The 110,763-nt window shown below is 69.0% G+C and carries 106 protein-coding genes and 2 pseudogenes (2 of these 108 running past the window's edge); 55 read left to right on the top strand and 53 right to left on the bottom strand.

The window, feature by feature from the left end:
• Positions 1-725, bottom strand: partial view of a LysR family transcriptional regulator gene (locus tag BC358_RS00860; protein ID WP_079364736.1) — the 5' portion only. The gene continues 274 nt to the left of window position 1, outside the view; the window shows 725 of its 999 coding nt (coding positions 1-725); its start codon is at positions 723-725; the stop codon falls past the left edge of the window.
• A gap of 139 nt (positions 726-864) precedes the next feature.
• On the opposite strand from BC358_RS00860, the gene BC358_RS00855 reads away from it, so the two are divergent.
• A complete protein-coding gene (locus tag BC358_RS00855) occupies positions 865-2,100 on the top strand; it encodes an MFS transporter (RefSeq protein ID WP_079364311.1) in 1,236 nt (411 codons plus the stop codon).
• Here BC358_RS00855 and recG read toward each other — a convergent pair.
• On the bottom strand, positions 2,089-4,200 hold the full coding sequence (gene recG, locus BC358_RS00850) for an ATP-dependent DNA helicase RecG (RefSeq protein WP_079364310.1): 2,112 nt from the start codon (positions 4,198-4,200) through the stop codon (positions 2,089-2,091). The genes BC358_RS00855 and recG overlap by 12 nt on opposite strands.
• A 69-nt stretch (positions 4,201-4,269) precedes the next feature.
• On the opposite strand from recG, the gene queA reads away from it, so the two are divergent.
• Complete coding sequence (gene queA / locus BC358_RS00845) at positions 4,270-5,376, top strand: tRNA preQ1(34) S-adenosylmethionine ribosyltransferase-isomerase QueA (protein WP_079364309.1); 1,107 nt, start codon at positions 4,270-4,272, stop codon at positions 5,374-5,376.
• A 3-nt stretch (positions 5,377-5,379) separates the two neighbouring features.
• On the opposite strand, the gene BC358_RS00840 is transcribed toward queA, so the two are convergent.
• The 3 genes from BC358_RS00840 to BC358_RS00830 are packed head-to-tail and all read right to left on the bottom strand — an operon-like array spanning position 5,380 to position 7,486.
• Positions 5,380-5,694 (bottom strand): non-heme iron oxygenase ferredoxin subunit, encoded by a 315-nt coding sequence (locus tag BC358_RS00840; protein ID WP_079364308.1) that lies wholly within the window; start codon positions 5,692-5,694, stop codon positions 5,380-5,382.
• Between the two features lie 14 nt (positions 5,695-5,708).
• Complete coding sequence (locus BC358_RS00835) at positions 5,709-6,191, bottom strand: aromatic-ring-hydroxylating dioxygenase subunit beta (protein ID WP_079364307.1); 483 nt, start codon at positions 6,189-6,191, stop codon at positions 5,709-5,711.
• Positions 6,188-7,486 (bottom strand): aromatic ring-hydroxylating dioxygenase subunit alpha, encoded by a 1,299-nt coding sequence (locus BC358_RS00830; protein WP_079364306.1) that lies wholly within the window; start codon positions 7,484-7,486, stop codon positions 6,188-6,190. The genes BC358_RS00835 and BC358_RS00830 overlap by 4 nt, the downstream gene beginning before the upstream one ends.
• Positions 7,487-7,593: 107 nt before the next feature.
• Here BC358_RS00830 and BC358_RS00825 point away from each other — a divergent pair, with 107 nt between their 5' ends.
• The 6 genes from BC358_RS00825 to BC358_RS00805 all read left to right on the top strand — a co-directional run bounded on the left by BC358_RS00825 (position 7,594) and on the right by BC358_RS00805 (position 12,681).
• Positions 7,594-8,526, top strand: coding sequence for a LysR family transcriptional regulator (locus BC358_RS00825; protein ID WP_066157286.1), 933 nt, complete (start codon positions 7,594-7,596; stop codon positions 8,524-8,526).
• A 161-nt stretch (positions 8,527-8,687) separates the two neighbouring features.
• Positions 8,688-8,843, top strand: coding sequence for a hypothetical protein (locus BC358_RS22035; RefSeq protein ID WP_165961644.1), 156 nt, complete (start codon positions 8,688-8,690; stop codon positions 8,841-8,843).
• Between the two features lie 46 nt (positions 8,844-8,889).
• Positions 8,890-10,158, top strand: a complete 1,269-nt coding sequence (locus BC358_RS00820; protein WP_079364305.1) for a sorbosone dehydrogenase family protein — start codon at positions 8,890-8,892, stop codon at positions 10,156-10,158.
• 139 nt (positions 10,159-10,297) lie between these two features.
• Entirely contained in the window at positions 10,298-10,678 is a 381-nt protein-coding gene (locus BC358_RS00815; RefSeq protein WP_079364304.1) for a c-type cytochrome, read from the top strand.
• Between the two features lie 31 nt (positions 10,679-10,709).
• Positions 10,710-11,876, top strand: a complete 1,167-nt coding sequence (gene tgt, locus BC358_RS00810) for a tRNA guanosine(34) transglycosylase Tgt (RefSeq protein WP_079364303.1) — start codon at positions 10,710-10,712, stop codon at positions 11,874-11,876.
• Positions 11,877-11,889: 13 nt separating this feature from the next.
• Positions 11,890-12,681 carry a YiiX/YebB-like N1pC/P60 family cysteine hydrolase gene (locus tag BC358_RS00805; RefSeq protein WP_079364302.1) on the top strand — a complete coding sequence of 264 codons (792 nt, stop codon included), beginning with the start codon at positions 11,890-11,892 and terminating at the stop codon, positions 12,679-12,681.
• A gap of 100 nt (positions 12,682-12,781) precedes the next feature.
• On the opposite strand, the gene BC358_RS00800 is transcribed toward BC358_RS00805, so the two are convergent.
• A complete protein-coding gene (locus BC358_RS00800; RefSeq protein ID WP_079364301.1) occupies positions 12,782-13,249 on the bottom strand; it encodes a hypothetical protein in 468 nt (155 codons plus the stop codon).
• A 111-nt stretch (positions 13,250-13,360) separates the two neighbouring features.
• On the opposite strand from BC358_RS00800, the gene BC358_RS00795 reads away from it, so the two are divergent.
• Positions 13,361-14,536: a nitrate/nitrite transporter gene (locus tag BC358_RS00795; RefSeq protein ID WP_079364300.1), complete on the top strand. Its 1,176-nt coding sequence runs from the start codon at positions 13,361-13,363 to the stop codon at positions 14,534-14,536.
• Here the strand turns inward: BC358_RS00795 and BC358_RS00790 are convergent.
• The 4 genes from BC358_RS00790 to BC358_RS00775 are packed head-to-tail and all read right to left on the bottom strand — an operon-like array spanning position 14,436 to position 17,401.
• Positions 14,436-15,593, bottom strand: coding sequence for a zinc ribbon domain-containing protein (locus BC358_RS00790; protein ID WP_079364299.1), 1,158 nt, complete (start codon positions 15,591-15,593; stop codon positions 14,436-14,438). The two genes, BC358_RS00795 and BC358_RS00790, sit on opposite strands and share 101 nt — an antisense overlap.
• Before the next feature lie 46 nt (positions 15,594-15,639).
• Entirely contained in the window at positions 15,640-16,449 is an 810-nt protein-coding gene (locus BC358_RS00785; RefSeq protein WP_079364298.1) for a DUF2145 domain-containing protein, read from the bottom strand.
• A gap of 9 nt (positions 16,450-16,458) precedes the next feature.
• A complete protein-coding gene (locus BC358_RS00780; RefSeq protein ID WP_066157311.1) occupies positions 16,459-16,929 on the bottom strand; it encodes a hypothetical protein in 471 nt (156 codons plus the stop codon).
• Position 16,930: 1 nt separating this feature from the next.
• The gene (locus BC358_RS00775; protein WP_066157314.1) at positions 16,931-17,401 is read right to left on the bottom strand and encodes a YiaA/YiaB family inner membrane protein; all 471 of its coding nucleotides are present in this window, start codon (positions 17,399-17,401) and stop codon (positions 16,931-16,933) included.
• A gap of 156 nt (positions 17,402-17,557) precedes the next feature.
• Between BC358_RS00775 and BC358_RS00770 the strand changes: the two genes are divergently transcribed.
• A complete protein-coding gene (locus BC358_RS00770) occupies positions 17,558-18,007 on the top strand; it encodes a hypothetical protein (RefSeq protein ID WP_066157317.1) in 450 nt (149 codons plus the stop codon).
• 31 nt (positions 18,008-18,038) lie between these two features.
• Here the strand turns inward: BC358_RS00770 and BC358_RS00765 are convergent, their stop codons facing one another.
• Positions 18,039-19,997 (bottom strand): MFS transporter, encoded by a 1,959-nt coding sequence (locus BC358_RS00765; protein WP_079364297.1) that lies wholly within the window; start codon positions 19,995-19,997, stop codon positions 18,039-18,041.
• Positions 19,998-20,032: 35 nt separating this feature from the next.
• Positions 20,033-20,875, bottom strand: coding sequence for a hypothetical protein (locus tag BC358_RS00760; RefSeq protein ID WP_079364296.1), 843 nt, complete (start codon positions 20,873-20,875; stop codon positions 20,033-20,035).
• A 129-nt stretch (positions 20,876-21,004) separates the two neighbouring features.
• Here BC358_RS00760 and BC358_RS00755 point away from each other — a divergent pair, with 129 nt between their 5' ends.
• On the top strand, positions 21,005-21,736 hold the full coding sequence (locus BC358_RS00755; RefSeq protein WP_079364735.1) for a helix-turn-helix transcriptional regulator: 732 nt from the start codon (positions 21,005-21,007) through the stop codon (positions 21,734-21,736).
• A 79-nt stretch (positions 21,737-21,815) separates the two neighbouring features.
• The gene (locus BC358_RS00750; RefSeq protein WP_079364295.1) at positions 21,816-22,643 is read left to right on the top strand and encodes a ProQ/FINO family protein; all 828 of its coding nucleotides are present in this window, start codon (positions 21,816-21,818) and stop codon (positions 22,641-22,643) included.
• On the opposite strand, the gene BC358_RS00745 is transcribed toward BC358_RS00750, so the two are convergent.
• From BC358_RS00745 to BC358_RS00735, 3 genes are read right to left on the bottom strand one after another with little or no spacing between them, the layout of a single operon-like run.
• Entirely contained in the window at positions 22,624-23,907 is a 1,284-nt protein-coding gene (locus BC358_RS00745) for an FIST N-terminal domain-containing protein (protein ID WP_079364294.1), read from the bottom strand. The two genes, BC358_RS00750 and BC358_RS00745, sit on opposite strands and share 20 nt — an antisense overlap.
• 24 nt (positions 23,908-23,931) lie before the next feature.
• Positions 23,932-24,984 (bottom strand): PhaM family polyhydroxyalkanoate granule multifunctional regulatory protein, encoded by a 1,053-nt coding sequence (locus tag BC358_RS00740; protein ID WP_079364293.1) that lies wholly within the window; start codon positions 24,982-24,984, stop codon positions 23,932-23,934.
• 23 nt (positions 24,985-25,007) lie between these two features.
• Positions 25,008-25,847, bottom strand: coding sequence for an enoyl-CoA hydratase/isomerase family protein (locus BC358_RS00735; RefSeq protein WP_066157332.1), 840 nt, complete (start codon positions 25,845-25,847; stop codon positions 25,008-25,010).
• Positions 25,848-26,052: 205 nt separating this feature from the next.
• Here BC358_RS00735 and BC358_RS00730 point away from each other — a divergent pair, with 205 nt between their 5' ends.
• Genes BC358_RS00730 through BC358_RS00715 form a run of 4 tightly spaced genes read left to right on the top strand, consistent with a single transcriptional unit; the run spans position 26,053 to position 27,692 of the window.
• The gene (locus BC358_RS00730; RefSeq protein WP_066157336.1) at positions 26,053-26,439 is read left to right on the top strand and encodes a TraR/DksA family transcriptional regulator; all 387 of its coding nucleotides are present in this window, start codon (positions 26,053-26,055) and stop codon (positions 26,437-26,439) included.
• 39 nt (positions 26,440-26,478) lie between these two features.
• The gene (locus tag BC358_RS00725; RefSeq protein WP_066157339.1) at positions 26,479-26,856 is read left to right on the top strand and encodes a hypothetical protein; all 378 of its coding nucleotides are present in this window, start codon (positions 26,479-26,481) and stop codon (positions 26,854-26,856) included.
• 12 nt (positions 26,857-26,868) lie between these two features.
• Positions 26,869-27,303: a VOC family protein gene (locus tag BC358_RS00720; RefSeq protein WP_079364292.1), complete on the top strand. Its 435-nt coding sequence runs from the start codon at positions 26,869-26,871 to the stop codon at positions 27,301-27,303.
• A 5-nt stretch (positions 27,304-27,308) separates the two neighbouring features.
• Entirely contained in the window at positions 27,309-27,692 is a 384-nt protein-coding gene (locus tag BC358_RS00715; RefSeq protein WP_079364291.1) for an S-adenosylmethionine decarboxylase family protein, read from the top strand.
• A 10-nt stretch (positions 27,693-27,702) separates the two neighbouring features.
• On the opposite strand, the gene BC358_RS00710 is transcribed toward BC358_RS00715, so the two are convergent.
• From BC358_RS00710 to BC358_RS00690, 5 genes are all read right to left on the bottom strand, one after another.
• Positions 27,703-29,277, bottom strand: a complete 1,575-nt coding sequence (locus tag BC358_RS00710) for an FAD-dependent oxidoreductase (protein ID WP_143434135.1) — start codon at positions 29,275-29,277, stop codon at positions 27,703-27,705.
• Between the two features lie 7 nt (positions 29,278-29,284).
• On the bottom strand, positions 29,285-30,841 hold the full coding sequence (locus tag BC358_RS00705) for a polyamine aminopropyltransferase (protein ID WP_256861396.1): 1,557 nt from the start codon (positions 30,839-30,841) through the stop codon (positions 29,285-29,287).
• 109 nt (positions 30,842-30,950) lie between these two features.
• Entirely contained in the window at positions 30,951-31,172 is a 222-nt protein-coding gene (locus BC358_RS00700) for a DUF350 domain-containing protein (RefSeq protein WP_079364290.1), read from the bottom strand.
• Positions 31,173-31,212: 40 nt separating this feature from the next.
• Positions 31,213-32,706: a DUF4178 domain-containing protein gene (locus tag BC358_RS00695; RefSeq protein ID WP_079364289.1), complete on the bottom strand. Its 1,494-nt coding sequence runs from the start codon at positions 32,704-32,706 to the stop codon at positions 31,213-31,215.
• A 97-nt stretch (positions 32,707-32,803) separates the two neighbouring features.
• The gene (locus BC358_RS00690) at positions 32,804-33,817 is read right to left on the bottom strand and encodes a fumarylacetoacetate hydrolase family protein (RefSeq protein WP_066157358.1); all 1,014 of its coding nucleotides are present in this window, start codon (positions 33,815-33,817) and stop codon (positions 32,804-32,806) included.
• Between the two features lie 145 nt (positions 33,818-33,962).
• Here BC358_RS00690 and BC358_RS00685 point away from each other — a divergent pair, with 145 nt between their 5' ends.
• The 4 genes from BC358_RS00685 to BC358_RS00670 all read left to right on the top strand — a co-directional run bounded on the left by BC358_RS00685 (position 33,963) and on the right by BC358_RS00670 (position 37,775).
• Positions 33,963-34,841 (top strand): IclR family transcriptional regulator, encoded by an 879-nt coding sequence (locus BC358_RS00685; protein ID WP_079364288.1) that lies wholly within the window; start codon positions 33,963-33,965, stop codon positions 34,839-34,841.
• A gap of 8 nt (positions 34,842-34,849) precedes the next feature.
• Positions 34,850-36,079, top strand: a complete 1,230-nt coding sequence (locus BC358_RS00680) for a DUF3108 domain-containing protein (RefSeq protein WP_079364287.1) — start codon at positions 34,850-34,852, stop codon at positions 36,077-36,079.
• A 149-nt stretch (positions 36,080-36,228) separates the two neighbouring features.
• A complete protein-coding gene (locus BC358_RS00675) occupies positions 36,229-36,513 on the top strand; it encodes a DUF3567 domain-containing protein (protein WP_066157363.1) in 285 nt (94 codons plus the stop codon).
• A 113-nt stretch (positions 36,514-36,626) separates the two neighbouring features.
• Positions 36,627-37,775 carry an ABC transporter substrate-binding protein gene (locus BC358_RS00670; RefSeq protein ID WP_079364286.1) on the top strand — a complete coding sequence of 383 codons (1,149 nt, stop codon included), beginning with the start codon at positions 36,627-36,629 and terminating at the stop codon, positions 37,773-37,775.
• Here BC358_RS00670 and BC358_RS00665 read toward each other — a convergent pair.
• Complete coding sequence (locus BC358_RS00665) at positions 37,747-38,868, bottom strand: AbrB family transcriptional regulator (RefSeq protein ID WP_256861395.1); 1,122 nt, start codon at positions 38,866-38,868, stop codon at positions 37,747-37,749. The two genes, BC358_RS00670 and BC358_RS00665, sit on opposite strands and share 29 nt — an antisense overlap.
• A 57-nt stretch (positions 38,869-38,925) precedes the next feature.
• Here BC358_RS00665 and BC358_RS00660 point away from each other — a divergent pair, with 57 nt between their 5' ends.
• The gene (locus BC358_RS00660) at positions 38,926-39,753 is read left to right on the top strand and encodes a ChaN family lipoprotein (protein ID WP_079364285.1); all 828 of its coding nucleotides are present in this window, start codon (positions 38,926-38,928) and stop codon (positions 39,751-39,753) included.
• Positions 39,754-39,773: 20 nt separating this feature from the next.
• Here the strand turns inward: BC358_RS00660 and BC358_RS00655 are convergent, their stop codons facing one another.
• Genes BC358_RS00655 through BC358_RS00645 form a run of 3 tightly spaced genes read right to left on the bottom strand, consistent with a single transcriptional unit; the run spans position 39,774 to position 43,313 of the window.
• Positions 39,774-40,841: a zinc ribbon domain-containing protein gene (locus BC358_RS00655; RefSeq protein ID WP_079364284.1), complete on the bottom strand. Its 1,068-nt coding sequence runs from the start codon at positions 40,839-40,841 to the stop codon at positions 39,774-39,776.
• Between the two features lie 12 nt (positions 40,842-40,853).
• Positions 40,854-41,936 carry an SPFH and helix-turn-helix domain-containing protein gene (locus BC358_RS00650; RefSeq protein WP_079364283.1) on the bottom strand — a complete coding sequence of 361 codons (1,083 nt, stop codon included), beginning with the start codon at positions 41,934-41,936 and terminating at the stop codon, positions 40,854-40,856.
• Positions 41,937-41,972: 36 nt separating this feature from the next.
• Positions 41,973-43,313, bottom strand: a complete 1,341-nt coding sequence (locus BC358_RS00645) for an aminotransferase class III-fold pyridoxal phosphate-dependent enzyme (protein WP_079364282.1) — start codon at positions 43,311-43,313, stop codon at positions 41,973-41,975.
• A 140-nt stretch (positions 43,314-43,453) separates the two neighbouring features.
• Here BC358_RS00645 and purU point away from each other — a divergent pair, with 140 nt between their 5' ends.
• Together purU and BC358_RS00635 are read left to right on the top strand one after the other, a co-directional pair.
• A complete protein-coding gene (purU, locus tag BC358_RS00640) occupies positions 43,454-44,302 on the top strand; it encodes a formyltetrahydrofolate deformylase (protein WP_079364281.1) in 849 nt (282 codons plus the stop codon).
• Between the two features lie 5 nt (positions 44,303-44,307).
• Positions 44,308-45,177 carry a LysR substrate-binding domain-containing protein gene (locus BC358_RS00635; protein WP_066157383.1) on the top strand — a complete coding sequence of 290 codons (870 nt, stop codon included), beginning with the start codon at positions 44,308-44,310 and terminating at the stop codon, positions 45,175-45,177.
• On the opposite strand, the gene BC358_RS00630 is transcribed toward BC358_RS00635, so the two are convergent.
• Complete coding sequence (locus tag BC358_RS00630) at positions 45,178-45,606, bottom strand: Hsp20/alpha crystallin family protein (RefSeq protein WP_079364280.1); 429 nt, start codon at positions 45,604-45,606, stop codon at positions 45,178-45,180.
• A gap of 194 nt (positions 45,607-45,800) precedes the next feature.
• Between BC358_RS00630 and BC358_RS00625 the strand changes: the two genes are divergently transcribed.
• From BC358_RS00625 to BC358_RS00615, 3 genes are all read left to right on the top strand, one after another.
• The gene (locus BC358_RS00625; RefSeq protein WP_079364731.1) at positions 45,801-47,303 is read left to right on the top strand and encodes an FAD-linked oxidase C-terminal domain-containing protein; all 1,503 of its coding nucleotides are present in this window, start codon (positions 45,801-45,803) and stop codon (positions 47,301-47,303) included.
• A gap of 112 nt (positions 47,304-47,415) precedes the next feature.
• On the top strand, positions 47,416-51,135 hold the full coding sequence (locus BC358_RS00620; RefSeq protein WP_179129988.1) for a PAS domain S-box protein: 3,720 nt from the start codon (positions 47,416-47,418) through the stop codon (positions 51,133-51,135).
• Positions 51,132-51,617 (top strand): response regulator, encoded by a 486-nt coding sequence (locus tag BC358_RS00615; protein WP_079364278.1) that lies wholly within the window; start codon positions 51,132-51,134, stop codon positions 51,615-51,617. The genes BC358_RS00620 and BC358_RS00615 overlap by 4 nt, the downstream gene beginning before the upstream one ends.
• Before the next feature lie 25 nt (positions 51,618-51,642).
• On the opposite strand, the pseudogene BC358_RS00610 reads toward BC358_RS00615, so the two are convergent.
• Together BC358_RS00610 and BC358_RS00605 are read right to left on the bottom strand one after the other, a co-directional pair.
• A pseudogene (locus BC358_RS00610) lies at positions 51,643-53,460 on the bottom strand (carboxyl transferase domain-containing protein); the annotation flags it as partial.
• A 70-nt stretch (positions 53,461-53,530) separates the two neighbouring features.
• Positions 53,531-56,494 carry an L-glutamate gamma-semialdehyde dehydrogenase gene (locus BC358_RS00605; RefSeq protein ID WP_079364276.1) on the bottom strand — a complete coding sequence of 988 codons (2,964 nt, stop codon included), beginning with the start codon at positions 56,492-56,494 and terminating at the stop codon, positions 53,531-53,533.
• Between the two features lie 106 nt (positions 56,495-56,600).
• Here BC358_RS00605 and BC358_RS00600 point away from each other — a divergent pair, with 106 nt between their 5' ends.
• Together BC358_RS00600 and BC358_RS00595 are read left to right on the top strand one after the other, a co-directional pair.
• Complete coding sequence (locus tag BC358_RS00600) at positions 56,601-57,074, top strand: Lrp/AsnC ligand binding domain-containing protein (RefSeq protein WP_066157399.1); 474 nt, start codon at positions 56,601-56,603, stop codon at positions 57,072-57,074.
• 48 nt (positions 57,075-57,122) lie between these two features.
• On the top strand, positions 57,123-57,668 hold the full coding sequence (locus BC358_RS00595; protein WP_066157402.1) for a DUF3617 domain-containing protein: 546 nt from the start codon (positions 57,123-57,125) through the stop codon (positions 57,666-57,668).
• Here BC358_RS00595 and BC358_RS00590 read toward each other — a convergent pair.
• The gene (locus BC358_RS00590) at positions 57,640-58,374 is read right to left on the bottom strand and encodes a YggS family pyridoxal phosphate-dependent enzyme (protein ID WP_079364275.1); all 735 of its coding nucleotides are present in this window, start codon (positions 58,372-58,374) and stop codon (positions 57,640-57,642) included. The two genes, BC358_RS00595 and BC358_RS00590, sit on opposite strands and share 29 nt — an antisense overlap.
• A gap of 38 nt (positions 58,375-58,412) precedes the next feature.
• On the opposite strand from BC358_RS00590, the gene BC358_RS00585 reads away from it, so the two are divergent.
• From BC358_RS00585 to BC358_RS00575, 3 genes are all read left to right on the top strand, one after another.
• Positions 58,413-59,456: a type IV pilus twitching motility protein PilT gene (locus BC358_RS00585; protein ID WP_066157408.1), complete on the top strand. Its 1,044-nt coding sequence runs from the start codon at positions 58,413-58,415 to the stop codon at positions 59,454-59,456.
• 19 nt (positions 59,457-59,475) lie between these two features.
• Entirely contained in the window at positions 59,476-60,612 is a 1,137-nt protein-coding gene (locus BC358_RS00580; protein ID WP_066157411.1) for a PilT/PilU family type 4a pilus ATPase, read from the top strand.
• A gap of 120 nt (positions 60,613-60,732) precedes the next feature.
• Positions 60,733-61,635, top strand: coding sequence for an NAD(P)-dependent oxidoreductase (locus BC358_RS00575; protein ID WP_066157414.1), 903 nt, complete (start codon positions 60,733-60,735; stop codon positions 61,633-61,635).
• A gap of 34 nt (positions 61,636-61,669) precedes the next feature.
• On the opposite strand, the gene BC358_RS00570 is transcribed toward BC358_RS00575, so the two are convergent.
• From BC358_RS00570 to BC358_RS00560, 3 genes are read right to left on the bottom strand one after another with little or no spacing between them, the layout of a single operon-like run.
• Complete coding sequence (locus BC358_RS00570; protein ID WP_066157417.1) at positions 61,670-62,296, bottom strand: BON domain-containing protein; 627 nt, start codon at positions 62,294-62,296, stop codon at positions 61,670-61,672.
• Positions 62,293-62,913, bottom strand: a complete 621-nt coding sequence (locus BC358_RS00565; RefSeq protein WP_066157420.1) for an SIS domain-containing protein — start codon at positions 62,911-62,913, stop codon at positions 62,293-62,295. Before BC358_RS00565 ends, BC358_RS00570 begins: the two co-directional genes overlap by 4 nt.
• A 27-nt stretch (positions 62,914-62,940) precedes the next feature.
• Positions 62,941-63,357 carry a YraN family protein gene (locus BC358_RS00560; protein WP_079364274.1) on the bottom strand — a complete coding sequence of 139 codons (417 nt, stop codon included), beginning with the start codon at positions 63,355-63,357 and terminating at the stop codon, positions 62,941-62,943.
• On the opposite strand from BC358_RS00560, the gene rsmI reads away from it, so the two are divergent.
• Positions 63,357-64,271: a 16S rRNA (cytidine(1402)-2'-O)-methyltransferase gene (rsmI, locus tag BC358_RS00555; RefSeq protein ID WP_241559580.1), complete on the top strand. Its 915-nt coding sequence runs from the start codon at positions 63,357-63,359 to the stop codon at positions 64,269-64,271. The two genes, BC358_RS00560 and rsmI, sit on opposite strands and share 1 nt — an antisense overlap.
• A gap of 3 nt (positions 64,272-64,274) precedes the next feature.
• On the opposite strand, the gene BC358_RS00550 is transcribed toward rsmI, so the two are convergent.
• A complete protein-coding gene (locus tag BC358_RS00550; RefSeq protein WP_143434132.1) occupies positions 64,275-64,592 on the bottom strand; it encodes a hypothetical protein in 318 nt (105 codons plus the stop codon).
• 85 nt (positions 64,593-64,677) lie between these two features.
• On the opposite strand from BC358_RS00550, the gene BC358_RS00545 reads away from it, so the two are divergent.
• The 4 genes from BC358_RS00545 to BC358_RS00530 are packed head-to-tail and all read left to right on the top strand — an operon-like array spanning position 64,678 to position 69,766.
• Positions 64,678-65,322, top strand: coding sequence for a DUF502 domain-containing protein (locus BC358_RS00545; protein ID WP_066157427.1), 645 nt, complete (start codon positions 64,678-64,680; stop codon positions 65,320-65,322).
• A 10-nt stretch (positions 65,323-65,332) separates the two neighbouring features.
• Positions 65,333-68,011, top strand: a complete 2,679-nt coding sequence (locus BC358_RS00540) for a GNAT family N-acetyltransferase (RefSeq protein ID WP_079364273.1) — start codon at positions 65,333-65,335, stop codon at positions 68,009-68,011.
• Positions 68,012-68,045: 34 nt separating this feature from the next.
• The gene (locus BC358_RS00535) at positions 68,046-68,687 is read left to right on the top strand and encodes a protocatechuate 3,4-dioxygenase (protein WP_079364272.1); all 642 of its coding nucleotides are present in this window, start codon (positions 68,046-68,048) and stop codon (positions 68,685-68,687) included.
• Between the two features lie 44 nt (positions 68,688-68,731).
• Entirely contained in the window at positions 68,732-69,766 is a 1,035-nt protein-coding gene (locus BC358_RS00530) for a metal-dependent hydrolase (RefSeq protein WP_079364271.1), read from the top strand.
• 20 nt (positions 69,767-69,786) lie between these two features.
• Here BC358_RS00530 and BC358_RS00525 read toward each other — a convergent pair whose 3' ends face one another.
• Both BC358_RS00525 and dinG read right to left on the bottom strand, forming a co-directional pair.
• Complete coding sequence (locus BC358_RS00525) at positions 69,787-70,257, bottom strand: CopD family protein (RefSeq protein ID WP_079364270.1); 471 nt, start codon at positions 70,255-70,257, stop codon at positions 69,787-69,789.
• A 16-nt stretch (positions 70,258-70,273) separates the two neighbouring features.
• Positions 70,274-72,577, bottom strand: coding sequence for an ATP-dependent DNA helicase DinG (gene dinG, locus BC358_RS00520; RefSeq protein ID WP_079364269.1), 2,304 nt, complete (start codon positions 72,575-72,577; stop codon positions 70,274-70,276).
• A 116-nt stretch (positions 72,578-72,693) separates the two neighbouring features.
• On the opposite strand from dinG, the gene BC358_RS00515 reads away from it, so the two are divergent.
• Complete coding sequence (locus BC358_RS00515; RefSeq protein ID WP_079364268.1) at positions 72,694-73,788, top strand: calcium/sodium antiporter; 1,095 nt, start codon at positions 72,694-72,696, stop codon at positions 73,786-73,788.
• Positions 73,789-73,792: 4 nt separating this feature from the next.
• Positions 73,793-74,863 (top strand): patatin-like phospholipase family protein, encoded by a 1,071-nt coding sequence (locus tag BC358_RS00510; protein ID WP_079364267.1) that lies wholly within the window; start codon positions 73,793-73,795, stop codon positions 74,861-74,863.
• A 15-nt stretch (positions 74,864-74,878) separates the two neighbouring features.
• Here BC358_RS00510 and BC358_RS00505 read toward each other — a convergent pair whose 3' ends face one another.
• The 7 genes from BC358_RS00505 to BC358_RS00475 all read right to left on the bottom strand — a co-directional run bounded on the left by BC358_RS00505 (position 74,879) and on the right by BC358_RS00475 (position 84,027).
• Positions 74,879-76,972 carry an ATP-binding protein gene (locus tag BC358_RS00505; RefSeq protein WP_143434131.1) on the bottom strand — a complete coding sequence of 698 codons (2,094 nt, stop codon included), beginning with the start codon at positions 76,970-76,972 and terminating at the stop codon, positions 74,879-74,881.
• Between the two features lie 105 nt (positions 76,973-77,077).
• Positions 77,078-79,165 (bottom strand): sensor histidine kinase, encoded by a 2,088-nt coding sequence (locus BC358_RS00500; RefSeq protein ID WP_079364265.1) that lies wholly within the window; start codon positions 79,163-79,165, stop codon positions 77,078-77,080.
• 211 nt (positions 79,166-79,376) lie between these two features.
• Entirely contained in the window at positions 79,377-80,906 is a 1,530-nt protein-coding gene (locus tag BC358_RS00495) for a BCCT family transporter (RefSeq protein ID WP_143434130.1), read from the bottom strand.
• A 384-nt stretch (positions 80,907-81,290) separates the two neighbouring features.
• A complete protein-coding gene (locus tag BC358_RS00490) occupies positions 81,291-82,346 on the bottom strand; it encodes a DMT family transporter (RefSeq protein WP_079364263.1) in 1,056 nt (351 codons plus the stop codon).
• A gap of 3 nt (positions 82,347-82,349) precedes the next feature.
• Complete coding sequence (locus BC358_RS00485; RefSeq protein ID WP_079364262.1) at positions 82,350-82,706, bottom strand: DUF6488 family protein; 357 nt, start codon at positions 82,704-82,706, stop codon at positions 82,350-82,352.
• Between the two features lie 61 nt (positions 82,707-82,767).
• The gene (locus BC358_RS00480; RefSeq protein WP_079364261.1) at positions 82,768-83,556 is read right to left on the bottom strand and encodes a HupE/UreJ family protein; all 789 of its coding nucleotides are present in this window, start codon (positions 83,554-83,556) and stop codon (positions 82,768-82,770) included.
• Between the two features lie 75 nt (positions 83,557-83,631).
• Positions 83,632-84,027: a hypothetical protein gene (locus BC358_RS00475; RefSeq protein WP_079364260.1), complete on the bottom strand. Its 396-nt coding sequence runs from the start codon at positions 84,025-84,027 to the stop codon at positions 83,632-83,634.
• Positions 84,028-84,105: 78 nt separating this feature from the next.
• Here BC358_RS00475 and BC358_RS00470 point away from each other — a divergent pair, with 78 nt between their 5' ends.
• The 6 genes and pseudogenes from BC358_RS00470 to BC358_RS00445 all read left to right on the top strand — a co-directional run bounded on the left by BC358_RS00470 (position 84,106) and on the right by BC358_RS00445 (position 87,968).
• Positions 84,106-84,417 carry a hypothetical protein gene (locus BC358_RS00470; protein WP_079364259.1) on the top strand — a complete coding sequence of 104 codons (312 nt, stop codon included), beginning with the start codon at positions 84,106-84,108 and terminating at the stop codon, positions 84,415-84,417.
• Positions 84,418-84,537: 120 nt separating this feature from the next.
• Positions 84,538-85,860, top strand: a complete 1,323-nt coding sequence (locus BC358_RS00465) for a hemolysin family protein (RefSeq protein ID WP_079364258.1) — start codon at positions 84,538-84,540, stop codon at positions 85,858-85,860.
• The gene (locus tag BC358_RS00460) at positions 85,857-86,291 is read left to right on the top strand and encodes a hypothetical protein (RefSeq protein ID WP_079364257.1); all 435 of its coding nucleotides are present in this window, start codon (positions 85,857-85,859) and stop codon (positions 86,289-86,291) included. Before BC358_RS00465 ends, BC358_RS00460 begins: the two co-directional genes overlap by 4 nt.
• 16 nt (positions 86,292-86,307) lie before the next feature.
• Positions 86,308-86,589, top strand: a complete 282-nt coding sequence (locus tag BC358_RS00455; protein ID WP_079364256.1) for a hypothetical protein — start codon at positions 86,308-86,310, stop codon at positions 86,587-86,589.
• 28 nt (positions 86,590-86,617) lie between these two features.
• A pseudogene (locus BC358_RS22220) lies at positions 86,618-86,710 on the top strand (hypothetical protein); the annotation flags it as partial.
• A 61-nt stretch (positions 86,711-86,771) separates the two neighbouring features.
• Positions 86,772-87,968, top strand: coding sequence for an MFS transporter (locus tag BC358_RS00445; protein ID WP_373270123.1), 1,197 nt, complete (start codon positions 86,772-86,774; stop codon positions 87,966-87,968).
• Here BC358_RS00445 and BC358_RS00440 read toward each other — a convergent pair.
• On the bottom strand, positions 87,938-88,510 hold the full coding sequence (locus tag BC358_RS00440) for a hypothetical protein (RefSeq protein WP_079364254.1): 573 nt from the start codon (positions 88,508-88,510) through the stop codon (positions 87,938-87,940). The genes BC358_RS00445 and BC358_RS00440 overlap by 31 nt on opposite strands.
• A gap of 89 nt (positions 88,511-88,599) precedes the next feature.
• On the opposite strand from BC358_RS00440, the gene BC358_RS00435 reads away from it, so the two are divergent.
• Positions 88,600-89,559, top strand: coding sequence for an ornithine cyclodeaminase family protein (locus BC358_RS00435; RefSeq protein ID WP_079364253.1), 960 nt, complete (start codon positions 88,600-88,602; stop codon positions 89,557-89,559).
• Between the two features lie 66 nt (positions 89,560-89,625).
• Positions 89,626-90,222: a glutathione peroxidase gene (locus tag BC358_RS00430; protein ID WP_079364252.1), complete on the top strand. Its 597-nt coding sequence runs from the start codon at positions 89,626-89,628 to the stop codon at positions 90,220-90,222.
• Positions 90,223-90,327: 105 nt separating this feature from the next.
• Here BC358_RS00430 and BC358_RS00425 read toward each other — a convergent pair whose 3' ends face one another.
• Positions 90,328-90,822 (bottom strand): MarR family winged helix-turn-helix transcriptional regulator, encoded by a 495-nt coding sequence (locus tag BC358_RS00425; protein WP_179129987.1) that lies wholly within the window; start codon positions 90,820-90,822, stop codon positions 90,328-90,330.
• Between the two features lie 132 nt (positions 90,823-90,954).
• Between BC358_RS00425 and BC358_RS00420 the strand changes: the two genes are divergently transcribed.
• From BC358_RS00420 to BC358_RS00405, 4 genes are all read left to right on the top strand, one after another.
• Positions 90,955-91,917, top strand: coding sequence for a tripartite tricarboxylate transporter substrate binding protein (locus BC358_RS00420; RefSeq protein WP_079364250.1), 963 nt, complete (start codon positions 90,955-90,957; stop codon positions 91,915-91,917).
• A gap of 29 nt (positions 91,918-91,946) precedes the next feature.
• Entirely contained in the window at positions 91,947-92,921 is a 975-nt protein-coding gene (locus BC358_RS00415) for a tripartite tricarboxylate transporter substrate binding protein (RefSeq protein WP_079364249.1), read from the top strand.
• A gap of 91 nt (positions 92,922-93,012) precedes the next feature.
• Positions 93,013-94,338, top strand: coding sequence for a sulfatase (locus tag BC358_RS00410; RefSeq protein WP_079364728.1), 1,326 nt, complete (start codon positions 93,013-93,015; stop codon positions 94,336-94,338).
• 76 nt (positions 94,339-94,414) lie between these two features.
• Positions 94,415-95,230 carry a class III extradiol ring-cleavage dioxygenase gene (locus BC358_RS00405; RefSeq protein WP_079364248.1) on the top strand — a complete coding sequence of 272 codons (816 nt, stop codon included), beginning with the start codon at positions 94,415-94,417 and terminating at the stop codon, positions 95,228-95,230.
• Here the strand turns inward: BC358_RS00405 and BC358_RS00400 are convergent.
• A complete protein-coding gene (locus tag BC358_RS00400; protein ID WP_079364247.1) occupies positions 95,158-96,156 on the bottom strand; it encodes a LysR family transcriptional regulator in 999 nt (332 codons plus the stop codon). The genes BC358_RS00405 and BC358_RS00400 overlap by 73 nt on opposite strands.
• A gap of 130 nt (positions 96,157-96,286) precedes the next feature.
• On the opposite strand from BC358_RS00400, the gene BC358_RS00395 reads away from it, so the two are divergent.
• The 3 genes from BC358_RS00395 (at position 96,287) to BC358_RS00385 (ending at position 97,719) form a co-directional block, all read left to right on the top strand.
• A complete protein-coding gene (locus tag BC358_RS00395; RefSeq protein ID WP_079364246.1) occupies positions 96,287-96,682 on the top strand; it encodes a RidA family protein in 396 nt (131 codons plus the stop codon).
• A gap of 237 nt (positions 96,683-96,919) precedes the next feature.
• Entirely contained in the window at positions 96,920-97,447 is a 528-nt protein-coding gene (locus tag BC358_RS00390; RefSeq protein ID WP_079364245.1) for a hypothetical protein, read from the top strand.
• Positions 97,448-97,515: 68 nt separating this feature from the next.
• Positions 97,516-97,719 carry a hypothetical protein gene (locus BC358_RS00385; protein ID WP_079364244.1) on the top strand — a complete coding sequence of 68 codons (204 nt, stop codon included), beginning with the start codon at positions 97,516-97,518 and terminating at the stop codon, positions 97,717-97,719.
• A gap of 43 nt (positions 97,720-97,762) precedes the next feature.
• Here BC358_RS00385 and BC358_RS00380 read toward each other — a convergent pair whose 3' ends face one another.
• The 9 genes from BC358_RS00380 to BC358_RS00340 are packed head-to-tail and all read right to left on the bottom strand — an operon-like array spanning position 97,763 to position 109,626.
• Positions 97,763-98,344 (bottom strand): nitroreductase, encoded by a 582-nt coding sequence (locus BC358_RS00380; protein WP_079364243.1) that lies wholly within the window; start codon positions 98,342-98,344, stop codon positions 97,763-97,765.
• Entirely contained in the window at positions 98,341-99,012 is a 672-nt protein-coding gene (locus BC358_RS00375) for a carbonic anhydrase (RefSeq protein ID WP_066157514.1), read from the bottom strand. Before BC358_RS00375 ends, BC358_RS00380 begins: the two co-directional genes overlap by 4 nt.
• A 21-nt stretch (positions 99,013-99,033) precedes the next feature.
• Positions 99,034-99,867, bottom strand: a complete 834-nt coding sequence (locus tag BC358_RS00370) for a peptidylprolyl isomerase (RefSeq protein ID WP_256861394.1) — start codon at positions 99,865-99,867, stop codon at positions 99,034-99,036.
• A gap of 20 nt (positions 99,868-99,887) precedes the next feature.
• On the bottom strand, positions 99,888-100,613 hold the full coding sequence (gene narI / locus BC358_RS00365) for a respiratory nitrate reductase subunit gamma (protein ID WP_066157520.1): 726 nt from the start codon (positions 100,611-100,613) through the stop codon (positions 99,888-99,890).
• Positions 100,610-101,290, bottom strand: coding sequence for a nitrate reductase molybdenum cofactor assembly chaperone (gene narJ / locus BC358_RS00360; protein ID WP_079364241.1), 681 nt, complete (start codon positions 101,288-101,290; stop codon positions 100,610-100,612). Before narJ ends, narI begins: the two co-directional genes overlap by 4 nt.
• Positions 101,291-101,301: 11 nt before the next feature.
• Complete coding sequence (gene narH / locus BC358_RS00355) at positions 101,302-102,834, bottom strand: nitrate reductase subunit beta (RefSeq protein WP_066157525.1); 1,533 nt, start codon at positions 102,832-102,834, stop codon at positions 101,302-101,304.
• A gap of 20 nt (positions 102,835-102,854) precedes the next feature.
• Positions 102,855-106,649, bottom strand: coding sequence for a nitrate reductase subunit alpha (locus BC358_RS00350; RefSeq protein WP_066157528.1), 3,795 nt, complete (start codon positions 106,647-106,649; stop codon positions 102,855-102,857).
• Between the two features lie 37 nt (positions 106,650-106,686).
• A complete protein-coding gene (locus BC358_RS00345; protein WP_079364240.1) occupies positions 106,687-108,339 on the bottom strand; it encodes an MFS transporter in 1,653 nt (550 codons plus the stop codon).
• An 18-nt stretch (positions 108,340-108,357) separates the two neighbouring features.
• Positions 108,358-109,626 carry a nitrate/nitrite transporter gene (locus BC358_RS00340; protein WP_066157534.1) on the bottom strand — a complete coding sequence of 423 codons (1,269 nt, stop codon included), beginning with the start codon at positions 109,624-109,626 and terminating at the stop codon, positions 108,358-108,360.
• Positions 109,627-109,869: 243 nt separating this feature from the next.
• Here BC358_RS00340 and BC358_RS00335 point away from each other — a divergent pair, with 243 nt between their 5' ends.
• Both BC358_RS00335 and BC358_RS00330 read left to right on the top strand, forming a co-directional pair.
• Positions 109,870-110,514: a TetR/AcrR family transcriptional regulator gene (locus BC358_RS00335; RefSeq protein WP_079364727.1), complete on the top strand. Its 645-nt coding sequence runs from the start codon at positions 109,870-109,872 to the stop codon at positions 110,512-110,514.
• On the top strand, positions 110,511-110,763 hold the start of the coding sequence (locus tag BC358_RS00330; RefSeq protein ID WP_079364239.1) for an efflux RND transporter periplasmic adaptor subunit. The gene runs 944 nt beyond the window's last position; only the first 253 of its 1,197 coding nucleotides appear in the window; its start codon is at positions 110,511-110,513; its stop codon lies off the right edge, out of view. Before BC358_RS00335 ends, BC358_RS00330 begins: the two co-directional genes overlap by 4 nt.

Genomic DNA, 110,763 nt, shown 5'->3' with positions numbered 1-110,763 from the left:
TTGGCGATGTAGTCGGTGGCGCGGGCCAGCGCCAGCGCCGCGGAAAAGCTGCCCACGCTCAGGTCCAGCTGGCGCCGCAGGCCCAGACGTTCCAGCGCCTGGTCCACACCCTCCTGCCCGCCCGCGCGATGGGCCACGCCGATGTGCCGGCCAGCGACGTAGGGCTGCAGTTCGTGCAGCCGGCCGGCCAGCGGGTGCCCCTGGCGCACCACCGAGACAAACCGGTCGCTGAACAGCGCCTGGACCCGCAACTCCGGCGCCAGCGCCGGCCCCACCACCGCAGTTTCCAGATCGGCCAGACCTTCCCGCAAGGCCGCGCTGTCCCGCTCGGTCTTCTGCTCGAAGCACAGGCGCACGCCCGGCGCCTGCGCGGCCACACGCTCGACCAGCGCGGCGCCGAAGTTCTCGACAAAGCCCTCGCGGTTGCGCAGGGTGAAGGTCCGCTGCAACTGCTGAAGGTCCAGCACATCCGCGGGTTGCAGCACCTCCACGCTGTCCTGCACCAGTTGGCGGACCTGCTCCCGCAGCGCCAGGGCACGGGGCGTGGGCACCAGGCTGCGCCCGGCCCGGACCAGCAGCGGATCTCCCGTGGTGGCCCGCAACCGCGCCAGCGCCCGGCTCATGGCCGAGGCGCTCAGGCGCAGCCGGCGGGCCGCCCCCGCCACGCTGCCTTCCTGCAGCAGGACATCCAGCGTGAACAGCAGGTTGAGATCGGGCGTGGGCATGGCCGCACCATAGCGCAAACCCGTCATACATGGCGTCAGACGCAACATATCAATGCAACCCATGCGCCTTCCGCCATGCCATGCAAAAAAATACAGTGCCCTCACGCCTGCTATGCAGGACTCTTGAGGAAACGCCACCATGTCCCAATTTCTTTCCCACCGGCCCGGCCCCACAGGCGCCCTGGCCGGTCTTTCGCTGTCGGTGCTGCTGTCGTCGCTGGGCACCAGCATGGCCAATGTGAGCCTGCCCAGCCTGACGCAGGCGTTCGGCGCATCGTTCCAGCAGGTGCAGTGGGTGGTGCTGTCCTACCTGCTGGCCATGACGGCGCTGGTCGTCGTGGCCGGGCGACTGGGCGACCGCCTGGGCCGGCGCCGCCTGCTCATGGCGGGCCTGCTGCTGTTCACCCTGGCCTCTCTCCTCTGTGCACAGGCACCGTCCCTGGAAGCCCTGGTGGCGGCCCGTGCCCTCCAGGGCCTGGGGGCCGCGACGATGATGACGCTCGCCATGGCCATGACGGGCGAGACCGTTGGCAAGGAGCGCACTGGCAGCGCCATGGGCTGGCTGGCCAGCATGTCGGCGGTGGGCACCGCGCTCGGGCCGTCGGCCGGCGGCCTGCTGATCGCCTGGCTGGACTGGCGCGCCATGTTCCTGTCCACGGTGCCCCTGAGCCTGCTGACCCTCTGGCTGGTCCACCGGCACCTGCCGGCGCCCGCCCCGGTGTCTGCGGCACGAAGCAGCACATCAGGGGAGGCAGCGGCGCTCTGGCAAGGGACCGCGCTGGGTGCCGGCCTGGTCATGAATGCGCTGGTGGCCACCGTCATGATGGCCACGCTGGTGATCGGTCCGTTCTTCCTGTCCGGTGGCCTGGGGCTGGGAACGGCCGGGGTGGGTGCCGCGATGTCGGCCGGGCCGCTGATGTCCATGGTGTTCGGCTTCGTGGCGGGCAAACTGGTGGACCGCTGGGGCGCGGCGCACACGCTGCGCACGGGCCTGCTGGTCATGCTGGCCGGTGCGCTGGGGCTGGCGGTGCTGCCCGGCCCGTGGGGCCTGGCGGGCTACCTGCTCGCCATCTCGGTCCTGACCCCGGGCTACCAGCTGTTCCAGGCCGCCAACAACACGGCCACCCTGACCCGGCTGCCCGCGGCGCGCCGGGGCGAGGTCTCCGGCTTGCTCAACCTGGCGCGCAACCTGGGCCTGATGGCCGGGGCCTCGGTCATGGGCTGGGTGTTTGCCTGGGTCACCACGGAGCCCGCCGCCGCCGCACCCGCGACCCTGCTGCACGGCGTCCAGGTCACCTTCGGGGCCGCGGCCGGACTGCTCGTGCTGTCCATGCTCGTGGGCCGCACGACCCGCCCGGCGGCTTCAGGCCTTTAGGTACTCGGCCTTGGTGCCCAGCCAGCGGCCCACGTGCCGCTCGGCGGCTTCGGGGAACCTGGCGAGCATCTGCGCCGCCGCCTCGCGGGCCCATTCGAGCAGGTGGGTGTCGGTCGCCAGGTCGGCGAAGCGCAGCAGCGGCGCGCCGGACTGGCGGGCACCGAGGAATTCACCCGGGCCGCGGATCTCCAGGTCGCGGCGCGCGATCTCGAAGCCGTCGTTGGTCTCGGCCATGGCCTTGAGCCGCTCGCGCGCGGTCTCGCCCAGGCGCCCGCCTTCGTTGGGCGTGTAGAGCAGCACGCAGGCCGAGGCCGCCGCACCGCGCCCCACCCGGCCGCGCAGCTGGTGCAGCTGCGACAGGCCAAAGCGCTCGGCGTGTTCGATCACCATCAGCGAGGCATTGGGCACGTCCACGCCCACCTCGATCACCGTGGTCGAGACCAGAACGCCCATGTGGCCGCCGCTGAACAGCGACATCACCGCCTTCTTCTCGGCCACCGGCATGCGCGAGTGCAAGAGCCCGACGAGCACACCCGGCAGCAGCTGACCCAATTCCGCATGTGTTTCCGTGGCGTTGGACAGGTCGATGGCCTCGCTCTCCTCGATCAGCGGACAGACCCAGTAGACCTGCCGTCCTTCGGCCACCTGCGCGCGGATGCGCTCAATCACCTCGTGGCGGCGGCTGTCGGACACCACCTTGGTCACGATGGGCGTGCGGCCAGGCGGCAGCTCGTCGATGGTCGAGACATCGAGGTCGGCGTAGTAGCTCATCGCCAGGGTTCTGGGAATCGGCGTGGCCGACATCATCAGAAGGTGCGGTTCGCCCGCACCCAGCTCAGCCCCCCCCATCTTGGATCGCAGCGCCAGCCTCTGCGCCACGCCGAAGCGGTGCTGTTCGTCGATGATGGCCAGCGCGAGGTTCCTGAACTGCACCTGCTCCTGGATCACCGCGTGCGTGCCGACCACCAGCGCGGCCTCGCCGCTGGCGATGAGTTCGAGCATCTCCGTGCGCTGCTTTTTCTTCTGGCTGCCGGTGAGCCAGGCCACGCGTTTGCCCAGGGGTTCGAGCAGCGGTTCCAGCCAGCCGATGAGCTTGGCGAAATGCTGCTCGGCCAGGATCTCGGTCGGCGCCATCAGCGCGCACTGCCAGCCGCTGTCGATGGCGATGGCGGCGGCCAGCGCGGCCACCACGGTCTTGCCCGAGCCCACGTCGCCCTGCAGCAGCCGGTGCATGGGCACCTGGCGCTGCAGGTCGCGCGCGATCTCTTCGCCGACGCGGCGCTGCGCGGCCGTCAGCGCGAACGGCAGCACGCCCAGCAGCTGTTCGTGCAGCCCACCGGCCGATGTGTGCAGCGGCGGCGCTCTCAACGCGTCGCGCTCGCGCTTGGCCTGCAGCTGCGAGAGCTGCTGCGCCAGCAGCTCTTCGGCCTTGAGCCGCTGCCAGGCCGGGTGGCTGCGGTCCTCCAGCGCGGCGAGCGACACGTCCGGTCCCGGGTGGTGCAGGTATTCGAGCGCTTGGCGCAGCGACATCAGCGGCGCGCGCAGGCCCCGCAGCGTCTCCTGCAGCGAGGTCAGCACCGGCTGCGGCAGGGTCTCGCTGAGGTCGGCGCGCTTGAGGCCCGACACCACGGCCTTGCGCAGGTAGGCCTGCGGCAGCTGGGCGCTGGTCGGGTAGACGGGGGTCAGCGCCTCGGGCAACTCGCCGCCGGCTGCGTGGAAGGCGGGGTGCATCATGGTCTTGCCCATGAAGCCGCCGCGCACTTCGCCGCGCACGCGCACCCGCGCGCCGACCGCCAGCGTCTTCTGGTGCGAGGGATAGAAACTGAAGAAGCGCAGGGTGCAGGTGTCGCTGCCGTCGTCGAGCGTGACCAGCAGCTGGCGACGCGGCCGGTACTGGATGTCCTGCTTGGTCACCGTGCCCTCGACCTGCACCACCTCGCCATCGCGCGCGTCGTGCAGGGCGACGATGCGGGTCTCGTCCTCGTAGCGCAGCGGCAGGTGCAGCGCCAGGTCGATGTCGCGCACCAGGCCGAGCTTGTGCATGGCCTTCTGCGGGGCAGAGAGTTCCTTGCGCGGGGTGGTGGACGGGGCGTCGGGCATGGGACAATTCTGCCTGTACTTCCATCCATATCCCCACTTGGAACGGGCCCTGTCCGGCCCTCAAGCAGCATGACTTCTTCTTCGTCCTCTTCGGCCCGCCACTTCACCGTCGCCGACTTCGATTTCTCCCTCCCCGAACACCTGATTGCCCAGCACCCGGCCGCCGAACGCAGCGCCTCGCGCCTGCTCGACGGCACCGGCGAGCAGCCGGTGGACCGCATCTTCCGTGAGCTGCCCGGTCTGCTGCAGCCGGGCGACCTGCTGGTGTTCAACGACACCCAGGTGGTCAAGGCGCGCCTGTTCGGCGAGAAGGCCAGCGGCGGCAAGCTGGAGTTGCTGATCGAGCGCGTGCTGCTGCCGCACGAGGCCCTGGACGGCTCGCCCAACGAGGTCGTCGGCCACCTGCGGGTGAGCAAGAAGCCCCTGCCCGGCGGGCGCCTGCACCTGGCCGGCGGTTTGAAAGGCGGCGGCTTCGACGCGGTGTTCATCGGCCGCTGGCCGGACGAGCAGGGCCAGCTGTTCCGCCTGCGGCTCGAAGGCCCGGCGGGCGAAGACCCGTACACCCTGATGGCGCGCCACGGCCATGTGCCGCTGCCGCCCTACATCACCCACGGAGACGACGCCGAGGACGAGCGCCGCTACCAGACCGTGTTCGCCCGCGTGCCCGGCGCCGTGGCCGCACCCACCGCCGCCCTGCACTTCGACGAGGGCGTGTTGTCCGCGCTCGAGGCCCGCGGCGTGCACCGCGCCAACGTGACGTTGCACGTGGGCGCCGGCACCTTCGCGCCCATGAAAACCGAGCGCATCGAGGAGCACGCGATGCACCACGAGCGCTACGCCATCCCGCCCGCCACGGTGCAGGCGATTGAGGACTGCCGAGCGCGCGGCGGCCGCGTGGTCGCCGTGGGAACGACCACGGTGCGCACGCTGGAGAGCTGGGCCAAGACCGGCGAGCTGCAGGGCGACACCAACATCTTCATCACGCCGGGCTTCGACTTCCGCGTGGTCGATGTGCTGGTCACCAACTTTCACCTGCCCAAGAGCACGCTGATGATGCTGGTCAGCGCCTTCGCGGGCTACGACCACGTGATGGCGCTGTACCGCCACGCGGTGGCGCAGGGCTACCGCTTCTTCAGCTACGGCGACGCGATGCTGCTGGCGCGGCGCACCGCCTGAGGATCAGGCGCCGAGATTCAAGAAGACCCGTCCGCCCTCGACCTTCGCCGGCCAGACCTTGATCGGCTGTGTGCAGGGCGGCAGCGTCGCCTCGCCCGTGCGCAGGTCGAAGCGGCCCTGGTGAAACGGGCACTCGATCTCGTGCCCCTCCACAAAACCGTCGCACAGCTTGGCGTTGCCGTGGGTGCAGAGGTTGTCGGTGGCGAACACCTCGCCCTCCACCGCAAACAGCGCGATGTCGCGCCCGCCCGGCGCCACCGGGATGCCCGCGCCTTCGAACAGATCGGCCTCGGCGGCCACGTCGGTCCAGTTGCTCATGAGTGCCGTCCTGTTCAGATGGGGTAGATGATGGAGTTCGGGATCATCTCGCTGTCGTAGACGCAGAGACGTTGCGCGAACTTCAGTCCGTCGGGCGTCTTCGCCACGATGTCCAGGTAGCGCCCGACGTTGAACACCGTGCTGGGGCCGTCGAGCTTGGTGCGGAACACCGCGTAGTTGGCCTCGCAGTGCAGGCGGCCCTGCTCGTCAATCTGACGGACGACGGGTGCGCCCACCACGTGGCGCTGGTAGTACGGATCGTGGAACAGGGTTTCCCGGATGCCGTAGACGCGGTCGCGCAACATGGCCTGGCTGTCGAAGGCCAGTGTGGACAGCGGAAAGCCGCGCTCGTGGTTCTCGCGCGGCTGCAGCTTGTAGACGCAGTCCGTCGTGAAGAAGGTCGGCCAGAGGTCCCAGTCGCCGCTGTCGACGGCCGAGGCGTAGTCGCTGTAGAGCGCCTGCAAGGCCTGGAAGGTCTCGAAGTCGAGGGTGCTCATGCGGCACCTCCATCGCATTTTTCAGGCGCTTCCATGACTTTCCGCCAGTACTCGTACATCCCGCGGATCAGCGTCTCCGTCACCATGTGGTCGGTCTCGCCCACCTCGCGCCCGCCCAGCTCGGCCAGTGCCCGGTGCTGCGGCTTGCTGTCGAAGGCCTGCTGCGAGAACTCGATCACCTCGCCGTCGTCGGCGCTGACGAAACCGGCCGGGCCGAAGAGATTGGCCTGGCGCAGGCGGCGCTGCGTCATCTCGGGCGTGTCGTCCTCGAAGCCGAAGTGCGTCCAGACGAAGTCGAAGGCGCCGTGGCCGTCGGGCTGGATGTGGCGCGTGCTCACACTGTTGACCTGCTGCTGGAAGATGACGCTCGGAAAGAGTGTCGTCATCACCGCGGTCGGCATCTGGTCGTCCATCTGCCACCAGGGCTCGGGCACGATGTCCAGGAAGCGCGGATCTTCCAGCTGCATGCTCTCCTTGAAGCTCGACACCTGGGTCACCTGTGCCGCCTGGCCGCTGGCCTGGCCCATGCTGCCGCGGGTGGAGACCATGGCGGCGTGCCGGTGGTGCGCGTCCATGCGCAGCTCGCTCTTGTTGTCGGCGCGCCAGAGGCCGAAGGTCACAAACCAGGTGTGCAGCAGACCGGGGTGGTAGGGGTCCTTGATGTTCTCCTGCATCAGCTTCCAGTTGCCCGGAATGCGCTGGCGGTTGTAGCCCAGGATGGTCAGCTTGCGGCCGTTGAACAGGCGGTCGAAGTAGCGCAGGATGGTCGGCCCCATGTAGTCTTCGAGCGACTCCACGTCGTGGTCGAAGCTCGCGAACACCACGCCGCCGCGCACGGCCACCTTCAGCCGCGTCAGGCCGTGGTCCTTGGGGTTGAAGTCGGCCGGCATGCCGCCGTTGACCTTGCCGTCCTGGCGCACGCCGCGCCGGAACGGCACACCCTGCAGCGTGCCGTCGGGCTGGTAGCTCCACTGGTGGTAGGGGCAGACGAACTCGGTGGCGTTGCCGTGGCGCTTGCGGCAGAAGCGCATGCCGCGGTGCGCGCACACGTTCTCCACCACGTGGATCTGGCCGTCGGCCGCGCGGGTCATGATCACCGAGCGCTCGCCGACCACGGTGCGCTTGAAGTCGCCGGCGTTCGGGATCTCGGCTTCCAGGCCGACGTAGCACCAGTGGCCTTGGTAGAAGATGCGTTCGAGTTCGCGCTGGTGGCGTTGCTCGTCGGTGTAGACGGCGAACGGGATGCGGCTGGTGCCGCCGGCCTCCCAGTGCAGGGCGTCGGGGGAAACGGACATGGCTGTCTCCGGAGGTGTTCTTGTGAGCCGCATGATCGCGGCCGGCCGGCCATCCGGCAAGGGAATCGGCGTGATACGCTGTATTCACCACCTGAATATTCAAACCCATGAAGCTCACCGACATCGACCTCAACCTGCTGGTGGTGTTCGACCGCCTGGTGCAGGACGGCCGGGTCTCCCGCGTGGCCGAGTCGCTGGGCCTGAGCCAGCCGGCGGTGAGCAACGCGCTGCGGCGGCTGCGCGACCTGCTGGACGACGAGCTGTTCCTGCGCACGCCCAGCGGCATGGCGCCCACGCCCTACGCGCTGCAGCTGGCCGAACCGGTGGCACAGGCGCTGCGGGGGCTGCAGGGCGCGCTGAACGTGCGCGCCAGCTTCGACCCGGCCACCAGCGAACGCTGCTTCACCCTGGCCATGACCGACGTGGGCGAGATCTATTTCCTGCCGGTGCTGATGGACGCGCTGGCGCGCGAGGCGCCGGGCGTGACGCTGCGCTGCGTGCCGGTGGCGGACGCGGCGCTGCGCGAGGACATGGCGGCCGGCCGGGTCGATCTGGCGCTGGGTTCGCTGCCGCAGCTGCAGGCCGGCTTTTTCCAGCAGGCGCTGTTCCGCCAGCGCTACGTGGCGCTGATGCGCGCCGGCCACCCGCTGGCGGCGGGCGACGCGCCGCTGAACGCCACCCAGTACCGGCAGGCCGCCCACGTGCGCGTGGTCTCGGCCGGCACCGGCCACGGCCAGGTCGACGAGGCCCTGCAGCGCCTGGGCGTGGCGCGCCAAGTGCAGCTGACCGTGCCTCACTACGTGGCGCTGGGCCAGGTGCTGGGCAGCACCGACCTGGTGGCCACCGTGCCCGAGCGGCTGGCCGAGCGCCTGGCCGGCCCGCACGCGCTGGTGGCCCGGCCGCTGACGCTGCGCCTGCCGGCCAGCACCATCGCCCAGCTCTGGCACGCCCACCTGCACCGCGACGCTGGCCACCAGTGGCTGCGCGGCCTGGTGGCGCAGCACTTCGGCACCGCCGCCGGGGCCGTGGACAGCCCCTGAAGCGGCGACAAGGTATCCAGTGGTCACAGGCTTCGCTACAAAAGTGCTACAGCCCGGCCTTCGGATGTGACTTTTGTGCAGCAGCCGTGAACACGCCCGACTGCAGGACCCGGTCGCACGGGCACAATACCGCCCACCTTCCCGCCGCCGAAAGTCTGTCCGTGATCGAAATGCTGTTCCGCCTGGGTATCGCCCTGCTGCTGTCCGTGAGCCTGGCCCTGCTGCTGGCCTGGGGCTGGTCCAGTTCGGACGAACGCACCGAGTCGGCGGCGGTCACAGTCGAGCCCTCGGCCGAATCCTCCATACCGGCTCACTGACCTGGGCGTGGGCTGGGCGAGCCGCCACGCGGTTCACAATGGCCCGATGACACGACGTCGCTGCCTCCCGCTGGCGCTGGCTGGCCTCATCGCCCTGCCCGTCGCGGGACGGGCGGAGCCCGAGGCCTCCCGCTACGCCACCCAGGGCCGCTGCGCCGGCTATCCCCGCATTGCACTGACCGCACCCAAGGGCTGGTGCGTGGGCCTGGTGGCCGACGCGCGCGACGGCCTGCAGATGCCGCGCCGCCTGGTCGAGGTGTCCCCCGGCCGCTTCTGGATCACCGACATGGGCAACTGGGAGCCCCGCCGCGGGCGCCTGCTGGAGCTGCGGGTGGACGGACAGCCGGGCGACGCGGACCGGGTGACGGTGCTGGCCCGAGGGCTGGACCGCCCGCACGGGCTCGCGCGCGGCCCCGATGGCAAGGTCTATGTGGGCGAGGCCGGCACGGTCTGGCGCACGCCCACCGCCGTGTTCGCCCGCGAAGACCTGCTCAAGGACCTGCCCGCCGACGGCGCGCACCCGCTCAAGGAGCTGGCCTTCGGCCGCAAGGGGCGCCTCTATATCAATATGGGGTCGGCCAGCGACGCCTGCCGGGACGAGCACCAGCAGCAGCCCCTGCCCTGCCCGGAAACCGCGGGACCCCTTCCCCGGGCCGCGGTGTACGAAACCACCCTGGTCGGCCCGGACCTGAAACCGCAGACACCGAAGCCCTTTGCCACCGGCCTGCGCAACTCGCTGGGCCTGGCGCTCACCCAGGACGCGGCGGGCAGGACCGAACGCATCTGGCAGGCAGAGAACTCGGTCGACTACAGCGACGCCAACGCCCCGGCCGAGGAACTCAACGAACTCGAACGCGGCGCGCACTACGGCTGGCCCTACTGCGTCAGCGATGCGCAGGGCCGCAGCGTCGTGGCGCGCGGCTACGACAAGCGCGCGCAGTGCGCCCGCCGACAGGCCCACCGCCCACCGTTCCAGGCCTGGCCGGCCCATGTGGCGCCGCTGCAGCTGCTGGCCATGCCGCCGGCCCCTGCCGGGCAGGCCGCCAGTCCGTGGAGCGGCCGCCTGCTGGCGGTCTGGCACGGCTACCGCGCCCAGGGCCACCGCATCGTGGCCTGGCGCATTGGCCCCGACGGCCGCCCGACCGGCGCGCGCGAGAACATCGTCTCCGGCTGGCGGGTCATGCCCGGCATCCGCCCGCAGGGCAACCCGGCCGGTGCCACGGTCGATCACCGGGGCTGGCTGTGGATCGTCGAGGACCGCAACCGCACCGTGCTGGTGGTGGCGCCCGAGACGCGAAGCAGCGGCGGTTCCTGAGACAGCAACACCTGTGGCGCCGCAGCCACCGCCCGTCTCATCCTGAGACGGAGCCCCGGCGCCTTGACAAGGATCAATTCGGGGTCCTGGCGCACTGATAGCCTGAGGACGTCCCCCCAGAAACCCACGGAGTCCTCCCATGAAACGCACCCTGATCGCCCTCTCGGCCACCCTGCTGGCCGCCACCGCCTGGGCCGGCCCGGCCGAAGACCAGGCCGCCCTCAAGCTCGCCACCGGCGCCGGCTGCATGACCTGCCACAACATCGAGCCCGGAGCCAAGGGCCCGAACGGCATGGCGCCCATCGGCCCGGCCTGGCGCGATGTCGCCGCCAAGTACAAGAGCATCAAAGGCGCCCAGCAGCAGCTGACCGCCACCGTGCTCGCCGGCTCCAGCCCCTACGAGAGCCACTGGAAGGACAAGGTGTCTGGCCTGGCGATGCCGCCCAACAAGGTCGCGATTGCCGAAGCCGACGCGGCCAAGCTGGTGTCCTGGATCCTGGCGCTCGAACCGGCCAAGTGAGTTTCCGGAGCACTCGGCGACAATCGCCGCCATGCTCCAGTTCGACGTTCTCAAGACCGAAGGCCACGCGCGCCGTGGCCGTCTCACCCTCAACCACGGCGTGGTCGAGACCCCCATCTTCATGCCCGTGGGCACCTATGGCACCGTCAAGGGTGTCACGCCCGCGAGCCTGGAGGGCATGGGCGCCCAGATCATCCTGGGCAACACCTTCCACCTCTGGATGCGCCCCGGCCAGGAGGTGATGAAAAGCTTCGGCGGCCTGCACGCCTTCGAGAAGTGGCACAAGCCCATCCTCACCGACTCGGGCGGCTTCCAGGTCTGGTCGCTGGGCGCCATGCGCAAGATCACCGAAGAAGGCGTGCACTTCGCCTCGCCCGTGAACGGCGACAAGCTGTTCATGTCGCCCGAGGTCAGCATGCAGATCCAGACCGGGCTCAACAGCGACATCGTCATGCAGCTGGACGAATGCACGCCCTACGAGACCAACGGCCACCTGACCACCGAGGCCGAAGCCCGCAAGAGCATGGAGATGAGCCGCCGCTGGGCCGTGCGCTCCAAAGACGAATTCGCGCGGCTGGAGAACCCCAACGCGCTGTTCGGCATCGTGCAGGGCGGCATGTTCGAGCACCTGCGCCAGGAGTCGCTGGAAGCGCTGGTGGAAATGGACTTCCCCGGCTACGCCATCGGCGGCGTGAGCGTGGGCGAGCCCAAGGAACAGATGCTGCAGATCATGGCGCACACGCCGCACCGCCTGCCGGCGAACAAGCCGCGCTACCTGATGGGCGTGGGCACGCCGGAGGACCTGGTCGAGGGCGTGGCCTGCGGGGTGGACATGTTCGACTGCGTCATGCCCACGCGCAACGCGCGCAACGGCACGCTGTTCACCCGCTTTGGCGACCTGAAGATCCGCAACGCCCGCCACAAGGCCGACCACCAGCCGCTGGACGCCACCTGCACCTGCTACGCCTGCGCGGGCCGGGCCGGCGTGAGCTGGGCCGACGGCGGGCGCGATGGCTTTTCCCGCGCCTACCTGCACCACCTGGACCGCTGCGGCGAGATGCTGGGCCCCATGCTCTCCACCATCCACAACCTGCACTACTACCTGAACCTGATGCAGGAGGTGCGCGCCTCGCTGGACGCCGGCCGCTTCGAGGCCTTCCGCCAGCAGTTCAAGTCCGACCGCGCGCGCGGCGTCTGACCCGTCGCCATCCATGACGCACCGTCTGCTTCGGGTCCTCTCCGCTGCGCTGGCCCTGGTCCTGGCCGGCTGCGCCACCCACGTCGACCTGGCGCCCGACGAAGGCCAGCCCGCGCTGCGCGTGCAGCAGCGGCTGGCGCTCACACCCAGCAACGGCGGCCTGCAGATCACGCCCGACGACCTGCGGGCCGGCGACATCGTGCTCAGCTCGACCCACAGCCTGGTGTCGATGGGCGTGCGCCTGATCACCGTGGCGCCGGTCAGCCACGCCGCGCTCTATCTGGGCGACGGCCAGTTCGTCGAGGCGGTCGGCTCGGGCGTGCGACTGCGCAGCACCCAGGAGTACATGGACGGCGAATCGACCATCGTCGCCTTCCGCCATCCAGGCGTTGGCGACGAACAGGTCGCTGCCCTCAACGCCTTCGCCCGGCAGCACGCCGGCAAGAAGTACAACACCGCCGGCATCGTGCTGCAGGCGCCCTTCAGCATCGGACGGCAGTACTGCGAACTGCCGCTGATTCCCGGCCTGGTGCGCGACTACTGCATCCGCGGGCTGGCGGCGATCCAGCTCGGCGCCGTCAAGAACGACCGCTTCTTCTGCTCGCAGTTCGTGCTCGAAGCCTACCGCCACGCCAGGCTGCCGCTGACCACCGCCGACCCGCGCCTGATCAGCCCGGCCGACCTGCTGCACATGCGCGAGGGCGACGTGCCCTCGGTGCGCACCGAGCAGGCGCTGCAATACGTCGGCCACCTCAAGACAGCGCCCATGCCGTCCGATGAGATGGCCGTCGGCCTGGCCGACTGAGCGCCTCCAGGCGGTCAGTGGCGAGCCGCCGCCGGGCCGCCCCAAGGCGGATCAGCCCCCTCGGGGGGCAGCGACCCGCGAAGCGGTGGAGCGTGGGGGCTCACGAACCAATATGCATGCTGAAGAGTGCGCCGCTGGACAGGCGGCAGGTGCCTGAGCCCAGCGTGGCCGAGTTCATGGTGTAGGCGCAGGTGATGTAGCCGCCGCGGTTGCCAGCGCCATTGGCCAGCCCCTCACGGCTGGAGCCGGCCTTGCGGGTGGCCTCGCCCGAGAACGACTCCCCGCCGATGACGGTTGAGAACGTGCCGCGGCCCTGCAGGTCGTTCGTCACCGTCGCGCTGATGACCCCGTGACCGCTGGCCAGCTCGTTGGCCGGATAGAGTCGGGCCTGGAAGCTAAGGGGCAACGCGGGCGCCACCGCGGCGGCCGCCTGGGGTGGCGGCACCGCTTGCCCGGTGCGCGGATCGATGGGCACCACGTAGCAGGCGGCGAGTGTGGACACGGCGGCAACGGCGCCCAGCCAACCGGCCGGGCGGCGCAACGAACGAACAACAGAGGAGATATCCATGTGGATCCTTCAGGCCCAAGCACATGCTTGTGCGGCGATCCTCCGTGACCACTGTCAAGAAACCACTGTCTTCCGGTGAAGAACCGTGAACCGGCACCGGCGGCATCACCCATGAATACCCAGTCCTTCGTTCCCCGTCACGTCCTGCCCGTGCTGGTGCTGGCGCAATTCGCCGGCACCTCGCTCTGGTTCGCGGTCAATGCGGTCATGCCCGACCTGCAGCGCGCCTTCGGCTGGCCCGCCACCGCCGTCGGCACCCTGACATCGGCGCTGCAGGCCGGCTTCATCGCCGGCACCCTGGTGTTCGCGCTGCTGGCGATTGCCGACCGCTTTCCGCCGCGCCGCGTGTTCCTGGTCTGCGCGCTGGCCGGCGCGGGCTGCACCGTCGGCGCGTGGGCCATGGTCTCGGACTTCGGCGCGCTGCTGGCCTGGCGCTTTGCCACCGGCTTCTTCCTCGCAGGCATCTACCCGGTGGGCATGAAGATCGCCGCGCAGTGGTACACGCGCGGCCTCGGACCGGCGCTGGGCCTGCTGATCGGCGCGCTGGTGCTCGGCTCGGCCAGCGCCCACGCGCTGCGCGCCATCGGCGACACGCTGCCCTGGCCCACGCTGATGCTGGGCGTGGCGACGCTGGCGGCCGCGGGTGGGGTGTCGCTCTACACGCTGCTGCCCGATCCGCCCGGCGCGGTGGCGCGCGTGACCACACTGCAGTGGCGCGCGCTCGCCACCATCGTCACCGACGCCCGCGTGCGCAGCTCGGTGCTCGGCTATTTCGGCCACATGTGGGAGCTGTACACGCTGTGGGTGCTGATGCCGCTGATCCTCGCAACGCGGCTGCAAGGCACCGCGCTGTCGTGGACCGCCTTCGCCATGCTGGGCGCCGGCGTGCTGGGCTGCGTGGGTGGCGGCTGGCTGGCTCCGCGCTTCGGCAGCGCCCGCGTGGCCGGCGTGCAGCTCGCCATCAGCGGTCTGTGCTGCGTGCTCGCGCCGGTGCTGATCGGAGCGCCCGATGCGCTGTTCTACGGCTGGCTGCTGGTCTGGGGCATCACCGTCTCGGGCGACTCGCCGCAGTTCTCCACACTGACCGCGCGCAACGCGCCGCCGCAGGCGGTGGGCAGCGTGCTGACGCTGACCAACAGCATCGGTTTTGCCATCAGCATCGCCAGCATCCTGCTGTTCGTCGAAGTCACGCGGACGGTGCCGCTGGGCTGGCTGCTGACAGGGCTGGCGCTGGGTCCGGCGCTCGGTCTGTGGGCGCTGCGGCCGCTGCTGCGGGAGCGGGCGTGAGACCGGCATCCGGCGCGTCGCCCCGGCGGGCCTCGGTGCCGCAGGCAAAGCAGTAGCGCGCGAAGGCGCTCTTGCGCGTGCTGCAGTGGCCGCAGCGGTCGAACAGGCACAGGCCGCAGTGCGGGCAGAAGTCGGTCTTGCCGTCCTTGAGGTCGACCGCGCGCTCGCAGCCGGGGCAGACGTTCTTGGCCAGCCGCGCCTGTGCCAGGTCGTAGTCCATCTCCTTGCGGCGCTGCGTGTCCGGCAGCGCCTCCACCGCCTTCTGCCGCTCCAGGTAGCGCTGCAGCGCAGCGATGGCGTAGCGCCCGCCGATCACCGTGAGCAGGATGCCCACGATGTAGCGCACATAGCCGCCGTAGCTCGGCAGGTAGGGCACCAGCTCGACGAAGAACGCGAACAGCGCGAAGAAGATGAAGCCCCAGACAAACGGCCAGGACGATCCCTTGCGGTGCTTCTTGAACAGCCAGCCGGCCACCACGAGCAGCGGCAGCGTGAGCGCCAGCCGGTAGCCGAACACGCGCAGCTCCTGCGCGCGCTGTTCCTCCATGTAGGTGTCCCGCGCCGCGTCTTCCAGGCTGCTCAGTTCGGCCTGCGCGCGCTGCTGCGCCTGGCGCGCGTCCAGCGCCACCTGCTGCTGTTTCTCCACCGCCGCCAGCGCGTCGCGTTCGATCTTGCGCAGGCCATCGAGCTCGCGCGTGCGCTGCAGCACCTCCTCGTCCTGCTCGGCGCGCTGCGTCACGCTGCGCGTGGCCAGCCAGTTGTCGAAGGTCTCGCGCGCGGCGCGGTTGTCGGCGCGCGCGGTCTGCAGCTTCAGCTGCGCCTGCTCCAGCGCGGCCTGCGCCTCTTCGGCGGCCTTCTCGGCGGTCTTGATGGACTCCTTGAGCACAGGTGTGCGCTGCGGGTCCATGAAGTCTTCCAGCAAGCGCGTCTGCTCCACCTGCGGCAGATCGCCGACGATGGTGCTGCCCAGGCCGGTGAGGAACCAGGCGAACAGGAAGGCCACCAGCCAGAGGCCGCGGCGGAACCATTTCTCGGACAGGCGCAAGGATTTGCTCATGGTGTTTCCCTCGATGGTTTTGTGTTGAAGGTGATTGTGGACCCGCTCACAGCGCGAGCCGCTGCGGCGCCGAGCCCAGGCCGCTGCGCGCCAGCCAGTCAAGCACCGAGTCGACGGTCACGGTCTCGATGCGGTCAGAAAAGCGCTTCTCGTTCGGGTGGTCGTCGAAGCGGATGTGGGCCGAACCGGCGCTCGCGCCCAGCCGCTTCAGCGGCCCCAGGCGCAGCGTGCTCGGCTGGTAGCCCTTGAAGCCCAGCCAGGCCTGCGCCTGCGCACGGGTGGTGACACCCGGCTCGGCGGCCATGGCCATGGTTTCAATCGCCCACTGGTTGGACTGCTGGTAGCGCGTGCCCCAGGCGTAGGCCACCATGTTGTAGTCGCGCTCGTGCAGGCGCAGGCTGCGGCCTCGGTCGTTCAGCAGCGCGTACAGCGGTGCCTGCAGCTGCGGTGCCGGCACCGACCACACCGCCTCGTGGCGCCAGAGGTCGTCCAGGAAGAACTCGCCCAGGCCCTGGCGGTAGATCGAGCCGGTGGCCGTGCCGCACTGGTTGAGCTTGTGCAGCACCTGCCACGGCCCCTCCGGTGTCTTGTAGGCCCAGCCCAGGTGCGAGTAGCGCAGCTGGTACTTGGAGAGGTCCTGCCCCGCGCGGCCCAGCACCACGACCCGCGCGCCACTGCGCGCGAACTCAGCGTCCAGCGCCTGCGCCGTGCGCTGGGCCAGCTCCAGACCCTGGGTCAGCGTCTGCGGCGTCAGCGGGCGCTGCTCGCAGGAGCGGCCGGCGTGGGCGGTGGTGGCGCCGAGCAGCAGCACGGCGATGGCCAGCGCATGGGGAGCCACATTCAGTGTCTTCTTCATGGTCGGGCCTCAGTAAGTCAGCCGTTCGTTGTGCAACAACGCGCGGCCCAGCTCGTTCGGGATGAAGCACAGCACCTCACCCGCTGCCGACAGCACCACGCCCGCGCCGATCACGCTCACGGCCACCGCCGCGCCCACACCAGCCACCACACCCGAGGCCGCTCGCCCGCTCAGCTCCAGACTGACCCGCGCACCGTCGGACGCCCGCTCCAGCACGATCACCGTACCGCGCGCCGACACCTCGACCGCCTTCACCACCAGCACCGCGCCACTGACGGCCAGCGCCGCCGGCACGGCACTCACCGCCGCCGCACCGGCCACCGCACTGCCCGCGACCGCCGCCCCGGCACCCACCACCGACGCCACCGGCAGGGCCGACAGCACCAGCGAGGCCTCGCTCTGCGCCCGCGCCGGGGCGCTCACCAGGGCCGCGCTCAGGCTGGCGGCCAGCAGCAACTGTTTGAAGAAAACGCGGCTCATCTCATTGCTCCTCGGCAGCGGCCGTGACACGGCGGGTTTCGATCAGGTCGGCCTCGTGGCGGTCGCGCAGCGTCTTGGCCAGCGTGAACGCCGAGGTCACCAGGTAGAGCCAGCTCACGCCCAGGTAGGCCTTGTAGGTCTCGTCGATCTGCATGCGCAGCAGGCCCCAGAGCGTCAGGCCCATCGCCACGGCAAAACCGCCCCAGACCACGAAGCGCCACATCGGCGTCTCGGCCTCACCGGTCCGCTGGGCCTTCTGCTGGTCGCGCACGGCCTTGGCCAGCACGAACACAGTCGACAGGCAGAACACATAGCCCATCACCATGAACGCCCGGTCCAGCGCCTGGCCCGGCAGGTACGCCAGGCCCGTGGCGCAGAGAAAGACCGCCAGCCCGAACGAGACCCAGACCTGGAGCTGCCAGGCGCGGGTGTCGCGCATCACGATGAGGGGAGAACGGGAACCGCTGACCATGTGAAACCTCGGTGGGTTGTTGAACACGGGGCGGATGGTGGGGCGGGCTTCTGGGTTGGGCTCTGCATTTGATCCGCGGCATCAATGCAAGGTCCTGTGGGTACTGCCCATCGATACCCGTGGACCTGTGAGTGCCACGCAAAGATTGGTGAAGAGATGGGTATCCTCTACCGATCAACGACGAATGCCTTGCCGATGCGCGCCATCGAACTGATTCCCCTCCCAGTCCCCTTTCGGGACGACGCTGTGAAAGTCACTGGCGTTCATTGGTGCGACAACGCTCCTACGCACATCGCAGTGCATTCGCGACGATCCGGTCGCCAGGCAACGGTCGAATTTCAGGACGCGGAGGGCGTCCGGATTCTTGGAGAGCTCGATCTGGCCGGATTTTGGTTGGGTACTGACCCTGCCACGCTGAAAACCACCTGGCTGTTTGAAGTGCGAGCGGGTGGCTGGTTTGATCTGGAGGCTCAGCGCGACGACTTCTACACAAAGCATGAAGCCCCGACTCGGGAGTTTCTGATCGCTGGCTACCAGGAGTGCGTTTCCATCTTCTCAAGGCTCGGACCTGTGGTCATCGAGATCGAGGCAGCAACGAGCGGGTAGCCAGAGTCGGTTGAGCTGCCTCCCTTTCTTCTCAAACCCCCAGCAACCCCGTCACCCGCTCCCGCAACCCCTCCGGCGTCACCCGCTCCGCCGGCACCGCATCCCCCACGTTCAGCCCCACCCGGTTGAACAGCCCGCGCCGGAACGGTTTGACCATCGCGGTCGGCTGGCCGCCGCTGAGTTCGATGCGGCTGAAGTAGGAGCCCCATAGGTTGGTGAGCGCCATGGGGATCACCTTCACGTCCTGCACGCCATCCGCCTGCGCCGTTTCGAGGATCTTCATGATCCCGCCCTTGAAGGGTTGCAGCGTGCCGTCTTTGGTGATCGCGCCTTCGGGGAAGATGCCCAGCAGGTCGCCTTCGCGCAGCACCTGGGCCGACTCTCGGAACGCGGCTTCGTAGGCAGCCGGGTCCTCCTTCTGCGGCGCGACGGGGATGGCCTTGGCCAGCTTGAACAGCCAGCCCAGCACCGGCACCTTGAAGATGCGGTGGTCCATCACGAAGCGGATCGGGCGCGGGCTGGCGGCCATGAGCAGCACGGCGTCGACGAAGCTGACGTGGTTGCACACCAGCACCGCAGCGCCTTCGGTCGGGATGTTCAGGTCGCCGGTGACCTTGAAGCGGTAGACGAAGCGCGAGGCGATCCAGGCCACGAAGCGCAGCAGGTACTCGGGCACCAGCATGAAGATGTAGAACGCCACCACCGCGTTGGCCAGGCCGATGATGAGGAACAGCTCGCTGATGGAAAAGCCCGCGCTCAGCAGCGCGCCGGCCAGCAGCGAGCTGGCGATCATGAACAGCGCGTTGAGGATGTTGTTGGCCGCGATGATGCGGGCGCGGTGCGTGGGCTGGCTGCGCATCTGGATCAGCGCGTACATGGGCACGCTGTAGATGCCCGCGAACAGCGAGAGCAGCGCCAGGTCGGCCAGCACGCGCCAGTGCGCCGCTTCGCCCAGGAACTGGCCGAGCGTGAGCGACACGGTGTGCGGTGGCAGGCCGCGCGAGGCGAAGTAGAGGTCGACCGAGAACACGGTCATGCCGATCGCGCCCATCGGCACCAGGCCGATCTCCACATGGCGGCGGCTCAGGATCTCGCACAGCAGTGCGCCCACGCCGATGCCCACCGAGAACACCACCAGCAGCAGCGAGGCGACCTGTTCGTTGCCGTGCAGCGTGTCGCGCGCGAAGGCCGGGAAGTTGGCCAGGAACACCGCGCCGAAGAACCACATCCAGCTGATGCCCAGCAGCGAACGGAACACGACCACGTTGCCGTGCGCGAGCTTGAGGTTGCGCCAGGTTTCGGTGAACGGGTTCCAGTTGATCCGCAGCGCCGGGTCGGTGGCGGGCGAGACCGGCACGGCCTGCGCCAGCACACGCCCCAGCAGGGCCAGCAGCAGGCAGGCCGCGGCCACATAGCTCGGGCCGACCAGGGGCAGAGCGATCAGCAGGCCGCCCGCGACGTTGCCCAGCAGGATGGCGACGAAGGTGCCCATCTCGACCATGCCATTGCCGCCCGTGAGTTCACGCTCGTTCAGGTGCTGCGGCAGGTAGGCGAACTTGACCGGGCCGAACAGCGTGGAGTGCAGGCCCATGAGGAAGACGCAGCCCAGCAGCACCGGCACGTTCTGCTGCATGAAGCCCCAGCCGGCCAGCAGCATGATGGCGATCTCCAGGTTCTTCACGAAGCGGATCAGCACCTCCTTGGGGTACTTGTCCGCCAGCTGGCCGCTGGTGGCGGAGAACAGCAGGAAGGGCAGGATGAAGAGTGCGCCGATGACCAGGCCGGCCATCGAGGCCGGCAGCCACTGCACCTGCAGCTGGTAGGTCACCAGCACGGTGAAGGCGAACTTGAAGACGTTGTCGTTGCCCGCGCCCAGGAACTGCACCCAGAAGAAGGGGCCGAAACGGCGTTGCGTGAGCAGGGCGAACTGGTTGCTGTGTGCGGCGTGTGCGCCGGTGTCGGCGCTCATCGCCGCTTGCGGGGTGGACATTCGGGTCTCCTCCTGTGGGGTCCTGCGGGTGGGGTTCACGCGGCGCGGCCCGCTGCATTCTGCCGCAGGCCGTCCGGCAATCCGCCCGCGCGCCGAGGCGCCAGCGCCGCGATGACGGGCCAGGCCGCCAGGGCCGCGACCAGGTGCTTGAGGCTGTGGCCAGAAACCGCGCCGGCGGTCGCGCGGAACACGGCTTCGTCGCCCAGCTCCAGCAGCTTGGCCAGCGCGTACAGGCCGATCAGGGCGCCCAGGCGGATGCCGATGGCGCCCGCGACCGGCGTGAGCAGCGCCAGGCGGACGATGAGCGCCATGCCGCCGAACTGCAGCACGGCCCAGGGCAGGACGTTGCCGTTGGACGCTGGCAGGATGGCCGAGAGCAGCGCCAGCGGCAGCAGCACGCGCAGCGCCTGCCGCGCCGGCACCTGGCCCACGCGTTCGGCCACCGCCATCGCGAGCGCACCGGCAAAGGTCACCGCCATGCCGAGGCGGTCCCAGACCAGGCCGGTGGCGTCGGGCGCCCAGTGGTACCAAGCCGAGCCGAAACCGGTGGCCACCAGGCCGGCGAAGAACATCCGGGCTGCCAGCCGCGTCGCGGCGGGCAACGCGCGGCGCCGCATGACCAGCAGGCCCCAGAGGCCCGCCAGCGCCAGCGGGGCGTTGGTCAGCACGTCCATCGCGTTCGGAACACCCAGCAGGATGCGCGCATCGACGAAGGGGTGGCCGTGTGCGTGCAGCTGCGCATGGCCGTGGGCGTTGAGCGCGAGGCCCAGCGCCTCGGCCAGCGCAGGGCCGGCGGTCAGCGCAATCAGCCAGAGCAGCAGCAGAGCGGCGGCCCAGCGCCCGAAGGCGGGAGAGGGAGCAACGGCGGGAAGGCGCATGGAAGGACACTCGTGGGTCGGTGGAACGGCGGGCGCAGTGTCCCGGCCGACCCCTCAGATCAGGGCGCACCGTGCGATACAGTGGCCTTCCTCTTCACCACCGGTATCGCCATGCGGTACCCGCACCGCATGAGCACCACCCTCGACCTCGTCGCCACCATCAAGAAGGAACTCAAGGCCGCGCAGATGACCTACGCCGACCTGGCGCAGGCCCTCGGCATGGCCGAGTCGAGCGTCAAGCGCATGCTGGCCAAGGGCGACATGTCGCTCTCGCGGGTGGACGAGATCTGCCGCGCGCTCAAGATCGACTTCGCCGAACTGGCGCGCCGCGTGGCCGATGCGCAGCCGCTGCTCAAGGAGATGACGGCCGAGCAGGAGCGCGCCGTGGTGGCCGACAAGAAGCTGCTGCTGGTGGCGATCTGCGTGCTCAGCCAGTGGACGCTGGAGCAGATCACCGCGGCCTACCGGCTGAGCGAGGCCGAGTGCGTGAAGTACCTCGCACAGCTGGACCGCATCGGCATCATCGAGCTGCGCCCGCTCAACCGCTACCGCCTCAAGCTGGCCAAGACCTTCCGCTGGCGCCCGCACGGCCCGGTGATGAACTACTTCCGCGAGCACGCGCTGCTGGACTATTTCGCAGGCGGCTTCGACGGCGCGGGCGAGGGCGTGATGCTGGTGCACGGCTCGGTCAGCCGCGCACTGGCGCCGGTGTTCCTTGAAAGGCTGCAGAAGGTGGCGCAGGACTTCGCGCAGCAGCACCAGACCGACCAGAAGCTGGCGCACAAAGACCGCGAGGGCTACACGCTGGTGCTGGCGATGCGCAGCTGGGAGTTCGAGGCCTTCAGCGCACTGCGCCGCTGACGGCGCCACCCGCGGCGCGGCCGGGCTGGCATGATGTCGGGCTTGCCCGGACCCCGGGCTGTTTCATTTCTGCTTCGCCATGACCGCTTCCGCCGACCACGACATGCCCGACAACACCGCTGCGGCGCCCGCTGAAAGCCCTGCCACCCAGCCCGCCAGTGACGCCCGCCCACCGCGCCGAAACGAACGGCCACGTGGCGGCCGCAATGGTGGCAATCAAGGCGGCCGCCACGGCGGTGGCCGGCGCCCGCAGGCCCCAGGAGCGGCCAGTGCCGAGCGGCCCGCCCAGGCGGCACCTGCGCGCCAGCACCCGGTGCTGGACCAGCTGGCTTCGCTCTGCCCGGTGCTGTTCGGCGAGACACCGCTGCCCCTCAAGCGCGGCATCTTTGAAGACCTGCTGGCCGCCCACCCCGGGGTGCTGGAGAAGGACAGCCTGAAGGCCGCGCTGGCGCTGCACGCGCGCTCCACCCGCTACCTCACGGTGATCGCCTCGGGCCAGCAGCGCCACGACTTGAGCGGCCAACCGGTGGAGGCGCTGACGCCCGAGCAGGTGCACCACGCGCTGATCGAGGTGTTCCGCCGCCGCGGCGCGCGCAGCCGCGAGGACCTGCGCCCGAAGCTGCGCCAGCGCATCCTCAAGGCCTACGAGGCCTCGGGCCTTTCACCCGACGAGTACCTGCAGCGCGTGCACGGCCGCGACGAAGAGGTGAACCAGATCAGCCGCGACGCGCTGGCCGAGGCCAGCGCCCGCGCCGCCCGCGAGGACGCGCTGCTGCGCGCCTTCGAGGCCAGCGGCAAGGGCATCAACGAGTTCGCCGACATGTACGGCCTGCACGTGCTCGACGCCAACCGCTCGCTCGAACGCGCGCGGGCGCGGCAGGCGGCCGCTAAACCCCCGGCGCCGTGAACACCGTCAGCACACCGGTGTAGCCGTAGAGCTGCTGGTGTGCGATCTCGCCGCCGGCGAAGAAGCCCACCAGCGGCACGTCGCCCAGCGCGCGGCGCACGATCTGCAGTTCGGCGCTGGGCGCCCCGAAGTGCAGTCCCCCACGGCCCGAGCAGCTGACGTAGATGGCGCCGACGATGTGGCGCGCCGCCACCGGCTCGGGGTCGGCCGCCACCATGCTGGAGCCCATGCCCAGGGTCTCGGGCTCCAGTTCTTCGCGGATCTCGCTGCAGACGCGGATCAGGTCGGCGCGCGCTGCCTGCATGTGGCGCTCACAGAAGGCCAGCCGCGCGCCCAGCGGCGGGTGCTCGGCCACCGCCACGCCGTGGCGGGCCGGGTCCAGCCCGATGATGTGGCGCACCATGACCTCCGGGCCGAACTGGCCGCGCGCATGGCGCTGCGCGGGCGCATCGGCCAGCAGGTGCTGCGGCAGCGTGAGACCGACCAGGGTGCGGCGCAGCCGCTCCATCGCCTGCTGCGGCTGCGCCAGCGACACTCCCAGCTCGCGCAGCAGCACGTCCAGCGCGGGTTCGCCGTCGAGTTCCAGCACCAGGTTGCCCTCGACCGCGGTGATCGTGCGTTCGCGGTCGATTGGCTGCGCGCCCTGGGTCACACGCGAGATCAGCTCCACCTCCGGACCGAAGGCCACGCCGCTGATACCGCCGCTGAACACCCCACCCACCGCCCCCTGCCCCTGGAGGTGGCCGGCGCTGCTGGCGGCGAACTGAACGCTGGCCGAGCGGCTTCCCACCAGGCCACCGAACACGTAACCCGACTGCGTGCGGTCGGCGACCTCGGCCACCAGCTCACCCAGGTCGTGCGCGCCCGGGTCGGCGTGCAGCAGCGCCGTGTGCGCGACGAAGCCCGACGGCTCGCTGCCGCTGGCCGGCAGCGGCGCGACACCGCTGAAGACGCGGTACTGGTCGGGGCTGAGGTCGCACAGCATGACCGCCAGCGCAGGTTCGTCGAAGTACTCGACGTTGTTGGCCGCGATGCCAACCCCCACGGTGCCGGACCAGTCGGTGATCTCGGGCAGCTCGGCGCTCAGGTGGTCGAGGATGGCCTGCGCCTGGGTGGCGTAGTGGTCGGTGATGTAGAGCAGACCGAGCGACGGCGTGGCGGCGTAGGCCGGCAGGGCCATCTGCGCGCGCAGCTGGGCCAGCACCAGGGCCGCGGCCATGCGCCACTGCGGGTGGGTCGCGTGGGCGTAGGGAAACAGCTTCATGGCGGTGGCAGACCTTCCCGGAGTTCAGCGACGGCGCGGGGCCTTCTTGGCCGCGGTCTTGCGGACAGCGGTCTTCTTGGTCGCAGGGGCCTTGGCGGCGGGCGATTTTTTCGCGGCCGCACCGGACGCCGGCAGGAAGCCAGGGAAGAACGCGGTGGGCATGGGCCAGTCGCCCGCACCCAGGGGCTGTGTGGGCGCGGCAGGAGCAGCCTTCGTGGCTGGTTTCTTCGCGGCAACCTTCTTGGGTGCGGCGCGGCGGGCCTTCGGTGCGGGCTTTCTGGCGGCCGCCGGTTTGTCCGCCGCCGACGAGCCACCAGTGACAGCGCGCACCGCCGCCGAGCCCATGCCGGCCGCGCGGCCGACGGTGTCGCCCACCGAGCGGCCCGCCTTGGCGGCCATTCCCGTGGCGGTCTTGACCGCCTGCTCGGTCAACCCGCTGGCCACGTTGCGCGTGGCGTCCAGTGCGCCCTGCTTGGCCATGTCCTTCATCGCGGTGCTGGCGATCTGCTGGAACTGCTGCGACAGCGCGCCCCACCAGGCCATGGGATCGACCACGCCCGGCGCGGCATCGGCTGGCGGCGCAGCCTTGGCGGCGGGTTTGCGGGGTTTGGGCTGCGCGGCGGGCCCCGGAGCCGGTTCGGCCGCCTCGGACGGGGCGCCGGGGTTACCGTAGGTGCGCTCGGGAATCTCAAGCCCCGCGAACTGTGTCGGCACCTTGCCGGTAAGGCCCGACACCGTGTCGGCCGCCTTGAGCTTGAGCGCGTTGGCCACATCGCCGAGGTTGAAGTTCATCGCCTTGAGCGTGGCCAGCGACATCTTCTGCACCTCCAGCGCCTGGACGGTCGCGCCCAGGGCCTTGGCGTTCTGGTCCAGCCAGAACTGCACCGCCTTCAATTCCTCGATGCGCTTTTCCAGGTCCTCGACGTTGAAGGTCGGCGCCACCCAGTGGCCCAGATTGGGCATCTGCGGCAGGCTCTTGCCCAGGCCCTCCGCGACGCCGCCGGCGGCCTGCCCCGCGAGGTTCTGCAGGAACTCGAAACCGGGGACGAACTTGCCGAATCCGCTGGTGTCGCTCATGGCGGTCTCCTCGTGGAACATGGTCAGGTGTCGGCACCGTAACGCGGCGCACGGCGCTCGCGCAAGGATGCCACACCTTCGCGCACATCCGGTCCGGCAAAACCCATGAATTCGAGCGCCAGCGAGGTGTCGAAGGCCGGGCCGGCCTGGCGCAGCCAGTTGTTCAGCGAGTACTTGGTCCAGCGGATGGCGGTCTGGCTTCCCGAGGCGAGGCGATCCGCGACCTCCCAGGCCTTGTCCAGCAGCGCGTCGTCGTCGACGGCCAGCGACACCAGGCCGATGCGCTCGGCCTCCTCGCCGCTGATCGGGTCGCACAGCATCAGGTAGTACTTGGCCTTGGCCAGGCCACACAGCAGCGGCCAGACGATGGCCGCGTGATCGCCCGCCGCCACGCCCAGGCGCGTGTGGCCGTCGACGATCTTGGCGCTCTTCGCGGCAATCGAGATGTCCGCCAGCAGGCCCGCCACCAGGCCGGCCCCCACGGCCGGGCCGTGCATGGCGCTGACGATGGGCTTGTCGCAGTTGATGACGTTGTAGACCAGGTCGCGCGCCTCCTTCCAGACCCGCGTGCGGACCTCGAAGTCGGTCGCCATGTCCTGCACCAGCGCGAGGTCGCCACCGCCCGAGAAGCCCATGCCGCTGCCGCGCAGCACGGCGCAGCGCACGCTGTCGTCGCGGCCCACGTCGCGCCAGATCTCGCTCAGCTCCCAGTGGCCTTCGTGGCCGGCCGTGGGCAGCTTGCCGTTGCCGCCGGGGCCGTCGGCCTTCATGCGGATGTCCAGCACCGAGGGCACGCCGTCCACGGTCGGGCCGCGGCGCGTGATGTCGAGGGTCTGGTAGCGGCTGTAGTCGACAGCGGACATCGTTCTTTCTCCTGCAGATTCTTGAGAATGAAAGCGTCGATTCTGCGGGGGAACGCAGCGTTTTCCGCCGGGGATTTCCCCTTGGCAACCGGCCCGAACGGCGGCGGGCTTGACGTCGATCAAGGCAGTCACACACAGTCGGGCGCACCATGAAACCGTGGTCGCAAGACCCGCCCGACCCAGAACCCACACACGAGGAGAACCCATGAACACCCCCATTTCCGACACCTTCCGGCAGCAGCTGCAGGCCATGCGCGCCGACGTGCTAGCGCAGTTGCGGGCGCAGCGTGGCGGCAAGATCGGTCGCGCCGAGGCCGCGGCCAACGCGCGCGAGACCGAAAGCGACGACTGGGCGCAGGCCGATGCCGAACGCGACCTGGCGTTTGCCATGGAAGAGCGCGAGTCGGCCGAGCTGGTCGCCATCGACGAGGCGCTGCAGCGCGTGGCCGACGGCAGCTACGGCCTGTGCGTGGACTGCGGCGATGCGATCGCCACCGCCCGCCTGCACGCCAACCCTGTGGCCCTGCGCTGTGTGGCCTGCCAGGACAAGGCCGAACAGGCCAGCGGCGCCACCAAGCCGGCCGGCTACTGATCTTTTTTTCTTTCCTCACTTTTTTCAGGAGTACTTTGCATGACCACATTCCACGCCGTCGTCTGGATGGACCACAGCCAGGCCCACGTGCTGATGTTCGACAAGGAGCACATCGAGGCGCAGCGCGTCAAGGCGCGCCAGCAGCACACGCCCAAGCACGGGCACGTCGGCGCCGACAAGGACTTCTTCAAGGCCATCGCGGACTCGCTGGAGGGTGTGTCCGAGGTGCTGCTGACCGGTCCGGCCAGCGCCAAGATCGAGTTCCGCGACTGGTGCAAGCACAACGCGCACGCGACGGACAAGGCCGTGGTCGATGTGGTCAACAGCGACCACCCCAGCGATGCCCAGCTCGTCGCGATGGCGCGCCAGTATTTCCTGAAGTTCGACCAGAAGGCCGCCGACCCGACACAGCGCTGATATCCTGCGCGGATGACCTCCAGCACGCTGCCCGCCCGAAGCCTGTTCCACTTCGCCTTCCACGTCACCGACCTGGACGAGGCGCGGCGCTTCTACGGCGGCGTGCTCGGCTGCACCGAAGGGCGCAGCACCGACACCTGGGTCGACTTCGACTTCTTCAGCCACCAGATCTCGCTGCACCTGGGCGAGCCGTTCAAGACCACGCGCACCGGCCGCGTGGGTGAGCGCCTGGTGCCGATGCCACACTTCGGCCTGGTGCTGCTGCTGTCCGAGTGGCGCGCGCTGGCCGATCGCCTGACCGCTGCGGGCGTGGACTTCGTGCTGCCACCGCAGGTGCGCTTCGAGAGCCAGCCGGGCGAGCAGTGGACCATGTTCTTCTGCGACCCCTTCGGCAACCCGATCGAGGTCAAGGGCTTCGCCAGCACCGAGGCCATCTTCGCCGCCTGAGCGCCGTGAACGGCCTGCACCTGACCGCCGACCTGCGCGGCTGCCGCTGCGACCAGGCCTGGCTGACCGACGCCGAGCGGCTGCTGGCCGCCTCCGTGCAGCGGGTGCAGGCCAGCGGCCTGCAGGCCGTGGCGCAACTGGGGCATCGCTTCCCCGACACGCCGCAGGGCCCGGGCGGCGTCACCGCCACGGTGCTGCTGGCCGAGTCGCACCTGTGCGTGCACACCTGGCCGGAGTCGCGCAGCGTGAGCCTGGACGTGTACGTCTGCAACTTCGGCGCCGACCACTCGGCGCGCGCGCAACAGCTGATGGACGCGCTGCTGGTGTTGTTTGCGCCGGCCGAGGTCGTCCGGCGTTCGGTCGAGCGCGGCGCGGCGCCCGCCGCCTGATCCCTCTCGTTCAGCCGCGCAGCCGGCGCGCGATGTGCTGCCCGGCCAGGTGGCCGCGTGTGAAGGCCTCCTCAAACACCGAGTACCCGGCCCAGTCCGCGTGGGCAAACGCCAGCCGGTCGTCGTGCCACGGCCCCTCGTACAGCGATCCGGGCGCCGGGATGGCCATCGCATGGCCGTAGCGCGTCACCGCCACCTCGCGCACCCGCGCCGGCAGGTCCGGGTGCGGAAGCGACAGCTCGGCCAGCGCGCGGTCGCGCCAGTGGGTCCAGGGCCGATCCAGCAGCGCCTGGCGCGCGCCCGGCTCGTCGCCCAGCGGCAGGTACCAGGTCCACACGCGCGGCCCGGCCACCCGCTGCAGCGACTGGTGGCTGGCGTCCACATAGCCCAGGCCGGCGGTGCCATAGGTGACGTTGTCCCAGCCCGGGTGGGCGCCGCCGCGGTCCTTGGGAGCGTCGTCCAGCAGCAGGTTGACCACGGCCCAGGGCGCCATGCGCAGGCCGGCCGCCCGCGCCGACACCACCGGCGGCAGCGGATCGATCACCCGCCGGGCGATGAACACCGGCAGCGCCACCACCGCCGCTCGGGCCTGCCAGCGGGTGATCCGCCCGTCGTCCGGCGACACGCTGTCGACCGCCACACCCTGGCGCCCCGGGCGCACGCGCAGCACGCCCTGCCCCGTGTGCAGGCGGTCGCCCAGTCCCATGGCCAGCCGTTGCACCAGCCAGGCGTTGCCCTCGGGCCAGGTCAGCAGGGGCTCGGCCTCGCCCTCATCACCCGGTGAGGGAAAGCCGTGGCGGCTGGCGAAGTAGTGGATGCCGGCCCAGGCACTCACCGCGGAGGCACCGGCGCCGTAGTCGTCGCGGCAGGCGTAGTCGAGGTACCAGCGCAGCTGCGGGTCGTTCAGGCCATGGCCATCGAGCCACTGCGCAAAGCTCTGCGCCCAGAGCGCGCGCACGGTGTCGGTCACCGGCACGCGCACCGCCGGCATGGCGTAGCGCTGCGAGCGCCGGGCCTCGTCGATCAGGCGGCTCAGGCGCCGGTACTGCTCCAGCGTGGACGCCGCCACACCGTCCAGCGACAGCAGGCCGTCGTGCCAGGTGCCGTTCCAGTACAGACGCTCCTGCGGGCTGTGGCAGAGGTGGCGTTCGTCGTAGACCCAGCGGCCGGCCACGCGCTGGCGCAGGCCGATCTGCTCCAGCCAGCCCTGCAGCTCGGGCGCGTCGTCCGAGGGCACGGGCAGGTAGTGCGCGCCCAGTGGACAGGCCAGACCACCCAGCCGCCCGGCACGCGCATTGCCGCCGGCCTCGGGCTCCAGTTCCAGCAGCGCGACATCCTCGATGCCGGCCATCGTCAGCGCCCGCGCCGCCGCCAGCCCGGCCACGCCACCGCCGAGCACCAGCACGTCGGCGCGGCGCTGTTCGGCCGGCTGGGCCAGCGCCGCATCGCGCCAGCGGTGGCCGCGCGCCGGGTCGGGTCCGGTGAAGCCGCCCGTCACCTCGCTCGGCGCCGGCTGGCAGCCGAGCAGGCCCGCCCCCGCCGACGCGCCCAGCCAGCCCAGGCAGTCGCGCCGCGTCAGAGCCATGGGGCCTTCACTTCGAGACCTTTCCCCATTCCGTTTCGTAGGTGTGCACCAGCACCTGGTTCGACAGGCGGTTCACCTCGGTGGGCATCCGCGCCATGTCGGCCGGGAAGTCGAACAGCAGCGGCAGGGTCTGGGGCGTGAGGAAGCGCAGGCCCTCGGGCAGCGGCGTGACGGACGGCGAGAACGGCCGGTGGCTGGCGACGATGAAACCCCACTCACCGAAGCTGGGCACGTGCGCGTGGTACGGCGCGGTACGCAGGCCGGCGGCTTCGATGGTGGTCGCCACCGTCCAGTAGCTCTGGCGCGCCACCAGCGGCGAGGTGGTCTGCACGACCGCAAAACCGCTGGCCGACAGGCGCCGCGACAGCAGCGCGTAGAAGGACTCGGTGTAGAGCTTGCCGACCGAGAAATTGGTCGGGTCGGGAAAGTCCACCACGATGACGTCGAACATGTCGATGCCTTCCTCCAGCCAGCGGAAGGCGTCGGTGTTGACGATCTGCACGCGCGGCGAGCGCAGGGCGTCGGCGTTGAGGCGGCGCAGCGCGGCGTCGCTGGAGAACAGCCTCGTCATCGCCGGGTCCAGCTCGACCAGGGTCACCTGCTGCACGCCGGGGTAGCGCAGCACCTCGCGCACCGCCATGCCGTCGCCACCGCCCAGCACCGCCACGCGCCGCGGCGCACCGCCCCCGCGCGCGTAGGCCGACATCACCGGGTGCACCAGGGCCTCGTGGTAGCGGTACTCGTCGCTTTCGGCGAACTGCAGGTTGCCGTTGAGGAACAGCCGGTGGCCCTGGGGCCCGCGCGTGAGCACGATGCGCTGCCAGGGTGAGGTCTCGGCCAGCACCACCTTGTCGTCGAAGAAGCGGTCTTCGGCGGCGGTGGTGATGCGGTCGGCCAGCGCCCAGGCCACCAGCAGCGCCGCCAGCACCAGCACGGCCGACGCCGCGTGCGCCGCGCGTGCGCGGATCTCGTGCCGGAACAGCCACAGCGCCCAGAAGGCCACGGCCGCGTTCATCAGGCCGAACAGCAGACCGGTGCGCGCCAGGCCCAGCTGCGGCACCAGCCACAACGGGAAGGCGATCGACACCGCCAGCGCACCCAGGTAGTCGAAGGTCAGCACCTGCGACACCAGGTCCTTGAGCACCACGTGGCGGCGCAGGATGCGCATCACCAGCGGAATCTCCAGTCCCACCAGCGTGCCCACCAGCAGCACCAGGCCATACAGCAGACCGCGAAACGCGCCGGGCAGGTAGGCGTTGGCCAGGAACAGCAGCGCCGGCAGCAGCCCGCCGATCAGCGCGATCAGCAGCTCGATGCGCAGAAACTGGGCCGGCAGCTGGCGCTCGACGTGGCGCGAGAGCCAGCTGCCGATGCCCATGGCGAACAGGTAGGTGCCGATGACGGTGGAGAACTGCAGCACCGAGTCGCCCAGCACATAGGACGCCAGCGCCGCCGCCGCGAGCTCGTACACCAGGCCGCAAGCGGCCACGAGAAACACGCTGGCCAGCAGCGCGATCTCCACCGGGCCGGGGGCGTGGCTGGTTGGTTCGGTTTCAGTGGTCACGTTCGTTGGCAGTCGCGCAGGCACGAGCGGTCAAGGTCGTCGCGGAACCGGCTCCGCCGGGCCGCAGACGACGCCCCCTGGGGGGTGACGCCGCAGGCGGCGCGGGGGGTCACCCACTGATCGCCGCGGCGACGATGATCGAGATGCCCAGCGACATCGCCGCGACCACCAGGCCCAGCGCCATGTTGCGGTTCTCGACCAGTTCCTTCCAGAGGTCGTAGGGCGTGAGCTTGTCGATCACGATGAAGCTGATCCAGAACACCACCACGCCGATCAGCGCGAACAGGATCGAGCCCAGAAACGCCGCGGGCCTCAGCCATTCAATGTCCATCTGTTGCTCCTGTCGAAATGTGGAGAGGGGAAAAACCGGTTCACTTGTGCCAGCCGCCGCTGGAGCTGCCACCGTAGGACCCGCCGCCCCAGCGGCCGGAGGTCGAGCTGCAGTTCTCGACCTGGGGATCGCAGTCGTCGCAGCCCCGCTCGATCATCACCACGATCAGCACGGCCACCACGAACAGGACCACCTTGCCGACCGACCAGCCGTCGCTGCTCAGGGGCGTCGCGTCGCCGCGTTTGAACAGGTCCTTCTTCTGGTCCAGCTTGAACGCCTTGGCGACGAACGCGCTGTCCAGCCGCTCGCCGACGGACCAGGTCCATTCGTCCCGCGATTTTTCCAGCGACAGCAGGTTCCCGCCCTGCGCGTAGTCCGAGTTCTCGGTCACCTGGCCGCGCTCGACCTTCCAGTAGAACTCGCCGGCCACGTACTGCGTCTCGGCGCGGTAGCTGTACTGCAGCTGGTAGCGCTTGCCCAGGTAGGTGGCGGTCTTGCCGCCCGACGACACCTTGGGTGCACCGGTGGCGGGCTTGACCAGGCTCCAGCCGTCTTCGGCGTCCACCAGGAACTGGAAGCCTTCCTTGCGGCTGTAGAGCAGGTACTCCTGCCAGGCGAACACCTCGTCCTCGCCCGGCTCGGTGCCGCTGCGGTGCTGGTAGCCGACCACCTGCCAGGACGCACCGCGCAGCTGGCCGACGGTGCCCAGCGGGATCAGCGGGCGCACCGGCTCGTCCTGGATCGCATGCTTGAGCTCGCCGCCGATGCCGGCCGACAGGTCGATCAGCGCGTCGCACGAGGGGCAGCTCATGCTCTTGGTGGTTTCGAGCTTGACCTCCAGCCGCGCCGCGCAGTTCGGGCAGTTGAAGTGCCGCCCTTCGTCCTTGCGCACCGAATCGCCGGCCAGACCAGCGAGCTGGAGTTCGTCGAGCGGGACCTGCGCGCCCAGCCAGACCGCGGGTGGCTCGCTGGCGTAGTCGATGCTGCAGACCGACCCGGCGTCGTTGCGCAGCTCGACCACCCCGAACACTTTGCCGGGCTCCGGCAGGTGCGAGAGCTCACCCTGCGCCGCAAGGACCGAGGCCTCGGTGACCGCGCCGACGGCAAAGGTCTCGCCGCCCAGCACGTGGCTGCGGCCGACGCGCCAGTCCTTGAACGCGGGCAGGCTGCCCGAGACCTTGCGTGGCACGCTGAAGACAAAACTGCCGTTGTCCTCGCTCAGGCTGCCCAGGCTCTGGTCGTCGAACACCGCCTGCCACTCGGTCCAGCGCGCCGCGGCGTTGCCCAGCTGCAGGCGACCGACCAGGGTGAAGGCCTTGCCGCGCCACTGGCCGGTGGCGCCGATCTTCAGTGGGCTGTAGTCGGTGAACTCGTCGGCGATGCGGCCCAGGCGGGCCAGCGCATCGGCCTGGCGCACCACGCTGGAGTGGCAGTAGGCGCAGACGGCGTGGGTGGACTGGGCGCTCTGGAACGGCACCGGAGCGCCGCAACCCGGGCAAGGTGCCTCGTAGCGACGCTGGGTGCCCTCAGCCATGGCCACTGCCGACGGGTGCCGCCGTCTCGTACTGCACAACAGAAATCGGCCGCACCCTTCGCATGGTGCGGCCGATCATAAGGGCGGTGCGAGCGGCTCAGCTCCGGGCCAGGGGGGCGATCTTCTGGTCGATCGCGCCGAAGATGCTCTGGCCGTCCTTGCCCTTCATTTCGATGCGGATGGTGTCGCCGAACTTCATGAACTCGGTCGAGGGCTTGCCGTCCAGGATGGTCTCGATGGCGCGCTTCTCGGCGATGCAGGAATAGCCCTTGGGCCAGTCCTTCTTGCCGTCGACCTCGACGCCGCGGTTGCTCACCGTGCCCGAACCGACGATGGAGCCGGCGCGCACGTTGCGCGTCTTGCCGATGTGGGCGATCAGCTGGCCGAAGTGGAAGGTCATGTCGGGGCCGGCGTCGCACATGCCGACCTTGCGGCCGTTCCAGGTGCTCTGCAGGGTCAGGTGCACGCGGCCGCCCTGCCAGGCGTCGCCCAGCTCGTCGGGCGTCACGGCCACGGGGCTGAACGCGGTGGCCGGCTTGCTCTGGAAGAAACCAAAGCCCTTGGCCAGCTCGGCCGGGATCAGGTTGCGCAGGCTGACGTCGTTGGCCAGCATCAGCAGGCGCACGCCGTCCAGCGCCTGTTCGGGCGTGGCGCACATCGGCACGTCGCCGGTGATGACCGCGATCTCGGCCTCGAAGTCGATGCCGTAGTCCTCGCTGGGCACGACCACGTCGTCGCGCGGGCCGATGAAGTCGTCGCTGCCGCCCTGGTACATCAGCGGGTCTTCGTAGAAGCTGGCCGGCACCTCGGAGTTGCGGGCGGCGCGCACCAGCTCCACGTGGTTGATGTAGGCCGAGCCGTCGGCCCACTGGTAGGCGCGCGGCAGCGGCGCCATGCACATGGCCGGGTCGAACGGGAAGGCGTGGCGCGCCTTGCCCTGGTTGAGCGTGACATACAGGTCCTGCAGCTGCGGCGCCAGGAAGTTCCAGTCGTCCAGCACCTGCTGCAGCCTGGTGGCGATGCCCGTCGCATAATGGGCGGTCGTCAGGTCGCGCGAGACGACCACCAGTTGTCCGTCACGCGAGCCGTCCCTGTAGGTGGCGAGTTTCATGCGAGTCTCCTGCGGTGTGTGGGGTTTACATGATTACGAATAGTGAAATTCGTTAACCTATACGTAAAAATAGCATTCTAGTTCACGGCGCACATCTGCGTGTGAAAGCCCCTCATTCCACCCCAGCGCTCCCGACGTTGTTCCGATGCCTGCCGCGAAAACCCCTGCCCCCGAGGCCTCCCACCGACGCGACACCACCGAAACGGACACCGAGCACCTGCGCGCCGGCATCCAGTCGGTCGAGGTCGGGTTCGAGCTGCTCAATGCCCTGTCCCAGGCCCCCGGTGCGCTGATGCTGCGCGACCTGGCCGCCGCCGCCGGCATGAGCGCGGCCAAGGCCCACCGCTACCTGGTGAGCTTCCAGCGCATGGGCCTGGTGATGCAGGACCCGGTGAGCACCCGCTACGACCTGGGCCCGGCCTCGCTGCGCCTGGGGCTGGCCAGCCTGAGCCGGCTGGACGCCGTGAAGCTGGCGCGCGACCGCGTTCCCGCGCTGCTGGCCGAAACCGGCCACACGCTGGCGATTGCCGTCTGGGGCAACCAGGGGCCGACCATGGTGCACTGGGCCGAGGCCCCGCAGACCGTGCCGGTCACCCTGCGCCTGGGCGACGTGATGCCGCTGCTGACCTCGGCCACCGGGCGCTGTTTCGCCGCGTTCATGGGCCAGGAAGGCCGCGACGCCCAGCGCATCGCGCCCATGATCCGAGAGGAACTGGCCCGGGTGAAAAAACTGCCACGCAACGGCCTGCCGCTGGAAGACGTGCCTCAGACCCTGCAGGATGTCCAGGCCATGCTCGATGAAACCCGCGCCCAGGGCCTGGGCCGGGTGGTGCACAGCCTGCTGCCCGGCGTGGGCGGCTTCTGCGCGCCGGTGTTCGACGCCCAGGGCCGGCTGGCGCTGGGCCTCGTGGTGCTGGGCTCGGTGGCGACGCTGGACACCGACTGGAACGGCGCACCCGCCCAGGCGCTGCGGCGCTGCGCCCGCCAGCTCAGCGACGATCTGGGCCACCGGCCGACGCCATGACCGCTGCCATGCCGCACTTTCCCGTCGAGCGCGCGGCGCCACGCCGGCGCGTGCTGTTCGCGCTGGGTGCGGGCGTGCTGCTGGCACACCTGAGCCTGCTCAGCGGCGGCCTGTCCGGCCTGTCGCTGGACATGTTCACCGCGACCGCCTCCGATCCCGCGAGCGCACCCGATGCGACCGGTGCGCCGCCACCACCCGAACTGGCCGCCGCCATGAGCGAGGAACTGCCGCCGCCCGTGCGCAGCAGCCGCGTGCGCTGGATATTGCCCAAGCCGCCGGCGCCCGAACCGGCGCCGCCACCTCCCCCACCGCCCCCTCCGCCCAAGGTGATCGAACCCCCGCCGCCCCCGCCGGTGGAAGCGGTCGTGGTGGCGCCCCCCGCCGAACCTCCGGCCGAGCCCCCGCCGGTCGAAGTGGCCGTTGCGCCGCCTCCGGAGCCGCCTGCTCCGCCGCCGGTCGAGGCCACGCCTGTCAATCCGCCCGCCCCGGTGTCGGACCTGCCTGCAGCCACCGAGGTCGCTGCCAGCACGGTCCAGGGCCAGGGCGCGGGACTGGCCGACGCCGGCCTGCCGCCGGCCCTGCCGCCGCCGGGCGCAGATCTGCGCTTCTCCGCCACATCCATCTCCAAAGGCAAGACCTACAACGGCACTGCGCAGCTGGAATGGTCCACCGATGGCCGGCAGTACGAGGCCAGGCTGACCGTGCGTGTGCTGGTGTTCACCGTGCGCTCGCAAAGCAGCAAGGGCCAGCTCAATGCCAAGGGCCTGGCGCCCGACCGCTTCACTGACCAAGCGCGAAGCAGTGAGCGCGCCGCGCATTTCGACCGCGAGGGCCAGCGGTTGCGCTTCAGCAACAACGCGCCGGACGCCAAGCTGCTGCCCGGCGCGCAGGACCGCCTGTCGGTGAACTTCCAGCTGTCTGCACTGTTCAATGCCCGGCCCGAGGCCTACACCGAGGGCAAGGCGCTGCGGCTGCCCGTCAGCGGCGTGGACACGTCGGAGGTCTGGCTGTTCCAGGTCGGGCCGGTCGCCAACGAAACCCTGCCCGCTGGCGAGGTGCAGGCCGTGCGGCTCACCCGATCCCCGCGCAAGGAGTTCGACAAAAAGGTGGAGGTCTGGCTGATGCCGGCCTACGCCCACCTGCCCGGCCGCATCCGCATCACCGAGCACAACGGCGACTACCTGGACATGGTCCTGCAGGACCTGCCCGCGCTGCCACAGAGAAACGATCCCCCCTGATCGTTGGAACTGTGCCGAAAAACACACGCATCTTGAAACTTCGGCGCACAGGACCATCTAAATCTGCAACAGGCCTGAAGCCCGGCAGCGAATTGCCGATATAAGTGACAACAGGTGCCCCGTTTCGCCCTGTGGAAGGAAATACAGCCATGCACATGCTCTACGACTCTGATGCCTTTGCGGTGGTCCACATCCTGGCCAACGCGCCGGAAGACGGCGAAGCGCAGCGCCTCCTGGGCCCGCAGATTCCCCGCCACGGTTTCGAAATCGTCGACAAGCGCTCGGGCAAGGAGGTCTACCTCGACGGCTCCTGGGCCGAGATGTTCCAGGAGCAGATCCAGGCCTGGCAACAGAACACGCCCTCTCAGGAAGAAGTGGAAGACACGCTTGAAGGCTATGCCTCGCTGGCCCAGATGCCGGTGGTCATGCACTGAAAATCTGCGAAACCGTTGACTTTCGACACAAAGCCGGCGCCCTGCGCCGGCTTTTTTGTTGTCCGCTGGCGGGGCATATTCATACACTGGCGAAATACACAGAGGAGTATCCAATGAAATGTCCGCCCCTGGCCGCCGCCCTGCTGCCCCTGGTCCTTCTGGGTCTTTCCCCAAGCCTCACCCAGGCGGCCGCCGACGGCGTGACCCCCGAGCAGATCCTGATCGGACAGACGCTGACCCTCCAGGGCGGCAAGAACGAATATGGCACCGCCGTGCTGGCCGGCGTCCAGGCGGCCATCGAGCAGACCAACCGCAACGGCGGCGTCGCAGGTCGCAAGCTGGTCCTCAAGGTGATGGACGACGACAACAAGTCGGCGCTGGCCGAGGCCAATGCCCGGCAGCTGGTGACCCAGGACAAGGTGTTCCTGCTGTTCGGATCGATCGAGGGGGGGCCGTCCACCGCCGTCATGAAGGCCGCAGTCGACCTCAAGGTGCCGTTTTTCGGCCCGATGGCGGGATCGCCCACCCTGCGCACGCCACACCAGCCCCTGGTATTCCCGGTGCGGGCCGAACACAAGGACGAGTTTCGGGCCCTGATGCTGCACGCCCGGAGCCTGGGCATGGGCCGCGTGGCCTTCGTGCGCTCGGACTCGGAAACGGGTCAGCTGCACCTGGCCAACGTCCAGCGACTGGCCAGGGAAACGGGCATCGAGGCGGTGACCGACCTGCCGTTCAAATCGGACATCGGCGACGCGGACATCGCGGCCATGGTCCGGCAGCTGGCGGACAGCAAGGCGCAGATGGTGTTCAACCATGGCGGGGCCGGCATGTACGAGAAGCTGATCCGTCAGGCGCGGCAGGCTGGCGTGAAGGCCGCCTTCTACGGCGTCAACTCGGGCTCTTCGCAGCTCGCGAGCCATCTGGGGGACCTGGCGCACGGCATGATCTTTGCGCAAGTCATGCCCAGCCCGTGGGAACGCAAGACGGCGCTGACGCGCGCCTACCAGGACACCTTTTCCAGTGGCCAGCCGGGACAGCCCTTTTCGTACGGCAGCCTGGAGGGCTACCTCACCGCGAGGGCGCTGATCGAAGCCCTGCGGCGTGCCGGGCCCAACCCGAGCCGCGACTCGTTCCTGGCCGGCCTGCGCAACACCGAGCTGTCCATCGAGGGAATGAAAATCAGCTACCGCGACGGGGCCCACACCGGCATGTCGTTGGTCGACCTGGCGATCGTCACCCGCGAGGGTCGCTTCCGGCACTGAGCCGGCGCACCCACCAGCGGTAGACCGGCTCGGCCAGGATCAGAACCGCCACCAGGCGGCAGACCTGGAACGCCGTCACCATGGGCACGCCCAGCTGCAGCACCTTGGCGGTGATGGACATCTCGGCGATGCCACCCGGCGAGGTGCCGAGCACCATGGTGGCCGGGTGCAGTCCGGTCATCAGGGACAGCAGCCAGGCGAAGCCGGCGCAGACCGCCATCATGAACAGGCTGGCCAGCGCCACCGAGCCCAGCCAGCGCGGCGCGGTGTGTACAAACGCGGGCGTGAACCGCACCCCCAGGCTCACGCCGATCACCAGTTGCGCCGCGGCGCTGAGCGCAGGCGGGATTGCCGACAGCGTCACGCCGCCGAGCGTCAGCACCATGGTGGCCACCAGGGCCCCCATGAACCAGGGGTTGGCGCGGCCCAGCCGGCGCATCACCAGAATGCCCGCCAGGGTCAGGCCGCCCAGCAGGGCGAGTCCCACGATGTCCACGGCGCGCGCACCGGGGGGCGCCGGCTCCAGACCGGACACGCCCCAGGCCTGCATGGCGAACGGGATGGTCACGGTGACGAGCAGCACGCGCAGGCTGTGGGCCGCCGCCACAAGATCGGTGCTCGCGCCGTGGCGCTCCGCGATCAGGGTCATCTCGGAGGCACCACCGATGGCGCCGGCGAAATAGGTGGTGCTGCGCAGCTGTGCCGGGCTCAGATGCCCCAGCTGCTGTGCATGGACACGCCGCAGCCAGACCCCGAACCCCAGGCCCAGTGCCAGCGCCCAGACGATGCCCAGGGCGATCGCCCACCAGAGCCCGACCACCAGCACCCCGACCGCGGGCGTGAAGTACAGGCCCAGAGCGGCGCCGATCACCCACTGGCCGCCATTGCGCAACGGGATCCAGCTCGCCGTGGGCGCACCGAACACCGACACCAGCGCCGTCGCCAGCAGCGGTCCCAGCATCCAGGGAATGGGCGTGTTCAGCCAGGCGCACAGGCGCGCCGCCCCGAAGGCCAGCACCAGGGTCAGCAAGACACGAAGGATGAAGGGGGTGCCCCGGGTGGTCGGGGCCTCAGGATCGGTAACGGGCGACACGGACAGGGCACCGGTAAGGCGCCGACGCAACAACAGCAGGACGCGTAGTATCGGGTCATGATCTGTCGCCCCGCTGTCATCGTCCGCCGGTTCACCGTCGCCCTGATGGCGTTGACGATTGGTGCCTGCAGTGCCATGCCCCTGGCCACGGCGGATCTCGAGGGCCTGCTGCCCACGCCGCTGTTGCTGGTCGGGGAGCAGCACGACGCACCCGAACACCAGGCCCTGCAGCGCGACACCGTGCAGCAGCTGGCCGCCCGCGGCGAACTGGGGGCGCTGGTGCTGGAGATGGTCGAGCAGGGCCGGGACACCCGCCATTTGCCGCCCGACGCAACCGAAGCCCAGGTGCGGGAGGCGCTGGACTGGACCGCCGAACGCAACACGGGCGCCTGGCCCTGGGCCGTGTACGGCCCGACCATCCTCTCGGCGGTGCGCGCCGGGGCGCCGGTGCTGGGCGGCAACCTGCCCCGCGCCGGGATGCGCGCCGCCATGACCGATGCCACTCTGGACGGCACGCTGCCTGCGCCGGCCCTGCAGCGGCAGCGCGAGGCGATCCGCGACGGCCACTGTCAGCTGCTGCCCGACACCCAGATCGCACCGATGACGCGCATCCAGATCGCCCGCGACCGGGCCATGGCCCAGACCGCCGTGGGAGCGCTCCAGCCGGGTCGCACGGTGCTGCTGATCGCGGGCAACGGCCACGTGCAGCGCGACCTGGGGGTGCCGCGCCATCTGCCCGCCGGGCAGCCGCACCGCGTGGTGATGGCGCTGACCGGCGACGTGGCCGGAGCCGCTGATCCGGCGGTGGCCGACCGCCAGTGGGTCACGCCACGGCGTCCCCCCAAGGACCATTGCGCCGAGATGCGGCAGCAGATGGGCCGCTGAGCCGGCCCGAGGCCCGGCGCTCAGCGCCCTTCGAGAGACATGAGGATGTAGAGCAGGATCAGCCCGGCGATCACCGCCAGCGCGATCTTGACCCAGCTCTTGGGGTACTCGCCCGCCACCTGCCCGGTGGCGCCGTTCACCACCACCTGGTAGTCCTTCGCGCCGTAGCGGTAACCCACCAGCCAGACCGGCAGCAGCACGTGTTTGAAGGTCTGGCGGTCGAAGCTCGGTGCGACCTGCAGGTTGCGGTGGGTGTCGGCGCGGATGTCCTGGGCGCACATCCGCCGGATCGCCTCGACCATGCGCTCGCGCCCGCGCTGGGCGGCGGCCACGAGGTCGAGCTGGTAGCGCTCCACCGTCCAGCCGCTGAGGTAGCCCGGGTCGTAGGGTTTGAGCCGTTCGGACGCGGTGGGGAACGGTTCGACCGCCTCCACCAGCCGCGGGTGCACCCCGCGCGAGCCGCAGACCAGGGTGTCGTCGAAGAAGTGCCGCACCTGGCCGCTGACGGGGAACCAGCGGACCTGTCGCTCGCCCTTCTGGTTCTGGTAGTACTCGCCGCCCTCGGCCGTGTAGCGCGCGCTGACCTCGGCGTCGAAGGTCCAGTACGGCAGGTAGACGCCCTTGACGGTGTCGGTGAGCGCCTTGCCGCCGAGGTTGTTGGGCGCCCAGAAGCGCGACTTGTACCAGCCGCGCAGCTTGTCGCGCGCGGCGGGCTCGCTGACGTCGAAGGGCAGCAGGCTTTCGGGCCGGATGATGTCGCCGGTCTCCTCGAACGCCACCAGCGCCGTCGAACCGCAGAAATCGCAGGCCTTGCCCTGCTGGGCGCTGGTGAAGGTGCTGATCGCCTGGCAGTGCTGGCAGCGCACCGGCCGGCGCTGGTCCTGCCAGCCGCGCGCGCTCCGCGGAATCGACTGCAGCGCCGCGACCAGGTCGTGCTCGACGATCTCGCCGTCGGTCTGGACCTCGTAAGGCGACTCGGTGCCGCAGTAGGCGCAGATCAGCGCCTTCTTCGCCGGGTTCCACTGCGCCTCGCCGCCGCAGGCCGGACAGGCCAGCTTCTGGCGTGCGGTGACTTCGCTCAGCTGCATGGGCCTGTGGCGTCAACCCTTGAGAAAATCATCGAGCGCCGCCTGCGGCACGCGCCACTGGCTGCCGATCTTGCGGCCCTTGAGGTTGCCCGCCTCCAGCTCCTGCAGCACGTCGGCCGGACTCACGCCCAGGGCCTCGGCCACCTGTTCGGGGGTCATCAGCGCGATGGGTGCCGACGGCGGGGCCGCGGCCGCCGCGGGGGCCTGGGGCACCAGACCCGGCTGCGAAGGCGCCTGGGCGGTCCCGCCGGCCATGCCCTGCATCATCGACTGGCCCATGGCCAGGCCGGCCGCCAGCTCTGCGCCGATGCCGGCGGTGCCCGCCTTGCCTTCGGCCAGGGCGTTGCCCATGTTGTATTTGATGTAGTCGTTGAGGTTGCCGATGGCGGTCATGGAGCCGCGCTTGTCGATCGCCTGCTCCAGCTCGGGCGGCACCGACACGTTTTCCACCACGAAGGCGGTCATCTCGATGCCGTACTTCTCGCGCGTGGCGACGTTGATCGGCTCCAGCAGCGCCTCGCCCAGCTCGCCGTAGCGCGTGGCCACGTCCAGCGCCGGCACCTTGGCCTTGGCCAGGGTCTCGCTGAACACGCTGACCAGGCGTGAGCGCATCACGTCGTTGAACTCGTCCAGCCGGAAGTGGTGGTCGGTGCCCGCGACTTCCTTGAGGAACTTCACCGGGTCGACAATCTTGAAGTCGTAGGTGCCGAAGGCGCGCATGCGCACCACGCCGAAATCGGCGTCGCGCATCATCACCGGGTTGGACGTGCCCCACTTGTTGCCGGTGAAGACGCGCGTGACGACGTAGTAGACATCCGCCTTGAACGGCGTCTGGAACTTGTACTTCCAGCCCAGCAGGTCCGAGAGGATGGGGATGTTCTCGGTCTTGAGCGTGTGGCGGCCCGGCCCCAGCGTGTCGGCGAACTGGCCGACGTAGACGAACTGCGCCACCTGGCTCTCGCGCACGATCAGCTGGGCCTCGTTCTTGATCTGCTTGTCGTCGTCCGGGAAGCGGTACGACAGCGTGTCGCGCGAGTCGTCGGTCCACTCGATGACGTCGATGAACTGGCGGTTCAGGAAATCCATGATGGCCATGCGGAGCCTCCTTGCGGCGGAAAGGGTGGACGGGTGTCAGGCGTGGCGCTTGATCGCGTCGGCCAGCACGTTGACCATGGTATCAATCTGCTCGCGCTCCACGATGTAGGGCGGCGCGAACACCAGGTTCTCGCCCGCGTTGCGCACCAGCACACCGCGGTGGTAGCAGTCCAGGAAGATGTCGTAGGCGCGCTTGCCCGGCAGGCCAGGAATCGAGGCCAGCTCCACGCCGACCGCCAGGCCCAGGCTGCGGATGCTGATGACGTTGGGCAGGCCCTTGATCGCGCTGTGGGCGGCGTCGCCCAGCACAGGGCCCATCTCGCCGGCGCGGGCGAACAGGTTTTCCTGCTGGAACAGCTCCAGCGTGGCGATCGCCGCCGCGCAGGCCACCGGGTGGCCGCTGTAGGTGTAGCCGTGGAAGAACTCGATGGCGTGCTCCGGCGCGCTGCCGTGGGCGCCCATCATGGCGTTGTAGATGCGGTCGCTGCAGACCACGCCGCCCATGGGGATGACGCCGTTGGTCACCGCCTTGGCGAAGTTCAGCATGTCGGGCTGCACGCCGTAGTAGTCCGACGCGAACGGCGTGCCCAGACGGCCGAAGCCGGTGATGACCTCGTCGAAGATCAGCAGGATGCCGTGCTTGTCGCAGATCTCTCTGAGCCGTTTCAGGTAGCCCTGCGGCGGGATGTACCAGCCCGCGCTGCCGGCCACCGGCTCGACGATGACCGCCGCCACGTTGCTCGGGTCGTGCAGCGGCAGGATGCGGTTTTCCAGCTCCAGCAGGATGTCCTCGTTCCACACCGGTTCCTGGTTGTGGATGTAAGCGTGGTTCACCGGGTCGTGGATGAAGCGCAGGTGGTCCACGCGCGGCAGCAGCGCGGCGCCGTAGACCTTGCGGTTGGCCGGAATGCCGCCCACGCTCATGCCGCCGAAGTTGACGCCGTGGTAGCCGCGCTCGCGGCCGATGAAGATGTTGCGGTGGCCTTCGCCGCGCGCCCGGTGGTAGGCCAGCGCCACCTTCAGGGACGTGTCGGCCGCTTCCGAGCCGGAGTTGCAGAACAGCACCTTGTTCAGGTCGCCGGGCGCCATGGCCGCGATCATCTCGGCGGCACGGAAGGCCTTGTCGTTGCTGACGCTGAAGGCGGTCGAGTAGTCCAGCGTGTCCAGCTGGGCCTTGATGGCCTCGTTGATGGCCTTGCGGTTGTGGCCCGCGCCCACGCACCACAGGCTGGAAATGCCGTCGATGATCTGGCGGCCGTCGTGCGTGGTGAAGTACATGCCGTCGGCGCCGACGAAGACGCGCGGGTCTTTCTGGAAAGCACGGTTGGGCGTGAAGGGCAACCACTGGTTGTCCATGCGGAAGTCGTTGTAGGCCATGGTCGGTCTCCTGGGCGGGCGCAGCGTGCGCAGACAATGAAGTGGACGGATTCTGGCACCGGAAACATCGAATCGTGAGGTCCACTGACCTCGGACCACCCGGACCCACCCCCAGCCACCCTGCGACAATCCGCCCGACCATGATCCACACCTACGTTCTCACCCTCTCCTGCCAGGACCGTCCCGGCATCGTGCACGCCGTCTCCGGTTTCCTGCTGGAGCGTGGCGGCAACATCGAAGAAGCCGCCCAGTACAACGACCACGGCACCGGCCTGTTCTTCATGCGGGTCCAGTTCACTTGCGGCCAACTGACCCAGGACGACTTGCGCACCCACCTGAGCTTGTTTGCCGAACCGTTCGGCATGCAATGGGGACTGCACCCCCTGGCCGAGCCGATGAAGACCGTCATCTTCGTGAGCAAGGAAGGCCACTGCCTGAACGACCTGCTGTTCCGCTGGAAAAGTGGCCTGTTGCGGCTGGACATCCGGGCCATCGTCAGCAACCACCGCGACTTCTACCAGCTGGCGGCCAGCTACAACGTGCCGTTCCACCACATTCCGCTGACGGCCTCCACCAAGGCGCAGGCCGAGGCGAAGCAGCTGGAGGTGATCCGCAGCGAAGGCGCGGAGCTGGTGGTGCTGGCGCGCTACATGCAGATCCTGTCGGACAACCTGTGCCGCGAGCTCTCGGGCCAGGCGATCAACATCCACCACAGTTTCCTGCCCAGCTTCAAGGGCGCCAAGCCCTACTACCAGGCGCACGACCGCGGCGTGAAGCTGATCGGCGCCACCGCCCACTACGTGACGGCGGATCTGGACGAGGGCCCGATCATCGAGCAGGACGTGGCCCGCGTGGACCACACCGACACGGTGGAAGACCTCACCGCCCTGGGCCGCGACACCGAGAGCCAGGTGCTGGCGCGCGCGGTGAAGTGGCACAGCGAGCACCGCGTGCTGCTCAACGGCCACAAGACCGTTGTCTTCAAATAATCCAGATGGCGATCAGGATTCCGCCCATCCAGTGTCTGCTGACGTTCGAAGCGCTGGCGCGCCTGCGCAGCGTGACGCAGACAGCGGAAGAGCTGTGCGTGACACCCAGCGCGGTGAGCCACCGCATCAAGCAGCTCGAACAGATCCTGGGCACCAAGCTGTTCGGGCGGGCGGATTTTTCACTGACCACCGAGGGCAGCGAGTACCTGGCGCAGGTGCGCGAGGGCCTGGCCTCGCTGCAGAAGTTTCCCAGCAGCGCGGCCTCGCCGGGCCGGCGCAAGCTGCGGCTGGCGGTCACGCCGACCTTTGCGCGCTCCATCCTGCTGCCGCGCCTCAAGCAGTTTTCCGACGCCTACCCCGAGATCGACCTGACGCTGCAGGTCAGCATCCCGCTGCTGGACGTGGTGGCCGAGGACGCGGACCTGATGATCCGCTTCGGCACCGGTCGCTACGCCGATGTGGAGCACGTCTGCCTGATGAAGGACGAGGTCACGCCGCTGGCCTCGCCGACCTTCGTGCGCGAGCACGGCCCGTTCGAGACGCCGCAGGATCTGGAGGGCGAACCGCTGCTGCGCAGCCCGCTGGAGCCCTGGCGCACCTGGTTCGCGGCGCACGATCTGGACTGGCCCGAGCCGGTGGACGGCTCGCAATTCAACGACATCGGCCTGATGTGCGACGCCGCTGCAGCCGGCATGGGTGTGGCCCTGGTGCGCATGAAGCTGGCCGCGCCCTGGCTGGAGAACGGCACGCTGGTGCCGCTCTACCCGCGCCATGTGCCCAGCCCGCACGCGCACTACCTGTGCTGGCGGACCGGCACCATGGACCGCTGGGAGTGCGCCGCCTTCGCCGAGTGGCTGCGCAACTCCCTCAGCTGATCATTCGACGTTCAGTCGCTGGCCCGCGAGCGCCAGCTTCTTCGGCAGCGTGAGCGTCAGCACGCCGTTTTCGTACTTCGCCTTCGACTTCTCGTTGTCGATGTCGGTGGCCAGCTGGAAGCTGCGGGCCACGGCGCCGTAGTAGCGCTCGGTGCGCAACACCTTCTCGTCCTGGCTTTGGCTGTCCTGCTGCTTGATCTCGGCGCGCAGGGTCACCACGCTGCCTTCGACCGTCACGTGGATGTCCTCCTTGGCCACGCCGGGCACTTCGGCCACCACGGTATAGGCCGATGGCGTTTCCTTCACGTCGATCTTGATCTGCGAGGGCGAGGGCAGGCTGTCGCCGTGCAGCGGGCGGACATAAAAACCGGGGGCGACATCCTTGAAGAAGTCGTCGAACAGGCCGGTGCGTGCGATCAGATGGTTCATGTCGTTCACTCCTGAAGGTGGTGGTGCATTCGGGGGACCGGTCAACACCGCTCCCGTGCCAGACAGATAGATTCCCATCCTGCGCTTTTCAAGACCCCGGCATTTGACGCGGGTCAAAACCACTCAAGTCCTCTCACATCGGGCTGCAAGTTTCTTCAATGCACAAGCGGACGGCCAGCCGTACACTGCCGCGCATGAACGCCCCCACCGCCCCCGCCGAAGTCACCCGCGCCGAACGCGCCGCCCGCCAGGCCGAGGTGGTGCGCGCCCTGCAGGCCGTGCTGCCGGCCCACGCCCTGCTCTGGCACGCCGAGGACACCGTGCCCTACGAGTGCGACGGCCTCACCGCCTACCGCCAGCGGCCGCTGGTGGTGGCCCTGCCCGAGACCGAAGCCCAGGTGGCGGCCGTGCTCAAGGCCTGCCACGCACTGAATGCGCCGGTGGTGGCGCGCGGCGCCGGCACCGGCCTCTCCGGCGGCGCCATGCCGCACGCCATGGGCGTGACGCTGTCGCTGGCCAAGTTCAACAAGATCGTGTCGCTCGACGCCCGATCGCGCACCGCGGTGGTTCAGGCCGGCGTGCGCAACCTCGCCATCAGCGAGGCGGCCGCGCCGCACGGCCTGTACTACGCGCCGGACCCGAGCAGCCAGATCGCCTGCACCATCGGCGGCAACGTGGCCGAGAACTCGGGCGGCGTGCACTGTCTGAAGTACGGCCTGACGGTGCACAACGTGCTGCAGGTGCGCGGCTTCACGGTCGAGGGTGAACCGGTCACCTTCGGAGGCACCGCGCTGGACACGCCGGGCCTGGACCTGCTGTCGCTGGTGATCGGCAGCGAGGGCATGCTGGCGGTCGTGACCGAGGTGGTGGTCAAGCTGGTGCCCAAGCCCCAGCTGGCGCGCTGCATCATGGCCAGCTTCGACGACATCCAGAAGGCGGGCGACGCAGTGGCCTCGGTCATCGCGGCCGGCATCATCCCGGCCGGGCTGGAGATGATGGACAAGCCCATGACCGCCGCGGTGGAAGACTTTGTCAAGGCCGGCTACGACCTGAACGCCGAGGCGATCCTGCTGTGCGAGAGCGACGGCACACCCGAAGAGGTGGAAGAGGAAATCGGCCGCATGAGCGCGGTGCTGCGCGGCTGCGGTGCCACCGCCATCGCCGTGAGCCGCGACGAGGCCGAGCGCCTGCGCTTCTGGAGCGGCCGCAAGAACGCCTTTCCGGCCAGCGGCCGCATCAGCCCCGACTACATGTGCATGGACTCGACCATCCCGCGCAAGCGCCTGGCCGACATCCTGATCGCCATCGGCGAGATGGAGAAGAAGTACGGCCTGCGCTGCGCCAACGTGTTCCATGCCGGCGACGGCAACCTGCACCCGCTGATCCTGTTCGATGCCAACGACCCGGACCAGCTGCGCCGCTGCGAGCTGTTCGGCGCCGACATCCTGGAAACCAGCGTCGCCATGGGCGGCACGGTGACAGGCGAACACGGCGTGGGTGTGGAAAAAGTCAACAGCATGTGCGTTCAGTTTTCCGCAGAGGAAAACGCACAGATGTTCGCCGTCAAACGCGCCTTTGATACCAAAGAGCTACTAAACCCCGGAAAAGTGATTCCGACGCTGCAACGTTGTGCCGAATACGGAAAGATGCTGGTGCGCGCAGGCCAGATCAGCCACCCGGATTTGCCCCGGTTCTGACGGTCAGATTTCACATCTGGGCTGCGGCCCCCTGCGGTAAAGTGGGTCCGCGATGAGCGCGATCCACCCGTTTCCTGGGAACAAAGCCAGAAAGACACCTGACGAAGAGCAGGTGTCCGATCGTGAGCGCGCGCTCGAAGCCGAGGTGCAGGCCCTGCGCGCCGAGCTGGCGCAGTTGCGGCGCCCCGCCGCATCGCCCGGCCCCGCCCATGGTCTCCGCAGCGAATCGCCGGACCCCTACAGCTCTCTGTTCGCGGCCCTCAACAGCGTGTTCCCCATTGGCATGCTGCGCATCCAGCCCGATGGTTCTCTGATACAGGTCGATCAGATGCTGCAGCAGATCTTCGGCCTGGAAGAGCAGGATTTCTTCAATTTCGGCTGGATGCGCTGCGTTCATTCGGCCGACGTGGCGGTTGTGAAGGAATACTGGGAACGCGGCGTGGCCACAGGCACGAGCACGAGCCTTGAATTCCGCATCATCCGGCCAGGCAGCGAGGACATCGCCCATGTGATTGCGCGAAACATCCCCCAGTTTGACGAACAGGGCCGGCTCACCGGACAGCTGGGTTTCGTGCAGGACATCAGCCAGCTGCGCAAGCTGGAGGCGGAAGCCCGCATCAAGGACGAGCTCAACCGCCAGATCATTGCCAGCAGCCCGGACTGCACCAAGGTGCTGGACCTGCAGGGCCACGTGCTCCAGATGACCGCCCGTGGCTGCAAGCTGGTAGAGGTCGATGATTTTGAGCAGGTCCGCGGCAGCGACTGGACCACCTGGTGGCCCGAAGAAGGACAGAACCTCGCACGCTCGGCACTCGACCAAGCGCGCACTGCCGGCGGCGCGCGCTTTGTGGCCTTCGGCAACACGTTCAAGGGCACACCCAAGTGGTGGGACACCGTGGTCTCTCCGATCACCGACAGCAGCGGCCAGCCGGTGATGCTGCTGGCGGTGTCGCGCGACATCACCGAGACCCACGAGCAGCAGCACCAGATCCAGCGGCTCAACAGCGAGCTGGAGTCTCGGGTCCAGGAACGGACCAGCCAGCTGGCGACGGTCAACGAGCGGCTGCGGCAGACGCTGCACGACGCCCAGACGCTCTACAACAAGGCCCCCTGCGGCTACCACTCGGTGGACGCCGACGGCATCTTCGTCCTGATCAACCAGACAGAACTGGACTGGCTGGGATACACCCGGGAGGAAATCATCGGCAAGATGACCTTCCGAGACCAGGTGCTGCCCGAAGACAGGCCCATGATCAGGGACCGGCTTCAGCGCCTGATCAAAGGCGAAAAGCTGGAATCGGTCGAGTTGGGCCTGCGCCGCCGTGACGGCACGACCTTCGTGGCCCTGCTCAGCAGCACGGCCGTGGTCGATGAACAGGGGCGCTTTGTCCGGACCAACAACACCCTGGTGGACATCTCGGCGCGCAAGCTGGCCGAACACGCCCTGCACGCCCAACGCAATTTCCTGCAGACCGTCACCAACACCGTGCCGGTGCAGCTGGCCTTCTACGATCGCGACCTGATCTGCCGCTTTGCCAACGCCAGCTACGCCCGCTGGCTGGGCACCGAGCCGGCCAGCCTGATCGGCCTGCACCTGCGCGACATCGCCAGGCCCGAGGACTTTGCCACGGCCGGCGCGCGCCTGGAAGCCGCGCTGCACGGCGAACACCAGCAATTTGAAGGCTTGCGCCGCTTCCCGGACGGCCACGAGTTCTACGCGAGCATCGGGTACACGCCATACATCGAGAACGGCCAGGTGCAGGGGCTGATCATCCAGATGGTCGACATCACCGAGCGCAAGGCCTCTGAAGACCGTGTGCAGAGCACCAACCGCCAGCTGGCCGACGCCCTGCAGCAGGCGCAGGCCCTCTACAACCAGGCCCCCTGCGGCTACCACTCCCTCAACGCCGACGGTGTGTACGAATCGATCAACGACACCGAGCTGCAATGGCTGGGCTACGAGCGCGACGAGGTCATCGGCCGGCTGAGCTACCGCGATGTGGTCCTTCCCTCCCGCGTGCCGCTGCTGGAAGACCGCATGGAGCGGCTGATCCGTGAAGGCGTGCTGGCCGGTGTGGAGTACGAGATGCGCCGCAAGGACGGCTCCGTGTTCCATGCGCTCCTGTCGTCAGCAGCCGTGCGCGACGAACAGGGACGCTTCCTGCGCAGCAACACCACGGTGGTGGACATCACCCAGCGCAGGCAGGCCGAGCTGGCGCTGCAGGAAAACCAGCGCTTCCTGCAGACGGTGACCAACCACGTGCCCGGCGTGATCGCCTACCTGGACGCCATGCTCAGGTTCCGGTTCGCCAACGAAGAACACCGCCGGCTCTATGGTCTGGACCCGGCTCGCATTCTCGGACTCCACATCAGCGAGTGCCTGCCGGCCTTGGTCTGGCAGGAGGTCCAGCCCCGGTACCAGGCGGCCCTTGACGGACAGGTCCAGCACTACGAATCCTGGCGCCACACCGTGAGCGGAGAGGACATCTACATCCGGGCCACCCTGCTGCCAGACATCTACGAAGGCCTGGTGCAGGGCATCATCGTCCAGATCATCGACATCACCGAACGCAAGCGCGTTGAGGAACGCGTGCACCAGCTCAACGACGAGCTGGAGATGCGGATCCGTGAACGGTCGATGGAGTTGCTGGAGAGCGAGCAGCGCTTCCGCCTCATGGCGGACAACCTGCGTGACTACAGCATCTACTTCCTGGACGCCCAGGGCTGCATCACCGACTGGACCGACAGTGCCCAGCGCATGGAAGGCTATTCGCCCTCCGAGATGCTCGGGCAGCACTACGCCAAGCTGCTGCAGCCGGACAACCCGGACGAGGCATCGAGCATCGCCGCACAGATGCTGCGCATGGCGGCATCCCGAGGCCAGCACGAGCTGCACAGCTGGCAGACGCGCAAGGACGGCTCGCGCTACTGGGCCCACTCGATCCTGATCGCGCTGCGGGACGACAGCGGCGAGCTGCGCGGCTTCTCCAAGATCAGCCGCGACATGACCGACGCCAAGCGGCTGGACGACCTGATGCGCAACATCAACGACGAGCTGGAGAACCGGGTGGTCGAGCGCACCGAGCAGCTGCTGGCCGCCAACAAGGACCTGGAGTCTTTCTCCTACTCGGTCTCGCACGACCTGCGCTCGCCGCTGCGCCACATCTCCAGCTTCGTGAGCCTGCTGGAGGAGCACCTGGCCGACAAGGGCGACGACACCACGCAGCGCTACCTGGGCACCATCGGCAACTCGGCGCGCCACATGAGCCAGCTCATCGACGGCCTGCTGGCGTTCTCCCGCCTGGGCCGCTCGGCGGTCAACGTGATGCCCGTGGACTTCACCATGCTGGTCGAGGCGGTGGTCAGCCAGATCGCGCACGACACCGAAGGCCGCGTGGTCGACTGGGTGATCGCCCCCGACCTGCCGGTGGTCCAGGGCGACGCGCTGCTGCTGCGCGAGGTCTGGGCCAACCTGCTGGGCAATGCCTTCAAGTACACCCGTCCCCGCGAACGCGCCCGCATCGAGGTCGGCTGGAGCGTCGACCCCGCCGTGGGCTACACCTTCTACGTCAAGGACAACGGCGTCGGTTTCGACACCAAGTACGCGCAGAAGCTCTTCGGCGTCTTCCAGCGCCTGCACCGGGCCTCGGAATTCGAGGGCACCGGCATCGGACTGGCCCTCACCCGGCGCATTCTCGAGCGCCACGGTGGTAGCATTTGGGCCGAGAGCCAGCAGGGCGAAGGCAGCACGTTCCACTTCTCGCTGCCTTTTGAAGGCTGCAGCCCGTCAGACTCGTCGCACGACTCCATACCTTCGGTCCTGGAACCATGAACAAGAACGCTGAAGCCATCCTGCTGGTCGAGGACAACCCGGACGACGCAGAACTGACCAAACTGGCGCTGGCCCGCCACGGACTGGACGGGCGCGTGACCCACGTCTCCGACGGCATGCAGGCGCTGGACTACCTCTACCGGCGCGACGACTATGCCGACCGTCCGGGCGGCAACCCCGTGCTGGTGCTGCTGGACCTGAAGATGCCCCTGCTGGACGGCATCGGGGTGCTCAAGGAAATCAAAGGTTCGGACACGCTGCACAACATCCCGGTGGTGGTGCTGACCTCGTCCACCGAGCCCAGCGACCTGCAGCGCGCCTACGAGGCCGGCACCAACGCCTACATCGCCAAACCAACGGAATTCGCGCAGTTCCTCAGCGCGATGAAACACGTCTGCGAGTTCTGGATCAACATCAACCAGACCGCACCGCAATCCCCCAGCGCCGGCGTGCGCTCCACCTCGTTCGGCGACCTGCACTGAGCGCCAGCCTGCCTGCGGCGCGCAATTACCAGGTGTCGATGCCGCCCCGTTCGGGCGGTGCGGCCACCCTTGAGCCGGCCAGCCCCCGGGCCAGCCAGGCCCGTGTGTCGGCCGGGTCGATCACCGCATCGATCTCCAGCGTGCCAGCCATCTCGGTCGCCGCACCCCGCGCCACCATCTGCCCCAGCAGCGACTGGAACAGGGCCTCGCGCTGCGGTCCCTCGGGCACCGCCTCCAGCTCCTTGCGGTAGCCCAGCCGCACCGCACCTTCCAGCCCCATGGCGCCGAACTCGGCCGATGGCCAGGCGACCGTGAAGACCGGCGCATGAAAGCCGCCGGCCGTCATGCCCATCGCCCCCAGGCCATAGCCCTTGCGCATCACCACCGCGAACACCGGCACCCGCAGGTGGGCCGCGCGCACGAACAGGCGGCTGACGTGCCGCACCTGGGCCGTGGCCTCGGTGGCCGGACCGACCATGAACCCCGGGGTGTCGACCAGGCTGACGATGGGCAGGCCGTGGGCATCACACAGCTGCATGAAACGCGCCGCCTTGTCGGCCGCATCGGCGTCGATGGCGCCGCCCTGGTGCAAGGGGTTGTTGGCCATCAGCCCCACCGGCCGACCCTCGATGCGGCCCAGCGCGGTGTGGATGCCGGCGCCAAAACCGGTGCGCAGCGGCAGCAGGCTGCCCACGTCCACCAGCCCTGCCATCGCGGCCCGGCTGTCGTAGGCGCGCACCCGGTTCTCGGGCACAACGTCGCGCAAGGTCTGCGGGTCGGGCGCCGCCCAGCCGATCGTGCAGCCCTGGAAAAACGACAGGTAGTGTTTTGCGGCCACCACCGCCTCGGCTTCGTTCTCGACCAGGATGTCGATCACGCCGTTGGCGTGCTGCACTTCCGACGGGCCGATTTCTTCGGGCCGGTACAAGCCCAGCCCGCCGCCCTCGATCATGGCCGGGCCGCCCATGCCGATGTTGCTGCTGCGTGTGGCGATGACCACATCGCTGCAGCCCAGCAGCGCCGCGTTGCCCGCGAAGCAGCGGCCCGCCGCGATGCCGACCACCGGCACCTGGCCGGACAGCCGGGCGAACGCGGCGAAGGTGCCCACGTGCAGACCCGCGACGATGGGCATGTCGGTGTCGCCCGGCCGCCCGCCACCGCCCTCGGCGAACAGCACCACCGGCAGCTTCTGCGCCAGCGCGACGCCCAGCAGGCGGTCGGTCTTGGCGTGGTTGCGCATGCCCTGCGTGCCGGCCAGCACGGTGGCGTCGTAGGCCATGACCACAGTGCGCGAGCGCCCTGCGCCGAACTCGGCGCCATTGACCGAACCGATGCCGGTCACCATGCCGTCGGCGGGCGTGTTGGCGATCAGGTCCTCGGCGCTGCGGCGGTTGCGCTGCGCCGCCACGGCCAGCGCGCCGTATTCGATGAACGAGCCCTCGTCGCACAGGTCGGCGATGTTCTCTCGCGCGGTGCGCAGGCCCAGCGCATGGCGTTTCGCCACCGCCTCCGGTCTTGCAGCGTCCAGAAGAAAGCGTTCGCGCTCGCGCAGCCGCGCCAGATCGGCCCGCCCGGCGCCCCCGGCCACCGGCGCTCCTGCCGGCACGTCCGCCGGCACTGAAGCGGCTTCAGGGGCAATCACCACCGGTGCGAGCACCAGCAGCGCATCGCCCTCCTGAACCACGTCCCCGACCGCGCAACACAGCTCGGTCACATGGCCATCGGCCACGGCGCGCAGCTCGTGCTCCATCTTCATGGCCTCGACGATTACCAGCGGGTCGCCGGCGCGCACCGCATCTCCCACAGACACGCAAACCTCGACGACCTGGGACTGCAACGGGGAGCAAAAGGGCTTCATGCCGGCATTGTTCCGCCGGCCCCTGCGCCCCCGGGTCAAGCGCGCGACAGAAGACTCAGCCGGCGAACAGCGCCACGTTGCCGCCCGCCGCGGTGGTGTTGATGGTCAGGGTCTGCTCGGCGCAGAAGCGTTGCAGGTAGTTCGGCCCGCCGGCCTTGGGGCCGGTGCCGGAGAGGCCTTCGCCGCCGAAGGGCTGCACGCCCACCACGGCGCCGATCATGTTGCGGTTGACATAGACGTTGCCCACCCGCGCCGCGGCGGCCAGCGCCTGCGCGCGGCTGTCGATGCGGGTCTGGATGCCCAGCGTCAGGCCGTAGCCCAGGGCGTTGATCTGGCGGATCACGTCCATCGGATCGCCGCCCCAGCGCACCACCTGCAACACCGGGCCGAAGATTTCCTGCGTCACCTCGGCAATCGCACCGACCTCGAACATCTGCGGCGGCACCAGATTGGGCAGGGCCTGCGCCGGGCGTGCTTCCGGCAGCAAGGCCTTGGCGCTGCTGCTCAGCCGCGCGACGTGGCGCTGGATGTTGTCGAAGGCCTCGGCATCGATCACCGGGCCGAGGTCGGTCGACAGCTGCGACGGATCGCCCGCCACCAGCTCTTTCGCAGCGCCCTGGATCATCTCGATCACGCCGTCGGCAATCGCCTCGTGCACGCACAGCAGGCGCAGGGCCGAGCAGCGCTGGCCCGCGCTGCGGAAGGCGCTCTGCACCACCGCGTCGGCCACCTGCTCGGGCAGGGCCGTGCTGTCCACCAGCATGGCGTTGATGCCGCCGGTCTCGGCGATCAGGGGCACGATGGGGCCGTCCTTGGCCGCCAGCGCGCGCTGGATGATCTTGGCCACCTGGGTCGATCCGGTGAACACCACGCCGGCCACGCCGGGCGCCGCGACCAGGGCCGCACCCACCGTCTCGCCCGGGCCGTGCAGCAGCTGCAGCGCATCGGCGGGGATGCCGGCGGTGTGCAGCAGTTTCACCGCCTCCAGCGCCACCGCCGGGGTCTGCTCGGCCGGCTTGGCCAGCACCGTGTTGCCAGTGGCCAGCGCCGCCGCGACCTGGCCCATGAAGATCGCCAGCGGGAAGTTCCAGGGGCTGATGCAGACCCAGGCGCCGCGGCCTTCCAGGCGCAGCGTGTTGCTCTCGCCCGTGGGGCCGGGCAGGGTCTGCGGCGCCTGCACGCGCTCGGCCTCGTTGGCGTAGTAGCGCAGGAAGTCCACCGCCTCGCGCACCTCGGACACGGCGTCGCCCCAGGTCTTGTGCGCCTCTTTCACCAGCAGGGTGCAGAAGCGCGGCAGAGCCGCGTCGAGCGCGTCAGCGGCGAAGCGCAGCACGGCCGCACGTTGCGCCACCGGGGTGTGGTTCCAGGCGCCGAAGGCGGCGACGGCGCGCGCCACGGCGCCGGTCGCATCTTCCGCCTTGGCTTCCGCCACCACGGGCACGACACAGGCCGCGTGCGCCGCCAGCAGCTCATCGCGCTGCGCGACCACCGTCAGGTCTCGGCCGCTGCTGTTGGCGCGAGCCGTGCCGTACAGGTCCATCGGCAACGGCAACGAGGCCTGCGGCTCCAGCCGCAGCGGCGAGATCAGCAGCTCGTCCATGCCCACCGACTCGTCGGCCAGCTGGTGCACGAAGGAGGAGTTGGCGCCGTTCTCCAGCAGGCGGCGCACCAGGTAGGCCAGCAAGTCGCGGTGCGCGCCCACGGGGGCGTAGACGCGGCAGCTCACCAGCGGGTTCTTCAGCACCTCGCGGTAGATGCCCTCGCCCATGCCGTGCAATCTTTGCAATTCAAACGGAACCGCCTTGCGCGATGCAAGTTGCAGGATGGCCGCAATCGTGCCGGCGTTGTGCGTGGCGAACTGCGGAAAGATCGCGTCGGGCGCGTCCAGCAGCGTCTTGGCGCAGGCCAGGTAGCTCACGTCGGTGTGGTGCTTGTGGGTGAACACCGGGTAAGCGGGGAGGCCCTGTTCCTGCGCGCGCTTGATCTCGGCGTCCCAGTAGGCGCCCTTGACCAGGCGGCACATGAACTTGATACGGTACTGGCGGGCCAGCGCGGCGATGTGCGCGATCAGCTCGACCGCGCGCGTCTGGTAGGCCTGCATGGCCAGGCCCAGACCTTGCCACTGCGGGCAATGTTCGGCCACCAGCGCGGCCAGCGCCTCGAACACGTCCAGCGAGAGTTCGAGCCGGTCCACCTCCTCGGCGTCGATGGTCAGGTTCAGGTTGGCCGCCGCGGCCGCGCGGCACAGAGTCCACACGCGCGGCACGAGCTCGTTCATCACGCGCTCGTGCTGGGCATCTTCGTAGCGCGGGTGCAGCGCGCTGAGCTTGATCGAGATGCCGTCGTTCTGAGCCGGGTGGCGCGCCGGGTCCGCGCCCTGGGCGATGGCGGCGATGGCGTTCTCGTAGCTGGCCTGGTAGCGCAGCGCGTCGGCCGCGGTGCGCGCACCTTCGCCCAGCATGTCGTAGCTGAACTGGAGGTTGGGCTGCTTCCTGCGCGCCGCTGTCGCCTCCTTCATGCCCTCGCCGATGGTCTGCCCCAGCACGAACTGGCGGCCCAGCAGCTGCACCGCGCGCAGCGTGGCGGCCACCACGGTGCGCGCGCCCAGCTTGGCCATCAGGCCCGGCTCGTGGCCGGACTCGGGCAGGAAGTGCTTGGACATGGCGATGGCCGTCGACGACAACCTCGCCAGAGTCGAGTCGGCGGCACCGTCGAAGTCGGCGCGACCCAACTGGTCGGCCGTCAGCGCGATCGCCGTCTCAGCGTCGGGCACGCGCAGCAGGGCCTCGGCCAGGCGCATCAGGGCCAGGCCTTCGGCGCTGGAAATCGGGTATTCCTTGAGCAGGCTTTCCATGGCCCAGAACGGCGGCGGGTTCTCGCGCACCGCGCGTACCCAGGGCGCCGCGACGTGGGCGGCGGCGGCCCAATCCAGCGCCCCCTGCAGCGCGGCCAGGCGCTGGGCAACAGTCTCGGCCTCGGGCCGGTAGGGGAAGGGCAGGCGGTCGGTGCTGCGGGGCATGGCGGGTCTCCTGAAACAGGACAAATTGGTGAATGCCCGGAGTCTGAAGAACCATTCGACGAATTTTTGTCTAATTTTCGGCGTAAAATAGGATAATTCACTATCCATGAGCGAAGCCGCCCCCGACCTCGACCGCATCGACCTGCGCATCCTGAACGTCCTGCAGGCCGACGGCCGCATCTCCAACCTCAAACTGGCCGAGGCGGTGTCGCTGTCGCCCACCGCTGTGCTGGCGCGCACCCAGCGCTTGCAGCGCGAGGGCTACATCCTGGGCTACGAGGCGCGGCTGAACCCGCTCAAGCTCGGGCGCGGCATGCTGGTCTTCGTCGAGGTGCTGCTCGACCGCACCACGCCCAACGTGTTCAACGAGTTCAAGGCCGCGGTGCAGGTGCGCGACGAGATCCTGGAATGCCACATGGTGGCCGGCGGCTTCGACTACCTCATCAAGACCCGCATGGCCGACATGGCCGCCTTCCGCGACTTCGCCGGCAGCGTGCTGTGGCAGCTGCCGGGCGTGCGCGAGACGCGCACCTACGCAGTGATGGAAGAGGTGAAGAACAGCAGCCGGCTGCCGCTGTGAGGCCTTGGCGACGCACAATAGAACGATCCCTCACCCACCGGAGTTCTTATGCGTGCCCCGTCCCGACTGCTGACCTGCCTTCTGTTGTGTTCCGCCAGCGCCTTCGCCCAGACCACCGCGCCCGGCCTGTGGGCCATCCAGAACAAGATGGGAGGCAACCCGGAGCTGGACAAGGCCATGGCCGAGATGCAGAAGCAGCTGGCCGCCATGCCGCCCGCGCAGCGCAAGCAGATGGAAGCCATGATGGGCCAGAACGGCATGAGCGTCGGCGCTGGCGGCGCGGTGACTGTCAAGGTGTGCATCACCCCCGAAATGGCTGCGCGGTCGGAACTGCCCAGCCAGACCGAAGGCGACTGCACTTCGACCATCATCTCGCGCACGGGCAACACCCTGAAGTCGAAGTTCGCCTGCAAGAACCCGCCGACCACGGGCGAAGGCACCTACACCTTCAGCGGCGACAAGGCCTTTGCCACCAAGATGGTCATGCAGACAGTCCGCAACGGCAAACCCGAGACCATGACCATGGAAGGTCAGGGCAAGTGGCTCTCGGCCGACTGCGGCGCCATCAAGCCGATCCAGCCGCCGAAGCAGTGACCGGCTCCTTGCGCGGCCGGTGACCGAAGATGGCCCGGCCGACGCGCACCAGTGTGGCCCCCTCGGCCACCGCTGGCTCCAGGTCGTCGCTCATGCCCATGGACAGCACGTCGAGCGCCAGCCCCTGGTCCGTCAGCGCCTGCTGCAGCTCACGCACCCGCCGGAACGCCGCGCGCTGCACCGCCATGTCCTCGCTCGGCTCGGGGATGCACATCAGCCCCCGCAGACGCAGGCGGGGCAAGGTCGCCACCGCGTGGGCCAGAACAGACAGCTCCTCCGGCGCCACACCCGACTTGTTCGCCCCTCCGTCGACGTTCACCTGCAGGCACACCTGCAGGGGCGCGCGGTCCTCGGGCCGCTGTTCGGACAGGCGCTGCGCGATCTTGAGCCGGTCCACCGAATGCACCCAGTCGAAGTGGGTGGCCACCAGCCGTGTCTTGTTGCTCTGCACCGGGCCGATGCAGTGCCATTCCAGATCGGCTCCAGGGAGCAGGGCCTGCAGGGCCAGCACCTTCTCGACACCCTCCTGGATGTAGTTCTCGCCAAAGGCGCGTTGTCCTGCCGCCACTGCGTCCGCCACCTGTTCCGGCCCGAAGGTCTTGGAAACCGCCAGCAATGTGACGGCGTTCGCATCGCGACCTGCCGCTTCACAGGCCCTGGCGAGCCGCTCCCGCACTTGTTGGAGATTGCCTTCAATCGTCGTCATAATCAGTCTGTTACACCAACACTGCACGGGATCACGGGATGGATATCACCCAACTGCTCGCCTTCAGCGTCAAGAACAAAGCCTCCGACCTTCACCTCTCGGCCGGGCTGCCGCCCATGATACGGGTGCATGGCGATGTCAGGCGCATCAACGTCGAGCCGCTGGACCACAAGATGGTGCACAGCATGGTGTACGACATCATGAACGACGCGCAGCGCAAGCAGTACGAGGAGTTTCTGGAATGCGACTTCTCGTTCGAGATCGAGGGTCTGGCCCGCTTCCGTGTGAACGCCTTCAACCACAACCGCGGTGCCGGCGCGGTGTTCCGGACGATTCCGAGCAAGATCCTCACGCTGGAACAGCTCAACGCGCCCAAGATCTTTGCGGATCTGGCGCTGCGTCCGCGGGGTCTGGTGCTGGTGACGGGGCCGACCGGCTCGGGCAAGTCGACCACCCTCGCCGGCATGGTCAACCATCTCAACGAAACCGAGTACGGCCACATCCTGACGGTGGAAGACCCGGTAGAGTTCGTGCACGAATCCAAGAAGTGCCTGATCAACCAGCGCGAGGTCGGCCCGCACACCCTCTCCTTCTCCAACGCCCTGCGCTCGGCGTTGCGGGAAGACCCGGATGCGATCCTGGTGGGTGAAATGCGCGACCTGGAAACCATCCGCCTGGCCATGACCGCCGCCGAAACCGGTCACCTGGTGTTCGGCACCCTGCACACCTCGAGCGCCGCCAAGACCATCGACCGGATCATCGACGTGTTCCCTGCCGAAGAAAAAGACATGGTCCGCGCCATGCTGTCGGAGTCCCTGGTGGCCGTGATCTCTCAGACGCTGTGCAAGGTCAAGGACGGCAGCGGCCGTGTGGCGGCGCACGAGATCATGATCGGCACCAGCGCCATCCGCAACCTGATCCGCGAAGCCAAGGTGGCCCAGATGTACTCGGCCATCCAGACCGGCCAGAACGTCGGCATGCAGACACTCGACCAGAACCTGGCCGAGCTGGTCAAGCGCAACGTCATCAGCCCGGCCGAAGCGCGCAGCAAGGCAAAAATCCCCGAGAACTTCCCCGGCTGAGCCCAGAAGGTACGACCTCATGGAACGCGATCAGGCATCGAAATTCATCAACGACCTGCTCAAGCTGATGCTCAGCCGCGGCGGCAGCGATCTGTTCATCACGGCCGACTTCCCGCCCGCCATCAAGGTCGACGGCAAGGTGGTGAAGGTCTCGCCCCAGCCGCTCAACGGCGTGCACACGCTGGCCCTGGCGCGCGCCATCATGAACGACAAGCAGGCCGCCGAGTTCGAGCGCACCAAGGAATGCAACTTTGCAATCTCGCCGCCGGCCATCGGGCGTTTCCGCGTCAGCGCCTTTGTCCAGCAGGGCAAGGTCGGCATGGTGATGCGGACGATTCCCGCGGTGCTGCCCACCATCGACTCGCTCAACCTGCCCCAGGTGCTCAAGGACATCACGCTGTCCAAGCGCGGGCTGTGCATCGTGGTCGGCGCAACCGGCTCGGGCAAGTCCACGTCGCTGGCCGCCATGGTCGACTGGCGCAACGAGAACACCCACGGCCACATCATCACCATCGAGGACCCGGTGGAGTTCATCCACGCCCACAAGAACTGCGTGATCACGCAGCGCGAGGTGGGGCTGGACACCGACGACTGGGGGGTGGCGCTGAAGAACACGCTGCGGCAGGCCCCGGATGTGATCCTGATGGGCGAGATCCGCGACCGCGAGACCATGGAGTACGCGATCCAGTTCTCCGAAACCGGTCACCTGTGTCTGGCCACCCTGCACGCCAACAGCGCCAACCAGGCCCTGGACCGGATCATCAACTTCTTCCCGGAGGAGCGCCGTCCGCAGCTGCTGATGGACCTGTCGCTGAACCTGCGCGCCATGATTTCGCAGCGGCTGGTGCCGCGCCAGGACAACAAGGGCCGGCATGCGGCCGTGGAGATCATGCTCAACTCCCCGCTGATCGCCGACCTGATCTTCAAGGGCGAAGTCGCCGAGATCAAGGAGATCATGAAGAAAAGCACCAACATCGGCATGCAGACCTTCGACCAGGCGCTGTTCAATGCGTTCGAGGCGAACATCATCAGCTATGAAGATGCGCTGCGCAACGCCGACTCGCTCAACGACCTGCGGCTGCAGATCAAGCTCAACAGCCAGCGCGCCAAGACGCAGGATCTGGCGGCAGGCACCGAACACCTCACGATCGTTTGACCACCCCCGCGCCACGCCTGCGGCGCGTCACCCCCTCAAGGGGGCAATGCCAGCGGCCCGGCGAAGCCGGTTCCGCGGCATTTCTCGACGGACTCCCCTTCACTTCGCGGATGACTTCACATGAGCAGCATCGCCTCCAAAACCTACGAATCAACGACACCGAAGAAGGTGGCTTTTCTCGGTCTGGGTGTGATGGGTTTCCCGATGGCGGGGCATCTGGCCCGGGCCGGGCATTCGGTGACGGTCTACAACCGGTCGGCGGCCAAGGCGCAGGCCTGGGTGGCCGAGTTCGGCGGTGCGGCCAAACCCACCCCCCGCGAAGCGGCGGCCGGTGCCGACATCGTGTTCTGCTGCGTGGGCAATGACAATGACCTGCGCTCGGTCGCGCTGGGTGCCGACGGTGCTTTCGCCGGCATGGCGCCGGGCGCCCTCTTCGTGGACCACACCACCGCGTCGGCCGATGTGGCGCGCGAGCTGTACGGTGCGGCCAGGAACCTCGGACTGGCCTTTGTCGATGCGCCCGTGTCGGGCGGTCAGGCGGGCGCGCAGAACGGCGCGCTGACGGTGATGTGTGGCGGTGATGCCACTGCGTTCGACGCCGTGAAGCCCGCGGCCATGGCGTTCTCGCGCGCCTTCACGCTGATGGGCGAGAGCGGTGCCGGCCAACTCACCAAGATGGTCAACCAGATCTGCATCGCCGGGCTGGTGCAGGGCCTGTCCGAAGCCATCGCCTTCGGGCAGAAAGCCGGACTGGACATGAACCAGGTGCTCGAGGTGATCGGCAAGGGCGCGGCCCAGAGCTGGCAGCTCGACAACCGCGGCAAGACCATGGTGGCCGACAAGTTCGACTTCGGTTTTGCCGTGGACTGGATGCGCAAGGACCTCGGTCTGGTGCTGGACGAAGCCAAGCGCAACGGCGCCCGCCTGCCGGTCACCGCCCTGGTGGACCAGTTCTACGCCGACGTGCAGGCCATGGGCGGGAACCGGCTGGACACCTCCAGCCTGATCAAACGCTTGAAGTGACCAGCTCCCTGCACCGCGGTGCAGGAAAGCGGCCTCAGGACTTGGGCGCGATGCGCGCCAGCTCTTCCTCGCTGATGATCTCCAGCAGACGGACCACGCGCTGCACGCCCTTGGTGGTGCGCGCGACCTGGGTGGCGATGTCGGCCTCGCGCTGGGTCACGCGGCCCATGAGGAACACGGTACCGCGTTCAGTGACCACCTTGAAGGCGTTGGCCGAGATCTGCTTGGTGTCGATCAGGCCGGCCTTGACCTTGCCGGTCAGCAGCGTGTCCTCGGCCTTCTCGGTGAAGGTCGGGCTGTTGGCCACGTCCAATTCGTTGTGGACCACGGCGACGTTGTCCACCTGCTTCACGATGGACTCGGCCAGTTCCTTGTCGCGGACGCTGCCCACCTCGCCGGTCAGCAGCGCGCGGCGGTTGTAGCTGGTGACGCTGATGCGCGCGCGCGACCCCATCTGCTCGCGCAGCCGGTTGGCGGCGCGCAGTTCAATGCCCTGGTCGTCCAGCTGAGAGCCCGAGCTGCGGCGGTCCCCGGCCACCATGGCGCCGGTCAGTGCCGCCCCGCCCACCGCCAGCGGCGCACAGGCCGAGAGGGTCGCTGCGGCTGCAGCCACGCTCAGGACGGCCAGGGTCAGACGGCCATGGGAAACAATGGTCTTCATGCGAGGTTCTCCGTTTCATTGGGCAGGGCTTCGGGCAGGCCCAGCAGCTGGGCATCCACTCCGTCGCAGATGCAGTGCAGCACCAGGTGATGCACCTCGAGAATCCGTGCCGGCACGTCGTGTGGCACGCAGATGTGAACGTCGGTGTCGCGCAGCAACTGGGCCAGCCGGCCACCGCGCGCACCGGTGAGCGCCACCACGGTCATGTCGCGCTCGTGCGCGGCCTCGACCGCGGCGATGACGTTCTGGGAGTTGCCCGAGGTCGAGAGCACGAGCAGCACGTCGCCAGCCTGGCCAAGGGCGCGCACCTGGCGCGAAAACACGGCGCGCACGTCGAAGTCGGTGGCCAGCGCGGTCAGCACCGAGGCGTCGGCCGAGAGCGAGAACGCCGCCAGCTCGGGCCGCTCGCGCTCGTGGCGCCCCACGAAGCTGGCCGCGAACAGCTGCGCCGCCGCCGCCGAAGCCCCGTTGCCACAGGACAGCACCTTGCCGCCGCCGGTGACGCTGGCCAAGACCGCCGCCGTGGCGGCTTCCACCATGGGCGCGAGCGCCTGGGCACACTGATACTTGAGGTCGGCGCTGTCGATGAACTGTTGCTGGATGCGTTGCAGAAGCATGGGGCGATGATAGCGGCGCGCAGGGTATCAAAAGGTACCGGATGCATCAAAGGCCGCACGCAGCCACTGGATGTCCGGGACCTCCGCGCCGTCCCGCGCCCCCTGGATCAGGACCACGTCGAAACGGCACGCAGGTTCCGACCCCAGCCGCAGCAGAAAGTGCCGCGCGGCGAACACGATGCGCCGCTGCTTGACCCCGGTGATGCTCGCACCCGCCCCGCCGCGGCTGGCGCTCGCCCGCTGGCGCACCTCGACGAAGACCAGCGTGCCATCGGGCTCACGCATAATCAGATCGATCTCGCCGCCGCCGCGGCCAGGCGTGCGGAAGTTGCGCTGCACCAGCCGCAATCCGTGTCGCAGCAGATGCCGCAGGGCGGCGTCTTCGGCCGCATCGCCGCGCTGCTTGGTCGTGACCGAAGTCCCCTGTTTCCGGGAATCCCACATTGTCCGCACCCTCCCCTTCCCTGCTGGCCGCCGCCCGTGACATGGCGGGGCAGCAGCATTATCCGCAGGGCGCGCTCTACATGGTCGCCACCCCGATCGGCAACCTCGCCGACATCGGCCTGCGCGCGCTGCACGTGCTGGACCTGGTGGACTGCATCGCCTGCGAGGACACGCGCCACACCGCGGCCCTGCTGCAGAGCTACGGCCTGCACAAGCCACTGCTGGCACTGCACGAACACAACGAGGCCGAGGCCGCGCAGACCGTGGTGCAGCGCCTGCGGGAGGGTCAGCGCGTGGCCTATGTGAGCGACGCCGGCACGCCCGGGGTGAGCGACCCGGGCGCGCGACTGTGCGCCGCCGTGCACGCCGCCGGCCTGCGCGCCCTGCCCCTGCCGGGCGCCAGCAGCATCACGGCGCTGCTGAGCGTGGCCGGCACCGGCGGCCACGACGGGGGCTTTGTGTTCACTGGTTTTCTCTCGCCCAAGACCACCGAGCGTCAGCGCGAGGTGCAGGCCATCGCGGCCGACCCGCGCGCCTGCGTGCTGCTGGAGGCGCCGCACCGCATCGAGGCCCTGGCGCGCGACCTGGCCGCGCTGGGCGAGCGGCCGCTCACCATCGGCCGTGAGCTGACCAAGCAGTTCGAGGAAGTGGCGCAGGTGGCGGCCCGGGACTTTCCGGCCTGGCTGCAGGCAGGCGCCCACCGCACGCGCGGCGAGTTCGTGCTGCTGGTGCATCCCGCCACCGCAGCCATCGACGACAACATGGACGAGGCCACGCTGCGCACGCTCGACCTGCTGCTGGCCGAACTGCCCGTCAAAACCGCCGTGAAGCTGTGCGCCGAGATCAGCGGCGCGCCGCGCAATGCGCTGTACCAAGCCGCCCTGGCCCGGCGCAAGGGCGCACAGGAAGACTGAAGCTCAGCGCAGGCGCTGCAGCGGCGACTCGGCGCCCGGGCGCTCGCCCACCTCGGTCGCGTCCACGTCGACCACGTCGCCCACCGGTGCCCGGCCTGGCCACATGCCTTGCGTGTACTGACGAGACTGCTCGCGCATGCGGGAAAACATCACCACCGGCGCCGGCTTGCGCCCGGTGATCAGCGACCACGCAGACATCACCAGCACCGCCACCAGGGCCGCGAGCAGAAAGCTCAGCACGAACACCATCGCAGCCAGCACCAGGACCAGCTTGAGGGCACCACGGAAAATTCGGGACAACAGATCGGACACAGGATTCATGTGAGGCATCAGATAGGGACATTTTGCGCGCCTGCAAGTTCCGCCAGGTCAACCGGTTGTCGCCTGCCGCTGCTATGCTGAATCCATGAAACCGCCCGCCCCAGCGCCAGAACCGCGCCCCCCGCTCGCAAACCGCCTGTCGCAGTACTTCTTCCGCGGGCTGATCACCTTCCTGCCGCTGGCCATCACGGTCTACGTGCTGGTGATCTTCATCACCTGGACCGAGCGCACCGCCATGCAGCTGCTGCGCCCGCTCACCGGCGAGTTCTACCTGCCCGGCCTGGGCATCGCGCTGGGGGCGCTGCTGATCGTGGCATTGGGCGGTCTGATGTCGATGCGCGTCACAGGCAAGCTGCTGTCCTATGTCGAGCTGCCCTTCACCAACCTCCCGGTGGTCAAGAGCATCTATTCCTCGCTGAAGAACTTCGCCGATTACTTTGCCCCGCATGAACAGGACGCACAGCAGGTCGTGCTGCTGAAGATGCCCGGGCACGAGCTGAGCACCGTCGGGCTGGTCACGCGCCAGAGCATGAAAGGCCTGCCCCGGGGCCTGGCCGAACTCGACGACCAGGTGGCCGTCTACCTCCCCATGGGCTACATGATCGGTGGCTATACCGTGTTCGTGCCCCGCAGCTGGACCACGCCGGTCGACATGTCGGTCGAGGAGGCCATGCGCATGGCGCTGATCGCGTTCATGGCGTCGAACCAGAACGGCAAGGGCGCGGCATGAGGGCCATCCAATGAGCATCCGCCACCTCGACGCCCTGTTCTCGCCCGCCTCGGTGGCGGTTTTCGGTGCCTCCGAACGGCCCTTCAGCGTGGGCGCGACCGTCTGGCGCAACCTGTCCAACGGGTTCAAGGGCCGGCTCTACCCGGTCAACCCCAAACACCGCCACATCGGCGATGCCCGGGCCTATGCCAGCGTTGCGGCCCTGCCCGAGGCGCCGGACCTGGCGGTCATCTGCACCCCGGCCGCCACCGTGCCCGGCCTGATCGCCCAGCTGGGCGAGCGCGGCACCCGGGCGGCGGTGGTGGTCACCGCGGGCCTGGACAAGACCACCAGGCAGGCCATGCTGGACGCCGCGCGGCCCCACACCCTGCGCATCCTCGGCCCCAACTGCATCGGCATGCTGGTGCCGCACCTGGGCCTGAACGCCAGCTTCGCCCACATCGGCGCCCAGCCCGGCGAACTGGCCTTCGTCTCGCAATCGGGCGCGCTGGTGACGGCCATGCTCGACTGGGCCTCGGCGCGCGGCATCGGCTTCTCGCACTTCGTCTCGCTGGGTGAGCACGCCGACGTGGACTTCGGCGACATGCTCGATTTCCTCGGCAGCGACCCGCACACGCGCGCCATCCTGCTCTACATCGAGTCGGTCGAGGAGGCTCGCAAGTTCATGTCGGCCGCGCGCGCCGCCGCGCGCAACAAGCCGGTCATCGTGGTCAAGGCGGGCCGTTCGGCCGCCGGCCAGGCCGCAGCCGCCTCGCACACCGGCGCCCTGGCCGGTTCCGACGCGGTGTTCGATGCCGCCATCGCGCGCGCCGGCATGCTGCGCGTGCTCACGCTGGACGACCTGTTCCTGGCGGCCGAGACGCTGGCGCGCTTCCGCGATGGTCCCTCCGAGAAACTGGTGGTGCTCACCAACGGCGGTGGTGCCGGCGTGATGGCCGCCGACGAGGCCTCGGCCCTGGGCGTGCCGCTGGCGCCGCTGGACGACGCCATGCTGGCGCGGCTGGACGCGGTGCTGCCGGCCAACTGGTCGCGAGCCAACCCGGTGGACATCATCGGCGACGCCCCGGCCGAACGCTATGTGGCGGCGCTGGAGGCGCTGGCGGGCGACGCAGCCAGTGCGGTGCTGTTCATTCACGCGCCCACCGCCATCGTGCCCAGCGCCGAGATCGCGCAGGCCGTGCTGCCCCAGGTCACGGCCAGGCCGCGGCGCGTGCTGGGCTCCTGGCTGGGCGACAGCGCGGTGGCGCAGGCGCGCCAGACCTTCCGCGATGCCGGCGTGCCCGACTACGCCACGCCCGAGGACGCGGTGCGCGCGTTCTCGATGTTGCGCAGCTACCGACAGCACCAGGCCGAGCTGCTGCAGACACCACCCGCGCGCGATGCCTCGCACGCCATGGACCTGCCCGCCGTGCGCACCATCGTGGACGCGGTGCTGGCCGATGGCCGCGAGATCCTCACCGAGCCCGAGGCCAAGTCGCTGCTGGCCGCGGCCGGCCTGCCGGTGGTGCCCACGCGGGTGGTCGGACCGAGCGCCGCCGAGGCCGAAGCCGCCGCCGAAGCGCTGGGCTACCCGGTGGTGGTCAAGATCCTCTCGCACGCGATCTCGCACAAGAGCGATGTCGGCGGCGTGCGCCTGAACATCGGCAGCGCGACCGAGCTGGCGCAGGTCTGCACCGCCATGCTGCAGCGCGTGCGCGAACTGCGGCCCGACGCCGACGTGCAGGGCTTCACCGTGCAGCCCATGGTGCGCAAGAAGCACGCGCACGAGCTGATCGTGGGCGCCAGTGTCGACCCACTGTTCGGCCCCGTCATCCTGTTCGGCGCGGGTGGCACGGCGGTCGAGGTGCTGGCCGACCGGGCGCTGGGGCTGCCGCCGCTGAACACGCCGCTGGCGCTGGCGCAGATCGCGCGCACCCGCATCCACCGCCTGCTCCAGGGCTACCGCGACGAACCGGCGGCCGACATCGACACGGTGGCGCAGGTGCTGGTGAGCGTCTCAGAGCTGCTGGCCGAGGTGCCCGAAATCGCCGAGCTGGACATCAACCCGCTGCTGACCAACCACGAGGGCGCCATCGCGCTGGATGCGCGCGTGCGGGTGTCGGCCCAGCGACCGGCCGGCGCGGCGAACTTCGCCATCCAGCCCTACCCGGTCGATCTGGTCGAGACCTGGGACTGGCGGGGTCAGGCGATCACCCTGCGCCCGATCCGGCCGGAGGACGAGCCCCAGCACCGCGCCTTCCTGGAACAGCTGGACCCGGAGGACATCCGCCTGCGCGTGTTCTACAGCCGCCGCCACATCGAGCACAGCGAGCTGGCGCGGCTGACGCAGATCGACTACGCGCGCGAGATGGTCTTCATCGCCACCCGGCTGCTGGAGGGTGGCGGCGAGGAAACGCTGGGCGCGGTGCGGGTGGCGATCGACCCGGACAACCGCGACGCCGAGTTCGGCGTGATCGTGCGCAGCGACCTCAAGGGCGGCGGCCTCGGGCGCCGGCTCATGGACAAGATGATCGGCCACCTGCGCCAGCGCGGCACGCAGCGCCTGGTGGGTGTGGTGCTGCGCGAAAACGCCGGCATGCTGGAACTTGCGCGCGCGCTGGGCTTCCAAGAGGGCGCCCACCCCGGCGAACCGGACGACCTCAGCCTGCGCTTCGTCTCGCTGGATCTTCAGAACCCGTCCCGCACCTGAACCGGTGGCGGGCCACCTCTTCATGGAGCCTGCCATGCCGACCGCCCCGCTGTCCTCGCGCCGATCGCTGCTCAAGGGCGGCGCCGGCCTGATCGCCGCCACCGCCGCACCCGCCTGGCTCACGCCCGCCCGGGCCCAGGGCAAGACCCTGCGCCCGACCCCAGGCCAGACCGAAGGCCCCTACTACCCGGTGGCCTTTCCCCCCGACACCGACTTCGACCTGCTGCGCACCGGCGCCGCAGCCTACGGCAAGGGCCAGCCCGCCTGGGTGAGCGGCACGGTGACCGACACCCGCGGCGTGCCGCTGGCCGGCGGTGTGATCGAGATCTGGCAGTGCGATCAGGACGGCCATTACCACCACCCCGGCGACGGCGGACGCGCCGATCCGACCTTCCAGGGCTTCGGCAAGGTCACCCTCGGGAAAGATGGCGGCTACCGCTTCCGCACCCTCAAGCCCGCGCCCTACAGCGGCCGCACGCCGCACATCCACGTCAAGGTCAAGCTCGACGGGCAGGAGCTGCTGACGACGCAGTTCTATGTGCAAGGCGACCCGGGCAACGCGCGCGACTTTCTCTGGCGGCGGCTGGGCGAGGAGGGACAGGCAGCCCTGACGCGGCCCTTTGTGAATGGCCCGGACGGCATGAAGGCGGAGTACGCCGTCGTCGTCCAGGCATGACCCCACAACACCATATTTGAATCGCCGGCCCCTAAGCTCGGCGCATGGATTCCCTCTCACAAATCGCCCTCGGCTCCGCCGTCGCCATCGGCGTCATGGGCCGCCGCACCGCGGTCTGGAAGGCCGCCACCTGGGGCGCCATCGCCGGCACCCTGCCCGATCTGGACGTGGTCATCGACCACGGCGACGCCCTGCTCAACATGGTGCTGCACCGCGCCGAGAGCCACGCGCTGTTCTGGTTGACGCTGTTCGCGCCGCTGCTGGCGTGGATCGTGTCGCGCGTCCATCGCGAGGGGCCCTTGTTCAGGCATTGGTGGTTGGCGCTTTGGCTCGTCTTGATCACCCATCCTCTGCTGGACGCAATGACCGTTTACGGCACCCAGCTGCTGCTGCCGTTCACCAACCACCCCTTCGGTGTGGGCAGCATGTTCATCATCGACCCGGCCTACACCCTGCCGCTGGTCGTGGGCGTGGTCGCGGCCCTGCGCATGAAGGACGCGGCGCGCGGTCTGCGCTGGAACGCGGTCGGGCTGGTGCTGTCCACCGCCTACCTCGCGTGGAGCGTCCTCGCACAGGAACACGTGGAGCAACAGGCGCGGACTTCGCTGCGCGAACAGGGCATCTCGGCCGAGCAGATGCTGGTCACGCCGGCGCCCTTCCAGACCCTGCTCTGGCGCGTCGTGGCATTGCCCGACGACCCGGCCGATCCGCATTTCCACGAGGCCTATGTGTCGCTGTTCGATGGACCGGAGCCGGTGCGTTTTACCGCCCACGACCGCGGCACCAAGCTGATGGCGACCCACGGCCAGGCGGCTCCGATCTCGCGACTCGCGGCCTTTGCCGGCGGCTTCGTGAAACTCTCGACCACGCCCGACGGCCAGTTGCGCATCACCGACCTGCGCATGGGCCAGGAGCCGGACTACGTATTCAATTTCCACCTCGGGCCGCTGCACGCGGTGGGCTCGGAGCCCACCAAGCAGGTCAGCGAACGTCCGCTCGTGGGCCCGGCGTTGCGCTGGATCGGTCGGCGCATGTGGGGGCTGGATCTGCCCCCGCCCTGGAAGAGTCGCAGCCCCTGAACGGCCTGGCCGCCCGCCCCTCAGGCCATCAGCAGGGTGAAGGCGATGATCACCACGCCGATGGCCAGGTTGGCACCGACCCAGGTGCGGATCGAGGCCAGCGCGGCACCACCCACCGGCCAGTCCTGCGCGGCCACGGCCTTGTCCAGGCGCTTGTAGAGCGCGAAGCGGATGTGGGCGAAGATGGCCATCATCAGCACGCCCAGTGCGGCCATCAGCGTCCAGTCCAGCGGCATGTTGAACGCCAGCCCGGCCTGCACCGTTTCCTTCGCGGCGCGGCCGATCATCCAGCCACCGGTGACGAACACCACCAGCACCGCCACCACCACGGCGCGGAAGAAGCGATGCAGCGCCGCGTGCATCAGCGGGATGCGCTGCGGCGGTGGCAGTTGCATCGCGGCCGGACGCAGGAAAAAGGCGGCGAACACCATGCCGCCGACCCAGACGACGATGGAGAGCACGTGAAGCAGTTTGAGGGTGGCGTAGAGCATGGTTTTCCTCGGTGGATCAGCGCGAAATTTCGACCAGCATACCGGTGGTATCCCGCCGCTGCAGCCGGTACGGCGGCAGGCCCTTGAGCATGCGCCGGCCGTAGCTCTGGCGCAAAAGGCGCGCATCGTAGCAAACCACCACCGCCTCGTCGGTCTCGGTGCGCAGGGCGCGGCCGGTCCACTGCAGCAGCCGCGCGCCGGTCGCCGGCACCACCAGTTCGCTGAACGGGTCGCGGCCCTGGGCCTTGAGCCAGTCGGCGCGCGCCTGGCCCACCGGATCGCTGGGCGAGGCGAACGGCAGCTTGGTGATGAACACCCACTCGCACAGCTCGCCCGGCAGGTCCAGCCCTTCGCCGAAGGACTGCAGGCCGAACAGGATCGAGGCGCCACCGTCGGCCACGCGCTCGGCGTGGCGCTTGAGCAGCATGGTGCGCGAGGACTCGCCCTGCACCAGCACCTTCTCGCGAAGCTCGCTGTGCAGCCCTCGCTCCAGCAGGTCCTGCGCGCGCTTCATCAGCGCCTTGGAGGTGAACAGCACCAGGGCGCCGCGCTTCACGTGGCGCAGGTCGTCCATGAGCATGTCCAGCATCTCGCGCGAATAGCCCTCGACGTCTTTCGGGTCGTGCTGCGTCTGCACCACCACCAGCCGGCCCTGGCTGGCGTGGTCGAAGGGGCTCTGCACCTCGCGCGCGCGCACGTCGTCATCGAAAGCCAGGCCGCTCTCGTGCAGGAAGTGGTCGAAGCCGCCGCAGGTGACCAGCGAGGCCGAGGTCGCGACCGCCGCCCGCACCTTGCTCCACAGGTGGGCGCGCAGCAGGCCGCCCGGGTTGAGCGGGCAGGCGTGGGCGCTGAGCGTGACCAGGCCGTTCTGGATGCCGGCTTCGAGCCACTTGGCCAGCGGCGCCTGGCCCTCCACCGGGGCCTGCAGCCAGAGCTCGGCCGTGGCGGCCATGTGCTGCAGGCGCGGGGCGAACGTGCCGATGCGGCTGTAGAGCTGGGCACAGCGCGGCGCGTCGCCGGGGTCGTCGCGCGCCAGCACCTTGAGCTGCGCCGCGATCAGCTCGAACTCCTTGAGCAGCGCCCCGGCGCGCGTGGCAATCTGGCCCACGGTCTCTTCCCAGTCGGCCGGCAGCAGCCCGCCTTCGAGCCGTTCGGTCGCATTGGGCAGGTTGAACTCGAAGCCGGCGCCGCCGTCGCGGCCGTTGCGCGGGCGCATGCCGCCCTGCTTGCCCGAGAGCGCCAGCCACTCGGGCGACTCGGCCAGCCGCGCCATCGCGCGCCGCGCCAGCTCGGCCTGCGCGGCCTTGAGCTCGCGCGCCAGCGTGGTCACGTCCACGCCCAGCGGGTGGGCGATGGCACCAGCCACGTCGGTCACGGCGCGCGGCAGTTTGTCGAGCCAGCCGCCGCGCATCAGGTCCATGCTTTCGGTGAACTGGCCCTGCGCGACGGCCCCGAGGTGGTGGGCCTCGTCGAACACCAGGTAGCAGTCGGACGGGTCGGGCAGCGCGTGCAGGCCCAGCGTGGAGAGCAACAGGTCGTGGTTGACCACGATCACCTGCGACTGCGCCAGCTTGGCGCGCGAGCGGTAGTAGCTGCAGCCGTTGTAGCTGGGGCAGTGGCGCGCGGTGCAGGTGTGGCGCTCGGCCGCGACCGGGGTCCAGACATCGCCCTCGGGCGGCTCGGCCAGGCGGTCGCGGTCGCCGTCCCAGTCGCCGCTGTCGAGCATCTGGCCCCAGCGCTCGTAGATCCGTCCGCGCTCGGCCCACACGCGCTCCAGCGCGTCGCCTTTGTCAGCGCTGGAAGGCTTGTCGTCGGGCTCGTCGCCAAACAGGTCCGAGGTGGCCGCGTCGCCGCCGGCCATCTGGTCGAGCTTGAGCCGGCACACATAGCGACCCCGCCCCTTGGCCAGCGTGAAGACGAAGGGCTGCGGCAGCACCGCGGCCAGCGCCGGCAGGTCTTTCGCGATCAGCTGTTCCTGCAGCGCCACAGTGGCGGTGGAGATCATCACGCGCTTGCCCTGCGCCAGCGCGAGCGGGATCACCGTGGATGCGTAGGCGGCCGACTTGCCGACCCCGGTGCCGGCCTGCACCACCGCGATGGCGCGCGGCCCGGGAGGCGCCGGGTCTTCGCCCTTCTCGGCTTTGGCGGGCCAGTCGACCACGCTCAGGGTCTCGGCAATGTGCGCCGCCATCTCGCGCTGACCGGCGCGCGCGCGAAAGCCATCCAGCCGAGAGACCACGTGGTCGAAAGCGCCCAACGCCAGGGCTTCGCGCGCCAGCGGTCCGGAGGGTCGGTCGGTCGGTTCGTCGGTCAAGGGCATCGGGCCAGGAAAAAAGGACCCCGATTGTCTCCGACCGCCCGGAGACCCCACGCCTGGGGCCTGCCCGCCGCCGTGGCAACATGCCGTCCGGACCAACCACCCTAGGAGCGCAACCGATGTGGACACTGGGCATGTTTGTGGCGGGCCTCGTGGCCCTGATCGCCGGCGCCGAACTGCTGGTGCGCGGTTCGTCGAAACTGGCGCTCTCGTTCGGCATCTCGCCCCTGGTGGTGGGGCTGACCATCGTGGCCTTCGGCACCAGCGCCCCCGAAGTGGCGGTCTCGGTCGGTGCGGTGCTGGACGGCCGGACGGACCTGGCCATCGGCAACGTGGTGGGCAGCAACATCTTCAACGTGCTGCTCATCCTCGGCCTGTCGGCGGTGATCACGCCGCTGGTGGTCAACATCCAGCTGATCCGCCAGGAGGTGCCGATCATGCTGGGCATCTCCCTGCTGCTGCTGGTGCTGGCGCTCGACCGCTCGCTGGGCCTGTGGGACGCCGTGATGCTGTGCACGCTGATGGTGGCCTACACCGTGTTCCTGGTGGTGCAGTCGCGACGGGAAACACAGGCGGCGGTCGACGAATACGCGGCCGAGGTCCAGCCGGCGGCGCCGGGCAGCTGGGACAGCCGGCTGCCGGTACAGCTGGCGCTGATGGTCGCCGGGCTGGGTCTGCTCGTGGTCGGTTCGCAGTGGCTGGTGGACGCGGCGGTGGTGTTCGCCCAGTCCTTGGGCGTGAGCGACGTGGTGATCGGCCTGACCATCGTGGCCGCCGGCACATCGATGCCCGAGGTCGCCACCTCGGTGATGGCCGCCGTCAAGGGCGAGCGCGACATCGCGGTGGGCAACGTGGTGGGCAGCAACATCTTCAACATCCTGGGCTGCCTGGGCATTGCCGGCGTGGCCGCCGGCGCGACCGGGCTGGCGGTGCCCGAGTCGGTGATGAACTTCGACATCTGGGTGATGCTGGCGGTGGCGCTGGCCTGCGTGCCGGTGTTCATGACCGGGCGCGAGATCGCGCGCTGGGAGGGTGGCGTGTTCCTGCTGTACTACGTGGCCTATGTGGCCTACCTGATCCTGGCCGCACAGCAGCACGCCGCGCTGGGCGCCTACTCGGCGGCGATGATGGGCTTCGTCGTGCCGCTGACCGTGATCACCCTGGTGGTCGCGCTGCTGGGCCGCAAACCCGCCCCCCCGTCCGGAGGACACTGACCGCATGACCAGCCACCGCACACCGCCCCGCAAGCGCATCGACCTCGCCCTGCAGGGCGGTGGCTCGCACGGGGCCTTCACCTGGGGCGTGCTCGACCGCCTGCTGGAGGAGGAGTGGCTGGAGATCGCCGGCGTCAGCGGCACCAGCGCGGGCGCGATGAACGCCGTCGCGCTGGCGGCCGGCCTGATGGAAGGCGGCCGCGTCGGCGCCCAGGCCGCGCTGCGCCGCTTCTGGATGAAGGTGGCCGACACCGCGCCCTTCGGTCCGCTGCACCACGGTCCGCTGGCCGCGGTGCTCGGCCCCGACAACCCCTGGCTGCGTCCCTGGATCGCGCCCTGGCGGCAGGCGGCCCAGGCGCTGGGCAGCCAGTTCTCGCCCTACCAGCTCAACCCGCTGAACCTCAACCCGCTGCGCGACATCCTGCAGCACACGATCGACTTCGACCGTGTGCGCAGCTGCCACCACACCCAGCTGTTCATCGCCGCGACCCACGTCGCCACCGGCGAGCTGCGCGTGTTCCAGCAGAACGAACTCACCGCCGACATGGTGCTGGCCTCGGCCTGCCTGCCGCTGCTGTTCCAGGCGGTGGAGATCGGCGGCGAGGCCTACTGGGACGGCGGCTACGCCGGCAACCCCACCCTGATGCCGCTGATCAGCGAGACCGACGCCGACGACCTGCTGCTGGTGCCGATCAACCCGAGCCGGCGCGACGCCGTGCCGACGCGGGCCAGCGACATCCTCGACCGCGCCGAAGAAGTCGTCTTCAACGCCAGCCTGCTCAAGGAGCTGCGCACCATCGCGCTGATCAAGGAGCTGATCGAGGACGCCGGCCGGCCCGATGCCTGCTACCAGCGGCCGCTGTTCCGCCGCATCGACGACCTGCGCCTGCACCGGCTGGACGCCGACGCCGAACTCTCGCGGTTCGGCGCCTCGAGCAAGCTGCAGACCGGCCGCAGCTTCCTGCTGGAGCTGCACCGCGTCGGCCACCAGGCCGCCCACGACTGGCTGCTGGCGCACGCGCAGGACATCGGTCGCCGCTCGACCTGCCCGCTGCCATCGACGCACTCCGGCTGAAGCGGGCGGGCGGCGTCAACGCTGGCGCGGGGAGGAATCCAGGAACTGCCGCACCGGCTCCAGCGGCAGACTGAAGCAGAACATCGCGCCCTGCCCGACCGCTCCTTCGCCGCGCACGCTGCCGCCGTGGCGCTGCAGGATGCGCTGCACGCTGGCCAGCCCCACGCCCGTGCCCTCGAACTCTTCCAGCCGGTGCAGCCGCTTGAAGGGCTGGAACAGCTGGTCGGCGTAGGCCATGTCGAAGCCCGCACCGTTGTCGCGCACGCAGAAGTTCGCCATGCCCTCGGCCTCGCCCAGCCCGAAGAACTCGATGTGCGCCGCCTCGGTGCGGCCGGTGTACTTCCAGGCGTTTCCCAGCAGGTTCTGCATCACCACCGTCATGAGACCCGGGTCGGCCTGTGCCGACAGGCCGTCGGCGATTTCCCAGCGCACCTGGCGCTCGGGATCGGTCTGCCTGAGTTCCCGGGCCACAGACCGCGCCAGCTCGGAAAGGTCGACGTGCTGCGTGCGCAGCTCGGCCCGGCTCTGCTGCGCCATCGACAGCAGGTCGTTGATCAGCAGCCCCATGCGGCGTGCGCTGCTCTGGATGCGCTTGAGCGCGTCCAGCCCGTCGTCGCTGAGCTTGTCCGCGTCGCTCTCCTGCAGCAGGGTCGCAAAGCCATGAATGCTGCGCAGCGGCGTGCGCAAGTCGTGCGAGACCGAATAGGTGAAAGACTCCAGGTCGCGGTTGAGCATGGTCAGCTCGCGCGTGCGCGATTTCACCCGCCGGTCCAGCTCGGTGTTGAGCCGCTCCAGCGCAAGCTGCGCCTCGCGCAACTCGGTGATGTCCTGCAGGGTGCCGCTGTAGCTCGTTCCCTTGGCGACCGGATCGGTCTGCGCGAGCAGGCGCACCCAGCGCACGCTGCCGTCGGCGAGCACGATGCGGTGCACCTCGTCGAGGTCGGTGTGCGAGGCCCGCGACCGGGCAACGGCCGCTTCCAGCTGGCCACGGTCTTGCGGGTGCACGTGCTGCCAGTAGCCCTCGAAGCTCGGCCGGAACGTCGACGGGTCCCGACCGAAAATCCGGCAGATTTCCTGCGACCAGGTCGTCGCCCCGGTGTCCGGGTCGTAGGTCCAGTGCCCCACCCGTGCCAGGCGCTGCGCCTCTTCCATCTGCTGGCGGTTCACCCGCGCCTGTTCCTGCTGGCGCTCCAGGTTGTGCAGCAGCCAGCCGATCCAGCCCCCCGCAGCCAGCAGCGCCATCGAGAGCAGCGCCGTCAGCAGCAGCGCCTGCCGGCGCGTGTGCTCCAGCGGTGCCAGCACCGAGGCATGCGACAGGCCGACCACCACCACCACACGGCTGTTGGACAGACGCTGCCAGCCGAACAGGCGCGACACGCCATCGACCACACCATCGACCCGGAAAGTGCCCCGGCTTGCCTCGGGGTCCTGCAGAAAGGGGCGGTCTGGCGGCACCTGCTGGCCCATGGCAGAGGCGTTGTCCAGGCTGCGCGCCAGGAACGCCCCGCCCGGGTGGACCAGGCTCACCAGATCGTTGTCCGACAGCGCCAGCCGGCCCAACAGCCGGGCCAGGTGCTCGGACGGCACATTGAAATGCACCGCACCCGCGAACTCCCCGTCGCGGAACATGGGCCGCCCCACGATGAGCAGCCACTCACCGGTGAGCCTCGAACGCACCGGCTCCCCCACCACCAGCCGGTCGCCGCCCTGGCGCAGCGCCTGGAAATGGGGCCGGTCACCGACAAAGGTGCCCGGGGCCACCCCCAGGTTGTTGTAGACCACCGTACCGCCCGCATCGATCACCGACAGGTGGGACACCAGCCCCCTGGGAAGGGTGGCGAGCACCTGCTGCTCGACCTCGTCGAACGCTGCGCGGGACTTGGGCCACGCCGTCCGCAGGCTCAGCAACCCCAGGTCCAGCACCGCGAGGCTGGTGTCCATCTGCCCGGCCATGGCGTCGGCCAGCTGCTGGCTGCGCACCTGTGCGCGCTCCAGCGCCTGGTCGCGCAGCTGACGCTGCAACTGCAGGCTCAGCCCCCAGAGCAGCAGCACGGCCAGCGCTGTGAACAGCGCCACGGCCGTGACCATGGATCGCAGACGAGAAATCAAGACACCCCCTGTTGCGTCCGCAGAAGACGGAACCCCCTGTGCTCTGGCGGCGGGTGGGTCCCACGGACATGTATCGATTTGTACTCTTTTTTGACCGGTCTGGGTTCACCAGGTTGTCAAGGGCGCCAGCACCGGCGCCTCGGGCAGCGAAAAGTAGAACGCGGCACCCTGCCCCACCGCCCCCTCGCCGCGCACCTGCCCGCCGTGGCGGCGGACCACCCGGCTGACGGTGGCCAGGCCCACGCCCGAGCCCTCGAACTCGTGGTGGGCGTGCAGGCGCTTGAAAGGCTGGAACAGCTGGGCCGCATAGGCCATGTCGAAGCCCGCGCCGTTGTCGCGCACGCAGAAGGTCACCAGGCCATCGGCGCTGTGTTCGCGGGTCAGGCTGATGCGTGGCTGCGGCGTCTGCCCGGTGTACTTCCAGGCGTTGCCCAGCAGGTTCTGCAGCACCACCCGCATCAGGCCCGGGTCGGCCATGGCCAGCAGGCCCGGCTGGATGTCCCAGTCCACCTCGCGCCCGGGCTCCGAGCGCTGCAACTCGGCCGCCAGCTGCAGCGCCATCTCGCTCAGGTCCACCGGCGCCAAGTCCATCTTGGCGCGGCCCAGGTGCGCCAGCGACAGCAGGTCGGTGATGAGCTGCCCCATGCGGCGCGACCCGTCCTGGATGCGGCGCAGGTGCCGGCGACCGGCGTCGGACAGCCGGTCCGACTCCTCCTCTTCCAGCACGCAGGCAAAGCCGTGGATGCTGCGCAACGGCGTGCGCAGGTCGTGCGAGACGCTGTAGGCGAACGCCTCCAGCTCGCGGTTGGCCTGGGCCAGTTCGCTGGTGCGCCGGCTCACGCGCGACTCCAGCTCATCGTTGAGCTGCTGCAGCGCCAGCTGCGCCTCGCGCACCTCGGTGATGTCCAGCACCGTGCCCCTGCTGCGCGCCGGGCGGTCGCCTTCGTATTCGGTCACGCCGCGCTCGCGCACGTACTTGATGCGCCCACCAGGCAGCACCAGCCGGTGCACCACGTTGTAGGTCCGGCGGTCACGGATCGAGCCGTCGAAGGCCTGTTTCACCATCGTCCGGTCGTCCGGATGCACCCACTCCAGGAAGCGTTCAAACGAGGGCCGCACCGTGGCCGGATCGACCTCGAAGATGCGGTAGACCTCGTCGGACCAGTGCAGCTGGCCCGTGGCCAGATCGCATTCCCAGCTGCCCAGACCCGCCAGCTGCTGCGCCTCCTTCAGCCCGGCCTCGCTGCGCGCCAGCGCGCGCTGGCTGCGCGCCATGCGCAGCTGGTCGCGCACGATCACGCCGCCAAAACCCAGCAGCAGCAGGGACAAAACCCCGGTCACCAGCAGGTTGCGCCACATCGCGGGCGCCAGCGGCGCCAGCACCGAGTCGTCGGCCAGGCCGACCGACACCACCAGCCCCGAATCGGGCAGCCGGTGCCAGCCGTAGGTGCGCGGCGCGTGGTCCATCACATCGTCGACCCGGTAGGTGCCGTGCATCAGCGCCGGCTGCGCGCGGTAGGGCCGGTCGGCGGGCACCAGTTTGCCCACGGACGCCTCGTTGGCCTCGCTCCGCGCGACGTAGCGGCCGTCGGCGTGCACCAGCGACACCACGTCCTGATCCGACAACTCCAGCTTGCCCAGCTCGCGGGCGATGTAGGCCGACTCCACCACCAGGTAGACCACGCCGTCGAAGCGCCCCTGGCGCAGCACCGGCCGGTCCACCGCAAACACCCAGCGCCCGGTCAGGCGCGAACGCACCGTCGCCGACACCCGCATCAGGTCGGAGCCCAGGCGTGCCAACTGGAAGCTTTCGCGGTCGCCCACATAGCCCCCGTTGTCCAGCCCCAGGCTGTTGTAGACCAGGTGGCCACTGCCGTCGGCCACCGACACGTGCGAGACCAGGCCCGGCGGCAGGCTGGCCAGCGCGTCCTTGGCCAGCAGGTCGAAACGCTCCCGAGGCTCGCGCACCCAGTGTTCGCGCAACGTGCGAAGCGTGACGTCCATGGTGTTGAGGTGCGCCTGCACCTGCCCGGCCATCGCATCGGCCACCTGCAGGCTGCGCTGGTCGGCCTGCAACAGCACCTGCTCGCGCAACTGGTTCTGGGAGCGCAGCGACTGCCACCACAGCACCCCGGCCGCCACCACGGTGAACAACGCGACCAGCAGCGCAAAGGAGCGGGAAAGCGCCTTCAAGGCGACACCCTCACGCCACGATCCCGGCACCCCACGGGGCGCGCGGACGCAATGCACCAATCCACAACGACGATCTCTCTTTATATGTACGAACACCAACCCGGCGGCTGGCGAGCGGGGCCGATTCTGGTGCGCGAACCTTACGCGCAGCCGATATCAGCGCCCCCTACCGTTCATTTCGTCACGAAGTGGTGCAAGTTGAGTCCGTCTGTCAGGGCGCGGGCGTGCGGTCCACCATGTCGCGCATGCGCCGCCGCATCGCGCGGTCGCGCCGCTGTTCCTCGTTCCAGTCCTCGCGCACGCCGCGCCACAGCGCCAGCGCCATCAGCAGAATCACCACGGCAAACGGCAGCGCAAACACGATGGTCGCCGTCTGCACCGCCTTCACGCCACCGGCCAGCAGCAGACTGATGGCGATGCCCGAAACCAGCAAGCCCCAGACGATCTTCACCCGCGCGCCCGGGTTTTCCTGACCGCCGGTGCTCATCATGCCCAGCACCAACGTGGCCGAATCTCCCGACGTCACGAAAAACACCAGCACCAGCACCGTGGCGACGCCACTCATCAACCCGCCCAGCGGCAGGTGGTCGAACATGGCGAACAGACCGGTGGACACGTCGGCGCTCACCGCTTCGGCGATGGGCAGGTCCTGCAGGATTTCCAGGTGCAGCGCCGTGCCGCCAAACACCGAGAACCACACGAACGCCGCCAGCGTGGGTGCCAGCACCGTGCCCAGCACGAACTCGCGGATGGTGCGTCCGCGCGAAACGCGCGCGATGAACAGGCCCACGAAGGGGGACCAACTCACCCACCAGGCCCAGTAGAACACCGTCCAGCCGCCCACCCAGCCGCTGTCGCGGAACGGCGTCATGCGCAGGCTCATGCGCACGAAGTCGCTCAGGTAGCTGCCCAACGTGTTGGTGAAGGTGTCGATGATCGCCACCGTCGGCCCCAGGACGAACACCGCCAGCGCCAGCACACCCGCTACGATCAGGTTGAAGGTTGAAAGCCACTTGATGCCCCTGCTCACCCCGGTCACGGCCGAGGTCAGGAACAGCACCGTCGTGACCACGATGATGGCCACCTGCGCGGTGCTGTTCACCGGCACCCCCATCACCGCCGCCAGGCCGCTGTTGATCTGCAGTGCCCCCATGCCCAGCGAGGCCGCCACACCGAAGGCCGTGGCGATCACCGCCAACACGTTCACCACCGGGCCGAGCTTCTTCATCGGCGCCCAGGGCAGCGCTTCCACCGCCGTGCTCACCAGCGCAGAGCCGCCGTGGCGGAACTGGAAAAACGCGATCGCCAGCGCCACGATGCTGTACACCGCCCAGGGGTGCAGCCCCCAGTGGAAGAAGCTGTAGCGCATGGCCGCGTTGGCGGCCTCCGGCGTGTGGGCAGCAATGCCGGGTGGCGGTGCGCCATAGTGCGAGATCGGCTCGGCCACGCCCCAGAACACCAGGCCGATGCCCATGCCCGCGGCGAACAGCATGGCGAACCAGGCGCCGATGGAGAACTCCGGCTCGTCGTCCTCGCCGCCGAGCTTGAGATCGCCGTAGCGGCTGACGGCCAGGATCAGCGCCATCACCACCAGGCCCAGCACCACCCACAGGTAGAACCAGCCGAAGTTGCGCGTGATCCCCGCCAGCGCGGTGTCGAACACCCCGCCCAGCGACGCCGGGGCGATCACGCCCCACAGAACAATGGCCAGGATCAGACCGGCCGACACGATGAGTTGCATGAGATTTATCCTCCGGGAAAACAGCCCACCCTTCGGCTGCAACGCAGGACGACGGCACGGCACCGCCCAGGTGCGAGCCTGGGCGGTGCGGGTGCCGGCGCAGCCGGGGAATCAAGCCAGAAGACGGCGGCGGACCGGCCCGATGGACAGTGTCGCCCGGCCGCCGGGCCCATGCAGGGCGCTTCGGTGCGGTGGCAGCGGTGCCATTTCAGCACGCTGAGCCGGGGCTGTCAGCAAGAGCCGGCACCGCCAGCGCAGTTGGGTGCGCCAGTCGTGCCGTCATGAACGAATTGGACATTGTGCCCGGTTGAGCCGCAACACGTGAGCCCGTGCTCACATACCTGAGCGACCGATGCGGACATGCGGCGTGCGTCTCCGCCCGGCTCAGTGGCTGTGCCGATGGTGCAGGTCCGGTGCGTGCGGGTGGCTGTGGCGCAGCGGGCTGTGGTGGTGCGGGTGGCTGTGTGCGCCCTGGGGCATCACCGGATGGGTGTGGTCGTGGTGGCCGTCGTCGTGGGTGTGGGCGTGTTCGTGGTCCAGCGCCTCGTGCTCGTGGACATGCCTGTGGTCTTCGGCCAGGTGCACCAGCACCCCCGCCACCATCAGTGCCCCGCCGCCCAGCAACAGCAGGCTGGCCGAACGCTCGCCGAGCGCGAACGCGCCCAGCGCGCCGATGAAGGGCGCAAACGCGAACACCGAGCCGGTGCGGGCCGCGCCGAAGTGGCGCTGTGCCAGCAGGTAGAAGCGCAGGCTCAGACCGTAGCCCGTCGCGCCCACGGCCAGCAGCGCCGCAACCGCCGTCCACCCGGGCCGAGGCTCGCCCCAGACCAGCGCGATGCCGGTGGTGACGCTTGCGCCCAGCGCGGCCTTGGCCAGCACCACCTGCCCCGGGTCGCGGTCGGCGACGCCGCGCGAAAGCGTGTTGTCCACGCCCCAGGCCACCGTGGCCACGGCCACCGCCAGCAGGCCGAGCAACTGCACCTGGCCCGTGAGGCCCTGGTCGATCACCAGCAGCGCGCCGCCGGCCAGCAGCAGCGCCACCGCCGACTTCACCCGCCCGTCCAGCACCTCGCCGTACCAGCGCCAGGCCAGCACCGCGGTGAACACGGCTTCGAGCGTGAGCAGCAGCGAGGCGCTGGCGCCGCTGGTGCGCTGCAGCCCCCAGGCCAGCGCCACCGGCCCGAGCACCGCGCCGGCCCCCACCATCGCCAGCAGCCGCGGCCAGTCGCTGCGGCGCAGCGGCGCCTCCACCGAAGCGCGCCGTCGCGTGAAGACCGCCACCAGCGCGGCGCCGCCGTACAGCAGCGCTGCGGTGGAAAACGGCCCCAGGCCCTGGCCGAAGCGCTGCACCAGCGGCGTGCTCAGGCCGAACAAGGTGGCGGCCAGCAGGGCCAGCAGGCCGCCGCGGAGGACGGGGGAGGTCGTCACGCCATGGCCCATGGCTTATTGCCCGGTGTAGTTGGCCGCGATGAAGTTGCCCGGCAGCGAGAAGAACATGTAGAGCGTCTTCTTGCTGGCGTCGCTGGCGGCCGGGTTCTGGAACACAACCTTCCACTCCTTGGCTTTTTTCCCATCCACCTGCTCCGGCTTGGCCGGCGTGATGGCCTTCCAGCTCGCATCCAGCTTGCCGGTTTTGACGAAGGAATCGCGCTGCTGAACGGCGCAGTTGCTCACCACCGCTTCGGTGGCTGGTTTGCTGCCATGGAAGTGGCAGCTGCTGCCGGCATCGGCCAGCGCGGGCAGCGGCGCGGCAAGGGTGGCGGACAGGGCGATGGCGGAGAGGATGTGTGCGGTTTTCATGATGGGATTCCTGTAGGAACAGTGTGGATCAAAGGGACGGAAAAGCGGCAGGGAAACGGGATCAAAGGCCATCGCGGCCCGCGTCGCGGGTGTTTTCGACATCGAGGTCCTCGTGCGCGTGGCGGTGTTCGGCGGCCGGGAAGCGGAAGCTGTCCGGATCGGCGTCGTGCTGGTAGCCGTGCAGCTGCATGAACAGCAGGTAGACCCCGGCGTAGAACAGCACAAGGTTGGCCATGTAGGCAAAGCGCTTGAACGAGGCCCGGTGGCGCCACAGCGCGAGCAGGCCGACCATCACCACCAGCGCGGCGATCTGGCCCAGCTCGACCCCCACGTTGAAGCTCAGGATGCGCCAGAGCATCTGCAGCGGGTCGTCGCCCAGCGGCAGCTGCTGCAGCCGGGTCGACAGGCCGAAGCCGTGCAGCAGACCGAAGCCGAACACCATCCACAGCAGGTTGGGCGAGGCCATCTGGAAGTGCTTCTGGAAGCCGCCGTTGTTGTCGAAGGCCTTGTACATCACGCTCAGCGCGATGATGGCGTCGACAAGAAAGTAGTTCCAGGTGATCTTGAAGAAGGTCGCGAAGATCAGCGTGAGGCAGTGCCCCAGCGTGAACACCGAGACGAACTTCACCACGTCCCTAAAGGACGCCAGAAAGAACACCACGCCGAACAGGAACAGGAGGTGGTCGTAGCCGGTGAGCATGTGGCTGGCGCCCAGGCCCACGTACTGGAGGTAGCCGCCGTCCAGCATGCGCTGGCGGTCGGCCTCGGAAATGCCGTGGGCGAGGGCCACGATCGGTGTGAGGGTCGCGAGCAGCGCCAAGGCGGCCCGACCCGGGGAGGGAAGGTTCATAAATATCCGGAAAAGAAGTGAGGCCACGCGACCCGCCGGCCGGCGGGTCGAACCCGAAACACCCCCAGGCGGGGTTCAGGCGGCGGTCCGGGGCGGGCGCAGCAGCCCGTCGGGATCGGCGGACACCGGCAGCGCCTCACCGCCCACCGGGGGCGCCGCCGCCGGCAGGGCCAGCGGGGGCAGGACGGCGGCCACCGGGAGCCCCTGGGACTGCATGCCCTCGGCGGCGTGCGAGTGGTGAGGACCGTGTCCCCCGTCGTCCATCGCGCCGGCAACGAACAGGGTGGCATCCACCTCGTGGCCCTGCGTGTCATGAGGCGCGGGATGCTCGTGATGGCCGTGGTCAATGGCGTGGGCCACCTCGTGCGACATGCGCTCGGCCTGCTCGGCCCGCTGCGCGGGCAGCGCCCACGCCACAGACTGCAGCAGCAGGCTGAACAGCAGAAGCCAGGTGGTCAGGGCAGATTTCACGCGCCGGATTTTAGGAGTCAACTGCCGACCCCTGCCCCAGACAGGGCGACAAAGAACCACGATTTCTATAATCGCCCGATGTTCCGCCGGTGCCTCATCGCCCTGTTCGCCCTGCACTTCCTGCTGAGTCTGGGCGGCTTCACGCTGCATGTGCCCTCGCCGGAACTCACCGAGTCCGCCCTGACCGCCGACGTCGACGGGCTGGGCTCCAGCGTGCAGCACGGGCTCACCGACGACGCGCCCGACATGCCCGACGGGCCGCTGCGCGCGCTCCCGGTGGTCCGGGTGTCCCATCCGCCGCTGCCGACCACGCCCTGGGTGTTCGGCTCCCGGGACGACCCGTTGCCCATGGGCCTCGACCGGCCGCCCCGGCGCTCCGCGCGCGCCTGACCGCGGGCGCGGCGTCCGGCCGCCCGCCCCTCTCCCTGCTCCCGTCCGCCCGCACGCCCGCACGTCCGCACGTCCGCACGCCCGCACGCCCGCGGGCGTGCCTCATGGAACCCGTTCCTCATGGAAATTGCCTTGCTTTTTGCGCTCATCGTGCTCAATGGCCTGTTCGCCATGTCCGAAATCGCGCTCGTCACCGCCCGCAGGGTGCGTCTGCAAAAACTGATTGACGAAGGCGACGGCGCCGCCGCGGCGGCCCTCAAGCTCGGCGAAGACCCGACGCGTTTTCTCTCCACCATCCAGATCGGCATCACCTCCATCGGCGTGCTCAACGGCATCGTCGGCGAGGCGGCGCTGGCCGGGCCGCTGGCGCACTGGCTCGTCTCGCTGGGCGTGGCCGGGAACGTCGCCCAGCTCGGCGCCACCGGCCTGGTGGTGGTGCTGATCACCTACTTCTCCATCGTGGTCGGCGAGCTGGTGCCCAAGCGCATCGGCCAGTCCAACCCGGAAATGCTGGCCCGCTTCATGGCCCGCCCCATCAACGCGCTGGCCATCGCCACCAAGCCCTTCGTGCTGCTGCTGTCGGTCTCCACCAAGGCGCTGCTGCGCCTGCTGGGCATCAAGGACAACAGCGGCGCGGCGGTGACCGAGGAAGAGATCCACGCCATGCTCGAAGAAGGCACCAGCGCGGGCGTGATCGAGTCGCACGAGCACACCATGGTGCGCAACGTGTTCCGGCTGGACGACCGGCAGATCGGCTCGCTGATGGTGCCGCGCAGCGACGTGGTGGTGCTCGACCTGGACCAGAGCTTCGAGGTCAACATGGCGCGGGTCGAGGCCTCGGACCATGCGCGCTTCCCGGTGGTGCGCGGCGACATGAACCACGTGGCCGGCGTGGTGAACGCGCGCAAGTGGCTCTCGCAGGCGCTGCGCGGCGGTGAGCGCGAGCTGGCGAACCAGCCGCTGCAGGAGGCGCTGTACGTGCCCGAGACCATCACCGGCATGGAGCTGCTGGACAACTTCCGGCAGTCGGGCGGCCAGATGGCCTTCGTCATCGACGAGTACGGCGAGGTGCAGGGCATCGTCACGCTGCAGGACCTGATCGAGGCCATCACCGGCGAGTTCAGCCCGCGCGACCCGGAAACCTCGTGGGCGGTGCAGCGCGAGGACGGCAGCTGGCTGCTGGACGGCCACATCCCGGTGCCCGAGCTGAAGGACCGGCTGGCGCTGGACACCGTGCCCGACGAGCAGCGCGGCCGCTACCACACGCTCAGCGGCCTGATGATGCTGCTGACCGGCCGCCTGCCCCGGGAAGGCGACCAGGTGGAATGGGAACACTGGCGCTTCGAGATCGTGGACATGGACGGCCGCACCATCGACAAGGTGCTGGCCACGCGCCGCGACCCGGACGCGCCGGAAGGCACCGACGAGGTGGTGGCGCCATGACCCGCGGCATTCACACGGCCTTCCTGCCCGTGGTGGTGGCCCTGCTGCTGGGCGCCTGCGCCGAAGGCTACCCCGACCGGTCCGAGGTCGTGACCCTGCACTACGGCATGGGGCAGGCCGAGGCGATCCAGGCCATGAACCAGGTGGTCAAAGGGAAGCAGCAGAAAAGCCCCGCCCGCTTCGCCATGCTGGAGGGCTGCGTGCTGGAGGTGCACGCCCGCCGCCCGGCGGATGGCCGGGAATCGCGCACGCTGCCGCTCAAGGGCGCGCGGGCGGTCGCCACCAAAGCACCGGACAGCGACAGCTACCGCGTCGCCCTGCACCGCAGCGGCGGCTCCGGCGACCCGGGCCAGACCGTGATGCACGGCGTCCCGTGGACCACCGCCACGCAGATGAAGTGGTTGCTGGAGTACCTGCCCAGCACCTGCTGAGGCCATACTGCCTGCCGTGAAGACCTTCATTGCACAGCGCTGGCACGGCCTCGCCGGCTGGCGCACCCTGTTCTGGCGCGACCTGCTGGTCGTCGGCACCAGCCTGAACCTGCTCATGACCGGGCTGGCACTGGCGTTGCTGTCGCAGGACGCGCCCATCCAGTGGGTGCTGCTCGCACACCTGCTGCCGCTGCCCTACAACCTGCTGATCGTGTCCTCGATCTGGTCGGCACCGCAGCGGCCGAAGATCGTGCTGGGCGCGAGCGTGTTCTGGCTGGTGCTGTTCGTGGCGGTGTGAGTCGCCACCGGGCGCGACAATCCGGCGCATGAGAACCCTGCTGCTCTACCTCGCCACCGCGCTGGCCGAGATCATCGGCTGCTACCTGCCCTGGCTGTGGCTGCGGCCGGCGGCGCCGTGGCGCTGGCGGGCATGGCCATCATCGCCTTCCAGCCGCACTGAACAATGAACACAGCCCGCACGTGAATCCCCACACCGTCACCCGCGGAAAGCTGCCCGCCGCCATCTGGGTGCTGGGCTTCGTGAGCCTGCTCATGGACATCTCCTCCGAGATGATCCACAGCCTGCTGCCGCTGTTCATGGTGGGCACGCTGGGTGCCAGCGCGCTGGTGGTGGGCCTGGTGGAAGGGCTGGCCGAGGCCACGGCGCTGGTGGTCAAGGTGTTCTCGGGCGTGCTCAGCGACTGGTGGGGCAAGCGCAAGGGGCTGGCGGTGGCCGGCTACGCGCTGGGCGCGCTGAGCAAGCCGCTGTTCGCGCTGGCCCCGGGCATGGGCCTGGTGCTCACCGCGCGCCTGCTGGACCGCGTGGGCAAGGGCGTGCGCGGCGCGCCGCGCGACGCGCTGGTGGCCGATATCGCACCGCCGGCCATGCGCGGCGCCGCCTTCGGCCTGCGCCAGTCGCTGGACACGGTGGGCGCCTTTCTCGGACCGCTGCTGGCGGTGGGCCTGATGCTGCTGTGGGCCAACGATTTCCGCGCCGTGTTCTGGGTGGCGGTGGTGCCGGGCCTGCTGGCGGTGGCGCTGCTGGTGGCCGGAGTGCGCGAACCCGACCGCCCCGCGGGCCAGCGGCGCGACAACCCGATCCGGCGCGAGAACCTGCGCCGCCTGGGCGGCGGCTACTGGTGGGTGGTGGGCGTGGGCGCGGTGTTCACGCTGGCGCGCTTCAGCGAGGCCTTTCTGGTGCTGAGGGCCGAGCAGAGCGGCGTGCCGCTGGCCCTGGTGCCGCTGGTGATGGTGGCCATGAACGGCGTCTACGCGGTATCGGCCTACCCCTTCGGCCGGCTGGCCGACCGCATGGACCACCGCCGACTGCTGGCACTGGGCCTGGTGGTGCTGGTCGCGGCCGACCTGGTGCTGGCCAGCGGCACGCACTGGTGGACGCTGCTGGCGGGGGTGGCGCTGTGGGGCGTGCACATGGGCATGACGCAGGGCCTGCTGGCGACCATGGTGGCCGACACGGCGCCGGCCGACCTGCGCGGCACGGCCTTCGGCTTCTTCAACCTGGTCAGCGGCGGGGCGCTGCTGCTGGCGAGCGTGCTGGCCGGCCTGCTGTGGGACCGGCTGGGCGCCGAGTTCACCTTCTATGCCGGCGCGGTCTTCAGCGCGCTGACGCTGGGCGGCCTGCTGCTTCAGCGCGGGCCGGCTTCCCGGATCTCGTAGCCTTCGGCCGCCGCCTCCCGGAGGCAGTCGGCGTCGGGCGCGCACATCAGCACGGCGGCACCGTCGACGTAGAACTGCTGCACCTCCACACCGTCGGACCCGACCGCGCGCCCGGTCTGGCGGATGGCGTCGAGCGAACCGTTCTGCGGATGCTCCAGAAACAGCTCGTTGAACACACCCTGTTCGACGCCGTGCTCGAACACACCTTCGACCACGTGCAACAGCCGGCCGTCGGCGGCGAACTGCTGCAGGCGGCCCCGGCCGTGCCAGCGGCCGTCGCGCACGGGGCCGGTGTAGCGCAGGCGGCTGCGGTCGGCGCGCACGAACTCCTGGACGCCGACGCCCTCGCCCAGGCCGTTGCGGCACGCGCCACTCCAGGTGGTGCTGTCCCCCGGCTGCGGGCTGGACTCGCTGGCGACCCACATCGCGCAGCGGCCGTCGCGCGTGGGAAGGGTGTGGCCCTTGGGGTCGGCGGCCTGTGCGCTGCCGAGGGCCGCAAAAAGAAAAGCCGCCGAAGCGGCCCGGATTGTGTGGCGTTTCATGAGGACTCAGCCTGCGCGGACAAGCCGCGGAGAAGCGCCGGATTATCCCGTGTCATCTTCGAGGCAGCCGGCGCCGCTACCATCGCCGCATGCACTTCTTCGACGCCGACGCCACCCGCACCGCCCTGCCCTTCGACCGCCTCATCCCCGCCCTGCGCGAACGCTTCGCGGGCGGCTGCGAGGCGCCGCCGCGCCATGTGCACGAGATCGTCAACCCGCTGGGCGAGGCCGGCCAGGACGCCGCCGGGCGGCGCGTGACCTCGCTGATCATGCCGGCCTGGATTCCGGGCAAGCACTACGGCGTGAAGATCGTCAACATCGCACCGGGCAATGCCCGCCGCGGCCTGCCCGGCCTGCACGCCACCTACCTGCTGTTCGACGCCCGCACCGGCGTGCCGCTGGCGCAGATGGACGGCGACGTCATCACCGCGCGCCGCACCGCGGCGGCCTCCGCGCTGGCGGGTTCCTACCTGGCGCGCGAGGAGGCCAAGCACCTGGTGCTGGTGGGCGCGGGGCGCGTGGCGCGGCTGCTGCCCGCGGCCTGGAAGACCGTGCGCCCGATCGAACACGTCACCGTGTGGGCGCGGCGCGAGAGCGAGGCGCAGGCGCTGGCGGCGCAGCTCACGCGCGAAGGCTTCTCGGCCAGCGCCACCACCGACCTGCCCAGCGCCTGCGCCTCGGCCGACATCGTCAGCTGCGCCACCATGGCCAACGAACCGGTGGTGCGCGGCAGCTGGCTCGCGCCGGGCGCCCACCTGGACCTGATCGGCTCGTTCACCCCCGCGATGCGCGAGGCCGACGACGCCTGCTTCGAGCACGCACGGGTGTTCGTCGACACCGACGAGGCCCTGACCAAGAGCGGCGACCTGCTGGTGCCGATGCAGCACGGCGTCTTCAGCGCCAACGAGGTGCGCGGCACGCTGACCACGCTCTCGCGCGGGGTCGCCATCGGCCGCAAGAGCCCGGGCGAACGCACCGTGTTCAAGTCGGTCGGCAACGCGCTGGAGGACCTGGCCGCCGCCATCCTGGTGAGCGAGTCGCGCGGCTGAGGCCGCTGCCTTCTGCGCCCGCCCGCGCCGGCATCAGGGTCAAGCGCGCGACCGGACAATGCCGCGATGCACCCGAACCGCCACCCCAACCGCCGGGATTTCCAGCTGGGCCTGGGCGCCGCGCTGCTGGCGCACGCCTGGCCCGCCGCCCACGCCCAGACGCCCCGCCCCGCCGCCTGCCCGCCCCTGCTGGCGCACCGCTTTCCGCGCCTGCAGGACGAGGCGCCGCAAGACCTCTGCCAGTACGCGGGCCAGGTGCTGCTGGTGGTGAACACCGCCAGCTACTGCGGCTTCACGAGGCAGTACGAAGGGCTGGAAGCGCTGCACGCGAAGTACGCGGCGCGCGGCCTGGTGGTGATGGGCTTTCCGTCCAACGACTTCGGCCAGCAGGAGCCGGGCGACGCGAAGCAGATCGCCGAGCTGTGCTTCAACACCTACGGCGTGAAGTTCCCGATGTTCGCCAAGACCGTGGTCAAGGGCGCCGGGCGCAATGCGTTCTACGAGCAGCTGGCCAGGGCCACCGGTGCTGCGCCGCGCTGGAACTTCCACAAGTACCTGGTGGCGCGCGACGCGAAGACGGTGCGCAGCTTCGCCAGCGAGGTGGAGCCGGGCAGCGCGCCGCTGACGCAGGCGATTGAAGCGGCGCTCAAGGCCAGCGCCTGAGTTCCACGCGGCACATCGCGTCGGAATCCGGCGCCGGGCCGCCCCAAGCCGGATTCTCGCCCCCTCGGGGGGCAGCGACCCGCGCAGCGGCGGAGCGTGGGGGTGTCAATCTTCCAGCGACGGCAGCCAATCGCCCCCCGGGTTCAACCGCGAAGCGCTGGCCTGCAGGCGCGCGATCAGTGCGCTGAACTGCTCGCACTCCGCCTCGGTGAAGGGTGCGAGCAGCTCGCGCTGGATCGCCGCGATGCGCGGGAACACCTCGTCGTAGACGCGCCGACCTTCGTCGGTCAGGTACAGGTGCACCTCGCGCCGGTCGGACGGCTTGGGTTCGCGCCGCAGCAGCCCCTTGTCGGCCAGGCTGGTGACGGCGCGCGAGGTGCGGGCGCGGTCCAGCATGACGTGCCTGGCCAGCTCGGACGACTGCACGCCCTCCACCTCGGACAGGCAGGACAGCACCAGCCATTCGCGCCGTGTGATGCCGTAGTCGCGCTCGCACATGCGCACCACCAGCGGCCGGGCCGTGGCGTGGATGCGGTAGAGGCGGTAGAGCAGCAGGTCGTTCTGCTGCTGCGGGTGCCGGAGCAGGTCGTCGGTGCTCATGGGTGGCGGGTCGGCAGAGGGCTCAGGGAAAACACCGGGGACGATTGATTTCTGCAATTGATTGTCGCTGCCTAGCATGCGGACCTGCAGCGGGGCAAACCCGTTTGACATACAACAAACCGGAGACACACCATGAACAAACGTTCCCTGCTGGGCGCCGCCGCGCTCGCCACCCTCTGTGTGCTGCCCCTGCCCGCGCTGGCGCAGGACAAACCGCCGCTGAAGATCGTTGTGGGCTTTCCGCCCGGCGGTTCGGCCGACCTCCTCGCGCGCCTGCTGGCCGAGGGCCTGAAGAACGATTTCTCGTCGGTGATCGTGGAGAACAAGCCCGGCGCGGGCGGCCGCATCGCGCTCTCGCACGTCAAGCGCTCGCCCGCCGACGGCCAGACCGTGGTGCTGCTGCCCAGCGGGCCGATGGTGCTGTTCCCGCACGTCTACAAGAAGCTGGACTACGACGCGGTGGCCGACTTCACGCCGATCTCGCAGATCGCGCACTTCCAGTTCAGCGTGGTGGCCGGCCCGTCCGCAGGCGCCAAGACCGTGGCCGAGATGCTGGCCAAGGCCAAGGCCGCGCCCGGCAGCGCCACCTACGGCACGCCCGGTTCGGGCACGCTGCCGCACTTCATGGGCGTGATGTTCGGCCAGAAGGCCGGCGCCGAACTGACGCACGTGCCCTTCCAGGGCGGCGGCCCGGCCAACACCGCGCTGCTGGGCGGCCACATCCAGTACAAGTTCGACGTGGTCACCGAGACCGCCGAGCTGCACCGCTCGGGCAAGGTGCGCATCCTCGCCGTGACCGGCGCGCAGCGCGACCCGCAGGTGCCCGAAGTGCCCACGCTCAAGGAACAGGGCGTGGACATGGTGGCCACCGCCTGGTTCGCCATGTACGGCCCGGCCGGGCTCAAGCCCGAGGTGCGCGACATGATCAGCGCCGCCGTGGCCAAGGCTGTGCGCACGCCCACGCTGCGCGCCAAGCTGGTCGAGCAGGGCTACGAGCCGGTGGGCTCCACATCGGCCGAACTGGCCGCCGCGCAGGCCGCCGACCTCAAGCGCTGGGAAGGCCCGATCAAGGCCACCGGCGTGCAGCTGGACTGACGTTCCCGTTTTTTTCTCTCAGGACTCCCATGAACCGCTTCCGTCGCCACACCGTGGCCGCGCTGGCCTGCGCCGCCCTTCTGCCCTTCTCTGTCGCACACGCCCAGGCCCCGGCCTGGCCCGCCAAACCCGTCACCTTCGTCAACAACTTCCCGCCCGGCGGCCCGTCGGACCTGCTGGCGCGTTCGGTCGCCGCCGTGCTGCAGGCGGGCCTCAAGCAGCCCTTCGTGGTGGAGAACAAGGCCGGTGCCAGCGGCAACATCGGCGCGGCGCAGGTGGCCAAGGCCACGCCCGACGGCCACACCGTGCTGGTCGGCATCGACACCACGTTCACCATCAACCCGCACCTGTACCCGACCATGCCGTTCAAGCCGGGGGACCTCAAGCCGGTGGTGATCATGGCCTCGTCGGGCCTGCTGCTGGGGGTGAACCCCGGCACCGGCATCAAGAGCTTTGGCGACCTGCTGAGCCAGGGCCGCAGCAAGGGCCTGAACTTCAGTTCGGCCGGCAACGGCAGCCCGGGCCACTTGGCGGCGGCCACGCTCGGCAACAGCACGCCCGTCAAGGCCCTGCACGTGCCCTACCGCGGCAACACCCCGGCCGTGACCGCCATTCTCAGCGGCGAGGTGGACGGCGGCATCCTGGCCACGCCCGGCATGCTGCCGCATGTGCAGAGCGGCCGGATCACTGCGTTGGCCGTCACCAGCGCGCGCCGCTCGCAGCTGGCGCCGCAGCTGCCCACGGTGGCCGAGCTGGGCTTCAAGGCGCTCGAATCCGAGGTGCTGTACCTGGTGATGGTGCCCGCCGCCACGCCCGACGCGGTGGTGCAGACCCTGGCCAAGGGCATCACCGACGCGCTGCAGCGGCCCGACGTGAAAGAACGCATGAAGGGCCTGGACCTGTTCTTCGAAGGCCAGACCGGCGCCGCCGCGGCCCAGCGGCTGGCCGACCTGAACACGCGCTACGGCCAGATCGTGCGCGCCACCGGCATGAAGGCGGACTGAGATGAACCTGCCCCCACGCTCCCCCGCTGCGCGCGGTCCGCTGCCCCCCGAGGGGGGCGTCAGTGCCTTCGGGCGGCCGGGCGCCACTGACATGAAACGTCCCAACATCATCTACATCGTCAGCGACGACCTGGGCTACGCCGACCTGGGCTGCTACGGCGGCCGGCCCGCCGGCTTCGGCGCGGTGTCGCCGAACATCGACGCCCTGGCCGCCGGCGGCCTGCGCCTGACCGAGGGCTACAGCAACTCGCCCGTGTGTTCGCCCACGCGCTTTGCCATGGCCACCATGCGCTGGCAGTACCGGCTGCGCGGCGCGCTGGAAGAGCCCATCAACAGCCGCAGCAAGGGCAGCGACACGCTGGGCCTGCCCCCCGAGATCCCCACCCTGCCCTCGCTGCTGAAGGACGCCGGCTACCGCACCGCGCTGATCGGCAAATGGCACCTGGGCTACCCGCCGCACTTCGGCCCGCTGCGCTCGGGCTACGAGGAGTTCTTCGGCATCATGGCCGGCGGCGTGGACTACTTCACCCACTGCTCGTCGAATGGCGACCACGACCTCTACATTAACGACGACACCCACAAGGAGGTCGGCTACCTGACCGACGTGTTCTCCAACAAGGCGGTGGAACACGTGAAGGCGCGTGCCGCCGAGGCCCGCGCCGGCACGCCGTTTTTCCTGAGCCTGCACTACACCGCGCCGCACTGGCCGTGGGAGACGCGCGACGACGCGCACGTGGCGCCCGAGGTGGCCAAGAACCTGTTCCACCTGCACGGCGGCAGCGTCGAGGCCTACCGCCGCATGATCCACCACATGGACGAGGGCATCGGCTGGCTGGTTGCCGCGCTGCGCGAGGAAGGCCTGCTGGAGAACACGCTGATCGTCTTCACCAGCGACAACGGCGGCGAGCGCTTCAGTGACAACTGGCCGCTGGTGGGCGGCAAGATGGACCTGACCGAGGGCGGCATCCGCGTGCCCTGGATCGCCCACTGGCCGGCCGTGGTCCCGGCCGGTTCGGTGAGCGGACAACACTGCCTGACCATGGACTGGTCGGCCACCATGCTCGAACTCGGCGGCGGCCAGCCCCACCCCGACTACCCGCTGGACGGCGTGTCGCTGGCGGCGCTGCTGCACGACCCGGCCCACCGCTTCGAGCGGCCCATGGCCTGGCGCATGAACCACCGCGGCCAGCGCGCGCTGCGCGAGGGCGACTGGAAGTACCTGATGGTGGACGGCCACGAGTACCTGTTCAACATCGCCGCCGACGCGCGCGAACGCGCCAACCGCGCGCCGCTGGAACCGCAGCGCCTGGCCGACATGCGCCAGCGCTGGCTGGACTGGGACGCCAGCCTGCCGCCGATTCCGGCCGACGCCACGGTGAGTCTGGGCTACGGCGCCAAGGACATGCCCCAGCGCTGACCCACGGTTCGCCACCGCCCGGTAGCATCGGTGCTGGCCGACGGCTGGATCGGCCCCCGACGCAAGGAGCTGCACCATGTCCCGTCTGCCCACCTACTACGTCTCGCACGGCGGCGGCCCCTGGCCCTGGATGCGCGAGCAGACCGGCGGCCGCTACGACCGCCTCGAAGCCTCGCTGCAGGCCATGGCCAAGGCCCACGAAGGCCAGGTGCGCGCAATCCTGATGGTCACCGCCCACTGGGAGACGCCCGACTTCACGCTGTCGTCCTCGCCCCAGCCGGGCATGCTCTACGACTACTACGGCTTCCCGCCCCACACCTACCAGGTCCACTACCGCGCCCCCGGCTCGCCCGAGCTGGCGCAGCACGCGCTGGAGCTTCTGCAGGCCGGCGGCGTGACGGCCCACCTCGACCCCGAACGCGGCTTCGACCACGGCACCTTCTCCGCCCTGCAGGCCGCCTACCCCGAGGCGCAGATCCCGGTGGTGCAGCTCTCGGTGCTGCAAAGCTTCGACCCGGCCGCCCACATCGCCGCCAGCCGCCTGCTGGCGCCGCTGCGCGACGAAGGCGTGCTCATCATCGGCAGCGGCCTGAGCTACCACAACCTGCGCCTGCTCAACGCGGCCGGCACCGTGCCGTCCCAGCAGTTCGACGCCTGGCTGCAGCAGACACTGACCGCGTCAGCGCCCGAGGAACGCGAAGCGCAGCTGCTGCAATGGGAGCAGGCGCCCTCGGCCCGCATCGCGCACGCGCGCGAAGACCACCTGATCCCGCTGATGGTGGCGGTAGGTGCGGCGCACGACGAGGCCGGCGCCTGCGTCTACCACGAGGACCTGTTCATGGGCGTGGTGGCGGCGTCGAGTTTCCGTTTCGGGGAAGCGGCGGCAGGCTGACGCGGGCGGCGCACGCCCACCGGCGCCTTCTCGCCCACCACGTCCACCACCCAGTCCACAAACACGCGCAGCTTCGCGCTCACGTACCGGTTCGGCGGGTACGCCAGGTACAGCGGCATCGGGTCAAAGCGCCAGTCATTGAACACGGGCACCAGCTCTCCGCGGGCCGCGTGTTCATCGGCCATGTAGGTGGGCAGCAGCAAGACCCCCAGCCCGGCCAGGCCCGCCGCCAGATAGGCGTTGCCGTCGTCCAGCGCCAGCACATGGCGGCCCTGCACGGTGACGCGCTCATCGTCACCGCGCTGCAGGGCGTAGGGTGGTACGCGGCCGCTGCGCATGCTCATGAACCCCACGATGCGGTGGTGCGAGTTCTCCAGGTCCTGGGGGTGTTCCGGCGTGCCGTGGCGCTCCAGATAGGCGGGCGCGGCGTAGGCGCCGATCTGCAGTTCGCCCACCTGGCGCGCGACCAGCGACGGGTCGGTGATGTCGCCCCCGCGGATCACGCAGTCCACGCTGTCGCCGATCAGATCCACCATGCGGTCGCTCACGCCCATGTCGATCTGGATGTCGGGGTACATCGCATGGAAGCCCGGCAGCGCGGGCACCAGCACGAAGCGCGCGAGCGGGCTGGGCACGTCCACACGGAGCCGGCCACGGGGCGAGGTCTTGGCGCTGGAGAGGCTGGTCTCGGCGTCGTCCAGATCGGCCAGCAGACGCACCACACGCTCGTAGTAGGCCGCTCCGTCGGCCGTCACCTGCACCTTGCGCGTGGTGCGGTGGAGCAGCTTCACGCGCAGGTGCGCTTCAAGCTGCTGGATGAGCTGGGTCACGCTGGTCTTGTTCAGGCGCAGTGTGTCGGCCGCCTTGGTGAAGCTGCCGGCCTCGACCACGCGCGCGAATGCCTGCATGGCATCGAATCGGTCCATCGCGTTTCCCAGGGCCTCCGTGATTGTTCGGATTCCGCAAAAAGTGTTTGTGGCCGTGGCGGGTTGATGCGCGCGGGTGGCGTTCCTAGACTCCCCGACCTTCCCAACCATTGTTTCAGAAAGCCGATCCATGACCAGCCCACGCGACGTTGTTTTCCCCGCCGGCCGCCAGGCCTTGTACGAGCAGAACCGCTACTCGCCCGCCATCCGTTCCAATGGCTTTCTGTTCGTCTCAGGCCAGGTGGGCAGCCGGCCAGACGGCTCGCCCGAGAGCGACCTGCCCACGCAGGTGCGCCTCGCCTTCCAGAACCTCAACAGCATCCTCGAAGCCGCAGGCTGCAGCTTCAAGGACGTCATCGACGTGACCGTGTTCATGGTCAACCCGGAGCAGAACTTCGAGGTGGCGTGGCCCGTGGTGCAAGAGCACTGGGGCGAGGCACCGCACCCCACCCTCACCGGCATCGGCGTCACCTGGCTCTATGGTTTCCAGTTCGAGATCAAGGTGATCGCAAAGCTGCCTTCGTGAACTGCGGAGCAGACCCTGTCGCTCAGGCCATCGACACGCCGCTAGACTGCTGCACAGGTGGCGGCCGCAATCCGTCGGGTTTGTCGTATCTGTTGAACCTGGTCAGGCTTCCGGTCGAACGCGATACAGGGGTGGTTTCAAATGGCTTTTGGAGGTGTCATGCGACTTTGTTTAACGACTGGCCAAAGTGTTGTCCGCCGCTTCGCGGGATAGATCACGAGTTAGGCGTCACAGGACATGCCGCAGGGCCATCCCATCCTCGCCGAGTTTCAACGCGCCCTCCAAGCGCACTACACCTGCTACATCATGGCGACGATGGGCATGAACTCGGCTCGCGCGGTCTACGCCAACGCGGCCCCCTCGAACCGCGTCTTCATTGGTCCACGAGACCCTTCAAAGCACCGAGCGACTGCGAGCATGAGCCAGCTTGAGCTTCACTCCAAAATGAAGCCTGATGGCGAGTTTTCAGATGTTTTGGCAAAGGCGCTACTCGTTGAGATCTACTCTGAGTGGGAGGAGTACTTTCGCCCACGCTTTGCAACCGCCATCGGGACCGAGAAGAACATGGTTCGGTGCGATCTACTTGGTGACCTTCGCCAGATCCGAAACTGCATCGTTCATGATCGATCAACGCTCGCGACGAAACATACCAAGCTGACCGCCCTGCGTTGGTCACTCAAACCGGGGCCCCTACTCGTCACTCAAGACATGTTCAGCACATTCGTTGATCAAGCGAACGACCTTGAAGTCACCGTCGAGCCGTAGCACGGTGACGCCTCGTATTCCCCAGCATCATCCCCACCCCCATGAAACCTCTGCCCTCTCTTTGCCACATGTCCGCCCACTGGTTGTGGGCGCTCGGTCTCTGCGTGAGCCTCGCCGGTTGCGGGCCCGATACGGTGGGGGCGGCCGCCACCGCTGCCAAGCTGCAGGCCGACAGCGCAGAGCGTGCCCAGGCGCAGGCGGCGAAACTCAAACAGGACCTGGAAGCCGCCGTCAAGGCGAGAGAAGCATCGGCCGCTGCGGCCGGTCAGTAGCGCGGGAGAACGGTCGGGTAGAGGCGCGGAGGCAGCCGCGCTCTCAGAGCCCTGGCGTCGCCAGCACCCCCGTGAACTCGTCCACCCCCGGCCGCGCCCGTTCCAACGGAGCGCGGGTCGGCGTGCCCAGGCTGACGAAGCAGATCGCGTGCTCCCCCGGCCCCAGGCCAAACAGTTCGCGCACGGCTTTGGATTTCAACCCCTTGCCCGAGGTCAGCGCCGAGCCGTAGCCCAGCGTGGTGGCCATCAGCAGCAGGTTCTGCACCGCGCAGCCGGCCGAGAGCGTGCGCTCCAGCACGTCCACCTCGGGGTCGCCGCGGTCGTCGTCCACCACCAGCAACAGCAGCTCGGGCGCGCGCTCGGCCTTCTCGCGCGCCTGCGCCTGCTGTTCGGCGGTGGCGTCGGGGTCGCGTTCGATCAGGGCCTGCGCCAGTGCGTCGCCCAGCCGCCCGCGCTGCGCTGTCGGGATGCGCACGAAGCGCCAGGGCAGCAGCTGGTTGTGGTCGGGTGCGGTGGCGGCGGCGGCCAGGCACTGGCGCAGCTGGTCTTCGGACGGGCCAGGCACCACCAGGCGTTTGGGCAGCGTGGTGCGCCGCGTCTGCATCAGCTCCAGCAAAGGGATCATTCAAGCACCTGTCCGTCGTGCTCCACATAGGGCAGGTAGGGGCCGGTGCCGCTGTGGTCCGACTCCGAGGCCGGCACGAAGGCGCCGCGCACCGCATCGAACACATGCACCTCGCCCTGTTCGATCACGTAGTGCCATCCGTGCAGCGTGAGGTGGCCGGCCTCGACGGCGCGGCGCACCATGGGGTAGTCCATCAGGCGCATCAGCTGCAGCACCACGGCGCGCTGCTCGGTGCGGCACAGCGCCTCGGGGCTGGGCTGCACCGGCAGCAGGGCCTCGTCGGCCAGCCGCAGCCAGGCCTTGAGGGCCACCGCCTCTTCCGGTGCGCCTTCGTAGGCGGTGCGGATGGCGCCGCAGTGGCTGTGGCCGCAGACGATGATGCGTTCGACCTTGAGGCCGAGCACCGCGAACTCGATCGCCGCCATCGTTCCATGCAGCCCGTGCGACTGGTCGTAGGGCGGCACGAAGGCGCCCACGTTGCGCACGATGAACAGGTCGCCCGGGGCGGCACCCGTCAGCAGGTAGGGCACCAGGCGCGAGTCGCTGCAACCGATGAACAGGGTCTTGGGGTGCTGGCCCTGCGCCACCAGGTCCTGAAAGCGCTGCTGGTGGCGGGGGAAGTAGTCCTCGTGGAAATCGCGCAGGCGCAGCAGGAGGTCGTCGGGCATGGCGGTCTCCGGCTCAGCGCGTCACTGCACCAGGGGCGAGTCCGCACCTTCGAGTTCGATGCCTTCCACCTTGGCCTGCCCCACCAGCAGCCGCATGTACTGCCGCAGCGCGGTCGCGCGCGACTGGTGCTGCAGGCGCTGGCGGATCGCGTCGGCCACCTCTTCGTAGGCGGGCAGGGTGCCCTTCTTGCGGCCCAGCACCTCGATGATGTGCAGGCCGAAGCGCGTGTGCACCAGGCGCGGGTGCACGCCCATGCCCCAGCGCGAGTCGCTCTGGAAGAACAGCTCGTTGGCCAGTTCGGGCGCACAGTCTTCGGGCGTGACCCAGCCCAGGTCGCCGCCTTCGGCGCTGGACGGGCAATTGGACAGCTCGGCCGCCAGCTGCTCGAAGCGGCCGGGCGGCACGTCCTTGCGGATCAGGTCCAGCAGCGCGGCTTCGGCGCGCTGTGTCAGCGCATGCACGTTCACCCCGGGCGTGACGGCGAACAGGATGTGCCGCACATGCAGCGCCTGGCCAACGATGAAGTGGTTCTTGTTGGCTTCGTAGTAGCGCTGGCACTCGTCGTCGGTCGGATCGGGCGAGACGACCTCGTCGTCGGTCATGGCCTCGATCACGTGGCGCTCGGCTTCGTTGAGCGTGGGCGCCACCAGCCCGCTGAAGCGCGGCAGCAGGCCCTGGTGCACCGCGCGCTGGCGCAGCAGTTCGGTGTAGGCGCGCTCACGCAGGGTCTCGGCATCCAGCGCCTCGCCCGGCTCGTGCAGCGCGATGCCGTTGATGCTGGCAGGCACGATCTGCATCTGGCCCGAGCAGGCGCAGTGCACGCTGCCGCAGCCTTGGGAGGTGCTGTCGCTCATGGTCATTCCTTGTTGCATGTTCAGCGACCCCGCTGGCTCAGGGGTTGCTGGGGCGTCATGCCGACGCGGCGGCTGCGCACCACCTGGTAGGGACGCGTGATGTAGGCCAGCGTGCCGAAGCCGCTCCACACGTGCACCAGGCGGGTGAACGGGAAGATCAGGAAGATGCTCATGCCCAGGAACATGTGGGCCTTGAACACCCAGCTGGCATCGGCGATCAGCTCGGCCGCGCCACCGCGGAAGGTGACGATGCGCTGCGCCCATTCGGCCAGCAGCATCATCATGCCGCCGTCCAGGTGCTGGGCCGACAGCGGGATGGTGGCCAGGCCCAGCGCGAACTGCGCCCACAGCAACCACAGCAGCACGATGTCACTCGTCTTGCTGGTGGCGCGGATGCGCGCGTCCGACAGGCGGCGGTGCAGCAACAGGCTCACGCCGATGAAGCCGAACAGGCCGAACAGGCCGCCCGAGACCATGGCCATGAGCTGCTTGGCGCCCGCGGTCATGAAGGGCTCGTACACCGCGTGCGGCGTGAGCATGCCCACCGTGTGGCCGAAGAACAGGAACAGGATGCCGACGTGGAACAGGTTGCTGCCCCAGCGCAGCTGTCCCTTGCGCAGCAGCTGCGACGAATCGCTCTTCCAGCTGTACTGGTCGCGGTCGAAGCGGATCAGGCTGCCCAGCAAAAAGACAGTGAGCGCGATGTATGGATAGATGCCAAAGACGAAGTTGTGGAAGCCGTTCATGCTGCGACTCCTTGAGAAGCGTTGGATTTCTGGCGGACGATGTGGATGGGCTGTGCCTGGCCGGGCCGGTTCTGGCCGCGGGTGGCGCAGCCGTCGAAGGCCTCGGGCTCTGCCCAGGCCTCGTCGAGCGCCTCGTCGGCCTTGAAGGGCACGGCCTCGGCCTTCTGGCCGGCCAGCTCCAGCACGGCGGCGACGACGGCGGCGTAGGGGCTCTCGCGTTTGAGCAGGGCGCTGAAGATGGCGTTCAGGATGTGCGCCACCTCACCGAGGAAGGCCTTGGCCAGCGCGGGCGGCTGGGTGGAGGCGAACTCCAGCACCACGCCCAGGTGGTCGGGCAGCTCTTCGGGGCCGAGGTAGAGGCCGGCCTTCTCATAGGTCTGCACCAGGTCGATCATGGCCGGGCCGCGGTCGCGCGAGTCGCCATGCACGTGCTCGAACAAATGCAGCGAGGTGGCGCGGCCACGGTCGAAGGTCTCGACGTAGCGGGCTTCCACCTCCAGCGGGTCGCGGCGCACCAGGTCGGCGGCCAGCGCGCGCAGCTCGGCGCGCCGCGCGGCGGGCACCGCGGCCTCTTCGTCGATGGCCGCGATCAGCGGCGCCAGCTCGCTGCGCAGCTGCGCATCGGGGTAGGCCAGCAGGCGCGCCAGCGCGCGCAGGGAATAGCGGGTGTTCTTCATGGCGTTTCCTTTCAGACCACCGACTGGATCGGGATGGTGCGGCGCTTGCTGCCACCGAACAGGCTGGTTTCCGAGGCGCCGTCCGAGCAGCCGTTGCCGAACGAGAAGCCGCAGCCACCGCGCAGGTCGAAGGCGTTTTCGGCGTACTCGCGGTGCGAACTGGGAATGACGAAGCGGTCTTCGTAGTTGGCAATGGCCATGATCTGGTACATCTCCTCGACCTCGGCGCGACTCAGGCCGGTCTGCTCCAGCACCTTGAGGTTCTCCACGCCGTCCACGTGCTTGCCGCGCTGGTAGGCGCGCATGGCCAGCATGCGTTCGAGCGCGCGCACCACCGGCGCGGTGTCGCCCGCGGTCAGCAGGTTGGCCAGGTACTGCAGCGGAATGCGCATCTGGCTGAAGTCGGGCAGCTCGCCGTTGGCACCGATCTGGCCGGCGTTGGCGGCGGCGCTGATCGGCGAGAGCGGCGGCACGTACCAGACCATGGGCAGGGTGCGGTACTCGGGGTGCAGCGGCAGCGCGATCTTCCAGTCGATGGCCATCTTGTAGACCGGGCTCTTGCGCGCGCCTTCGAGCCAGCTCTCGGGGATGCCGTCGGCACGGGCCTGCTCGATCACGGCCGGGTCGTTGGGGTCGAGGAACAGGTCGAGCTGGGCCTGGTAGAGGTCCTTCTCGTCGGGCACGCTGGCGGCCTCGGCGATGCGGTCGGCGTCGTACAGCACCACGCCCAGGTAGCGGATGCGGCCCACGCAGGTCTCACTGCACACGGTGGGCTGGCCGGCCTCGATGCGCGGGTAGCAGAAGATGCACTTCTCGGCCTTGCCGGTCTGCCAGTTGTAGTAGATCTTCTTGTAGGGGCAGCCGCTGACGCACATGCGCCAGCCGCGGCACTTGTCCTGGTCGATCAGGACGATGCCGTCGTCCTCGCGCTTGTAGATCGAGCCCGAGGGGCACGATGCCACGCACGCCGGGTTGAGGCAGTGCTCGCACAGGCGCGGCAGGTACATCATGAAGGTGTTCTCGAACTGGCCGACCATGTCCTTCTGGACCTGCTCGAAGTTCGCGAGGTTGGCGTCCGCGCTGCGCTTGCTGAACTCGCCGCCCAGGATTTCTTCCCAGTTCGGGCCCCACTCGATCTTCTCCATGCGCTGGCCGGTGATCAGGCTGCGCGGCCGTGCGGTGGGCGCGGCCTTCACTTCGGGCGCTGACTGCAGATGGTCGTAGTCGAAGGTGAAGGGTTCGTAGTAGTCGTCGATCTGCGGCAGGTTGGGGTTGCTGAAGATCTTCATCAGCAGCGACCACTTGCCACCCTGCTTGGGCACGATGGACCCGTCGGCCTTGCGGACCCAGCCGCCGTTCCACTTGTCCTGGTTCTCCCATTCCTTGGGGTAACCGATGCCGGGCTTGGTTTCCACGTTGTTGAACCAGGCGTATTCCACGCCGGGGCGGCTGGTCCAGACGTTCTTGCAGGTGACCGAACAGGTGTGGCAACCGATGCACTTGTCCAGGTTCAGCACCATCGCGATTTGGGCACGTACTTTCATCTTGTTTTCTCCTGTGCTGATCAAGCCTGGACCGTGTCGTTGCCTTCGCCGTCGAGCCAGTCGATCTTGCGCATCTTGCGCACGATGACGAACTCGTCGCGGTTGGTGCCGATGGTTCCGTAGTAGTTGAAGCCGTAGCTGAACTGCGCGTAGCCGCCGATCATGTGGGTCGGTTTGGTCACGATGCGGGTGACCGAGTTGTGGATGCCGCCGCGGGTGTTGGTGATCTCGGCACCGGGGGTGTTGATGATCTTTTCCTGCGCGTGGTACATGAGCACCATGCCCGGGTTCACGCGCTGGCTCACCACCGCGCGCGCCGCGATGGCGCCGTTGGTGTTGAACAGCTCGACCCAGTCGTTGTCTTCGATGCCGGCGTTCTTCGCGTCGTCCTCGCTCAGCCAGATCACCGGGCCGCCGCGGTTGAGTGTGAGCATGTGCAGGTTGTCGCTGTACGTGCTGTGGATGCCCCACTTCTGGTGCGGCGTGATGAAGTTGAGGCTGATCTCCTTGTTGCCGTTGGGACGGCGGTCGATCATGTCGCCCACGGTCTTGAGGTCGACCGGCGGGCGGTAGCTGGAGAGGCCCTCACCGAAGGCGAGCATCCAGGGGTGGTCCAGGTAGAACTGCTGGCGACCGGTGAGGGTGCGCCATGGGATCAGCTCGTGCACGTTGGTGTAACCGGCGTTGTACGAAACCTTCTCGGACTCCAGCCCGGACCAGGTGGGCGAGCTGATGATCTTGCGCGGCTGGGCCTGGATGTCGCGGAAGCGGATCTTCTCGTCCTCGCGGTGCAGGGCCAGGTGGGTGTGGTCGCGGCCGGTGATCTTGCTCAGAGCCTCCCAGGCCTTCACGGCCACATGGCCGTTGGTCTCGGGCGCCAGCTGCAGCACCACCTCGCAGGCGTCGATGTCGCTGTCGATGCGGGCCAGGCCCTTGGCCGCACCCTCGGTGTGCACGGTGCCGTTGAGTTCCTTGAGCTGGCCGACCTCGGTCTGGGTGTTCCAGCCGATGCCCTTGCCGCCGTTGCCCACCTTGTCCATCAGCGGGCCCAGGGCGGTGAAACGGGCGTAGGTGTTGGGGTAGTCGCGCTCGACCACCGAGATGCTCGGAGCAGTGACGCCCGGGACCAGATCGCACTCGCCCTTCTTCCATTCCTTGACGTCAAACGGCTGGGCCAGCTCGGACGCGGTGTCGTGCATCAGCGGCGTGAGCATGAGCTCTTTCTCGACCCCCAGGTGGCCGACGCAGACCTCGCTGTAGGCCTTGGCGAAACCTTTGTAGATCTCCCAGTCGCTCTTGCTCTGCCAGGCCGGGTCCACCGCGGTGGACAGCGGGTGGATGAAGGGGTGCATGTCGCTGGTGTTGAGGTCGTTCTTCTCGTACCAGGTGGCGGTGGGCAGCACGATGTCCGAATACAGGCAGGTCGTGCTCATACGGAAGTCCAGCGTGACCACCAGGTCCAGCTTGCCTTCGGGCGCCTGGGCGTGCCACTCGACTTCAGTCGGTTTCGCATCGTTGGGCCCCAGGTCCTTGCCCTGCACGCCGTGGGTGGTGCCCAGCAGGTGCTTGAGGAAGTACTCGTGGCCCTTGCCGCTGGAGCCCAGGATGTTGGAGCGCCAGACGAACATGTTGCGCGGCCAGTTGGCCGGGTGGTCCGGGTCCTCGCAGCTCATCTTCAGCGAGCCGTCCTTGAGCGCCTTGACCGCGTAGTCCTTGGGGTCCATGCCGACGGCGGTGGCGTCTTTCACCACCTGCATCGGGTTGGTCTGCAGCTGCGGTGCGCTGGGCAGCCAGCCCATGCGCTCGGCGCGCACGTTGTAGTCGATCAGGCTGCCGCCGAACTTCGATTTGTCGGCCAGCGGCGAAAGGATCTCGTCCACGCCCAGCTTCTCGTAGCGCCACTGGTCGGTGTGGGCGTAGAAGAAGCTGGTGGAGTTCATCTGGCGCGGCGGACGCACCCAGTCCAGCGCAAACGCGAGAGCGGTCCAGCCGGTCTGCGGGCGCAGCTTTTCCTGGCCCACGTAGTGCGCCCAGCCACCGCCGCTCTGGCCGATGCAGCCGCACATCATCAGCATGTTGATGATGCCGCGGTAGTTCATGTCGCTGTGGTACCAGTGGTTCATGGCCGCGCCGATGATGACCATGGACTTGCCCTTGGTCTTGTCGGCGTTGTCGGCGAACTGGCGCGCCACGGCGATCACCTGGTCGCGCTTGACGCCGGTGATCTTCTCCTGCCAGGCGGGCGTGTAGGGCGTGTCCTGGTCGTAGCTGGTGGCGCCGGTGTCGCCCGGCAGGCCACGGTTCACGCCGTAGTTGGCGACCGTCAGGTCGAACACGGTGGCGACCAGCGCGTAGCGCTCTTCACCGGCCTTGCCCAGCTTGATGCGGCGCACCGGCACCTGGCGCACCAGCACGTCGTCGGTGGCGCTGGCCTGCTTGTTGGCGGTGAAGTTGGGGGTGTCGATACCGCCGAAATACGGGAAGGCGACCTCGCCCACTTCGTATTCGCTGCCCTCGCCTTCCATCAGGCTGAGCTTGAGCTTGACCTGCTCGTCGCCGCGCGCTTCCTTGTCTTCCAGGTTCCACTTGCCGGCGTCGGTGCGGCCTTCGGCGCCCCAGCGGAAACCGATGGAGCCGTTGGGCAGCACGACCTTGTCGTCCTGGTCGATGGCGACCGTCTTCCAGTCGGGGTTGTTGGCCTGGCCCAGCTTGCCGTTGAAGTCGCTGGCGCGCAGGTAGCGGCCGGGCACCACGACCTTGCGGCCGTCGGGCAGGGTACGCTCTTCGAGCTGCACCAGGTTGGGCATGTCGGTGTAGCGGCGCACGTAGTCGTCGAAGTACGACGAGCGCTTGTCGAAATAGAACTCCTTGAGGATCACGTGGCCCATGGCCATGGCAATCGCCGCGTCCGTGCCCTGCTTGGGGTGCATCCAGAGGTCGCAGAGCTTGCTGATCTCGGCGTAGTCGGGCGTGATCGCCACGGTCTTCGCACCCTTGTAGCGGACTTCGGTGAAGAAGTGGGCGTCGGGCGTGCGGGTCTGGGGCACGTTGGAGCCCCAGGCGATGATGTAGGTGGAGTTGTACCAGTCGGCCGATTCGGGCACGTCGGTCTGTTCGCCCCAGACCTGCGGGCTGGCCGGCGGCAGGTCGCAGTACCAGTCGTAGAAGCTCATGCACACGCCGCCGATGAGCGAGAGATAGCGCGAGCCGGCGGCGTAGCTGATCATGGACATGGCCGGGATGGGCGAGAAGCCGATCACACGGTCCGGGCCGTACTTCTTGGCGGTGTAGACGTTGGCGGCGGCCACCAGCTGGTTCACTTCGTCCCAGGTGCTGCGCACCATGCCGCCCAGGCCGCGCTGCTGCTGCCATTCGCGTCGGGCATCCTGGTTCTCGACAATGGCGGCCCAGGCGTCCACCGGGCTCCTGGCCACGGCCAGCGCGGCGCGCCAGTGCTGCAGCAGCTTGCCGCGCACCATCGGGTACTTCACGCGGTTGGCGGAGTACAGGTACCAGCTGTAGGACGCGCCACGGGCGCAGCCGCGCGGCTCGTGGTTGGGCAGGTCGGCGCGGGTGCGCGGGTAGTCGGTCTGCTGGGTTTCCCAGGTGACGATGCCACCCTTGACATAGATCTTCCACGAGCAGGAGCCCGTGCAGTTCACGCCGTGGGTGGAGCGCACGATCTTGTCGTGCGCCCAGCGGTCGCGGTAGGCGTCTTCCCAGGTGCGGTCCTCGCCGGTGGTGATGCCGTGCGAACCGGAGAAGCTTTCAGTGGGAGCCGTGAAATGGCTCAGGCGGTCGAGGAAGTGACTCATCGTGGGGGTCTCCGAAAAAAGCGTGTCTTGGGGGCGCTCAGGGGTTCTTGATCTCGGCACCCTTGCGCAGGTAGAACCACCAGTTCAGCACCAGGCACAGGGCGTAGAAGACGGCGAAGCCGTAGAAGGCGAGCTGCGGGGTGCCGGCCTTGATGTACTGGCCGATCAGCACCGGCGCGATGAAGGCGCCGTAGGCGGCGACCGCCGAGGTCCATCCCAGCACGGGGCCGGCCTGGGCGCGGTCGAAGATCACGCCGATGGTGCGGAAGGTGGAGCCGTTGCCGATGCCGCTGGCGAAGAACAGCACCATGAACAGGCCCAGGAACATCGGGAAGTACTGCTCGGGCGTGGCCGAGCTGTAGGCCTGCATCATCACGTAGCCCACGGCCACGGCGGCGGCGGCCATGACCGCGGTGATCACCTGGGTCACGATGGAGCCCCCGATCTTGTCGCTGATCCAGCCGCCGATGGGCCGCACCGCGGCGCCGACGAAGGGGCCGATCCAGGCGTAGGTCAGGGCCGAGGGGGCGTTGGGGTTCTTCAGCGTGTGCTGCATGACGCCGGCGGCGTCGGGGATGTGCTGGAAGCCGAAGATCACGGTGATGGCCAGGGGCAGCGCCATCGAGAAGCCGATGAAGGAACCGAAGGTGACGATGTAGAGCGCGGTCAGCGACCAGGTGTGCTTGTTGCCGAAGATGGCGAACTGCTTCTTCACGCCTTCCTTCATCTCGCCGAAGGCGGCCAGGCGCATCACGGCCAGCGCCATCACGATGTCCAGCGGGATCGCGACCCACATGCTCAGCACGCCCAGGCCGGTGGGCTTGGGCAGGTAGAGCCAGAGCATGAACACCGTGGGCACGAAGGCCAGGGTGTAGAGGTAGGTGATCTTGGCGAACGCGACGATCGGGCTGCCGGTGTTGGGCGAGACGGTCTTGAGGTTGCTCATGCCGAACCAGCACAGCGCGCCCAGCGGCACCAGCGAGAACACCCAGGCGAAGCCGGCGTTCTGGACCCAGGTCGGTGTGCCGGCGGCGATCTTGCCGAACAGCCAGCCGCTGTCCTTCACCAGCGTCATGGGCTCACCGCCGAAAGCGCCCAGCAGCGGCAGGGTCATGACCACAGGGATCACGATCTGCATCGTGGTCACGCCGAAGTTGCCCAGGCCGGCGTTCAGGCCCAGCGCCGTGCCCTGCAGGCGCTTGGGGAAGAAGGTGCTGATGTTGGACATCGAGCTGGCGAAGTTGCCGCCGCCCACGCCCGACCACAGGGCCATCAGCTGGAAGGACCACAGCGGCCACTCGGGGTGCTGCAGCACGATGCCGGTACCGATCGCCGGGGCCAGCAGCATCGAGGTGGTCAGGAAGATGGTGTTGCGGCCACCGGCCAGGCGGATCAGGAAGGACGCCGGGATGCGCATGGTGGCGCCGGAGATGCCCGCGATGGCGGTCAGCGTGAACAGCTCGGCCTGGGTGAAGGGGAAGCCCAGGTTGAGCATCTGCACGGTGATGATCCCCCACATGCCCCAGACCGCGAAGCCGCACAGCAGGGCGGGGATCGAGATCCAGAGGTTGCGGTAGGCGATCTTGCTGCCGGTGGTGGCCCAGAAGCCCTCGTCTTCTGGACGCCAGTCCTGCACATCCGCGCCCGTGGGCGCGCCGGGGGAGGCGATGGGTTTGGTATGGGTGTTCATGGGGATGACCCGAGGTGATCAGTTCTGCAGGGAGAAGGACTTGGCGTTGGTGCCCATGACCTCGGTCTGGCGGACCTCGGTCCAGTACATCCAGATCAGCGAGACCCAGACCACGCCGTACATCAGCATGAAGGCGCTGGAACGGATGCCGGTGAGGTCCATCAGAACGCCGAACAGGATCGGCAGCACGAAGCCGCCCAGGCCGCCAGCCAGGCCGACGATGCCGCTGATGGCGCCGATGTTCTTGGGGTAGTCGTCGCTGATGTACTTGAAGACGCTGGCCTTGCCGAAGGCCCAGGCCACGCCCAGGATCGCCATCAGGCCGGTGAAGGTGTAAACGTTCAGGCCGATGTGGAAGGTGGTCGGGCCGTTGACGGTCTGCACCGTGAAGTCGGTCTGCGGGTAGCTCAGCAGGAACAGGCAGATCCAGCTCACCCACAGCACCCACCAGGTGACCTTGTGCGCGCCGTACTTGTCGGAGAGCACGCCGCCGATGGCGCGCAGCACGCCGCCGGGCAGCGAGAAGCAGGCGGCCAGCAGCGCGGCCACGCGGATGTCCAGGCCGTATTCGCCCACGTAGTACTGCACCATCCAGAGCGCCAGCGCCACGTAGCCGCCGAACACGATGCTGTAGTACTGGCAGTACTTGAGCACCTTGGGGTCCTTGAGCGCCTGCAGCTGGTCGCTGAACTTCACGTTGCTGGGCACCAAGTGGGCGGGGTCGCTGTGGCTGAACAGCCAGAACAGCACCAGGGTGCCGAGCATGATGGCCGCGTACACCTGCGGCACCATGGTCCAGCCGAAGGCCACCAGCAGCACCGGCGCCACGAACTTGTTGACTGCCGAGCCCGAGTTGCCGGCACCGTAGACGCCCATGGCCATGCCCTGGCGGCTCTTGGGGAACCAGCGCGCCACGTAGGGCGTGCCGACCGAGAAGGAGCCGCCGGCCAGACCCACGAACAGGCCGATGACCAGGAAGTGCCAGTACTCGGTGGCGTAGCTCATCAGGTAGATGGCCGGCACGGTGATCGCCATCAGGGTGGCCATGACGATGCGACCGCCGTAGCGGTCGGTCCAGATGCCCAGGGGCACCCGGATCAGCGAGCCGGTGAGCACCGGCATCGCGGTGAGCAGACCGAACTCGGTCGCGTTCAGGTTCAGCATCTTCTTGATCGGGATGCCGATCACGCCGAACATCATCCAGACCATGAAGCAGACCGTGAACGCCAGCGTGCTGACGATCAGGACGGACCAGGCCTTTCTTTCATTTCTCAGCTCTGAAGCCATGTTTTCTCTCCGAAAGACGTGGCATGAATGTCCCTTTTCAGGGGAGGGCTGAACATCCGCCGGAGGCACACGTGGCCGCGGCAGAAGGACGAGGGGTCACCCCATCGGCATCGTCCTGAAGAACTATGTTCCGTGTTTTGCGGTGTGACTTGATTTACATCAAGTCGATGTCGGATAGCGTCCTGCCGGAACCAGGCAGGAATCACCTTGAATATAAGTAATTAATAAATTACATTGGTGACCATGCCGCTCCCGAACACCCCCAAACAAGCCACCGAACAGCGCCAGGCCAGCCTGGTGTCGGCTGCGCTCGCGTTGGCCGCACAGCACAGCCCGGCCAGAGTGACCACCGCCGACCTGGCCCGAGCGGTGGGGCTCACGCAGGGCGCGGTGTTCCGCCACTTCGAGAGCAAGGAAGCGATCTGGCTGGCGGTGATCGACTTCGCGCACCAGGCCCTGCTGGCACGGCTGCACACCGCGGCCCAGTCGCATGTGCAGCCGCTGACCGCGCTGCGTGCGGTGTTCATGGCGCACGTGGACTTCGTGGTGGAACAGCCGGGTGTGCCGCGGGTGATCTTTCAGGAGCTGCAGCACCCGGAGGACACAGCACTGAAGGCGCGCGTGCGCGTGCTGATGCAGGACTACCGCTCGCTGGTCACCCGACTGCTGCTGCAGGCGCAGGCGGCGGGGCTGCTGGCGCCAGGCACCGACCTTCAGGCCAGTGCGGTGCTGTTCATCGGCTCGGTGCAGGGGCTGGTGATGCAGTCGCTGCTGAGCGGACAGGTCGGGGCCATCCGCACGCTGGCACCCGCGGTGTTCGACCTGTTCCAGCACGCTGTTGCCGCACCCACCAACCCCACACGGCGCCCCCCGGAGACCACCGAATGAAGACAAATCCACAAACCTCGCGCCGGCTGCTGCTGGGCGGCCTGGCGCTGGCCCTGGTGGGTGCGCTGGCGTTTGTGGCGCTGCGCACCGGGCCGCTGGCGCCGGTGAAGGTGCAGGTGACGCCAGTGACCAAGGGCCGCGTGACACCCGAGATCTTTGGCATCGGCCTGGTCGAGGCGCAGCGCAGCTGGATGGTGGGGCCCACCACTGCCGGCCGTGTGCTCGGCGTGCGGGTGGACGCGGGTCAGA

The organism is Hydrogenophaga sp. H7, assembly GCF_002025745.1.
GTDB lineage: Bacteria > Pseudomonadota > Gammaproteobacteria > Burkholderiales > Burkholderiaceae_C > Hydrogenophaga > Hydrogenophaga pseudoflava.
The sequence above is the reverse complement of the archived record's forward strand: the minus strand, read 5'-3'. Positions and strand labels throughout refer to the sequence as shown.

What these genes read in the sequence shown, in the direction of transcription:
- BC358_RS00855 (WP_079364311.1), top strand. Translation starts at nt 865, where the DNA reads ATGTCCCAATTTCTTTCCCACCGGCCCGGCCCCACAGGCGCCCTGGCC.
- recG (WP_079364310.1), bottom strand. Translation starts at nt 4,200, where the DNA reads ATGCCCGACGCCCCGTCCACCACCCCGCGCAAGGAACTCTCTGCCCCG.
- queA (WP_079364309.1), top strand. Translation starts at nt 4,270, where the DNA reads ATGACTTCTTCTTCGTCCTCTTCGGCCCGCCACTTCACCGTCGCCGAC.
- BC358_RS00840 (WP_079364308.1), bottom strand. Translation starts at nt 5,694, where the DNA reads ATGAGCAACTGGACCGACGTGGCCGCCGAGGCCGATCTGTTCGAAGGC.
- BC358_RS00835 (WP_079364307.1), bottom strand. Translation starts at nt 6,191, where the DNA reads ATGAGCACCCTCGACTTCGAGACCTTCCAGGCCTTGCAGGCGCTCTAC.
- BC358_RS00830 (WP_079364306.1), bottom strand. Translation starts at nt 7,486, where the DNA reads ATGTCCGTTTCCCCCGACGCCCTGCACTGGGAGGCCGGCGGCACCAGC.
- BC358_RS00825 (WP_066157286.1), top strand. Translation starts at nt 7,594, where the DNA reads ATGAAGCTCACCGACATCGACCTCAACCTGCTGGTGGTGTTCGACCGC.
- BC358_RS00820 (WP_079364305.1), top strand. Translation starts at nt 8,890, where the DNA reads ATGACACGACGTCGCTGCCTCCCGCTGGCGCTGGCTGGCCTCATCGCC.
- BC358_RS00815 (WP_079364304.1), top strand. Translation starts at nt 10,298, where the DNA reads ATGAAACGCACCCTGATCGCCCTCTCGGCCACCCTGCTGGCCGCCACC.
- tgt (WP_079364303.1), top strand. Translation starts at nt 10,710, where the DNA reads ATGCTCCAGTTCGACGTTCTCAAGACCGAAGGCCACGCGCGCCGTGGC.
- BC358_RS00805 (WP_079364302.1), top strand. Translation starts at nt 11,890, where the DNA reads ATGACGCACCGTCTGCTTCGGGTCCTCTCCGCTGCGCTGGCCCTGGTC.
- BC358_RS00800 (WP_079364301.1), bottom strand. Translation starts at nt 13,249, where the DNA reads ATGGATATCTCCTCTGTTGTTCGTTCGTTGCGCCGCCCGGCCGGTTGG.
- BC358_RS00795 (WP_079364300.1), top strand. Translation starts at nt 13,361, where the DNA reads ATGAATACCCAGTCCTTCGTTCCCCGTCACGTCCTGCCCGTGCTGGTG.
- BC358_RS00790 (WP_079364299.1), bottom strand. Translation starts at nt 15,593, where the DNA reads ATGAGCAAATCCTTGCGCCTGTCCGAGAAATGGTTCCGCCGCGGCCTC.
- BC358_RS00785 (WP_079364298.1), bottom strand. Translation starts at nt 16,449, where the DNA reads ATGAAGAAGACACTGAATGTGGCTCCCCATGCGCTGGCCATCGCCGTG.
- BC358_RS00780 (WP_066157311.1), bottom strand. Translation starts at nt 16,929, where the DNA reads ATGAGCCGCGTTTTCTTCAAACAGTTGCTGCTGGCCGCCAGCCTGAGC.
- BC358_RS00775 (WP_066157314.1), bottom strand. Translation starts at nt 17,401, where the DNA reads ATGGTCAGCGGTTCCCGTTCTCCCCTCATCGTGATGCGCGACACCCGC.
- BC358_RS00770 (WP_066157317.1), top strand. Translation starts at nt 17,558, where the DNA reads ATGGGTATCCTCTACCGATCAACGACGAATGCCTTGCCGATGCGCGCC.
- BC358_RS00765 (WP_079364297.1), bottom strand. Translation starts at nt 19,997, where the DNA reads ATGTCCACCCCGCAAGCGGCGATGAGCGCCGACACCGGCGCACACGCC.
- BC358_RS00760 (WP_079364296.1), bottom strand. Translation starts at nt 20,875, where the DNA reads ATGCGCCTTCCCGCCGTTGCTCCCTCTCCCGCCTTCGGGCGCTGGGCC.
- BC358_RS00755 (WP_079364735.1), top strand. Translation starts at nt 21,005, where the DNA reads ATGAGCACCACCCTCGACCTCGTCGCCACCATCAAGAAGGAACTCAAG.
- BC358_RS00750 (WP_079364295.1), top strand. Translation starts at nt 21,816, where the DNA reads ATGACCGCTTCCGCCGACCACGACATGCCCGACAACACCGCTGCGGCG.
- BC358_RS00745 (WP_079364294.1), bottom strand. Translation starts at nt 23,907, where the DNA reads ATGAAGCTGTTTCCCTACGCCCACGCGACCCACCCGCAGTGGCGCATG.
- BC358_RS00740 (WP_079364293.1), bottom strand. Translation starts at nt 24,984, where the DNA reads ATGAGCGACACCAGCGGATTCGGCAAGTTCGTCCCCGGTTTCGAGTTC.
- BC358_RS00735 (WP_066157332.1), bottom strand. Translation starts at nt 25,847, where the DNA reads ATGTCCGCTGTCGACTACAGCCGCTACCAGACCCTCGACATCACGCGC.
- BC358_RS00730 (WP_066157336.1), top strand. Translation starts at nt 26,053, where the DNA reads ATGAACACCCCCATTTCCGACACCTTCCGGCAGCAGCTGCAGGCCATG.
- BC358_RS00725 (WP_066157339.1), top strand. Translation starts at nt 26,479, where the DNA reads ATGACCACATTCCACGCCGTCGTCTGGATGGACCACAGCCAGGCCCAC.
- BC358_RS00720 (WP_079364292.1), top strand. Translation starts at nt 26,869, where the DNA reads ATGACCTCCAGCACGCTGCCCGCCCGAAGCCTGTTCCACTTCGCCTTC.
- BC358_RS00710 (WP_143434135.1), bottom strand. Translation starts at nt 29,277, where the DNA reads ATGGCTCTGACGCGGCGCGACTGCCTGGGCTGGCTGGGCGCGTCGGCG.
- BC358_RS00700 (WP_079364290.1), bottom strand. Translation starts at nt 31,172, where the DNA reads ATGGACATTGAATGGCTGAGGCCCGCGGCGTTTCTGGGCTCGATCCTG.
- BC358_RS00695 (WP_079364289.1), bottom strand. Translation starts at nt 32,706, where the DNA reads ATGGCTGAGGGCACCCAGCGTCGCTACGAGGCACCTTGCCCGGGTTGC.
- BC358_RS00690 (WP_066157358.1), bottom strand. Translation starts at nt 33,817, where the DNA reads ATGAAACTCGCCACCTACAGGGACGGCTCGCGTGACGGACAACTGGTG.
- BC358_RS00685 (WP_079364288.1), top strand. Translation starts at nt 33,963, where the DNA reads ATGCCTGCCGCGAAAACCCCTGCCCCCGAGGCCTCCCACCGACGCGAC.
- BC358_RS00680 (WP_079364287.1), top strand. Translation starts at nt 34,850, where the DNA reads ATGCCGCACTTTCCCGTCGAGCGCGCGGCGCCACGCCGGCGCGTGCTG.
- BC358_RS00675 (WP_066157363.1), top strand. Translation starts at nt 36,229, where the DNA reads ATGCACATGCTCTACGACTCTGATGCCTTTGCGGTGGTCCACATCCTG.
- BC358_RS00670 (WP_079364286.1), top strand. Translation starts at nt 36,627, where the DNA reads ATGAAATGTCCGCCCCTGGCCGCCGCCCTGCTGCCCCTGGTCCTTCTG.
- BC358_RS00660 (WP_079364285.1), top strand. Translation starts at nt 38,926, where the DNA reads ATGATCTGTCGCCCCGCTGTCATCGTCCGCCGGTTCACCGTCGCCCTG.
- BC358_RS00655 (WP_079364284.1), bottom strand. Translation starts at nt 40,841, where the DNA reads ATGCAGCTGAGCGAAGTCACCGCACGCCAGAAGCTGGCCTGTCCGGCC.
- BC358_RS00650 (WP_079364283.1), bottom strand. Translation starts at nt 41,936, where the DNA reads ATGGCCATCATGGATTTCCTGAACCGCCAGTTCATCGACGTCATCGAG.
- BC358_RS00645 (WP_079364282.1), bottom strand. Translation starts at nt 43,313, where the DNA reads ATGGCCTACAACGACTTCCGCATGGACAACCAGTGGTTGCCCTTCACG.
- purU (WP_079364281.1), top strand. Translation starts at nt 43,454, where the DNA reads ATGATCCACACCTACGTTCTCACCCTCTCCTGCCAGGACCGTCCCGGC.
- BC358_RS00635 (WP_066157383.1), top strand. Translation starts at nt 44,308, where the DNA reads ATGGCGATCAGGATTCCGCCCATCCAGTGTCTGCTGACGTTCGAAGCG.
- BC358_RS00630 (WP_079364280.1), bottom strand. Translation starts at nt 45,606, where the DNA reads ATGAACCATCTGATCGCACGCACCGGCCTGTTCGACGACTTCTTCAAG.
- BC358_RS00625 (WP_079364731.1), top strand. Translation starts at nt 45,801, where the DNA reads ATGAACGCCCCCACCGCCCCCGCCGAAGTCACCCGCGCCGAACGCGCC.
- BC358_RS00615 (WP_079364278.1), top strand. Translation starts at nt 51,132, where the DNA reads ATGAACAAGAACGCTGAAGCCATCCTGCTGGTCGAGGACAACCCGGAC.
- BC358_RS00605 (WP_079364276.1), bottom strand. Translation starts at nt 56,494, where the DNA reads ATGCCCCGCAGCACCGACCGCCTGCCCTTCCCCTACCGGCCCGAGGCC.
- BC358_RS00600 (WP_066157399.1), top strand. Translation starts at nt 56,601, where the DNA reads ATGAGCGAAGCCGCCCCCGACCTCGACCGCATCGACCTGCGCATCCTG.
- BC358_RS00595 (WP_066157402.1), top strand. Translation starts at nt 57,123, where the DNA reads ATGCGTGCCCCGTCCCGACTGCTGACCTGCCTTCTGTTGTGTTCCGCC.
- BC358_RS00590 (WP_079364275.1), bottom strand. Translation starts at nt 58,374, where the DNA reads ATGACGACGATTGAAGGCAATCTCCAACAAGTGCGGGAGCGGCTCGCC.
- BC358_RS00585 (WP_066157408.1), top strand. Translation starts at nt 58,413, where the DNA reads ATGGATATCACCCAACTGCTCGCCTTCAGCGTCAAGAACAAAGCCTCC.
- BC358_RS00580 (WP_066157411.1), top strand. Translation starts at nt 59,476, where the DNA reads ATGGAACGCGATCAGGCATCGAAATTCATCAACGACCTGCTCAAGCTG.
- BC358_RS00575 (WP_066157414.1), top strand. Translation starts at nt 60,733, where the DNA reads ATGAGCAGCATCGCCTCCAAAACCTACGAATCAACGACACCGAAGAAG.
- BC358_RS00570 (WP_066157417.1), bottom strand. Translation starts at nt 62,296, where the DNA reads ATGAAGACCATTGTTTCCCATGGCCGTCTGACCCTGGCCGTCCTGAGC.
- BC358_RS00565 (WP_066157420.1), bottom strand. Translation starts at nt 62,913, where the DNA reads ATGCTTCTGCAACGCATCCAGCAACAGTTCATCGACAGCGCCGACCTC.
- BC358_RS00560 (WP_079364274.1), bottom strand. Translation starts at nt 63,357, where the DNA reads ATGTGGGATTCCCGGAAACAGGGGACTTCGGTCACGACCAAGCAGCGC.
- BC358_RS00550 (WP_143434132.1), bottom strand. Translation starts at nt 64,592, where the DNA reads ATGAATCCTGTGTCCGATCTGTTGTCCCGAATTTTCCGTGGTGCCCTC.
- BC358_RS00545 (WP_066157427.1), top strand. Translation starts at nt 64,678, where the DNA reads ATGAAACCGCCCGCCCCAGCGCCAGAACCGCGCCCCCCGCTCGCAAAC.
- BC358_RS00540 (WP_079364273.1), top strand. Translation starts at nt 65,333, where the DNA reads ATGAGCATCCGCCACCTCGACGCCCTGTTCTCGCCCGCCTCGGTGGCG.
- BC358_RS00535 (WP_079364272.1), top strand. Translation starts at nt 68,046, where the DNA reads ATGCCGACCGCCCCGCTGTCCTCGCGCCGATCGCTGCTCAAGGGCGGC.
- BC358_RS00530 (WP_079364271.1), top strand. Translation starts at nt 68,732, where the DNA reads ATGGATTCCCTCTCACAAATCGCCCTCGGCTCCGCCGTCGCCATCGGC.
- BC358_RS00525 (WP_079364270.1), bottom strand. Translation starts at nt 70,257, where the DNA reads ATGCTCTACGCCACCCTCAAACTGCTTCACGTGCTCTCCATCGTCGTC.
- dinG (WP_079364269.1), bottom strand. Translation starts at nt 72,577, where the DNA reads ATGCCCTTGACCGACGAACCGACCGACCGACCCTCCGGACCGCTGGCG.
- BC358_RS00515 (WP_079364268.1), top strand. Translation starts at nt 72,694, where the DNA reads ATGTGGACACTGGGCATGTTTGTGGCGGGCCTCGTGGCCCTGATCGCC.
- BC358_RS00510 (WP_079364267.1), top strand. Translation starts at nt 73,793, where the DNA reads ATGACCAGCCACCGCACACCGCCCCGCAAGCGCATCGACCTCGCCCTG.
- BC358_RS00495 (WP_143434130.1), bottom strand. Translation starts at nt 80,906, where the DNA reads ATGCAACTCATCGTGTCGGCCGGTCTGATCCTGGCCATTGTTCTGTGG.
- BC358_RS00490 (WP_079364263.1), bottom strand. Translation starts at nt 82,346, where the DNA reads ATGGGCCATGGCGTGACGACCTCCCCCGTCCTCCGCGGCGGCCTGCTG.
- BC358_RS00485 (WP_079364262.1), bottom strand. Translation starts at nt 82,706, where the DNA reads ATGAAAACCGCACACATCCTCTCCGCCATCGCCCTGTCCGCCACCCTT.
- BC358_RS00480 (WP_079364261.1), bottom strand. Translation starts at nt 83,556, where the DNA reads ATGAACCTTCCCTCCCCGGGTCGGGCCGCCTTGGCGCTGCTCGCGACC.
- BC358_RS00470 (WP_079364259.1), top strand. Translation starts at nt 84,106, where the DNA reads ATGTTCCGCCGGTGCCTCATCGCCCTGTTCGCCCTGCACTTCCTGCTG.
- BC358_RS00465 (WP_079364258.1), top strand. Translation starts at nt 84,538, where the DNA reads ATGGAAATTGCCTTGCTTTTTGCGCTCATCGTGCTCAATGGCCTGTTC.
- BC358_RS00460 (WP_079364257.1), top strand. Translation starts at nt 85,857, where the DNA reads ATGACCCGCGGCATTCACACGGCCTTCCTGCCCGTGGTGGTGGCCCTG.
- BC358_RS00440 (WP_079364254.1), bottom strand. Translation starts at nt 88,510, where the DNA reads ATGAAACGCCACACAATCCGGGCCGCTTCGGCGGCTTTTCTTTTTGCG.
- BC358_RS00435 (WP_079364253.1), top strand. Translation starts at nt 88,600, where the DNA reads ATGCACTTCTTCGACGCCGACGCCACCCGCACCGCCCTGCCCTTCGAC.
- BC358_RS00430 (WP_079364252.1), top strand. Translation starts at nt 89,626, where the DNA reads ATGCACCCGAACCGCCACCCCAACCGCCGGGATTTCCAGCTGGGCCTG.
- BC358_RS00425 (WP_179129987.1), bottom strand. Translation starts at nt 90,822, where the DNA reads ATGAGCACCGACGACCTGCTCCGGCACCCGCAGCAGCAGAACGACCTG.
- BC358_RS00420 (WP_079364250.1), top strand. Translation starts at nt 90,955, where the DNA reads ATGAACAAACGTTCCCTGCTGGGCGCCGCCGCGCTCGCCACCCTCTGT.
- BC358_RS00415 (WP_079364249.1), top strand. Translation starts at nt 91,947, where the DNA reads ATGAACCGCTTCCGTCGCCACACCGTGGCCGCGCTGGCCTGCGCCGCC.
- BC358_RS00410 (WP_079364728.1), top strand. Translation starts at nt 93,013, where the DNA reads ATGAAACGTCCCAACATCATCTACATCGTCAGCGACGACCTGGGCTAC.
- BC358_RS00405 (WP_079364248.1), top strand. Translation starts at nt 94,415, where the DNA reads ATGTCCCGTCTGCCCACCTACTACGTCTCGCACGGCGGCGGCCCCTGG.
- BC358_RS00400 (WP_079364247.1), bottom strand. Translation starts at nt 96,156, where the DNA reads ATGGACCGATTCGATGCCATGCAGGCATTCGCGCGCGTGGTCGAGGCC.
- BC358_RS00395 (WP_079364246.1), top strand. Translation starts at nt 96,287, where the DNA reads ATGACCAGCCCACGCGACGTTGTTTTCCCCGCCGGCCGCCAGGCCTTG.
- BC358_RS00390 (WP_079364245.1), top strand. Translation starts at nt 96,920, where the DNA reads ATGCCGCAGGGCCATCCCATCCTCGCCGAGTTTCAACGCGCCCTCCAA.
- BC358_RS00385 (WP_079364244.1), top strand. Translation starts at nt 97,516, where the DNA reads ATGTCCGCCCACTGGTTGTGGGCGCTCGGTCTCTGCGTGAGCCTCGCC.
- BC358_RS00380 (WP_079364243.1), bottom strand. Translation starts at nt 98,344, where the DNA reads ATGATCCCTTTGCTGGAGCTGATGCAGACGCGGCGCACCACGCTGCCC.
- BC358_RS00375 (WP_066157514.1), bottom strand. Translation starts at nt 99,012, where the DNA reads ATGCCCGACGACCTCCTGCTGCGCCTGCGCGATTTCCACGAGGACTAC.
- BC358_RS00370 (WP_256861394.1), bottom strand. Translation starts at nt 99,867, where the DNA reads ATGAGCGACAGCACCTCCCAAGGCTGCGGCAGCGTGCACTGCGCCTGC.
- narI (WP_066157520.1), bottom strand. Translation starts at nt 100,613, where the DNA reads ATGAACGGCTTCCACAACTTCGTCTTTGGCATCTATCCATACATCGCG.
- narJ (WP_079364241.1), bottom strand. Translation starts at nt 101,290, where the DNA reads ATGAAGAACACCCGCTATTCCCTGCGCGCGCTGGCGCGCCTGCTGGCC.
- narH (WP_066157525.1), bottom strand. Translation starts at nt 102,834, where the DNA reads ATGAAAGTACGTGCCCAAATCGCGATGGTGCTGAACCTGGACAAGTGC.
- BC358_RS00350 (WP_066157528.1), bottom strand. Translation starts at nt 106,649, where the DNA reads ATGAGTCACTTCCTCGACCGCCTGAGCCATTTCACGGCTCCCACTGAA.
- BC358_RS00345 (WP_079364240.1), bottom strand. Translation starts at nt 108,339, where the DNA reads ATGAACACCCATACCAAACCCATCGCCTCCCCCGGCGCGCCCACGGGC.
- BC358_RS00340 (WP_066157534.1), bottom strand. Translation starts at nt 109,626, where the DNA reads ATGGCTTCAGAGCTGAGAAATGAAAGAAAGGCCTGGTCCGTCCTGATC.
- BC358_RS00335 (WP_079364727.1), top strand. Translation starts at nt 109,870, where the DNA reads ATGCCGCTCCCGAACACCCCCAAACAAGCCACCGAACAGCGCCAGGCC.